92 protein-coding genes and 1 pseudogene (1 of these 93 only partly in view) are annotated in these 96,777 nt (G+C 56.2%); 37 read left to right on the top strand and 56 right to left on the bottom strand.

Annotated features, from left to right (window positions below; all coding sequences use genetic code 11):
- From ACYCZJ_RS01585 to ACYCZJ_RS01560, 6 genes are all read left to right on the top strand, one after another.
- Positions 1-320 (top strand): type IV pilus inner membrane component PilO (locus ACYCZJ_RS01585; protein WP_461552465.1); only part of this gene is annotated, 320 nt, incomplete at its 5' end.
- The gene (locus ACYCZJ_RS01580) at positions 317-820 is read left to right on the top strand and encodes a pilus assembly protein PilP (protein ID WP_461552464.1); all 504 of its coding nucleotides are present in this window, start codon (positions 317-319) and stop codon (positions 818-820) included. The genes ACYCZJ_RS01585 and ACYCZJ_RS01580, both read left to right, overlap by 4 nt.
- A gap of 14 nt (positions 821-834) precedes the next feature.
- The gene (gene pilQ / locus ACYCZJ_RS01575; protein ID WP_461552463.1) at positions 835-3,048 is read left to right on the top strand and encodes a type IV pilus secretin PilQ; all 2,214 of its coding nucleotides are present in this window, start codon (positions 835-837) and stop codon (positions 3,046-3,048) included.
- Between the two features lie 104 nt (positions 3,049-3,152).
- Complete coding sequence (locus tag ACYCZJ_RS01570; RefSeq protein WP_461552462.1) at positions 3,153-3,680, top strand: shikimate kinase; 528 nt, start codon at positions 3,153-3,155, stop codon at positions 3,678-3,680.
- Between the two features lie 4 nt (positions 3,681-3,684).
- Positions 3,685-5,004, top strand: coding sequence for a polysaccharide lyase domain-containing protein (locus ACYCZJ_RS01565; protein WP_461552461.1), 1,320 nt, complete (start codon positions 3,685-3,687; stop codon positions 5,002-5,004).
- A gap of 9 nt (positions 5,005-5,013) precedes the next feature.
- Complete coding sequence (locus ACYCZJ_RS01560; RefSeq protein ID WP_461552460.1) at positions 5,014-8,301, top strand: VanZ family protein; 3,288 nt, start codon at positions 5,014-5,016, stop codon at positions 8,299-8,301.
- Here ACYCZJ_RS01560 and ACYCZJ_RS01555 read toward each other — a convergent pair.
- Complete coding sequence (locus ACYCZJ_RS01555) at positions 8,257-9,342, bottom strand: VanZ family protein (RefSeq protein WP_461552459.1); 1,086 nt, start codon at positions 9,340-9,342, stop codon at positions 8,257-8,259. The two genes, ACYCZJ_RS01560 and ACYCZJ_RS01555, sit on opposite strands and share 45 nt — an antisense overlap.
- Before the next feature lie 75 nt (positions 9,343-9,417).
- On the opposite strand from ACYCZJ_RS01555, the gene ACYCZJ_RS01550 reads away from it, so the two are divergent.
- Both ACYCZJ_RS01550 and ACYCZJ_RS01545 read left to right on the top strand, forming a co-directional pair.
- Positions 9,418-10,383: an acetyltransferase gene (locus ACYCZJ_RS01550; RefSeq protein WP_461552458.1), complete on the top strand. Its 966-nt coding sequence runs from the start codon at positions 9,418-9,420 to the stop codon at positions 10,381-10,383.
- 10 nt (positions 10,384-10,393) lie between these two features.
- Entirely contained in the window at positions 10,394-12,070 is a 1,677-nt protein-coding gene (locus tag ACYCZJ_RS01545) for a bifunctional sulfate adenylyltransferase/adenylylsulfate kinase (RefSeq protein WP_461552457.1), read from the top strand.
- A 3-nt stretch (positions 12,071-12,073) separates the two neighbouring features.
- Here the strand turns inward: ACYCZJ_RS01545 and ACYCZJ_RS01540 are convergent, their stop codons facing one another.
- The 9 genes from ACYCZJ_RS01540 to ubiE form a co-directional block, all read right to left on the bottom strand.
- Positions 12,074-12,463 carry a type II toxin-antitoxin system VapC family toxin gene (locus ACYCZJ_RS01540; protein WP_461552456.1) on the bottom strand — a complete coding sequence of 130 codons (390 nt, stop codon included), beginning with the start codon at positions 12,461-12,463 and terminating at the stop codon, positions 12,074-12,076.
- Positions 12,460-12,705, bottom strand: a complete 246-nt coding sequence (locus ACYCZJ_RS01535; protein ID WP_461552455.1) for a type II toxin-antitoxin system Phd/YefM family antitoxin — start codon at positions 12,703-12,705, stop codon at positions 12,460-12,462. The genes ACYCZJ_RS01540 and ACYCZJ_RS01535 overlap by 4 nt, the downstream gene beginning before the upstream one ends.
- Before the next feature lie 176 nt (positions 12,706-12,881).
- Positions 12,882-13,649 (bottom strand): PEP-CTERM sorting domain-containing protein, encoded by a 768-nt coding sequence (locus tag ACYCZJ_RS01530; RefSeq protein WP_461552454.1) that lies wholly within the window; start codon positions 13,647-13,649, stop codon positions 12,882-12,884.
- A 356-nt stretch (positions 13,650-14,005) separates the two neighbouring features.
- Positions 14,006-14,725: a transposase gene (locus ACYCZJ_RS01525; RefSeq protein ID WP_461552453.1), complete on the bottom strand. Its 720-nt coding sequence runs from the start codon at positions 14,723-14,725 to the stop codon at positions 14,006-14,008.
- Between the two features lie 126 nt (positions 14,726-14,851).
- A complete protein-coding gene (locus ACYCZJ_RS01520; protein ID WP_461552452.1) occupies positions 14,852-15,445 on the bottom strand; it encodes a PEP-CTERM sorting domain-containing protein in 594 nt (197 codons plus the stop codon).
- 228 nt (positions 15,446-15,673) lie between these two features.
- Positions 15,674-17,080 carry a high affinity choline transporter 1 gene (locus ACYCZJ_RS01515; RefSeq protein WP_461552451.1) on the bottom strand — a complete coding sequence of 469 codons (1,407 nt, stop codon included), beginning with the start codon at positions 17,078-17,080 and terminating at the stop codon, positions 15,674-15,676.
- A gap of 11 nt (positions 17,081-17,091) precedes the next feature.
- On the bottom strand, positions 17,092-18,618 hold the full coding sequence (ubiB, locus tag ACYCZJ_RS01510; RefSeq protein WP_461552450.1) for a ubiquinone biosynthesis regulatory protein kinase UbiB: 1,527 nt from the start codon (positions 18,616-18,618) through the stop codon (positions 17,092-17,094).
- On the bottom strand, positions 18,618-19,214 hold the full coding sequence (locus tag ACYCZJ_RS01505; protein WP_461552449.1) for a ubiquinone biosynthesis accessory factor UbiJ: 597 nt from the start codon (positions 19,212-19,214) through the stop codon (positions 18,618-18,620). Before ACYCZJ_RS01505 ends, ubiB begins: the two co-directional genes overlap by 1 nt.
- Positions 19,214-19,948 carry a bifunctional demethylmenaquinone methyltransferase/2-methoxy-6-polyprenyl-1,4-benzoquinol methylase UbiE gene (gene ubiE, locus ACYCZJ_RS01500; RefSeq protein ID WP_461552475.1) on the bottom strand — a complete coding sequence of 245 codons (735 nt, stop codon included), beginning with the start codon at positions 19,946-19,948 and terminating at the stop codon, positions 19,214-19,216. The genes ACYCZJ_RS01505 and ubiE overlap by 1 nt, the downstream gene beginning before the upstream one ends.
- A 147-nt stretch (positions 19,949-20,095) precedes the next feature.
- On the opposite strand from ubiE, the gene phoB reads away from it, so the two are divergent.
- Together phoB and phoR are read left to right on the top strand one after the other, a co-directional pair.
- Positions 20,096-20,788 carry a phosphate regulon transcriptional regulator PhoB gene (gene phoB, locus ACYCZJ_RS01495; RefSeq protein WP_461552448.1) on the top strand — a complete coding sequence of 231 codons (693 nt, stop codon included), beginning with the start codon at positions 20,096-20,098 and terminating at the stop codon, positions 20,786-20,788.
- Between the two features lie 98 nt (positions 20,789-20,886).
- Positions 20,887-22,164, top strand: a complete 1,278-nt coding sequence (gene phoR / locus ACYCZJ_RS01490) for a phosphate regulon sensor histidine kinase PhoR (protein WP_461552447.1) — start codon at positions 20,887-20,889, stop codon at positions 22,162-22,164.
- Positions 22,165-22,205: 41 nt separating this feature from the next.
- Here the strand turns inward: phoR and ACYCZJ_RS01485 are convergent, their stop codons facing one another.
- The 3 genes from ACYCZJ_RS01485 to ACYCZJ_RS01475 all read right to left on the bottom strand — a co-directional run bounded on the left by ACYCZJ_RS01485 (position 22,206) and on the right by ACYCZJ_RS01475 (position 27,454).
- On the bottom strand, positions 22,206-22,616 hold the full coding sequence (locus ACYCZJ_RS01485) for an HIT family protein (RefSeq protein ID WP_461552474.1): 411 nt from the start codon (positions 22,614-22,616) through the stop codon (positions 22,206-22,208).
- Positions 22,617-22,656: 40 nt separating this feature from the next.
- Positions 22,657-26,487, bottom strand: a complete 3,831-nt coding sequence (locus ACYCZJ_RS01480) for a DUF3683 domain-containing protein (RefSeq protein ID WP_461552446.1) — start codon at positions 26,485-26,487, stop codon at positions 22,657-22,659.
- 229 nt (positions 26,488-26,716) lie between these two features.
- Positions 26,717-27,454 carry a type 1 glutamine amidotransferase domain-containing protein gene (locus ACYCZJ_RS01475; RefSeq protein ID WP_461552445.1) on the bottom strand — a complete coding sequence of 246 codons (738 nt, stop codon included), beginning with the start codon at positions 27,452-27,454 and terminating at the stop codon, positions 26,717-26,719.
- Between the two features lie 226 nt (positions 27,455-27,680).
- Between ACYCZJ_RS01475 and ACYCZJ_RS01470 the strand changes: the two genes are divergently transcribed.
- The 4 genes from ACYCZJ_RS01470 (at position 27,681) to ACYCZJ_RS01455 (ending at position 30,497) form a co-directional block, all read left to right on the top strand.
- Positions 27,681-28,193, top strand: a complete 513-nt coding sequence (locus ACYCZJ_RS01470) for a peroxiredoxin family protein (RefSeq protein ID WP_461552444.1) — start codon at positions 27,681-27,683, stop codon at positions 28,191-28,193.
- A 2-nt stretch (positions 28,194-28,195) separates the two neighbouring features.
- On the top strand, positions 28,196-28,783 hold the full coding sequence (locus ACYCZJ_RS01465; RefSeq protein WP_461552443.1) for a DinB family protein: 588 nt from the start codon (positions 28,196-28,198) through the stop codon (positions 28,781-28,783).
- 149 nt (positions 28,784-28,932) lie between these two features.
- On the top strand, positions 28,933-29,340 hold the full coding sequence (locus ACYCZJ_RS01460) for a CopD family protein (RefSeq protein ID WP_461552442.1): 408 nt from the start codon (positions 28,933-28,935) through the stop codon (positions 29,338-29,340).
- Positions 29,341-29,345: 5 nt separating this feature from the next.
- Positions 29,346-30,497 (top strand): THUMP domain-containing class I SAM-dependent RNA methyltransferase, encoded by a 1,152-nt coding sequence (locus ACYCZJ_RS01455; protein ID WP_461552441.1) that lies wholly within the window; start codon positions 29,346-29,348, stop codon positions 30,495-30,497.
- A gap of 6 nt (positions 30,498-30,503) precedes the next feature.
- On the opposite strand, the gene ACYCZJ_RS01450 is transcribed toward ACYCZJ_RS01455, so the two are convergent.
- The 3 genes from ACYCZJ_RS01450 to ACYCZJ_RS01440 form a co-directional block, all read right to left on the bottom strand.
- On the bottom strand, positions 30,504-33,254 hold the full coding sequence (locus tag ACYCZJ_RS01450) for a bifunctional diguanylate cyclase/phosphodiesterase (protein ID WP_461552440.1): 2,751 nt from the start codon (positions 33,252-33,254) through the stop codon (positions 30,504-30,506).
- 239 nt (positions 33,255-33,493) lie between these two features.
- A complete protein-coding gene (locus ACYCZJ_RS01445; RefSeq protein ID WP_461552439.1) occupies positions 33,494-34,621 on the bottom strand; it encodes a PilT/PilU family type 4a pilus ATPase in 1,128 nt (375 codons plus the stop codon).
- 20 nt (positions 34,622-34,641) lie between these two features.
- Positions 34,642-35,685 (bottom strand): type IV pilus twitching motility protein PilT, encoded by a 1,044-nt coding sequence (locus tag ACYCZJ_RS01440; protein WP_461552438.1) that lies wholly within the window; start codon positions 35,683-35,685, stop codon positions 34,642-34,644.
- A gap of 33 nt (positions 35,686-35,718) precedes the next feature.
- On the opposite strand from ACYCZJ_RS01440, the gene ACYCZJ_RS01435 reads away from it, so the two are divergent.
- Genes ACYCZJ_RS01435 through ACYCZJ_RS01410 form a run of 6 tightly spaced genes read left to right on the top strand, consistent with a single transcriptional unit; the run spans position 35,719 to position 41,878 of the window.
- The gene (locus ACYCZJ_RS01435; protein ID WP_461552437.1) at positions 35,719-36,402 is read left to right on the top strand and encodes a YggS family pyridoxal phosphate-dependent enzyme; all 684 of its coding nucleotides are present in this window, start codon (positions 35,719-35,721) and stop codon (positions 36,400-36,402) included.
- A gap of 18 nt (positions 36,403-36,420) precedes the next feature.
- Positions 36,421-37,227, top strand: a complete 807-nt coding sequence (gene proC, locus ACYCZJ_RS01430; protein WP_461552436.1) for a pyrroline-5-carboxylate reductase — start codon at positions 36,421-36,423, stop codon at positions 37,225-37,227.
- Between the two features lie 60 nt (positions 37,228-37,287).
- Positions 37,288-37,863, top strand: a complete 576-nt coding sequence (locus ACYCZJ_RS01425; RefSeq protein WP_461552435.1) for a YggT family protein — start codon at positions 37,288-37,290, stop codon at positions 37,861-37,863.
- A 7-nt stretch (positions 37,864-37,870) separates the two neighbouring features.
- Positions 37,871-38,167, top strand: coding sequence for a DUF167 domain-containing protein (locus ACYCZJ_RS01420; RefSeq protein WP_461552434.1), 297 nt, complete (start codon positions 37,871-37,873; stop codon positions 38,165-38,167).
- Between the two features lie 2 nt (positions 38,168-38,169).
- Positions 38,170-40,137, top strand: coding sequence for a dynamin family protein (locus ACYCZJ_RS01415; protein ID WP_461552433.1), 1,968 nt, complete (start codon positions 38,170-38,172; stop codon positions 40,135-40,137).
- Between the two features lie 19 nt (positions 40,138-40,156).
- On the top strand, positions 40,157-41,878 hold the full coding sequence (locus ACYCZJ_RS01410; RefSeq protein ID WP_461552432.1) for a type IV pilus assembly protein FimV: 1,722 nt from the start codon (positions 40,157-40,159) through the stop codon (positions 41,876-41,878).
- An 11-nt stretch (positions 41,879-41,889) separates the two neighbouring features.
- Here the strand turns inward: ACYCZJ_RS01410 and rng are convergent, their stop codons facing one another.
- From rng to leuS, 10 genes are all read right to left on the bottom strand, one after another.
- Complete coding sequence (gene rng, locus ACYCZJ_RS01405) at positions 41,890-43,344, bottom strand: ribonuclease G (protein ID WP_461552431.1); 1,455 nt, start codon at positions 43,342-43,344, stop codon at positions 41,890-41,892.
- Positions 43,345-43,366: 22 nt separating this feature from the next.
- The gene (locus ACYCZJ_RS01400) at positions 43,367-43,987 is read right to left on the bottom strand and encodes a Maf family protein (RefSeq protein WP_461552430.1); all 621 of its coding nucleotides are present in this window, start codon (positions 43,985-43,987) and stop codon (positions 43,367-43,369) included.
- A 5-nt stretch (positions 43,988-43,992) separates the two neighbouring features.
- Entirely contained in the window at positions 43,993-44,463 is a 471-nt protein-coding gene (rlmH, locus tag ACYCZJ_RS01395) for a 23S rRNA (pseudouridine(1915)-N(3))-methyltransferase RlmH (RefSeq protein WP_461552429.1), read from the bottom strand.
- Between the two features lie 9 nt (positions 44,464-44,472).
- Entirely contained in the window at positions 44,473-44,829 is a 357-nt protein-coding gene (gene rsfS, locus ACYCZJ_RS01390) for a ribosome silencing factor (RefSeq protein WP_461552428.1), read from the bottom strand.
- Positions 44,829-45,485: a nicotinate-nucleotide adenylyltransferase gene (nadD, locus tag ACYCZJ_RS01385; RefSeq protein WP_461552427.1), complete on the bottom strand. Its 657-nt coding sequence runs from the start codon at positions 45,483-45,485 to the stop codon at positions 44,829-44,831. Before nadD ends, rsfS begins: the two co-directional genes overlap by 1 nt.
- 120 nt (positions 45,486-45,605) lie before the next feature.
- On the bottom strand, positions 45,606-46,859 hold the full coding sequence (locus tag ACYCZJ_RS01380; protein ID WP_461552426.1) for a glutamate-5-semialdehyde dehydrogenase: 1,254 nt from the start codon (positions 46,857-46,859) through the stop codon (positions 45,606-45,608).
- A gap of 307 nt (positions 46,860-47,166) precedes the next feature.
- Complete coding sequence (locus ACYCZJ_RS01375) at positions 47,167-47,619, bottom strand: VOC family protein (RefSeq protein ID WP_461552425.1); 453 nt, start codon at positions 47,617-47,619, stop codon at positions 47,167-47,169.
- A gap of 11 nt (positions 47,620-47,630) precedes the next feature.
- Entirely contained in the window at positions 47,631-48,668 is a 1,038-nt protein-coding gene (holA, locus tag ACYCZJ_RS01370) for a DNA polymerase III subunit delta (protein ID WP_461552424.1), read from the bottom strand.
- A 2-nt stretch (positions 48,669-48,670) separates the two neighbouring features.
- Complete coding sequence (locus ACYCZJ_RS01365; protein WP_461552423.1) at positions 48,671-49,162, bottom strand: LPS-assembly lipoprotein LptE; 492 nt, start codon at positions 49,160-49,162, stop codon at positions 48,671-48,673.
- Positions 49,163-49,179: 17 nt separating this feature from the next.
- Positions 49,180-51,786, bottom strand: coding sequence for a leucine--tRNA ligase (leuS, locus tag ACYCZJ_RS01360; protein ID WP_461552422.1), 2,607 nt, complete (start codon positions 51,784-51,786; stop codon positions 49,180-49,182).
- Positions 51,787-51,922: 136 nt separating this feature from the next.
- Here leuS and ACYCZJ_RS01355 point away from each other — a divergent pair, with 136 nt between their 5' ends.
- From ACYCZJ_RS01355 to ACYCZJ_RS01335, 5 genes and pseudogenes are all read left to right on the top strand, one after another.
- The gene (locus ACYCZJ_RS01355) at positions 51,923-52,813 is read left to right on the top strand and encodes a phosphoribulokinase (protein ID WP_461552421.1); all 891 of its coding nucleotides are present in this window, start codon (positions 51,923-51,925) and stop codon (positions 52,811-52,813) included.
- Positions 52,814-53,033: 220 nt separating this feature from the next.
- Positions 53,034-53,219 carry a hypothetical protein gene (locus tag ACYCZJ_RS01350; RefSeq protein ID WP_461552420.1) on the top strand — a complete coding sequence of 62 codons (186 nt, stop codon included), beginning with the start codon at positions 53,034-53,036 and terminating at the stop codon, positions 53,217-53,219.
- A 242-nt stretch (positions 53,220-53,461) separates the two neighbouring features.
- Entirely contained in the window at positions 53,462-54,643 is a 1,182-nt protein-coding gene (locus tag ACYCZJ_RS01345; RefSeq protein ID WP_461552419.1) for an NAD(P)/FAD-dependent oxidoreductase, read from the top strand.
- A 673-nt stretch (positions 54,644-55,316) separates the two neighbouring features.
- Positions 55,317-55,508: pseudogene (locus ACYCZJ_RS01340) on the top strand (hypothetical protein); the annotation flags it as partial.
- 238 nt (positions 55,509-55,746) lie between these two features.
- Positions 55,747-56,880, top strand: a complete 1,134-nt coding sequence (locus ACYCZJ_RS01335; RefSeq protein WP_461552418.1) for an HNH endonuclease — start codon at positions 55,747-55,749, stop codon at positions 56,878-56,880.
- Here the strand turns inward: ACYCZJ_RS01335 and dcm are convergent.
- On the bottom strand, positions 56,784-58,028 hold the full coding sequence (dcm, locus tag ACYCZJ_RS01330) for a DNA (cytosine-5-)-methyltransferase (RefSeq protein ID WP_461552417.1): 1,245 nt from the start codon (positions 58,026-58,028) through the stop codon (positions 56,784-56,786). The two genes, ACYCZJ_RS01335 and dcm, sit on opposite strands and share 97 nt — an antisense overlap.
- Before the next feature lie 210 nt (positions 58,029-58,238).
- On the opposite strand from dcm, the gene ACYCZJ_RS01325 reads away from it, so the two are divergent.
- On the top strand, positions 58,239-58,634 hold the full coding sequence (locus ACYCZJ_RS01325) for a very short patch repair endonuclease (protein WP_461552416.1): 396 nt from the start codon (positions 58,239-58,241) through the stop codon (positions 58,632-58,634).
- A 556-nt stretch (positions 58,635-59,190) separates the two neighbouring features.
- On the opposite strand, the gene ACYCZJ_RS01320 is transcribed toward ACYCZJ_RS01325, so the two are convergent.
- The 3 genes from ACYCZJ_RS01320 to ACYCZJ_RS01310 are packed head-to-tail and all read right to left on the bottom strand — an operon-like array spanning position 59,191 to position 60,966.
- Positions 59,191-60,303, bottom strand: coding sequence for a COX15/CtaA family protein (locus ACYCZJ_RS01320; protein WP_461552415.1), 1,113 nt, complete (start codon positions 60,301-60,303; stop codon positions 59,191-59,193).
- A 20-nt stretch (positions 60,304-60,323) separates the two neighbouring features.
- The gene (locus ACYCZJ_RS01315; RefSeq protein ID WP_461552414.1) at positions 60,324-60,575 is read right to left on the bottom strand and encodes a MoaD/ThiS family protein; all 252 of its coding nucleotides are present in this window, start codon (positions 60,573-60,575) and stop codon (positions 60,324-60,326) included.
- 1 nt (position 60,576) lies between these two features.
- Positions 60,577-60,966 (bottom strand): rhodanese-like domain-containing protein, encoded by a 390-nt coding sequence (locus ACYCZJ_RS01310; protein ID WP_461552413.1) that lies wholly within the window; start codon positions 60,964-60,966, stop codon positions 60,577-60,579.
- Between the two features lie 104 nt (positions 60,967-61,070).
- Between ACYCZJ_RS01310 and ACYCZJ_RS01305 the strand changes: the two genes are divergently transcribed.
- Complete coding sequence (locus tag ACYCZJ_RS01305) at positions 61,071-63,239, top strand: UvrD-helicase domain-containing protein (RefSeq protein WP_461552412.1); 2,169 nt, start codon at positions 61,071-61,073, stop codon at positions 63,237-63,239.
- Positions 63,240-63,257: 18 nt separating this feature from the next.
- Here the strand turns inward: ACYCZJ_RS01305 and ACYCZJ_RS01300 are convergent, their stop codons facing one another.
- Positions 63,258-66,848, bottom strand: coding sequence for an EAL domain-containing protein (locus ACYCZJ_RS01300; protein WP_461552411.1), 3,591 nt, complete (start codon positions 66,846-66,848; stop codon positions 63,258-63,260).
- Positions 66,849-67,056: 208 nt separating this feature from the next.
- Here ACYCZJ_RS01300 and ACYCZJ_RS01295 point away from each other — a divergent pair, with 208 nt between their 5' ends.
- Complete coding sequence (locus ACYCZJ_RS01295) at positions 67,057-68,217, top strand: mechanosensitive ion channel family protein (RefSeq protein WP_461552410.1); 1,161 nt, start codon at positions 67,057-67,059, stop codon at positions 68,215-68,217.
- Between the two features lie 21 nt (positions 68,218-68,238).
- On the opposite strand, the gene ACYCZJ_RS01290 is transcribed toward ACYCZJ_RS01295, so the two are convergent.
- Positions 68,239-70,026 carry an ABC transporter ATP-binding protein/permease gene (locus tag ACYCZJ_RS01290; RefSeq protein ID WP_461552409.1) on the bottom strand — a complete coding sequence of 596 codons (1,788 nt, stop codon included), beginning with the start codon at positions 70,024-70,026 and terminating at the stop codon, positions 68,239-68,241.
- Between the two features lie 162 nt (positions 70,027-70,188).
- On the opposite strand from ACYCZJ_RS01290, the gene secB reads away from it, so the two are divergent.
- The 3 genes from secB to ACYCZJ_RS01275 are packed head-to-tail and all read left to right on the top strand — an operon-like array spanning position 70,189 to position 72,078.
- On the top strand, positions 70,189-70,644 hold the full coding sequence (secB, locus tag ACYCZJ_RS01285) for a protein-export chaperone SecB (protein WP_461552408.1): 456 nt from the start codon (positions 70,189-70,191) through the stop codon (positions 70,642-70,644).
- 1 nt (position 70,645) lies between these two features.
- The gene (locus ACYCZJ_RS01280; RefSeq protein WP_461552407.1) at positions 70,646-71,092 is read left to right on the top strand and encodes an SH3 domain-containing protein; all 447 of its coding nucleotides are present in this window, start codon (positions 70,646-70,648) and stop codon (positions 71,090-71,092) included.
- Entirely contained in the window at positions 71,089-72,078 is a 990-nt protein-coding gene (locus ACYCZJ_RS01275) for an NAD(P)H-dependent glycerol-3-phosphate dehydrogenase (RefSeq protein WP_461552406.1), read from the top strand. The genes ACYCZJ_RS01280 and ACYCZJ_RS01275 overlap by 4 nt, the downstream gene beginning before the upstream one ends.
- Before the next feature lie 67 nt (positions 72,079-72,145).
- On the opposite strand, the gene ACYCZJ_RS01270 is transcribed toward ACYCZJ_RS01275, so the two are convergent.
- The 14 genes from ACYCZJ_RS01270 to ACYCZJ_RS01205 form a co-directional block, all read right to left on the bottom strand.
- Positions 72,146-72,736, bottom strand: a complete 591-nt coding sequence (locus tag ACYCZJ_RS01270; protein ID WP_461552405.1) for an LON peptidase substrate-binding domain-containing protein — start codon at positions 72,734-72,736, stop codon at positions 72,146-72,148.
- 47 nt (positions 72,737-72,783) lie between these two features.
- Positions 72,784-73,410 carry a flavin prenyltransferase UbiX gene (locus ACYCZJ_RS01265; RefSeq protein ID WP_461552404.1) on the bottom strand — a complete coding sequence of 209 codons (627 nt, stop codon included), beginning with the start codon at positions 73,408-73,410 and terminating at the stop codon, positions 72,784-72,786.
- On the bottom strand, positions 73,407-73,949 hold the full coding sequence (locus ACYCZJ_RS01260) for a Gx transporter family protein (RefSeq protein WP_461552403.1): 543 nt from the start codon (positions 73,947-73,949) through the stop codon (positions 73,407-73,409). Before ACYCZJ_RS01260 ends, ACYCZJ_RS01265 begins: the two co-directional genes overlap by 4 nt.
- Positions 73,930-74,304 carry a NusG domain II-containing protein gene (locus ACYCZJ_RS01255; protein ID WP_461552402.1) on the bottom strand — a complete coding sequence of 125 codons (375 nt, stop codon included), beginning with the start codon at positions 74,302-74,304 and terminating at the stop codon, positions 73,930-73,932. Before ACYCZJ_RS01255 ends, ACYCZJ_RS01260 begins: the two co-directional genes overlap by 20 nt.
- The gene (gene rapZ, locus ACYCZJ_RS01250) at positions 74,301-75,134 is read right to left on the bottom strand and encodes an RNase adapter RapZ (RefSeq protein WP_461552473.1); all 834 of its coding nucleotides are present in this window, start codon (positions 75,132-75,134) and stop codon (positions 74,301-74,303) included. The genes ACYCZJ_RS01255 and rapZ overlap by 4 nt, the downstream gene beginning before the upstream one ends.
- Positions 75,134-76,075: an HPr(Ser) kinase/phosphatase gene (hprK, locus tag ACYCZJ_RS01245; RefSeq protein ID WP_461552472.1), complete on the bottom strand. Its 942-nt coding sequence runs from the start codon at positions 76,073-76,075 to the stop codon at positions 75,134-75,136. The genes rapZ and hprK overlap by 1 nt, the downstream gene beginning before the upstream one ends.
- A gap of 2 nt (positions 76,076-76,077) precedes the next feature.
- The gene (ptsN, locus tag ACYCZJ_RS01240) at positions 76,078-76,533 is read right to left on the bottom strand and encodes a PTS IIA-like nitrogen regulatory protein PtsN (protein WP_461552401.1); all 456 of its coding nucleotides are present in this window, start codon (positions 76,531-76,533) and stop codon (positions 76,078-76,080) included.
- 9 nt (positions 76,534-76,542) lie between these two features.
- Positions 76,543-76,878, bottom strand: coding sequence for a ribosome hibernation-promoting factor, HPF/YfiA family (hpf, locus tag ACYCZJ_RS01235; protein WP_461552400.1), 336 nt, complete (start codon positions 76,876-76,878; stop codon positions 76,543-76,545).
- Positions 76,879-76,896: 18 nt separating this feature from the next.
- Complete coding sequence (locus ACYCZJ_RS01230) at positions 76,897-78,345, bottom strand: RNA polymerase factor sigma-54 (RefSeq protein WP_461552399.1); 1,449 nt, start codon at positions 78,343-78,345, stop codon at positions 76,897-76,899.
- An 82-nt stretch (positions 78,346-78,427) separates the two neighbouring features.
- Complete coding sequence (lptB, locus tag ACYCZJ_RS01225; RefSeq protein ID WP_461552398.1) at positions 78,428-79,150, bottom strand: LPS export ABC transporter ATP-binding protein; 723 nt, start codon at positions 79,148-79,150, stop codon at positions 78,428-78,430.
- Entirely contained in the window at positions 79,147-79,770 is a 624-nt protein-coding gene (gene lptA, locus ACYCZJ_RS01220; RefSeq protein WP_461552397.1) for a lipopolysaccharide transport periplasmic protein LptA, read from the bottom strand. Before lptA ends, lptB begins: the two co-directional genes overlap by 4 nt.
- On the bottom strand, positions 79,739-80,311 hold the full coding sequence (gene lptC, locus ACYCZJ_RS01215) for an LPS export ABC transporter periplasmic protein LptC (protein WP_461552396.1): 573 nt from the start codon (positions 80,309-80,311) through the stop codon (positions 79,739-79,741). The genes lptA and lptC overlap by 32 nt, the downstream gene beginning before the upstream one ends.
- Complete coding sequence (locus ACYCZJ_RS01210) at positions 80,308-80,847, bottom strand: KdsC family phosphatase (RefSeq protein WP_461552395.1); 540 nt, start codon at positions 80,845-80,847, stop codon at positions 80,308-80,310. The genes lptC and ACYCZJ_RS01210 overlap by 4 nt, the downstream gene beginning before the upstream one ends.
- Positions 80,847-81,842: a KpsF/GutQ family sugar-phosphate isomerase gene (locus tag ACYCZJ_RS01205; RefSeq protein ID WP_461552394.1), complete on the bottom strand. Its 996-nt coding sequence runs from the start codon at positions 81,840-81,842 to the stop codon at positions 80,847-80,849. Before ACYCZJ_RS01205 ends, ACYCZJ_RS01210 begins: the two co-directional genes overlap by 1 nt.
- 101 nt (positions 81,843-81,943) lie before the next feature.
- Between ACYCZJ_RS01205 and ACYCZJ_RS01200 the strand changes: the two genes are divergently transcribed.
- Positions 81,944-83,917, top strand: a complete 1,974-nt coding sequence (locus ACYCZJ_RS01200) for a monovalent cation:proton antiporter-2 (CPA2) family protein (protein ID WP_461552393.1) — start codon at positions 81,944-81,946, stop codon at positions 83,915-83,917.
- 138 nt (positions 83,918-84,055) lie between these two features.
- Here ACYCZJ_RS01200 and ACYCZJ_RS01195 read toward each other — a convergent pair whose 3' ends face one another.
- Positions 84,056-84,715: a prepilin-type N-terminal cleavage/methylation domain-containing protein gene (locus tag ACYCZJ_RS01195; protein WP_461552471.1), complete on the bottom strand. Its 660-nt coding sequence runs from the start codon at positions 84,713-84,715 to the stop codon at positions 84,056-84,058.
- 284 nt (positions 84,716-84,999) lie between these two features.
- Between ACYCZJ_RS01195 and ACYCZJ_RS01190 the strand changes: the two genes are divergently transcribed.
- The 5 genes from ACYCZJ_RS01190 to ACYCZJ_RS01170 all read left to right on the top strand — a co-directional run bounded on the left by ACYCZJ_RS01190 (position 85,000) and on the right by ACYCZJ_RS01170 (position 88,682).
- A complete protein-coding gene (locus tag ACYCZJ_RS01190) occupies positions 85,000-85,530 on the top strand; it encodes an REP-associated tyrosine transposase (protein WP_461552392.1) in 531 nt (176 codons plus the stop codon).
- Positions 85,506-85,751, top strand: a complete 246-nt coding sequence (locus ACYCZJ_RS01185) for a type II toxin-antitoxin system HicA family toxin (RefSeq protein WP_461552391.1) — start codon at positions 85,506-85,508, stop codon at positions 85,749-85,751. Before ACYCZJ_RS01190 ends, ACYCZJ_RS01185 begins: the two co-directional genes overlap by 25 nt.
- 124 nt (positions 85,752-85,875) lie before the next feature.
- A complete protein-coding gene (locus ACYCZJ_RS01180) occupies positions 85,876-86,085 on the top strand; it encodes a type II toxin-antitoxin system HicB family antitoxin (RefSeq protein WP_461552390.1) in 210 nt (69 codons plus the stop codon).
- Positions 86,086-86,383: 298 nt separating this feature from the next.
- Complete coding sequence (locus tag ACYCZJ_RS01175) at positions 86,384-88,081, top strand: sensor histidine kinase (RefSeq protein WP_461552389.1); 1,698 nt, start codon at positions 86,384-86,386, stop codon at positions 88,079-88,081.
- A 70-nt stretch (positions 88,082-88,151) separates the two neighbouring features.
- On the top strand, positions 88,152-88,682 hold the full coding sequence (locus ACYCZJ_RS01170) for an REP-associated tyrosine transposase (RefSeq protein ID WP_461552388.1): 531 nt from the start codon (positions 88,152-88,154) through the stop codon (positions 88,680-88,682).
- 71 nt (positions 88,683-88,753) lie between these two features.
- On the opposite strand, the gene ACYCZJ_RS01165 is transcribed toward ACYCZJ_RS01170, so the two are convergent.
- The 9 genes from ACYCZJ_RS01165 to ACYCZJ_RS01125 all read right to left on the bottom strand — a co-directional run.
- The gene (locus tag ACYCZJ_RS01165) at positions 88,754-89,041 is read right to left on the bottom strand and encodes a helix-turn-helix domain-containing protein (RefSeq protein ID WP_461552387.1); all 288 of its coding nucleotides are present in this window, start codon (positions 89,039-89,041) and stop codon (positions 88,754-88,756) included.
- Complete coding sequence (locus ACYCZJ_RS01160) at positions 89,038-89,364, bottom strand: type II toxin-antitoxin system RelE/ParE family toxin (protein WP_461552386.1); 327 nt, start codon at positions 89,362-89,364, stop codon at positions 89,038-89,040. Before ACYCZJ_RS01160 ends, ACYCZJ_RS01165 begins: the two co-directional genes overlap by 4 nt.
- A 294-nt stretch (positions 89,365-89,658) precedes the next feature.
- The gene (locus ACYCZJ_RS01155) at positions 89,659-90,414 is read right to left on the bottom strand and encodes a type II secretion system protein (RefSeq protein WP_461552385.1); all 756 of its coding nucleotides are present in this window, start codon (positions 90,412-90,414) and stop codon (positions 89,659-89,661) included.
- A complete protein-coding gene (locus tag ACYCZJ_RS01150) occupies positions 90,408-91,427 on the bottom strand; it encodes a hypothetical protein (RefSeq protein WP_461552384.1) in 1,020 nt (339 codons plus the stop codon). The genes ACYCZJ_RS01155 and ACYCZJ_RS01150 overlap by 7 nt, the downstream gene beginning before the upstream one ends.
- A gap of 2 nt (positions 91,428-91,429) precedes the next feature.
- A complete protein-coding gene (locus ACYCZJ_RS01145; RefSeq protein ID WP_461552383.1) occupies positions 91,430-91,924 on the bottom strand; it encodes a hypothetical protein in 495 nt (164 codons plus the stop codon).
- Positions 91,921-92,538 (bottom strand): hypothetical protein, encoded by a 618-nt coding sequence (locus tag ACYCZJ_RS01140; RefSeq protein ID WP_461552382.1) that lies wholly within the window; start codon positions 92,536-92,538, stop codon positions 91,921-91,923. Before ACYCZJ_RS01140 ends, ACYCZJ_RS01145 begins: the two co-directional genes overlap by 4 nt.
- A complete protein-coding gene (locus tag ACYCZJ_RS01135) occupies positions 92,535-94,073 on the bottom strand; it encodes a hypothetical protein (protein WP_461552381.1) in 1,539 nt (512 codons plus the stop codon). Before ACYCZJ_RS01135 ends, ACYCZJ_RS01140 begins: the two co-directional genes overlap by 4 nt.
- Positions 94,070-95,275 (bottom strand): type II secretion system F family protein, encoded by a 1,206-nt coding sequence (locus ACYCZJ_RS01130; RefSeq protein ID WP_461552380.1) that lies wholly within the window; start codon positions 95,273-95,275, stop codon positions 94,070-94,072. The genes ACYCZJ_RS01135 and ACYCZJ_RS01130 overlap by 4 nt, the downstream gene beginning before the upstream one ends.
- 4 nt (positions 95,276-95,279) lie before the next feature.
- On the bottom strand, positions 95,280-96,777 hold the 3' portion of the coding sequence (locus tag ACYCZJ_RS01125; RefSeq protein WP_461552379.1) for a GspE/PulE family protein. Its footprint extends 218 nt past the window's final position; only the last 1,498 of its 1,716 coding nucleotides appear in the window; its start codon lies off the right edge, out of view — the gene reads right to left on this strand; its stop codon occupies positions 95,280-95,282.

Genomic DNA, 96,777 nt, shown 5'->3' with positions numbered 1-96,777 from the left:
CGTTACTGACCGATATCAATCAGGCGGGTCTGGGGCGAGGATTGCAATTCGAATTGTTCAAGCCAGGCACAGAGAAAATTGGTGATTTTTATGCCGAATTGCCTATCAACGTGCGGTTGACCGGCACCTACCATGACTTGGGCGCTTTCGCCAGTGACATTGCGCAGTTGCCGCGCATCGTTACCCTGCACGATATCGAAATCAGTCCAGACAAAAATGGTGTGCTTACCATGAATGCCGTCGTGAAAACCTATCGTTATCTGGACGCAGATGAAATTGCGGCCCAAAAGAAAAATGCGAAGGGAGCGGCTAAAAAATGAAATGGCTCGTTTCCATGATCCTGTTACTCAGCCTTGCCGGATGCGGTGGTAATGGCTATGAAGACCTGGAACAGTTTGTCAAAAATTCAGGTAATAATCTACACGGCAAGGTTGAACCACTGCCCGAGGTCAAGCCTTATCAGGCCTTCACCTATGCGGCGTTTGATCTGCCTGACCCGTTCAAACCGCGCAAACTCAAACTTTCTCAGGGTGGCGGCGGATTGCAGCCAGATATGAACCGGCCCAAAGAGCCGCTGGAAGCGTATTCGCTGGAAAGCCTGAAAATGGTTGGCGTGATCAAACAGAAAGGTCAGGAGTTCGCCATCATTAAAGCACCGGACAACGGAATTTACCGGGTTCGTAGCGGCAACCATATGGGTCAGAATTTTGGCTTGGTCACCGCAGTGAATGACACTACTGTGAAAATAAAAGAAATCGTGCAGGACAGCGCAGGCGACTGGGCGGAGCGCGAAAGCAACCTTACCCTGCAGGAACAGTAAACATGAGGTCTACCATGAAAAACAAACTGGCTCATTTATATAAACAATTACTTGCTGGCATCGCTGTGGGCTTATTGCTGACACTGGGGGTGCAGGCAGCACACGCCGCCAGCGGTGACACCAACAGTGTGGAGACACTGGATTATTCCACACTCGACGGTGGCAAACTTCTGATCAAGGTGGGTTTGAAGCGTCCTCTCGAAAGCAGTCCCGCCGGTTTCGCCATTAACAGTCCTCCGCGCGTAGTGCTTGACTTGGTCGGCGCTACCAATGGACTAGGTAAAAATACGGTCAAAGTTGATCAGGGAACATTGCAAAGTGTAAATGTAGTGCAGGCAGGAGATCGCACTCGTCTGGTATTGAACTTGTCCAAGGCTGCTCAATATACGACGCGTATTGATGGTAAGGATCTATTGATCACCCTGCAGGAATCCGTTAATCGGGCGGTTAGCAACGAAACGCCGCGTTTCGCCGAAGGTGCGCCGAATGCGGCCAAACACAGTTTGCGTGATATTGACTTTCACCGTGGGAGCAGCGGTGAAGGGCGTATTGTCACGACTTTGTCTGATACTACTACCGGCATTGATATTCGCAGGCAAGGCCAGCAATTGATCGTGGATTTTCTTAACACAGACGTGCCGCGCAACCTGCAGCGTCGTCTTGATGTCGCGGATTTTGCGACGCCAGTGAAATTTATCGAGACTCAGAGCAATGGCGGGAACGTACGCATGACCGTAGAGCCCAAGGGTGATTACGAGTACTCCGCTTATCAGGCAGATAACAAATTCACTATTGAAGTGCGCGCCAAGCAGGAGGAATCTGACAAAACGGGCTCAAGTAAACCCAAGTATACCGGTGATAAGCTCTCCCTCAATTTCCAGAATGTTGAAGTGCGCTCCGTACTGCAGGTAATTGCAGATTTTACCGGTCTCAATATTGTTACCAGCGACACCGTAACTGGTAATCTGACGCTACGCCTGAAAGACGTGCCGTGGGACCAGGCGCTGGACATCATCTTGCAGAGCAAAGGTTTGGACAAACGTGAAAATGGTAACGTTATCTGGATTGCGCCAAAAGATGAACTGGTAGCCAAGGAAAAGGCCGAGTTGGAGTCACGCCAAGCCACTCAGGCGCTCGAGCCATTGGTGGTGCGTAGCTATGTGCTTAACTATATGCGCGCAGAGCAGGCGGCCCGAGTATTGCAGGGTTTGGCAGCAGCTCCAGGTGAGAATGGTGAGGACGTGTCTTGCTCCGCACAGGCTCAAGGTGTCAAGGCAACCCCAGTTACAACCAATACATCAGTCGCGAATTCGACGACAGGGACAGCAAATTCGGTGACCCGTATACTTTCCAATCGTGGCAGCGCATCATCCGAACCACAGACTAATAGTCTGATTGTCAGTGACACGCCCAGCAAGCAGGACGAAGTGCGCGCATTGCTCAAATTGATCGATATCCCTGCCAAACAGGTGATGATCGAAGCGCGTGTGGTGGTGGCGGAAGACGGATTCAGCCGCCAGCTGGGCGTGCGTTTTGGTGTTCAGCATGGCCGTACAGGCGACAGCGTGGGTGTTTCCAATAGCGCAGCTAACGCGGCGAGCGGGATAACCTCCGGCGTGAATGGCGCGGCGCCATTTAATGTGGATCTGCCTATTAAGAGTGCGGCTGGCACGCTGGGGTTATCACTGATCAATCTGGGCAGCGGCAATTTGGTGAGCCTCGAGTTGTCCGCTTTGGAAGCGGACAATCGCGGCAAGATTATCTCCAATCCGCGCGTGGTGACTTCCAACCAAAGACCTGCGGTCATCCTGCAGGGCACGCAGATTCCTTACATTACGCCTGGCACCGCGAACTCCCCGCCCACAGTAACGTTTAAGGATGCTTTCCTGTGTCTTTTGGTTAACCCGCAAATCCTCAACAACGATTCGGTGATCCTGAATGTTGAAGTGCAGAAAGATGCGGTTGGTGCGAGTCTACCGGGTACAGTGACTCCGCCCATAAATACCAAACGGGTTAAAACACAGGTACGTTTGAAGGATGGAGAAACGGCCGTGCTGGGCGGTATTTTTGAACAGAACGTGCGTACGGATGTGAGCAAGGTGCCATTGTTGGGAGATATTCCGGTATTCGGAAATTTGTTCAAAACGACGAGCAAACAGAATGCTAAAACAGAATTGCTGATATTCCTCACCCCGCGCGTTATCAAGGACAACATGGAGCTGCATTAAAAGTCTCATCCAGCTATCACAAAGGCGGGCATTGCCCGCTTTTTTTTTCGTCCGTTCAAATAGCCAGACTAGGTAGCAGCGTCAGCTTTCGCTACAATCCAGCCATGACGGAGAAACATACCAATATTATTCTGGTCGGCCTGATGGGGGCCGGCAAGACGACGGTGGGCAAGTTGCTGGCGAGGCGCCTGGATAAATGCTTTTATGATTCCGACCATGAGCTCGTGCGCCGCAATGGCGTTACTATCCCGGTCATATTCGAGGTGGAAGGCGAGGCCGGTTTCCGCAAACGCGAAGAAGCGGTCATTGATGAATTGAGTAATCTCGAAAACGTAGTGCTGGCGACCGGGGGTGGTGCAGTATTGAGCGCACAAACCCGCGCCTTGCTCAAAGCGCGCGGCACGGTTGTCTACCTGCGCGGGACGGTGGAGGACTTATGGCAACGCACGCGCCATGATCGTAATCGCCCACTGTTACAAACCGCCGATCCTAAAGCGCGTTTGCGCGAGTTGTACAATCAACGCGACCCGTTGTACCGCGAAGTGGCTAGTGTGGTGATGGACACCAGTCGTCAGAACGTCAATGCGTTGGTGCGTCAGCTTGAACAGAAACTTGCCGGTATGCCGGATTAGTACCGTGATGGCCACCTGGCGCTACGCGTGGCAGGTTGCTTTCATTATCGGGACCGGCGTAGTCGTAGCCGGCACGACTGATGCGCGAACAATCAATGCCGGACCGGGCAATTATCATGCATTGTTAAACACCCTGCAGCCCGGCGACCGGCTGCAACTCGCCGCAGGTGATTACAGGAACGGATTGCCGATACATCACCTCAGCGGTATGCCTGATCACCCCATAATCATTAGCGGACCCCTCGCGGGTCGGGCCGTGTTCCACGCCCGCCCCAATGTCAACACGGTAAGCATTGTCGATTCGGCGTATATCGAAATCCGTGATCTGGTACTTGATGGAAATAACCTGCCGGTAGACGGCGTGAAGGCTGAAGGACATGCGCATTTTGCTCATCACATTACACTGACCAACCTGCTCATACTCGGATACGGCAATAACCAGCAAACCGTTGGGATATCAACCAAATGTCCGGCGTGGGGCTGGGTAATTCGTGACAACGTGATTGTCGGTGCGGGCACAGGCATGTATCTCGGCAATTCGGATGGTAGTGACGCATTTGTGGGCGGCGTGATTGAATACAACTATATAGCCGATACACTCGGCTACAATCTGCAAATCAAGCATCAGATCGGCCGTGCCAATGTCTCTGGCATGCCTGTCACCGCACAGCAGACCATCATCCGTCACAATGTGTTCAGCAAAGCAGAAAATGGCAGTAGTGGTCAATTGGCGCGCCCCAATGTACTGGTGGGGCATTGGCCACTGGCTGGTAATGGCGTGAATGACTGTTACCTGATTTACGCTAATTTTTTTTATAACAACCCGACCGAAGCCCTGTTTCAGGGTGAAGGCAATATTGCACTGTACAACAATATCTTCGTTAACCCGGCGGGTGACGCAGTGCATATCCAGCCGCACCACGATGTTCCGAAAACCATTGTGATTGTTTACAACACCATCGTCGCCAGCGGTGACGGTGTGCGACTGCTGCATCGTCCCGATACACTAACCGCCGCCATGACATTCACGCATAATCTGATCTTCGCTGGTCGGCCTGTGGCAGGCCTTACAGATGCTGGTAATCTGGCGCAGGACTACGCCAGCGCCGAGCTGTACCTGCGACGGCCTGATGCGATGCCGCCCGCGCTGGATGTCACGCCAATACGCCGGCTGCGTGTGGCCGCTGAGCCCACAAAAGGATTGTTTGAACTGGCGTACGATTATGCCGGACAACGCCGTAACCCGGATGATATGGGCGCATTATCCAGCGTACAGCCAACTGCAAGCGTACCGCTATTGCTGCAACGCCCACACCGTGAATAAGGGGGATTCATGAGCAAAACTCCAGAACGCAGTACGGTGATCAACTATACGGCGCTGGCATACCTGAGCTTTGTGATTTACGGCAGTCTGGTACCCCTGGATTTCCATCATGTGCCGTGGGGTCAGGCCTTGCAGCATTTTAGTGCAATTCCCTGGCTGGCCATGGATACGATTTCTCGTGCCGACTGGGTCGCAAACCTGGTGCTGTATATGCCGCTGGCGTTTCTGCTGATGTGGGCGCAGCGTCCGCGCAGCCGCACGGGTTATTGGATGGCGAGTATTGTCACCTTGGTCGTATGCGTAGCACTGGCGCTAGGTATTGAGTTTACTCAAATGTACTTTCCGCCGCGCACCGTTTCGCTAAATGACATCGTCGCGGAAATCATTGGCAGCGTGCTGGGAACGGGCATATGGTTGCTGGCAGGCGAGGCCATCGCACAGCGTTTCTCCCGCCTGAGTGAAGGGGGAGATGCTGCGCTGACCGCGGCATTCGTACTGTATCTGCTGAGCTATCTGGCGCTGAGTCTGTTTCCGTATGATTTCGTGATTGCGTCGAATGAACTTGCCACGCGCCTCGCCACCGGCCGCGACAGTTGGTTCGTGTCGCCTGTCGTTTGCAGTGATGCTCTGCGTTGTGTTGCCAGATTGGCGGAGGAGGGCCTCGTCGTGGCACCGCTCGGTGCATTGATGGCGCGCTGGCTGCGCGGGTCGAAAGCTGCCCAGATAGTGGCCGCGATGAGTGCGGGTGCGCTGCTGGGCGTGGTGATCGAGATTACCCAGTTGTTTCTGGAATCAGGCATTTCGCAAGGTGCGTCGGTATTGACGCGTGCGCTGGGCATGGGGCTGGGAGCTGTCGTGTACCAGCGGCTATTCGCGCATGCCTTCAGCGCACAGGTACGGCTGCAGATTCGATGGCTGGCAGTGCTGACGTTGCCGTTTTACCTTGTCGCAGTGGTGATGCTGCAAAATGATCATCTTTCCGGCTGGCTGGACTGGCAAGCCGGTCTGGCACGGCTGCCGGCGGTGCACTTTCTGCCGTTTTATTACCACTATTACACCTCGGAGGCGCTGGCGCTTTCCAGTTTGCTAATGGTGCTTGCCGCTTATTCGCCTTTAGGTGTGCTGGCCTATTTATGGCAATTAGGTAGGGTGCGTCGCATGGGCGCTGCGGTGCCGGCACTGCTGGCTGCGCTGATCGCAGCGGCGGTGGAATTCAGCAAGCTGTTCCAGCCTACGCAACACCCGGATCCAACCAATGTCATACTGGCCGCACTGGCTGCAGCAGCGGGGTATCGTGTACTGGTCTGGATGAATGCATTGAACGCCACTGCCCGTCACCGTACCGCACATCAAGAGACCAATGCTGTGTCAACAACAGATGAGAGGCTCCCAGAGTTGGGCACCCACGATACGGATGGCCGTGGCGGCATCAATCCCCTGGCGCTGGTGAGTGCAGGCATTCTGGTATGGGTGGTATTGCGTTATCCCTTGGGCAGTGTCTGGCTAGGTGGTGCCCTGCTGGCGTACGTGGCATTGTTGTGGCGTTGGCCGCAGGCCTGGCTGATCGCGTTGCCGGCGATGTTGCCGGTACTTGATCTGGCCCCCTTTACCGGCCGGTTTTTCTTCGATGAGTTTGATTGTCTGATTCTGGCCACTTTTGCTGTGGTGGGTTGGCGCCACAGTAGCGGCAGACTGGCATGGAATCTGAGTGCTGCGGGTTGGCTGCTGCTAGGACTGTTTACGCTGTCGGTAGCGATTGCGGCTTTGGTCGGTATGTATCCATTCCCCGCGCTGGATGCGAATTCGTTCAGTAATTACTATAGCCATTACAATGCGCTGCGCGTTGCCAAAGGTCTGCTGTGGCTGTTGCTGCTATTGCCGCTATTACGCAAAGGCTTGAACCAGGACGCGGTACGAAGTCAGCGCTTGCTTACACTGGGGATGACGCTCGGCGTGTTGGCTGGCGGACTGTCTGTGCTTTGGGAGCGGGCTGCATTTACCGGATTGCTCAATTTCAGTAGCGACTATCGTGTGGTGGGGATGTTCTCCGGCATGCACACCGGCGGCGCGTATATTGAAGGTTACTTTGCCACAGCACTGCCCTTTGTGGTGTGGTGGATTTTGCGTAGCCGCGGTGCACTGGCGCGTCTGTTTGGCGCGGGTGTTTTCGCGCTGGGGGTTTATGCGTTGTTGGTGACGTACGCTCGTGGCGGTTACATTGCCCTGGTATTGGGTATGACGGTGCTGGGGTTGGGGCTGCTGTTGAGGCGTAGCGGGTCGCTGCGCATGACCCAGATCATGAGCGGGTTAGCGCTATTGCTGTTACTTGGCGGGATTGCCTGGCCGATCGTCGAAGGTCGTTTTATGCAGAGCCGTTTTGCCACTGTGCAGCAGGATGCCCGCATTCGCACCGCGCACTGGCAAGAAGCCGTTGACATGATGGATAACGGGGTGGCCACGCAGTTATTCGGGATGGGACTCGGACGTTATCCGGAAACCTATTTCTGGCGCAATGCATCGGGTGTACGGCCCGCCAATTATCGATTCATTGCGCAAAATAACCAGACATGGCTGGAACTAAGTGCTGGTGATGTGCTGTATTTTGAGCAAATCGTTGCTGTACAACCGGGTCAGCATTACCGATTGAGTTTTGACGCACGCTCGCGCCAAAGTCAGTCAAATCTGACAGTGCCTGTGTGTGAGAAATGGATGCTGTATTCAACGGCCTGCGTATGGCAAACCGTGCATGTTGGCAATACCAGCGGGCAATGGCGGCATTTTGTACTGGACGTGGATACAGCCAGCTTCCCAAAGCATCCCTGGTATGCCCGGCCCAGTGTGAAGCTGAGTTTTTACAACCCGAGTATTGGCACGTTACTGGATATCGATGGTGTGTCCATGCGCGACGATGCAGGGCATGAATTGGTGAAAAATGGCAGCTTTAACGCGGGCATGGACCATTGGTTTTTTGCCACGAATAATCATTTGCCCTGGCATTTCAAGGATCTTTGGCTGCAATTATATTTCGAGCAAGGCGGCATCGGGCTCGCGCTGTTTGCAGCGCTGGTGATATATGCCTTCATTGCGCTGGCGCGGCGCTGGCGTGAACCCGAATTTCCGGCTCCCGTGCTGGCAGCCGCATTGGTGGCATTCCTGACTGTAGGAGTAGTCGATAGCCTGTTTGATATGCCGCGGATGGCGCTATTGTTTTATCTGCTGTGGGCCTGGGCAGCGCTGCGTAAGCGCCCTTCCTTACGGCATTCTGCGCGTAGGCAACACCGGACGCAGCCAGAGTAGGATCAATACCAATAATGGCCATGCCAGCGCTACCCAGGCGGCAAGCGCCGTAATGTTGAGCGGGACAGCGTGACTGCTGCCTGAAAAAGTGCGCATGACACTACTGTGCAATAAAAATTGCAGCAGTTCCGTCAGTAGCAGCAAGATAGCGATGGTCTGGGCACGCAGTCCGCCCGGTTTACGTTGCGCCCAGATAATCAATAGCGCAGCCAGTATCACGCCGCTGATCATTTCTGCAGAAAAAAGCCGTGGTACTACCCATCCTTTTAGCAACAGCGCGGCAGCAAGCAGTTTGCATATCAGGACAAATCCAAGAATTCCGCTCCAGCCGGATAGTTTTCTGGGCGCGCGGCGCATCAGGGTTGCAATCAACAAGCTTGCCAGCGCGCCCTCCAGGCCGAATATCAGTGCATACAATAAATGAAATCGATAGCCATCTTCCCCCCGTACTTCCCAAAATGGCACAAAATGGGCTTTCAGATTACCCGCCACCAGCGAGGGCACATCCAGGCTCAGTTGCGATAACCCCCATAATGCCAGCACCAGCAGACCGAAATTGCTCCACAGCCCCGATGCCAGCCAGCGTCCGCGCCACCCGGGCAGCAATCGTCCCGGCCACTTGCTCTCCTGTAGCAAGCGGTAAAGCAGAACGCCGAATGTAGTGCCGGCTACATTGGCTGCAATGTCTTGTGTGGCTGCGATGCGGCCGGGCAAAAACGTTTGCGACCATTCCATCAGCAGGCTGAATAAAGCGGCGCTCAGGATTGCCCACACGACGGCGCGCCAGCGCGATAGATACAGACGTAACCAGGCGGCAAGAAAATACCCCAATGGCAGATAGGCCAGAATGTTGGTGATCAGGTCGGTACGGGTGACATGGTGCGGCCACGGCGCCGACAAAAACGCCAGGCTGCCATTCAACGGCGCACGCCAGCCACTGAATGGATACAAACTGCCATAACCGATCAGCAACAGGTATAACAGCATCGCGCTGAAGCGCACCAGCCGTATTGTGGTTGAGGATGAAATGGTGTTGGGCATGCGGTGATGGTAGCAGAAGCAGGTATGATATAGCGTAGCTGTAGTGGTTCCTGAATAGTCTGGGAGAAGTCAGATTTGACACAGTATTTTGATGTATTCAATGGCGACGCGGACGGGATTTGCGCATTGCATCAGTTGCGCCTGGCGCAACCGCTGGATGCCACTTTAATTAGCGGAGTGAAGCGCGATATCGGCCTGCTCGCGCAGGTGCACGCTGCGGCGGGTGATGAAATTACCGTGCTCGACATTGTTATGAGCAAAAATCATGCGGCGCTGGTGACATTGCTGGAAGCGGGTGCGCATGTACGTTACTTCGACCACCATATACCTGGCGATATACCGCAGCATCCGCATCTGGATGCGTATATTGATACCGATGCCAATGTATGTACCAGCCTTCTGGTGAACCGTTATCTAAGCGGTAGCCAGTTGATCTGGGCGGTGGTCGCGGCGTTTGGCGATAATATGGCGGATGCCGCCCGTACAGCCGCCAGCCCGCTTGATCTGAACGCCGCACAGCTCGATGAGTTGCGCAGCCTGGGGGAATGCATCAATTACAATGGCTATGGCGACACGCTGGCGGACCTGTTTTTCGCGCCCATCGATCTTTATCGTGTCGTGCATGCTTACGCCGATCCATTCGAATTTATTCGCGCCGACCCTGCTTACCAGATATTGCGTGATGGATACGCTGAAGACCTGGTTCAAGCCCAAGCCGTGCCGCCCATTCAAGTACGTAGCAGCGGTGCCGTTTATCTATTACCCGATGCAACCTGGAGCCGACGCGTATCCGGTGTGTTCGGCAACCGGTTGGCGACCGATCATCCCGAGCGCGCTCATGCCGTGTTGACCCACAAACCCGGCGGCGGTTATGTGGTGAGTGTGCGAGCACCACAAACAACCAAGGCAGGCGCGGATGTCTTATGCAGTAGCTTTGCTACAGGTGGTGGCCGTCGTGGTGCAGCAGGTATTAATCATTTGCCAGAAGTAGAACTGGAAGAATTTGTAAATTGTTTTTACAAGATATTCGAAAAGAATTAAGGGAGATGCTGTGGAGCAGTTGATCACGCCTTACGGCGGCGAGTTGGTGAATTTGTTGGTGGACAGCACGCGTGCTGCCGAACTCAAGCGTGATGCGTTCAACTTGCCGTCGCTGGATTTGAACTGGCGTCAGCAATGCGATCTGGAATTGCTGTTGAATGGCGGTTACACACCACTTACCGGCTACCTCGGTCAAGCCGATTATCTGAGCGTGCTGCACTCCATGCGCCTTGCCGATGGGCGCGCCTGGGCGCTTCCGGTAGTACTGCAAATCCACGAGACGCTGGCGCGCAGCCTGAAACCCGGAGAGCCGCTGGCATTGCGCGACCCTGAAGGCTTCATGCTGGCAGTGGTCATGGTAAATGAGATATGGCAGGCGGATATCGAGCTTGAAGCCGAGCAGTTGGGACGCGCCGCCGATACCCCGCCAAAATGGTATGTGGGCGGCGCGGTTGAAGGCCTGTCGTTGCCGCTACGCCACGATTTTATGGCATTGCGTCTTACCCCGGCCGAATTGCGTGCCGGGTTCACGCGGCTTGGCTGGCGCAATGTGATTGCCTATCCCGCGCGTACCCAACTGCAGCGTGCCCAGTACGAATTTATTTTGCGTGCTGCAGTACAGAATGAAGCCAACCTGCTGATCCATCCCATGGCGGGCGGCGATCCGGTAGAGAGTGCGGATTATTTTGCCCTGGTGCGGAGTTATCAGGCCGTGATCGGGCGTTTTCCTTCGGCAACCAGCCAGCTAGCGTTATCACCCGTATATGTACGTGATGGGGGCGTACGCGACACGCTGTCGCGCGCCATCATTCAGCGCAATTACGGCTGCTCGCATCTGATTGTTGGAGGTGAGCACGACGCACACGGCCAGCTCAGGCGTGGCACCGACATTGTGCAGCACGAGGATTATCAACGCGTCACCGATCACATTACCGAAATTGGCGTGGGACTGATTCCGTTTCCGCGTATGGTGTACTCGGAAGAATATGCCCAATTCATGCCGCTGGAAGAGCTCCCCAAGGGGGCGCGTGGGTTGGCTCTGACCAGCACTGAAATTCATCGCCGTCTGCAGCTGGGTGTGAATATTCCGGATTGGTACACCTTCCCCGAAGTGCTGGCGGAGATGCGCCGCAGTTACCCGCCGCGTGACCGGCAGGGTTTCACCGTGTTTTTCACCGGCCTGTCCGGGGCGGGAAAATCCACCATCGCGCGTGCATTGGGTACGCGTTTGATGGAAATGGGCGGGCGCTCGGTCACGCTGCTGGATGGGGATATCGTGCGCCGCCATCTGTCAGCCGAGCTTGGCTTCTCGCGCGAGCATCGCAACATCAATGTGCTCCGCATCGGTTATGTGGCGTCGGAAATCACCAAAAACTGCGGTATCGCCATCTGCGCGCCAATTGCGCCTTATCGCGATACGCGCCGTGATGTGCGCGCCATGATCCAGCCTCTCGGCGGCTTCCTGGAAGTCTTTGTCGCCACGCCTATCGAAACCTGCGAATCGCGCGACCGCAAGGGGCTGTATGCCAAAGCGCGCGCGGGGCTGATCAAGGAATTCACCGGCGTGTCCGACCCCTACGAGGTTCCGGAACGGCCCGAGCTGTCGATTGATACCACGGACTTGAGTGTGGACGAAGCGGTGCAGCAGATTTTGCTCAAGCTGGAGCATGAAGGGTATTTGCGCTGAACCCTACCAGGCTGTCCGGACGGGGTATTGGCTGATTGCTTCGTCCGGGGTCAGGATAGTCAATCCCTCTGCAACCGCCTGGCACACCAGCATACGATCAAATGGGTCGTGATGAATGCCGGGCAGTTTGATCAGCGTCAGCACATGCGCCTCAAGCAATGGCAAACTTGCCAGCAAATGGTCTTCGCGTTGCTTGCGCACAAACATGTCAGGCTTTTGAGGCAATGGCAGCTTGTTGGCGCTGTATTTCACCGTGATTTCCCAAGCGCTCACCACGCTCAGAAAAATCTCGTTGTCCGGATTACGGATGAATTCCCTGGCTGTTTTGGGGAGCGCGTCGCTCCCTGCAACCAGCCAAAGAAACGTGCAGGTATCCAGCAAATAGCGATTCAACCCTCACGCCCTTCAAATGCGGCGATGATTTCCTCCGGCAGGGGCTCGAAAAAACTGTCCGGCACGGAAAACTGGCCCTTGAGCAGCCCGACAGGACGCGGTTTCTTTTGCGGTTGTGGAATCGCGCGGATTTCGGCCACAGGTTTGTTCCGTTTGCAGATGACCACCGTCTCCCCGGCTTCGGCCTGGGCGATGCACTTGGACAAATGGGTTTTGGCCTGGTGTAAATTTAAGGTAATCATGGTTGCATATTAAACCAACAAAACAACCATATCAAGCGAAAGGGGTCAGACATCACCCCCTTTCCTACTCAAGCTTGAGCATGAGGGGTATCTGCGCTAACCGGTTAACCGGTGATGTCAGGGCAATAAAAAACGGCGGCCAAGGCCGCCGTTTTGCTGTCAGGCAATCCGACAGGTCAAGCCATCTGCTTGCGACGGCGCGCGACAGCCAGACCGGCAAAGCCGATGCCGAGCAGTGCCAAGGAGGCAGGTTCGGGTACCTGTGCGCCACGGCCAACGATCACGTCAATCTGGCTGCGGGCCAGCAGACCGTTGGTGCTGAAGGCCTCGAGGAAGACAGTGTATGTGCCGTCGACGGTTGGATTGAATGGGAACGCGAGGCTATCGAAGAAATCGTAGTTCCACGAGTTCTGCGCGAGGTTGTTGTTCGCCAGCAAGGTCGCGTACTGGGAGGCGGTCGTCGCTTCGGCCCCCGCGCTTTGGGCAGTGGTATTGTTGCCAAAGGAGTGGTCTGCAAACCCTAGGTTGAGGGGATCGAAAGTCTGGAAATTGGTGCCCACCCCGGGATCGAAATCCATGCCGACCAGGTAAGTCAGCGTGTTCAGATTCTGCCCGCTGGTACCGCTCAGGTCAGAATTAACCGACCAGTCGAAATTCCAGCGCGCCCGATTGGGCCCCGGGGGGGCGGCACCAGCGTTCTGGTTGTATGTGCCGTCGCCGTTACTGCCGGTGACCTGGCTCGGCTGATTGTTGATGAGATCGTAACGTTCCCGAGCGCGAAGTCCGAGTTCAATATTGTTGGCACGGTCCACGGTGAACCCGCCGTTGTTGATCCCAGTACCCATGATGACATTGCCGGTGACATTCTGGTCGTACAATACGGCCGCGTGGGCGCTGAAGGAGGCGGCAGTTAGCACTGCCAAAGTTAGAGCTGAACGGATCATCAAAATCTCCTAAAATTAAAAAATTAAATGGAAAATAAGAATTTAAATAATTAATGGGGTCAGACAAAAAAAATTAATGGGGTCAGACACGATTTCAATGATCTTCCCAATCGCAAACTTCAGGGTCGGACACGATTTAAATACTTTTCTAATCACTATCATACTGCCCTCACCAATCATTAAGCATCACCCATGCCAATAGAGGAAAATAATTTAATTTTATTTAATTACATAATGTTAAGCGCTATCGCGTATGGTAATGGCAGCTAGTATGGGAAATTTACAAGCGAAATTGTAAAAATTCCTGACGACCGAATACGACGCTTTGGGCTTATCAAAGACCCTCGGCATTCCTGTCAAATACGATTATTGTCTGCCGCCACTTGCTTTCTTGGCCTGCCCACGCCTTTGGATGCAGCCTGTCGTTTGCCCAGTTTCTCAATATGAGCCCTGAATTGCTCACTACCCAGCGCCCATCCTTTATGCGTGCAATCGCGGATCGCGGCAACGTCATTTATTGTCAATGCAGAGTGAAACAACGCCCGATACGATGTCTGCCGCTCAACCGCATCTAGCCCAAGCCGCAGGTATTCATCATGTGCAACCAGCCAGTCTGCATTGAGTCCAGTCTCACCATAGGTATTGTGATGATGGCTTGACCAGGGATAATCCGCCGGGTTGAGCACTATCCCGGCACGCACCGGGTTCATCTCGATATAACGCATCAGCGTAAGCAGATACTGCTCGCTATCGACTACTGTCGCCCGATACCGTCCCTCCCAAAGCGTACCGCTGCGCCGATAGGTGTAATTAAAATACTGCACATAGCGCCGCCCCACCGACTGCAAGGTCTTGCCGATACTGTCCTCGCGGCTTGGCGTGGCGAGGAGATGGATGTGATTCGTCATCCACACATAGGCATGAATGGCGAGGCCAAACCGTCCAGCCGCTTCGACCAGGGCATCCCGAAAGAACTGGTAATCTGCTTCCGCGGCAAAAATCGCCTGCCGGTTATTGCCGCGCTGGATGACGTGCTGGGGTTGGCCGGGAATGACGTAGCGTGGAAGGCGAGCCATGGAGAGGCGTACCTGAATGAGGAAAAAGGCCAATCATACAGGTATTTATCGTGTCTGACCCCATTTTCCCCTGCCATTAAAAACGGCGGCCGAGGCCGCCGTTTTTCTGTCAAGTAATCCGACAGATCAAACCATCTGCTTGCGCCGGCGTGCAGCTGCCAAACCAGCTATACCGATGCCGAGCAACGCCAAGGAGGCGGGCTCCGGAACCCCAGGAACCTGCCCAGGCCCCGTGCCACCAGGAACGCTGGTAATCCCCGTGAGGACGAATTGCCCAGGTGCGCTCATCGTATCGATGCAACAGTTGGTGCCGGTAAATAGCCCCCAAGTACCATTCCCCAACACAAGGGGATCGGTGGTGAACCAGTCATTCTCAGATGCGTTATTACTAAAATTGGACGGTTCTGTGGCATAGCCAGTTAGTACGCCACTTGTTACCATGGCGTCCATCCCTGCGAGGGTTCCGCCCATGTTGTTAAAAAACCCTGTCCACTGGAACACCGGCCATAAGGTATTGTCTGTACCGAAGATACCGATCCTGACGCCGCCATTGGCAGTGGAGGGTGCACTCTGATCGCCATGCCAATGCTCACCAAACATGGTGATCGTGCCATTGCCATTGTCTTTCCAGCCGAAGGCCACCAGGTGGGCATTGGCCGTGCCAACCATAGCGAACACACCAAGACCCGCTCCAATAATCAATGTTTTGATGCTGCTCATTTTATTTCTCCTCTTGTAAGAATCTCAATAAATGAATGGGGTTAGCCACGATTTAACTGTGAACGTATTGCCCTTGCCAATCATTAAGCATTACCCATGCCAGAATAGAGGATAAAAACAAAATAATATTTAATTTCAGTATGTTAAGTGTTTATTGTGGGGGTTCCAGCAGTTCGTTTGGAAAGTTCCCAGGCGAGATTGTAAAAAATACTGACAAAGTACTGACGCTCAAACGCGGCGCTTGGGGCGTAACAAAGACCCCCCCAGCATCCCCGCCAGACTCATCAGCAAGCCAAACAGTTGCGGCGGCCACAGGCCATCCGGGTGGAAAATTTCCAGTAGCAGCCACGACGACACACCTAATGCGATAGCGAACAGTGCGCCCAGAGTATTGGCGCGTTTCCAGTACAGGCCGAACACAAGCGGCACGAAAGCAGCCACCAGCGTGACTTTATAGGCGTTTTCCACCATCTTGTAGATGCTGGCGTTGGAGCCGAGTGCGAACAGCGTGACGATACAGGCAAAGCCGACCACCACGGCGCGCATGGCCCACAGCAGGTGGCGGTCGCTGAGGTGGCCGATAAAGGGTTTGAGGATATTCTCTGTAAAAGTTACCGACGGCGCCAGCAAGGTACCGCTGGCGGTGCTCATGATTGCGGACAGCAGCGCACCGAAGAACATGACCTGGGCGAATACCGGCGTGTGGTTGAGGATCAGGTCAGGCAGGATGTGTTGAGGGTGCGTGCCTAATAGCGCATTGGCTGTGACCGGATCAATCAGTATGGCGGCATAAGCCAGGAAGATCGGGATGAATGCGAACAGGAAATACAGGCTGCCGCCCAGCACGGCGCCCGTTACCGCAATATTTTCGTTGCGCGCCGACATGACGCGCTGGAATACGTCCTGCTGAGGAATCGAGCCGAACATCATGGTTACCCATGCGGCGACAAATGCCAATATGTCGCGTGTTTGCAGTTTTGGCCAGAATTCGAATTTGCCTGCCTCTTGCGCATGGCTGACCACATTGCCGACGCCTCCGGCATAACCGCTTACCAGCCAGCCGATGTAAAGCATGCCGACAACGATGATGATCATCTGGAAAAAATCGGTGAGCGCTACCGACCACATGCCGCCAAACAAGGTATATACCAGCACGATACCTGCACCGATGATCATGCCGTCATGGGTGCTGATGCTGCCGTGGGTGAGCAGCGAGAACACCATCCCCAGCGCGGTGATCTGCGCCGCAACCCAGCCCAGGTAAGATGCTACAATCGCCAGGCTGGTCAGCAGTTCGACGGTCCGGCCATAGCGCTGCCGGTAATAATCGCCCAGGGTGAGCAGGTTCATGCGGTACAGCTTGCGTGCAAAAAACAGCCCGACCAGCACCAGGCACATGCTGGCCCCGAACGGGTCGGCGACGATGCCCTTGAGACCATCCTGCAAAAAGCTGGCTGATGTGCCGAGTATCGTTTCCGAGCCGAACCAGGTGGCGAATACCGTGGCGGTAACAATATAGATGGGAAGCGAGCGTCCGGCGACGACATAGTCCTTGGCGGTGTGTACGCGGGTTGCTGCATAGAGGCCGATACTGATGGAAATGAATAAATACAGCATCACAAACCAGATCAGCATATCTTCCCCTGTTAATGTCTGAATAAGCTATACCCGGCCAGAATGGCCAGAATGGCGAGCAGCAACGCGATCACCCCGAGCATTTTTTGCAGACGCGTCTGACCGGTGGCCAACTGTTTGGATAGGCCTGCCAGATCAGCGCTGCTATTGTGTCCAAGATAGGCGTGCGCAAGGCGTGGTAACTGCGGCAGCAATACAGCCCAGCGTGGTGCCTCCTGTTTGATGGATTTGATCGCACCGCGCCAGCCCATCTGTTCGTTCATCCAGCGTTCCAGAAACGGCTTGGCGGTTTTCCATAAATCCAGGTCGGGATCCAACTGGCGACCGAGGCCTTCGATATTGAGCAGGGTTTTTTGTAACAGAACCAGTTGCGGCTGGATTTCCATGTTGAAACGGCGTGAGGTCTGGAACAGCCGCAGTAGCACCTTGCCGAAGGAGATTTCTTTCAATGGCCGGTCGAATACCGGTTCGCACACCGCACGGATGGCCGCTTCGAATTCATCCACGCGTGTTTCTGGCGGGGTCCAACCAGCATCCACATGAGCTTGTGCGACGGCACGATAATCGCGCCGGAAAAATGCCAGAAAGTTCTGTGCAAGATAGTTTTTATCTACTTCGGTGAGGGTACCCATGATGCCGAAATCCAGCGCGATATATTGCCCGCGTGCGTTAACCTGGATATTGCCGGGATGCATGTCGGCATGAAAAAAGGTATCGCGAAAAACCTGGGTGAAGAAAATCTCCACGCCGGCCATGGCAAGTTTTGGAATATCCACACCCATTTCGCGCAACGTATCAATCTGGCTGATGGGTACGCCTTTCATGCGTTCCATCACCATTACCTCGGGCTCGCAATAATCCCAATACACTTCGGGTACGATGAGCAAGTCGGAATTTTCAAAGTTACGCCGTAACTGCGAGCAGTTGGAGGCCTCGCGCATCAGGTCGAGCTCGTCGGTGAGGGTTTTTCGGAACTCGCCCACTACCTCACGCGGGTGCAGGCGTGGGCCATCGGCAAATAGTTTTTCCACCAGAATTGCGCCGGCCTCGAGCAGTCCAAGGTCATGCTCGATGACCGCGCCAATACCGGGACGCAGTATTTTTACCGCCGCCTCGGTGCCATTCTGTAGCAGAGCAAAATGTACTTGCGCCATGGAGGCACTGGCAATGGGTTGCGCGTCGAACTGCGCAAATACTTGTTCTACCGGTTTGCCATAGACGCGTTGCAGGGTGGTACGCACCTCCTCGGCAGAGAAAGGTGGTACGCGGTCCTGCAGGCGCGCCAGTTCGTCGGCAATATCCGGCGGCATCAGGTCGCGGCGGGTGGATAGCATCTGGCCGAATTTGACGAAAATCGGACCGAGCGCTTCCAGCGCCTGGCGCAGCCGGACAGCGCGCGGCTCGGACAGGTTGCGCCAGAACAGTGTTGTTTTGACCAGCCAGCGCAGCGTGCGTACGCGTTTGTGACCCAGAAAAAATTCGTCCAGGCCAAAGCGCAGCGCCACCCAGACAATGGTAATCAGACGTAAAATTCGCATTAATTTTGGCTGCGTTGCGCGGCAAGAAGTTGCAGGCGTTTTTCCAGGCGCGCCGTATCGTCACGCACACTATCCACACCGGCAATGAAAGACGCGACGTGTCGTGGTTTGGCAAGCAGAGGGCGTTCCTCGCAAATATATTCGACCAGTGATTGCTGTGCGCTGTCGGCCGCATGGCGTTGCCAGGCATGCAAGCTGCGTGCGCTATTCATGATGCGATGTGCGGCCACATCTCCAGCCACGTGTGCCAGATCAGCCTCCACATCCCATTCCAGTTCGCGGAAAATACTGCCCAAAGTTGCAGCAAACTGAGCGTCGCCATTGATCACCACATTTTGAAACGCAGCCGGATCCTTTAATGCCAGACGCGCTGCCTGTAGCGGGCCAAGTTCGATATGGGCGTCAGGCACTGCGTCAGCTCCGGCTGCAGAAAACATCCCGGTTTCGGTCACGGTCAGCGTGAAGTTGAGCGGAAACAAATCGATGCTGACGGTTTTCCCGGCCCACGTCACCAGGCGTTCCCGTGCCCATGGCGCCCCATGGAGCAAGTGGTTGAGCGGCGGCAGGCCCGCACTGGCAGCCAGACGCGACAGCATTAAAACTTGTAGCCTTTGTGCAATGCGACCACGCCGCCACTCAGGTTGTGGTAGTCCACTTTGGCAAATCCGGCGTGTTCCATCATGGTTTGGAGTTCTTCCTGACCTGGGTGCATGCGGATGGATTCGGCCAGATATTGATAGCTATCGGCATCTTTGGCGACCAGTTTGCCCATGAATGGCAGCAGCTTGAATGAGTAGGCATCGTAGATCGGTGCCAGCGGTTTCCAGATTTTGGAGAATTCCAGCACCAGCAAGCGACCGCCGGGGCGCAGCACGCGGTACATGTCAGCCAGCGCGAGATCCTTGTGAGTCATGTTGCGCAGGCCGAATGCCACGCTCACGCAGTCGAAATAATTGTCCGGAAAGGGTAGTTTTTCGCCGTCGCACTGGGCCACTGGTACCGCTTGTCCTTCGTCCAGCATGCGATCGCGCCCCACGCTGAGCATCGAGCTGTTGATGTCGGTGAGCCAGACCTGTCCGGAACTCCCCACTTTTTTCAGGAATAGCCGGGTAAGATCGGCGGTGCCGCCCGCCACATCGAGCACGCGATTGCCGGGCCTGACACCAGAAGCCTCAATCGTGAAGCGCTTCCAGGCACGATGCAGCCCGACCGACATCAGATCGTTCATGACATCGTAGCGTTGCGCAACGGAATGAAAAACATCGGCAACTTTGGCCGCTTTTTCGGATTCGGCAACAGTTTTGAAGCCGAAGTGGGTAGCGTTATCCATGGCAGGAAAATAATCAGTGAAAACAGGCAGAATCATAACCGACACGGGGGGTAAACAAAAGGTGATACATTATTTCGATGTTGTCACGAGTTTGTCACAAGGCTGTCATAACATGCATTACTATTGAATGGCTAATTGGGGATATACATGGCTGCGACGATATTGCTGGTAGAAGACGAACCCGGAATCCAGGAACTGGTGAAGTTTAATCTGACCCAGGCTGGTCATAGCGTGCTGTGCGCGGATTCGGCCGAGATTGCAGCTGGAATGGTGAAGCACAACTTGCCTGACCTGGTATTGCTGGACTGGATGTTGCCGGGCATGAACGGGATTGATCTGGCCAGGAAATTTCGCGCAGACATCCGTATGAAGAATGTCCCGATCATCATGCTGACAGCCCGTGGAGAAGAACGTGACAAAGTGCTTGGTCTGGAAACCGGGGCTGACGACTACATCACCAAACCTTTTTCGCCACGTGAATTGTCGGCACGCATCAAGGCTGTATTACGCCGGCGTGCGCCTCAGATGACGGAGGACAAAGTGGAAATACGCGGCCTGAGTCTGGACCCGGTGAGCCATCGTGTGACCGGTAACGGCGCAGCCGTAGAATTGGGCCCGACTGAATTTCGTCTGCTGCACTTCCTGATGACCCACCCGGAACGGGTTTATTCGCGCTCACAGTTGCTTGATCAGGTATGGGGCGATCATGTATTTGTGGAAGAGCGTACCGTAGACGTACATATCCGCCGGTTGCGCCTGGCGCTTGAACCCACCCAGCATGAAAGCCTGATCGACACGGTGCGTGGAGCCGGCTATCGCTTGTCAGCGCAACCCGGGTGATGCCATTGCGCACCCTGCGGTATCCGATTTCAAGCATAATTAACCCCCTTTAAAGCGGCGGGGGAGCTTTGTTTGATTTCTGGTGGCGCCCGGCTTTGATGCTGGGAGGAATCCTGTTTGCAGCGTTGCTGGCTGCGGCTTTATTCAGTGTATCGACCGGCATAGCGCTGTTCGTATTGGGCCTGCTCGGCTATCTGGTTCATCACTTGCGCCAGATGGCCGCATTGATCCGCTGGCTGGAGCGCGGCGAGCGCGGTGGTATTCCCCGGGCATACGGGGCCTGGGATGATATCTTTTATGGCCTGGAGCGCTTGCTGCGCAAGCAAAAGCGCAGCACAACCAAGCTGTCAGCGTTGCTGGATCGTTTCGAGCATGCTGCCCAGGCGATTCCGGACGGCATCGTGATGCTCAACGAGACCGACCAGATCGATTGGTTCAATCCTGCCGCCAGTCGCCATTTCAGTCTGGATGACGCAGCCGACCGCGGGCAATTTATCGGTTATCTGATCCGCCAGGCGCCGTTTCATGAATATCTGGCGGGACATGATTACAGCGAACCGCTCATCATGAAGTCGCCAGCCAGCCGCGATGTGAGCTTGTCAGTCCAGCTGGTTCCGTTTGGCGACAAACGCAAGATGCTGATTTCCAGGGATATTACACAGATCGAGTTGATTGACTCAATGCGTCGCGATTTTGTCGCCAATGTTTCGCACGAATTGCGCACGCCCTTGACGGTCGTGGGCGGGTTTCTGGAAACTTTTGCGGACATGGAGCATATTAACCAGACGGACTTCCGCCGCTATAGCGATTTGATGCAGCAGCAGACGGAACGCATGAGGATGCTGGTGGAAGATCTGCTCACCCTGTCGCGCCTGGAAAGCCCGCAAAATCGTTTGCAGGAGTCGGCGGTCAATGTTCCGGAACTCGCGCAGTCCCTGTTTCAGGATGCACGGAGTCTGAGCGGTGAGAACCACCAGATTCAGCTGTTCATTGAGTGTGACCGCTGGGTTAAAGGCAATCCGGATGAGCTGCGCAGCGCTTTCGGTAATTTGGTCAGTAATGCGGTGCGCTATACACCCAAAGGTGGCAGCATCAGTTTGCGCTGGGCAGTGCGTGGCGGAGAGGCATGTTTTAGCGTGAGCGATACCGGCGACGGGATTGAGCCGCAGCATATTCCGCGCCTGACCGAGCGCTTCTATCGGGTAGATCGCGGCCGTTCGCGCGAGACGGGTGGGACCGGGCTTGGTCTTGCCATTGTGAAGCATGTATTGACCCGGCATCAGGCGCGGCTATTGGTAGATAGCCAGGTGGGTAAAGGCAGCTGCTTTGCCGCGTGCTTTCCTTCCAGTCGGGTGGAGGAGCCGCCGACAGATTGACGGTTTCCCCAAGCTGCGCGCCGAGGGGAAGTCTTGCATGGCTACAGTCGTTGCCCCAATGCGGATTTCAAGATTCCGGCAATCAGGTTGAGCTGGCCTTGCGGACGCGACTCACGTTGCGGTGCGCCCCAAATCGGGTTTGGGAAATGCCGATCACTCGTAAAACGCGGAATCACATGCCAATGCAGGTGCGGCGTCATGTTGCCCAGACTGGCAAGATTGATCTTGGCAGGCTTCAGCGTTTCACGCAGCGCGGATTCGGTGGCAAACACCACTCGTAACAGCCGGTGTTGCTGGGCTTCGGTGAGATCGGTCATTTCCTTGATGTGCGCATTCAGAATGACCCTGCAAAATCCAGGATAGTCTGCATCCTCCACCAGTACGACCCGGCAAAAATCATCACCCCACAATAGGTCGCCACCCGGTGTGTTGCACAGCTCACAATTTTCCATATTCATTGATCCTGAAGTTGGGGGAGTGTGGCCGCTGTGTTTACAGCAATACCCGCTCGATGCCACCGTTGCCGGCCTTCTCGATGTAGCTTTCCATCCAGTCCGGCCCCAATAGATGTTTGGCCATTTCCACCACGATGTAATCGGCCGAGGTAGCAGCATCATCGTCGTAGCGGGATAAACCTTGCAGACAGGATGGGCAGGAGGTGAGGATTTTTACCGCTGTGGCATCTCCCGAATCGGTGCGCAACTGATCGGCCACCTTGCGGATTTCTTCTTCCTTGCGGAAGCGGATTTGAGTGGAAATATCCGGGCGCGACACCGCCAAAGTGCCCGACTCGCCGCAGCAGCGCTCGCTCAGCTTTACTTCTTCACCCATCAGCTGGTTCACTACCTTCAGCGGCTGGTAGGTCTTCATCGGCGTGTGGCACGGGTCGTGGTACATGTAGCGCGTGCCCTCCACGCCTTCCAGTTTTACACCCTTCTCCAGCAGGTATTCGTGGATGTCGAGCAGGCGGCAACCGGGGAAGATTTTCTCGAACTGGTACTTCAGCAACTGATCCATGCAGGTGCCGCAGGACACGATCACGGTCTTGATGTCGAGGTAGTTGAGGGTGTTGGCCACGCGGTGGAACAGCACGCGGTTTTCGGTGGTGATGGCGTCGCCCTTGTCGGCCTGCCCGCTGGAGGTCTGCGGATAGCCGCAGCACAGATAGCCGGGCGGCAGCACGGTTTGCGTGCCGAGTTCGAACAGCATGGCTTGTGTCGCCAGCCCGACTTGCGAGAATAGTCGTTCCGAACCGCAGCCCGGGAAATAGAACACCGCGTCAGAATCATCGCTGAGTTTGGCCGGGTTGCGGATCACTGGCACGATGCTGGCGTCTTCCAGTCCCAGCAGCGCGCGCGAGGTCTTCTTGGGTAGACCGCCGGGCATGGGTTTGTTGATGAAATGAATGACTTGCGCGCGGATCGGCGCGGTGCCGAGTGTGGCGGGTGGATGAGTCGTCTGTGTTTTAACCAGACCGAGTTTTTTCGCACTTTGATAGGCCCAGCGCTGGGCGCTGTAACCCCATTCGATCATCACTTTGCGAGTGAGCTTGATGGTGGCCGGGTCGGTCGCGTTGAGGAAAAACATCGACGCAGTCGTGCCCGGATTGAATTTCTTTTTGCCCTGTTTGCGCAGGAAATTGCGCATGGCGATGGAAACGTCGCCGAAGTCGATGTTGACCGGGCAGGGGTTGAGGCACTTGTGGCAAACGGTACAGTGGTCGGCCACATCGCCGAATTCGTCGAAGTGCTGGATGGATACACCACGCCTGGTTTGCTCTTCGTACAGGAATGCTTCTATCAGCAGCGAGGTGGCGAGGATTTTATTGCGCGGGCTGTACAGCAGATTGGCGCGCGGAATATGTGTGTTGCATACGGGCTTGCACTTGCCGCAGCGCAGGCAGTCCTTGATCGAGTCGGCGATCTCGCCGATCTCGGATTGCTCCATGATCAGCGACTCGGTTTCCAGCAGCGAAAAGCTGGGGGTGTAGGCGTTGCGCAGATCCGCGCCGGGCATCAGCTTGCCCTTGTTGAAGCGGCCTTCCGGGTCAACTTTGTGCTTGTAACGCACGAAACTCTGGATCGCTTCGTCTTCCAGATATTCCAGCTTGGTGAGGCCGATGCCGTGCTCGCCCGAAATCACGCCGCCCAGGTCGCGTGCCAGTTGCATGATGCGCGCCACCGCCGCATTGGCTTCCTGCAGCATGGTGTAGTCGTCGGAATTGACCGGCAGGTTGGTGTGTACATTACCGTCGCCGGCGTGCATGTGCAATGCCACGAACACGCGGCTTTTCAGGGTTTGTTTGTGCAGGCGGTCGCAGGCATCCAGTACCGGCTGGTATTCGCGGCCGACAAAAATACGCTGCAGTTCCTTGCGCACTTCGCGCTTCCAGGAAACGCGCAAAGTGTGATCCTGCAAGGCCTGGAACACCGTGGCGTGGCCGTTGGATGCAACCAGTTCCGTGCTGGCGATGGCGAGCTCGGCGTTTGCAGGTGGGGCATCAAGATTGTCCAGTAGCCAGTGCCAGCGGGCACGCGTTCTTTCCAGCAAGCTCAAGGCGCGGCTACGACGCTCCTCGGTCATTTGCGCGTCGGCGACCGTATCTTCATCCTGAAACAATGGTAATTCACCACGGAAAAATGGCTCCAGCACATCCAGTAATTTCAGTTTGTTGGCGATGGATAGTTCAATGTTGATACGTTCTACCCCATCCGAATAATCCGCCAGCCGGTCCAGCGGAATCACCACGTCCTCGTTGATCTTGAAGGCGTTGGTATGAGCGGCGATGGCGGCGGTGCGGGCGCGATCCAGCCAGAATTTCTTGCGCGCTTCGGCAGTCACGGCGATGAAGCCCTCGCCGCCGCGCGCATTGGCGAGCTGGACGATGTGCGAAGCCGCTTCGCCGCAAGCGGCTTCGTCATCCGACACCACGTCGGCCAGCAGGATCATTTTCGGGCGTTCGTTGCGGTGGGCCTTGGTGGCGTAGCCGACCGCCTTGATGTAGCGCGCGTCCAGATGTTCCAGTCCGGCGAGGATGGCGTGAGGGTGGGCGTCCAGATAATTTTTGACTTCGACGATGGCAGGCACGGCATCGCGCACCTGGCCGAAAAACTCCAGGCACACCGTGCGCGTGAATGCGGGCAGCTTGTGCAGGATGAAGCGGGCGGAAGTGATGATGCCGTCGCAGCCTTCCTTCTGGATGCCGGGCAGACCGGCGAGGAACTTGTCGGTGACGTCCTTGCCCAGCCCCACCTTGCGGAAGTGCTGGCCGGGGATTTCCAGGATTTCCGGTCTGGCAATCTCGGCTGTGCCGTCAATGTCGTAGCGCCGGATCTCGAAACGCGCCGTCGCGGCATCGTGAATCTTGCCCAGATTATGGTCGAGGCGGGTGACTTCCAGCCATTCCGCATCCGGCGTCACCATGCGCCACGACACCAGATTGTCCAGCGCCGTGCCCCACAGCACGGCTTTTTTGCCGCCGGCGTTCATCGCCACGTTGCCGCCGATGCAGGAGGCGTCGGCCGAGGTCGGGTCGACCGCGAACACGAAGCCCGCCGCATCCGCCGCATCCATCACCCGCCGCGTCACCACCCCGGCGCCGCAGTGGATGGTGGCGTAGTCACGATCCACGCCGGGCAGGCGCGTCATTTCGACCGTGGACAAGGCCTCCAGTTTTTCCGTGTTGATGACAGCAGAATCAGGCGTGAGCGGAATCGCGCCGCCGGTGTAGCCGGTGCCGCCGCCGCGCGGAATGATGGTCAGCCCCAGTTCGATGCAGCCTTTGACCAGATGAGCGATCTCCGCTTCGCTGTCCGGGTTGAGCACGACGAAGGGATATTCCACGCGCCAGTCGGTGGCGTCGGTGACATGGGAAACGCGTGCCAGGCCGTCGAACTGGATGTTGTCCTTGCGTGTGTGGCGGCTCAGCTTTTTGAGCGTGTCGCGGCGCAACTGGCGCGTATGGGCAAAATCCGACTGGAAATTTGCCACGGCCCGGCGCGCGGCGTCCAGCAGCGGCGCGACCAGTGGATTGTCCTGCCGGCGTGCATCGATTTCATTCAAGCGATGATTCAGCGCATCGATCAATGCCGCCTGGCGTTTGGGATTGGCGAGCAGGTCATCCTGCAAATACGGGTTGCGCGACACCACCCAGATATCGCCCAGCACCTCGAACAGCATGCGCGCCGAGCGCCCGGTACGGCGTTCGCCGCGCAATTGGTTGAGGATCTCCCAAGCTTCTTTACCCAGCAGGCGAATGACGATTTCGCGGTCGGAAAACGAAGTGTAATTATAAGGAATTTCGCGAAGGCGGGGGGTGTCCATGAGCAGCACGGCGATTGCTAAAGCGCCATTTTATCAGTAACCGGACGGCTGAATAAGATTTTACTTTTTAGATTATATGGTGTAAGCGAGACAGCGGCGATTGTTGGTGGCATGCCGGTATTCAGCAATGCGGTGGATGTTGTTTATGACGCGCTCGATGAACCGGATTGATCAGCGGAGGTACCTCGGGATAGTGTTGCCCATGCTGGCGTGGCAAACGTAATTTGAATCAGGTGCACGGGGTGCCGCAAGCATCCTTGTCAAGGCTGCCCATTTTTTTGAGCTGGCGTGCCATGGCAAAAGCCAGTTTTTCGGCTGAGGTGGCGTTCTGGCCTGTATAAAGCTGACGGTCGATAACGATATGTTCGCTGTCGGGTGCGTCAAAATTCAATTCTCCGCCCAGCCTGGCGAGGTGTTCTGCCAGCAATTCGGGTAAGGTGTCGGCATGTTGTTCTTCCTGCGGGCTGCAGCAAGTTAGCTGATATCCGGCAAATAGCCAGTTTTCATCCTGTTGTGCCCTGACCAACCCGGCTGGACCATGGCATACTGCGCCGATCAGGCCGCCATTTGCGAGGGTGCGTTTGACCAGGTTGCCTGTCGCGTCGGAAGCAATCAAGTCGGTCATCGATCCGTATCCGCCGGGGAAGAATAACGCATCATATTTAGCGCCTGTCAGCGCCAGGCGTTCCAGCGACAGCGGTGTGCGCCAAGTCTCAATGCCGGATAGTTGTTCGCGCAGGTTGGCGATACGGCCGCTATCGTGGTGGTGAAATGCCGGTTCAAAACAGGTTTCATCCAGCACGGCAGGTTTTCCCTTGGGCGTGGCAATGTCGATCGTGTGCCCGTGCTCGAGAAAAATATGGTGGGGGGGAACAAACTCCTGTGCCCTGAAACCGGTCGGGATACGATCACCATTGTTGAGCGCAAGTTCGCCGGCAGCGGTGAGTACGAACAGGACTTTTGCCATTAGTATGCCGCCATCCGGTTAGGCCGGTGATTAATGGGGCCACCGCCTTTGCCTGACTGGGTTACGCAATTCACGGAACGTTGCATCAAGGTTTTTTTCAAATAGCAGCTGGCCTGACTGACAGTGCAATGAATCCACTTGTTTGCTTCAACGAGGGTGCTAATGACAAGGGCAGCGAAAAACATGACAATCCTGTGCATGACGATTTCTGGATGGAAAGAGACAGATGATCAATAAACAATATCACAAGTATGCGCTGATTACTGTGGTGCTAGCCGCGCTCGCAGCGGTGCTGTTTTTCGGTTTGACACAAAAAACGCCGGCGCCGCAAGTGACCTTTACCGACCTTACCGGCAAGAAAATATCCATGCAAAGCCTGCACGGGAAAATGGTGCTGGTGAATTTCTGGGCAACCACCTGCCCTGGCTGCGTGGAAGAAATGCCGCATATTGTGGAAACGTATAATCAATACCATGACAAGGGTTTTGAGGTGATTGCAGTTGCCATGAGTTATGATCCTCCCAGCTATGTGCTCCGTTTCAAGCAGCAGCGAGGCTTGCCGTTTCCGGTTGCGCTGGATGTGCAAGGGAATTTGGCGCATCAATTCAATAATGTACAACTTACGCCCACCTCGTTTCTGATCGACAAGGATGGTAACGTAGTGGAGCAAACAATTGGTAATCTGGATTTTGCCAAGCTGCGCAACCGTCTGGACAAGGCGCTCGTTAAAAAAGGTTGATCATGCATAGCCGTTATTCCTGGAAGAGTTATTTCGTGGTTCTGTCGGATTACCAGCAGTGGGCGAATGATCGGCTATTCGCGGCTCTGGGAGGGATTAACCGCGAATTTCTGCAAAGCCCGCAGGGTCTGTTTTTCGGTAGTATTCACCATACCGTGGATCACATCATGCTGGTTAACCGGTTGTGGCTGGCACGATTGCAGGGTGAAGCCCTGAAAGTCAATTTCCAGGAAATTGCCTATCCTGACTGGAATCAGTTGATCGAAGCGACGCAGTGCCAGGCAGAGGAGCTCAAGCTGTGGCTGGACGCAAGCGAACCCGACTGGTTTGATGGCCGTCTGGATTTCGTCTCTTCGGATGGTACTGCGCGCTCGATGTGGATGCGTGACGTACTGACCCATATGATGAATCATCAAGCCCATCATCGCGGCCAGATTTCTGCCGTCATCACCCGGCTGGGTGGTGAAGCACCCGAGATGGATTATTTTTACTACAAACGTGAGATGGATGGGTACATGGAAATTATCCGTGACGACCAATCCTTGAGCAAGGAAGCTCAAAACCCTGCCGATCCTGATCTGGCGGAGTGAATCTGTTCGCTATTGGTTATCGCTTGTCGATGATGAATGATTTTGACACGTTACCGGCTTCCCCAAAAACGCATGATCCGTTCAGGTTTTGATTCTTCCAACCGGATCCGCCAGCGGCCCGGCGGTTTCATTTTTATCCGGATATAGGCATGCTGTGGATTAAGGCATTACATATTATTTTTGTGATCAGCTGGTTTGCGGGCCTGTTTTACCTGCCGCGATTATTCGTCAATCATGCCATGATCAGCGATAGCGCGACTTCGGAGCGTTTCAAACTGATGGAACGCAAGCTGTATCGCTTCATGACACCGCTCGGCGTATTGGCATTGTTGTTCGGCATCTGGTTATGGCTGGGCTATGGCTTTACAGGCGCCTGGCTCGAAATCAAGCTTGTCCTGGTGGGTGTACTGGTAGCCTATCACCTCTATTGTGGCCATCTGGTCAACGTGTTTGCAGAAAATCGCAACCGGTTGAGCCATGTATTTTACCGTTGGTTCAATGAAGTACCGGTTCTAATCCTGTTTATTGTGGTGTTTTTAGTGGTACTGAAACCTTGAGTGTTATGGATAAGAAAGACCAACGATTTTTTGCACCTTGCCCGCGCGGGCTGGAGGCGCTGTTAGTCACAGAACTGGCTGGGCTAGGTGCGCAGGATGTTGCCGCAGGATTCGGCGGTGTCGCTTTTGCCGGCGATTTTACCTTGTGCTACCGCATCAACCTGCATTCGCGTATCGCCAGCCGGGTGCTGTGGCGGATAGGCGGCGGCGAGTACCGCGATGAAGAGGACGTCTACCAGGGCGCGCTGTCCTTCAACTGGCCGGATTTTTTCAGCGTGGACCGCACCATCGTGGTGAAAATGACAGCGCAGAAATCACCGCTGAAAAGCCTGGAATTCACTACCCTGCGTATCAAGGATGCGGTGTGCGATCGTTTCCGCGAGGCCACTGGCGAGCGCCCCAACGTCGATATTCGTGAACCCGATGTGCGTATCTACGCTTTTTTGACCAGCGATACCTGCACCCTCTATCTCGACACGTCGGGTGATTCCCTGTTCAAACGTGGCCTGCGCAAGCAGGCAGGTGCTGCACCACTGAACGAAAATCTCGCAGCGGGCATGCTGATGCTGTCCGGCTGGCAGCCCGGCACGCCATTGTTCGACCCGATGTGCGGCAGTGGCACCATCCTGATGGAAGCCGCGTTGATGGCGTTGAATATCGCGCCGGGTAGCCGGCGCAGCTTCGGCTTTATGAAGCTCAGCAATTTTGATGCGGTGGTTTGGAACAAGCTTCGCGATACCGCGATTGCTGCCCAGCAGCCGGTCGAGCCACAAGCGATTTATGGACGTGACCTGTTCGGCGATTCCCTGCGTGATGCACAGGTTAACCTGGAGGCAGCAGGACTTTCCGGTGTGGTGCAGCTTAAGCAGGGTAATGTGCTGGAAGTCCCGGCACCTGCTGAATCCGGTACCATTGTCACCAATCCGCCCTACGGCGTTCGCATCGGTGAACAGGCTGAACTGGCCGAGTTTTATCCCAAGCTGGGCGATTGGCTAAAACGTAAATGTGCTGGCTGGAATGCATACATTCTGTCTGCCGATATGCTGTTACCCAAACTCATTCGGCTCTCCGCTAGCAAACGTACACCCCTGTTCAACGGGGCACTGGAATGCCGTTTATTCGAATATAAGGTGGTGGCAGGATCGGCGCGTAAATAAGCGGCGCTAACTGTACAGCTGCCGCGCCTGGCGCAACAGCTGTTCCAGCTCCGTTGCGACAAGCGGCTTGCTGAAATAATAGCCCTGCATTTCATCACACTTCATTTCGCGTAATAGTGCCAGCTGCTCTGCCGTTTCCACCCCTTCGGCAATGACCCGCAATTTCAGGCTGTGTCCCAATGTGACGATGGTGGATGCAATGGCGGCATCGTCGGAATCGGTGGTGATGTCGCGTACAAAGGACTGGTCGATTTTGAGCGCATTGATCGGAAAGCGTTTCAAATAGCTCAGGCTGGAATAGCCCGTCCCAAAATCATCAATGGAAAGTCGCAAACCCATGTCATGCAGTTTCTTAAGCGTGTTAATGGTTCCCTCGGTATCTTTCATGATGACGCTTTCGGTGACCTCGAGTTCCAGACTGTCCGAGTACGGATCCAGGCCGGCATCCTCCATGGCTTTGGCTACCATCGCCAGTAAATGAGGCTGGCGGAATTGGCGTGCGGATAAATTCACGGCCATGCGGATGTGCGGCAAGCCCATTTCCTGCCAGGCTTTGTTTTGCCGGCAGGCGGTGCGCAGCACCCACTCTCCGATGGGCACGATCAGGCCGCTTTCTTCCGCGACCGGTATGAATTTATCAGGCGGAATCAGGCCTTTTTCAGGATGTGCCCAGCGTAGCAGCGCCTCCACGGCAATCATTTTGCCACTTTCGATATCTACCTGCGGCTGGTAATGCAATACCAGTTCGTTCCTGGCCAGTGCGTGGCGTAATCCGTTTTCAATTTCCATCCGCTCGCGGATGCGAAGATTCATGCCTGCCGTATAAAACTGAAAATTGTTTTTACCGCTTTCCTTGGCGCGGAACATGGCGGTGTCCGCATTACGTAGAAGATTCTGAATGTCCATGTCATCAAACGGAAATATGGTGATGCCGATACTCGCGGTCATGTGCATTTCATGGTCGTCCACGATGAAAGGGCGCGCAACCGCAGCCAGTATTTTTTCCGCAATCTGGATAATGTTATCCACGATCGAAATACCTTGCAGCAGAATGGTGAATTCATCGCCACCCTGGCGGGCCACCATGCCGTCGTCACGCGCGATCAAATCATCAACGCGCAGCGTCACGGTGAGTCGTTGCGCAATTTCTTTCAGCAGCAAATCACCATATTCATGGCCCAGCGTGTCGTTGATATTCTTGAATTCATCCAGGTCGAGAAACAGCACAGCCAGCAGTTTTTCGGTACGCAGAGCGCGCGCCATGGCATGCTCAAGAATGTCATGGAACAGGATGCGATTGGGCAGGCTGGTAAGTGGATCGTGAGTCGCCTGTTGAAGCAAGCGGGTCTCGAATTGCTTGCGCTCACTGATATCGCGGACTGCGCTAATTACAAAATACCCCTCCTCCGTCTTTAAAGGGCCCAGGCTGATTTCAGTAGCGAATTCCGTTCCATTTTTCCTCCGTGCAAACACTTCTTTTCCTTCACCCATTACCCTGACACTCTGGGTTCCTGTCCCCATATACGCTATGCGATGATCGTTGTGGGCAGCCCGATAGCGTTCCGGTACCAGGGCGTCGATAGGCAGCCCGATCATTTCACTGCGCGTGTAGCCGAATAATTTTTCGGTTTGGGCATTGGCCGTTACGATTTTTCCGTTGCTATCGGACACGATGACCGCCTCCGGCATGACCTCCATGACGTGCTGGCTTTGCTTGAATAAGCGCTCCAGGGACTGCGCCATGCTGTCAAACGTTGTAGATAGCTCGCTTAATTCACCTGATCCCCGTATTTGGGAGCGCGTGCTGAAATCCCCTTGCGCTATCCGTTTGGTGGCATGAATAAGTGCCCGCATTTTCCCGAGAACCAGAACATTGGTGCCAAACCATACCAGCACGAATATCAGCGCAGTTGATAGACCCAGTATGGTCATATCCCTGATAAACAAGCGATTGCTACGCGCAAATAAAATATCGACAGGAATGGTGACACCGACGTAAGCAGACGCTGCGGTAGGATTTTCAAACAAGCGATGGTAAGCAAACAGCCGGGTAATTCCATCAGCCCCGGTTGTGGTACCAATGCCTTCTTCCTTGTCTGCCTTGATTGCTTCAACCAGCGAGTTGAGTGGATTGCGTCTGCCTATGAAGCGCTGGCCAGCGGGTTGGCGAGCCAGGATGATGCCATTGAAGTCCATGACGCTGATTGCCGTACCGTCGGGTAACCTGACCTGCTGAAGGAGGTGCTCAAGCCATTCGATATCAATGGAAGTGAACATGACGCGTTGTATCGTCCCCTGCATATTTGCAATCGGGTGTGCGGTGACAATCACCGGTTTGCCTGTGGTTCTGCTGGTAACCAGGTTGCCGATGACGAATTGCCGTGATGCGAGTACTTCGCGAAACCAGCCGCGATCACTGTAATTGACCGACTTCCGTGTAGCCATGGCATCGCATAACAGATTGCCATGTGCATCGGTTACGCCAATATTGGCATAACTACGCGAGCTATCAAGTATGTTTTCAAGACGCCGATGGCAGGCGGTTTGAGTGCCGGCGCTGATTTCCGGCAAGGTGGACAAAACCCGCATCAGGTGATGCGAACGACTAATGGTTTCACGTTGATCAAAGGAAACCAGACGAGCCAGCCGCAATGCGTTTTCCTGTGCGGCCAGGATGGTTAGATTGCGCTCTTCAATGGCGTGATAAATCGTGATGGATATCCAGGGCGTAATCGCCAGTGCGACGAGGAGCAACACCCGCGCTCGGACACCAGAAAATATAAATTTCCCCACTGGGCAATCCCTTGTTGTCGTTCAAACGCCTATATCAATTGTGAAGTTGTTTCCGGATTTGGGTTTGCTCGCAGATTGGTTTGCCATAACCCGAGACCGTGACGAGTGCCAATTGCGCATGCGTCATGAGGCTTTTTTCAAAAAACAGCCCGGCGCGGGGACATTGCCACCAATTTGCAATAGAGAATCATCCTGTTGGCCGACTATACAATATCCAGATGGTCCAGTCCGGACATGATGTCGCGTTCCCTGGATTCCTGGCCTTGCAGCTTGATTTTCAGACGCAGGTCGTTGAGGGAGTCGGCGTTGCGCAGTGCGTCTTCGTAACTGATCAGCCCTGCTTCATAAAGATCGAACAGCGACTGGTCGAAGGTTTGCATGCCCAGTTCGCGTGACTTTGTCATGATTTCCTTGATTTCATGCACATCGCCCTTGAATATCAACTCTGAAATCAGCGGTGAGTTGAGCAAGATCTCGACTGCGGCAACACGTCCCGGCGCACCTTTTTTTGCAATCAGGCGCTGCGAGATAAACGACTTGAGATTGAGTGAGAGATCCATCAGCAATTGCTGACGGCGTTCTTCAGGGAAGAAGTTGATGATGCGATCCAGCGCCTGATTAGCGCTGTTGGCATGCAGGGTGGTCAGGCACAGATGGCCGGTTTCGGCGAAGGCAATGGCATATTCCATGGTTTCCCGGTCGCGTACCTCGCCGATCAAAATCACGTCAGGCGCCTGGCGCAAGGTGTTTTTCAATGCGGCAAACCAGTTGTCCGTATCCACGCCAACTTCGCGCTGGGTGATAATGGATTTCTTGTGTTCGTGTACATATTCCACCGGATCTTCGATGGTAATGATGTGATCCTGGGCATTCTCATTGCGGAAACCGACCATTGCAGCGAGCGATGTGGATTTGCCGGAGCCGGTACCGCCGACAAAAATGACCAGCCCGCGCTTGACCATGGCCACGTCGCGCAACACGGTTGGCAGATTCAATTCTTCAAAACGCGGGATCTTGGTGGTAATGGTGCGCAGCACCAGGCCGACACGGCCCTGCTGCACAAAAGCGTTGACACGAAAGCGGCCGATTTCCGGCGGTGAAATGGCGAAATTGCTCTCATGGCTGGCTTCAAAATCCGCCCACTGCCGGTCATTCATCAATGCACGCGCAAATTCACGCGTGTGGGCGGGAGCGAGCGTCTGGTTGGAAACAGGCGCGATTTTCCCGTCCACCTTGATGGCCGGCGGAAAGCCTGCGGTAATAAATAAATCCGAAGCTCTTTTGCTGAGCATCAGGCGTAGCAGATCGTGCAATGCTTTGAGGGCGTCCATAAATATTTATCCTGCGTTGTTTATCCGGCAAACATGTCTTTATTCACAGCACGAGACCGTGCTTCGCCCACTGATATCGTGTTACGTCGTACCAGGTCTTGCAGACACTGATCCAGCGTCTGCATACCGATGTTTTGTCCGGTCTGGATGGATGAGTACATCTGGGCGATTTTGTTTTCGCGGATCAGGTTGCGAATGGCCGGGGTGCCGATCATGATCTCGTGCGCTGCCACACGGCCATTGCCATCCTTGGTTTTGAGCAGGGTTTGGGCGATGACTGCCCGAATGGATTCGGACAGCATGGAGCGTACCATTTCCTTTTCCGCCGCCGGGAACACGTCCACAATACGGTCGATGGTTTTGGCTGCAGAACTGGTATGCAGCGTGCCGAACACCAGGTGACCGGTTTCAGCGGCGGTAAGGGCCAGACGGATGGTTTCCAGATCGCGCATCTCGCCAACCAGAATCACGTCCGGATCTTCACGCAGTGCCGAACGCAGTGCGTTCGAGAAGCTTTGTGTATGCGACCCTACCTCGCGCTGGTTGATCACGCATTTTTTGCTCTGGTGGACAAATTCAATCGGGTCTTCGACGGTCAGGATATGGCCGAACTGGGTTTCATTGACGTAATCAACCATTGCCGCCAGTGTGGTGGATTTGCCCGAACCGGTAGGCCCGGTGACCAAAACGATGCCGCGCGGCTGGTCGGATATCTCCTTGAAGATTTTTGGCGCATTGAGTTCTTCGAGCGTCAGTACTTTGCTGGGAATGGTACGGAACACCGCACCCGAGCCGCGATTCTGGTTGAATGCGTTGACGCGGAAGCGTGCCAAAGTAGGCACTTCGAAGGAGAAGTCGACTTCCAGCGATTCCTCGTAAACTTTGCGCTGACTGTCATTCATGATGTCGTACACCATGTCGTGCACCGTATTATGATCCATGGACGGCAGGTTGATGCGACGAATATCGCCATGTACCCGGATCATCGGTGGCAGCCCGGCGGACAGGTGCAAATCGGATGCTTTGTTCTTGACGGCAAAAGCGAGCAGTTCGGAAATTTCCATTTGTTATAATTCCGCGATGAATTTCAAGCCATTATGGACAGATTAAAAAGCGCTTTGCAAGCTGTGCGCGTACGTATTGCCATTGCGGCTCGCGCAGCCGGGCGAGCGCCAGACACAGTTGAGTTGCTGGCGGTCAGCAAAACTTTTGGTGTTGACGCAATACGCGCAGCAGCAGTTGCCGGGCAGCAAGCGTTCGGGGAGAGTTACGTCCAGGAAGCGCTAGTCAAAATAGCGGCGCTGACGGACTTATCTTTAACCTGGCATTTCATCGGACCATTGCAACGCAACAAAACCCGGGTGGTCGCCGAGCATTTCGATTGGGTACACAGCGTGGATCGTGCCATCATTGCGCAGCGTCTGAATGATGCCCGACCTGCTGCGCTGCACCCGCTGAATGTTTGCGTGCAGGTGAATGTGAGTGGCGAAGTCAGCAAGAGCGGCGTGTCCCCGGCAGATTTGCCCGCACTTGTGGATGCAGTGGCACGGCTGCCACGCCTGCAGTTGCGTGGCCTGATGGCCATTCCGGCACCCAGTGCAAATGTTGACCAGCAACATGCCCAGTTCCGTTTGTTGCGGCAACTTCGGGACAGGCTGGATGTTCCGCTTGATACGCTATCCATGGGCATGTCGGACGATCTGGAGGCGGCAATAGCCGAAGGAGCAACGCTGGTGCGCGTTGGATCGGCTATTTTTGGCGGGCGCCAGTTAAACACATAACTTTTTACGGGAGTAACAATGCGTATTACATTTATTGGCGGCGGTAATATGGCGACTGCCCTGATTGCGGGTCTGCTGCGGCAGGGGCACGCAGCCGAACAGATATCAGTCGTTGAGCACAATGCAGAAGCGCGCGCGCGGCTGGCGGCGGATTTTCATGTGAACACTTATGCGCAATTATGTGCTGAAGCCGTGATCGCGGATGCTGTGGTATTGGCCATCAAGCCGCAACAACTCAAGGAGGTGGCGCAGGCATTATCACCTTTGCTTGCCACGCAACTGGTGGTGTCGATTGCCGCCGGAGTACGTGCACGTACATTGTCGGCATGGTTGATGGGGTACGCCAATGTGGTGCGCAGTATGCCCAATACGCCGGCCATGATCGGGGCAGGCGTGACGGCCTTGTATGCTTTGGCGGCGGTTCAGCCAGCGCAGCGCCAGATGGCGCAAACCATTCTTGAATCGGCAGGCAGCGTGCTGTGGGTGGACGATGAGGCGCTGATGGATGCAGTCACGGCGGTTTCCGGCAGTGGCCCAGCCTATGTATTCTATTTTATTGAAGCCATGCAGCAGGCGGCGCTGGAGCTGGGGCTGAGCGCTGATGCCGCACGTCAGCTGGCGCTGGAAACCATGCTGGGCTCTGCACGGCTGGCTGCCGGAAGCAGTGAAGATGCGGCTACCTTGCGCGCGCGCGTCACTTCCAAGGGGGGGACCACCGAGCGCGCATTGCAACGCATGGATGAAGCGGGCGTCAAGGCGGCCATTGTCGGCGCTATTCATGCGGCTGCCGAGCGATCGGTCGAGCTGGGCGATGCGCTGCAATAATATCCTGCACGTGTACTGATAAAATGTAACAATAACAATGTAATAAAACGGTAAATCATCATGTTGAACCAAGCCTTGCAGTTCCTGCTGCAAAATCTCGTTAATCTGTTTTTAATTGCATTATTGCTGCGATTTTACATGCAGTTGGTGCGCGTTCCTTTCCACAATCCATTTGCACAGTTCGTGATCAAGCTCACTGATTTTGCAGTGCGCCCCCTGCGGCGGGTCATTCCCGGCCTGTTCGGTGTAGACATGGGCACCTTGTTGCTGGCGCTGGTGCTGGAATTCATATTGCTGCTGGCGCTATACGGACTGGACGGCTACCCGTTCCTGGCGGCAGGAAACAGGGTGCTGCCCGCTTTTATGCTGCTGGCTGTGGTGCGTTTGGCCAGCCTGGGCATTTATACCCTGATAGGTCTGGTGCTGGTGATGGCCGTGTTGTCCATGGTCAATCCATTGTCACCTCTGATGCCGGTGTTTTCGGCACTGGCGGCACCACTGCTGCGACCATTCCGCCGCTGGATTCCACCGATTGCCAATTTTGATTTATCTCCGCTGGTTTTTCTGCTGGTGTGTCAGCTTATCATCATGGTGCCGCTTGCCTGGATGGAAGGTGTGGCGCGCAGCATGATGTAGGTTCGTGATGAGGCACTGGTTGCAAGTGACGGAGGAATCGGCACAACTTTTGCTTTATGTTCAGCCAGGTGCAAAGACTACTGAAATTGCAGGGATTCATGGCGACGCGATTAAGGTTCGGGTGGCTGCAGCCGCTATTGATGGGAAGGCGAATACGGCGTTGTGCGCTTTTTTCGCCAAAACGTTCGATATACCCGTGCGAAACATCAAGGTACGGCGTGGCGAAAAAAGCCGCCGAAAAACATTGAGCATTACAGCGCCGGATAACGCGACACTTGAGAAACTAGAACAATTGGGACGGTAGCCATGGTAAATCGGCTTGAACAGGAAATCGGGAATTATCAGCAGCGTCGCGATGCAATGCTAGGCGGGCTGGAAGCGTATAGAGGCTGGCTGGATCGCTATGCCGATATGGATGCGGAGCAGACCTTGCGGCTCTACGATCTGGCTGACACCCTGAAGCAGGATCGGTTGGTGCTGGCCTTCGTGGCCGAGTTTTCACGGGGCAAGTCCGAACTCATCAATGCGCTGTTTTTCGCCGATCTCAAGCAACGGCTTCTACCCTCTGATGCCGGGCGTACGACCATGTGCCCGACAGAAATTTATCATGATGCTGCCAGCAAGCCCTATGTGCGGCTGCTGCCTATCGAAACGCGTTTGCGCGATGAGAGCATCGCTACGTTGAAGCGTTTGCCCATCGAATGGAGCACGATCAGCCTCGACCCTTCCAATGCCATGCAGATGGGCGCAGCCTTGCGTTCGCTGGCCGAAGTCAAGCGTGTGCCAGTGGCAGAGGCGCGCGCCATGGGATTGTGTGAGCAGAATGACGCAGAACTGGCTCGCACCAGCGCCGTCGACGGCAAGGTGGAAGTGCCTGCCTGGCGCTATGCACAGATCAATTTCCCGCATCCCCTGTTGAAAGGCGGGCTGACCATTCTCGACACTCCTGGACTGAATGCGCTAGGTAGTGAACCAGAACTGACACTGAATGCCATTCCCAACGCTCACGGCGTGTTGTTTCTACTGGCGACCGATGCCGGGGTGACGCGTTCCGATCTGGATATCTGGGAGAACACGGTATATCGTCGCGTACACCATCATATTGTGGTGTTGAACAAGATCGACATGCTGTGGGATGAGCTCAAGACGGAGGCCGAGATCAATGCCACCATTCAACGCCAGATGGCGCAAACTGCCGAACAGCTACGAATTCCACTGCATCAGGTATTCGCTGTTTCTGCGCAAAAAGCGTTAGTGGGTAAAATCCGTGAAGACCAGGCTTTGCTGGATCGTTCCGGGATTGCTGCGCTGGAAGGCTTGCTTGCCGATAAAATCATCCCCTCACGCCAGGAAATGTTGCATCAATCGGTAAATCGAGAAGTATTAAGCATGCTGGAGGCCTCACGTGACGGGGTGAAGAGCAGGCTTGAATCGATCAAGAGTGATGCAGAGCAGTTGAGCGGGTTTACCGGAAAAAATCGTGAAGTGGTCACTAAACTTCGCGACAAACTGGTGATCGAAAAACGCAGTTATGATGCCGTAGCGCTGAACTTCAAAATTACCCGTACCCTGGTACAGCAGCAAGGACGCGCTTTGCTGGCCGAGCTTTCGGCCGATGTGTTGAATGGCATGCTGGAAAAAAGCCGCGCACATCTTGATGAGAGCTGGACCACGGTTGGCCTGACACGCGGCATGAATCATCTGTTCGGGCGCATCAACGCTCAGTTTGCCAAGGTTGATGCCGCTGCCGCAAATATTCTGGCTTTGCTCGATTCTGCTTACCTGCGTTTTCAGGAGCAGCATGGCTTTCCCCAATTAAATCCGCCCAGGCTCGATATGGATCGCCATCGTCAGCGGCTGACGAATCTGGCGCAGAGTACCGAAATATTTTGTCGCGATCCGCTTAATCTGATGCTGGAAAAGCGTTTTATGGTCAGCAAGTTTTATCAAAGTCTGGTTGCCGAGGCGCGTACGGTATTCGAAATGGCCCGTATGGAGGCAGATGCCTGGCTGCGCAGGACGCTCGACCCACTGGTAACGCGCATCCGCGACCATAAGACCCAACTGGAACTGCGTGTTGATAACATCCGCAAGGTGCACGACAACCTGGATAATCTACAGACTAAAGTAGCGGAATTAAAGCAGCAATTCGGCGATCTCGGAAAGCAGTACCAGGAAATCAATATCATTCTCGAGTCGTTTGCGCGCCAGGGTGGCGGCGCAGCACCAGCTTCATCCGCACCCGCATTACGTATCGTGCAGGCGGTGGCATGAGCCTGATGGGAGTATTCTCATGAATGCTTTTTTCTTGCAACGGAGCGTGTTGGCAGCAGCCCTGCTGGGTATCGGCATTGGCTCATTCAGCCTGCCCGGCCATACAATGGGCCTGGGGGCAGCGCAAGTTCGTTCCGGGATCGGGCAGCCATTACAGGTGAAAGTGCCTGTCAGAGCGGATGCATCAGAGATTACCGATGGTACCGCCTGTTTCCGGCTGGTGCAAAGCCCGCACCATAATGGAGCTGATTTGCCCACCCTTGGCCGCGCTGATCTCAAGCTCATACAAAGTCCGCAGGGCAGCTATTTGATGTTGACCACTGCCTATCCGATCAACGATCCGGTACTTGATTTCAGCCTGGAGTCGGTATGTGATAACGCGTTCCGGCGCGATTACACGATTCTGATCGATACGGTCCAGAGCCTGGCTAAAGTAACGGATGCTGCTCCGGTGGCAGCCGCCATACCGGTACGGCCAAAACCGGGTGCGCGCAGCGATACAGCGGTGATCCCCGCCAAGCGCACGCGCAAGCGTGTTGCCCCATTACATCACGCTTCCCGTCGTGTACTGGAGATTGAGGTCGGCACACAGACAAAAAAACCTGCGCCGGCGTTGTCTCCAAGCGCGGCGCCTGTATCCACAGCTTCCGTACCGCAAACTACGGACGATCATGTTTCATTGCGTATCAGCACCAGCCTGGGTACATGGTCACAACAGCCGGGATCAATAACCGGTGCGGGTCAGCTGAATAACGATACCAAGCTTATTCAGGAAGATGCCTTGCAGGATGATATTGTCGCGCTGCAAAAGCAATTGGCAGAAACCAGGGCTGCGGTTGTCGTGCTGCGTAAACAGATTTCTGCCATGTCGGCGGCTACCGGCGCTGCCAAAAAACCAGTGCGCGATTCAGCATCCTGGCTTGGCTGGCTCCTGTATCTGGCGGGTGCGTTGACCACGGGCACGGCCGTTTTATATTTGTTGCGCAAGTATCGCCGCTCCAGTCAACCAGAGAAGGCGGAAGAACTCATTGGGCAGATTGGTAATATTGACTTAGATGATCCATGGACAGAGTCTTCCTGGATGAAACCTGAAATTCAGCAACCCGTAAGTCCACCAGACCAGAAAATCCAGCCGGTTGCCATTGTCCCCCAGCGGGCTCCTGCTTCGCGGAACGAGTCGCATCCGGGCCGCAAAGAGGATGATTTCCTGGTGTCGGCGGTGAATCAGATTACCGAAGAAGCAACCGTGTTTGCAGACCTTGGCTATCCGGAGCGCGCCATGACCCTGCTGACAGAGCATATCGCCAGCCATGAGCGTAGCCATCCAGCCGTATGGTACCTGCTGTTTGGGCTATACCGGGATAACGGTCAACAGGCGGAATTTGAGCAGGCGCAGATCAAGTTCAAACGGCGTTTCAACCTGGCTGCGCCACTATGGCAAGACAGCGTGGAGAACGGGGTGGACGCTGTTGGCATACTTTCGTTCCCGCACGTGCTGGCAAGCACTGCCAGTTTGTGGCCGACGAATGATTGCCGGACGTATCTGGAAGGCTTGTTGTACGATGACAGGGGTGGAGAGCGGGAAGGGTTCAGCCATCATACCTATCAGGACCTGCTGTTCCTGATAGGTTTGCTGGAATATGAACTGGAACTCGTTCAGGCACCCGAGGCAGGGGAATCCAAACAGAAATTAGCCTCCACCGAGAACCGGCTGCGTTTAATTCAGGGTGGCAGTCTCTGAAAACATGGACATTAAATCAGGATCACATCGTATTGTTCCTGGGTATACAGGCTCTCTACCTGTAGCGATACCGGTTTACCGATAAAATCACCAAGCTGCGCCAGACTTTGCGATTCCTCATCAAGGAACTGATCGATCACTTGCTGTGATGCCAGTATCCTGAATTCGCGCGCATTGAACTGGCGAGCCTCGCGCACAATTTCGCGCAGGATCTCATAGCACACGGTTTGCGCAGTTTTGACTTCGCCGCGCCCCTGGCAGGTTGGGCAGGGCTGGCACAACACATGAGCCAGGCTTTCGCGGGTACGCTTGCGCGTCATTTCCACCAGACCCAGCGATGAAAAATCATTCACCGTCATGCGCGTATGGTCGCGTGCCAGCGCCTTCTTGAATTCGGAAAAGACTTCGTCGCGGTGGCCATGATTATCCATGTCGATGAAGTCGACAATAATGATGCCGCCCAGATTACGCAGGCGCAGCTGGCGTGCAATGGACTGCGCAGCCTCCAGATTGGTTTTGAAAATCGTGTCGTCGAAATTGCGTACGCCGACAAAACCCCCGGTGTTCACATCGACCGTGGTCAAGGCTTCGGTCTGATCGATAATCAGATAACCGCCGGATTTCAAATCCACGCGGCGTGCCAGCGCTTTCTCGATTTCATCTTCAATGGCATACAGGTCAAACAGCGGGCGTTCGGCAGCATAATGATTCAGTTTGTCGACCACGCCGCCGCTATAGTTTTCTGCAAAATTCAGCATTTTCAGATAGGTTTCGCGCGAATCCACCAGTATCCGGTCGGTTTCATCGTTGGCAAAATCCCGCAATACACGTAGCGACAGGTTGAGTTCCTGATACAACAACGATTTCAGCGGCGCGGTTTTGGCCTGTTGCTGAATATCCGCCCACAGCTTGCGCAAATACTCGATATCCGCCTGTAATTCATGCTCAACCGCCTGCTCGGCCATGGTGCGGATAATAAAACCACCGTGCTCGCCTTCGGGCAATAACTGTTGAAGTTTCTGGCGCAGCATTTCGCGTTCGGTTTCATCTTCAATTTTCTGCGAAATGCCGATATGCGTTTCCTGCGGGAGGTACACCAGAAAGCGTCCGGCAAAACTGACCTGGGTAGACAATCGCGCGCCCTTGGTGCCGATCGGGTCCTTGATCACCTGTACCAGCACGCCCTGACCCTCAAACAGAATGCGCTCAATCGGGCGTTCTTCGCCGCCGGCATGGCGTTCCTCCCAGATATCGGCAACATGCAGAAACGCAGCACGCTCCAGACCGATGTCGATAAACGCCGACTGCATTCCCGGCAATACCCGGCACACCTTGCCGAAATAGATATTGCCAACCAGGCCAAGCTGACTGATGCGCTCGATGTGGAGTTCCTGTACCACGCCCAGGTGCATGACTGCCACGCGGGTTTCCTGCGGAGTAACATTGATGAGAATTTCTTCACTCATGATGTGCGCTTTACCCTAAGGCTTATTCGAATAATTTCAGGTTGAAGCGTTGCAGCAGTTGCGCGGTTTCAAACAATGGCAGACCCATTACCCCCGAATAACTGCCTTCCAGGTGTTCGATGAAAGTCGCTGCACGCCCCTGAATGGCGTAACCGCCCGCCTTGTCGAATGGCTCACCGCTACCGGCATAGGCATGGATTTCATGTTCACTGAGCGGCTTGAATTTGACCGTTGAAGTGCTCAGCAGCACCTCGCAACGTGCTTCAAAGGTCAGTGCAACTGCTGTCAGCACCTGATGGCTGCGGCCGCCCAGTTTGCCCAGCATGGCAATGGTCGCGCTGAGTCCCAAGGGTTTACCGAAGATTTCGCCATCCAGGGAGACGGTCGTGTCGGCACCGAGCACCGCATAACGCGGTATCTGGCGTTCGATTACGCGCTGCCAGCCGACATCGGCCTTGGCAGATGCAATTCGTATTGCATACGCTTGAGGCGATTCGCCGGGTTGCGGTGTTTCATTGAGGTCAAGACGGCCGCTGGATTCGCGTAACAGTAATACTTCGTGCTGAACGCCTATCTGGCGCAGCAACTCGCGGCGCCGGGGTGAACGTGAGGCCAGATAAATACGCGGATCGTGATGTGCCATTCTTGTTATTCCCGGTGGTAAGGGTGATTCTGTGTCACGCTCCAGGCGCGATAGAGTTGCTCCGCCAGCATTACTCGAACCAGACCGTGCGGCAGGGTAAAGCGCGACAGCGCAAGCAGTTTATCGGCACGCTGCTTGATATCTTGATGCAAACCATCGGCACCGCCGATGACCAATGCCGTATCACCTCCCGCACCCAGCCATTCGCGCATCGCATCGGCTAGTTCCAGCGTGGTGAGCTGACTGCCGTGCTCATCAAGCGCCCACATGGTCGCATCCCGCGGCAGTGCGGCAAGGATACGGTCGCGTTCGGCTTCCTTGATCTGCTCGCCGGTTTTTCCGCTGGCGCGTTTCTCGGGCTTGAGTTCGATCAGTTCGATGCTGTTCTCGCGCGGCATGCGTTTGGCATATTCGCTAAATCCGGTTTCGATCCACCCCGGCATTTTCTGGCCAATCGCGATGATGCGCAGTTTCATGTTGCAGACTCAGCCTGCCGCGTTGCGTTTATTGCGCTGATCCTGCGCTGCACTCCATAACTCTTCCAGGTTGTAATACTGGCGCACGGCAGGCTGCATCACGTGCACGACCACACTACCCAGATCGAGTAACACCCATTCGCCGGATGCCAACCCTTCGATGCCTTGGTCGGGGACGCCTTTTTCCTTGAGTTTCTCCTGCACGTTGTGAGCCAGCGCTTTGGTTTGACGCGTGGAGTCTGCACTGGCGATGACCATGCGATCAAACATGGAGGTGAGGGGGGTGGTGTCCAGAACCACGATATCCTGGCCCTTGATGTCTTCCAGTGCGTCGACGACTGCAGCAGTGATTTCGTTGATATCCATTAATTTTCCGGTAAATACAGTTGGTTGGCCTGAATATAGTCGAGAACCACGTTCGGCAGCAAATAACGTGGACTGCGCGCGGCACGCAAGGTGTCGCGGATATGGGTGGCGGAGATGTCCAGCGCGGTGATCGGGCGCGTGACCAGCAGTCCTGCAGCCGCGCTGTTCAGGTCTTGCGGGTGTGCCATGCGCGCCTCCAGTTCAGCGCGCAATACCTCGGGCATGGCATCCTTCCAGGTGCTTTGCGGAAAGCCGGGGCGATGCGCCACTGCGATGTGCGCCAGTGCGAACAAGTCTTGCCAGCGGTGCCAGGTGGTCAATCCCAAAAACGCGTCGGCGCCCAGCAGCAGGCATAAAGGCTGGGTCATGCCCAGTTCGTCACGCAATGAGGTGAGCGTTTCCACCGTGTAGGACAAACGCGGCAGGCCGACTTCGCGATCATCGAGTGCAAAGCGCGGATTGCCGGCAATTGCCAGACGCACCATCTGCAAACGATGGTGTGCATCAGTGCGTGGACGGGTGCGATGCGGCGGTGTACCCGCCGGGATGAAATGCACCGTGGCGAGTTCCAGCGCCTCGGCTATTTCCTCCGCCAGACGTAAATGGCCGAAGTGGATCGGGTCGAAAGTGCCGCCGAAAATGCCGATGGGTTTCAAAACGTCGCCAGATGTTCATTCCCGGCTCCAGGCAAACGAAGACAAGGCGGAGGCGCGCAGACAGTACGAGCAGTACGGCAAGCGCCGACAACGCGGTATTCGTTTGCCTGGAGCCGGGAATTATTCGCGCACATGTCCATCACCCAGCACAACCCATTTCTGCGAAGTCAGCCCTTCCAGCCCGACCGGACCGCGGGCGTGGATTTTGTCGGTGGAAATGCCGATTTCCGCACCCAGACCATATTCGAAGCCATCGGCAAAACGGGTGGAGGCGTTCACCATGACGCTGCTGGAATCCACTTCGCGCAGGAAGCGGCGCGCACGCGTGTAGTCCTCGGTGACAATCGCATCGGTATGTTGCGAGCCGTAAGTGTTGATGTGCTCGATTGCCGCCTCCATGCCGTCTACCACGCGGATGGAGATGATGGGGGCAAGGTACTCGGTGACCCAATCCTCATCTGTGGCTGCTTTCATCGCCACAATCCGGCGCGATGCTTCGCAACCGCGCATTTCCACGCCCTTGGCGGCGTAGATGGCAGTGATTTTTGGCAGCACTTTCGCTGCGATACCCTGTGCAACCAACAGCGTTTCCGTGGTGTTGCAGGTGCCGTAGCGGCTGGTTTTGGCATTGTCGGCGATGCGTACCGCCTTGTCCGCGTCGGCACGATCATCAATATATACATGGCACACGCCGTGCAGATGCTTGATGACCGGAATGCGTGCGTCGTTCATCAGGCGTTCGATCAGCCCCTTGCCGCCGCGCGGCACGATCACGTCTACATAATCCCTCATGGTAATGAGTTCGCCCACTGCTGCGCGGTCGGTGGTTTCGATGACTTGCACTGCAGTTTCCGGCAGTCCGGCTGCGGCCAGGCCTTCGCGCACGCAGACGGCGATGGCCTGATTGGAGCGGATTGCCTCGCTGCCACCGCGCAGAATGGCTGCGTTGCCGGATTTCAGGCACAGCCCGGCGGCGTCGGCCGTGACGTTGGGGCGTGCTTCATAAATGATGCCAACCACACCCAGCGGCACGCGCATTTTGCCTACCTGGATACCGGAAGGGCGGTATTTCAGGTCAGTGATTTCGCCCACCGGGTCGGGTAGTGCGGCAATTTCCAGCAGACCTTCCACCATGCCGGCCACTGATTTGGCATTCAGCGCCAGACGGTCCAGGAGTGCCGCATCCAGGCCATTGGCGCGTGCAGCAGCCATATCTTCGGCATTGGCGGCGAGCAGTTTCTCCGCATCACGCTGGATAGCCTGCGCCATGACGGCGAGCGCCTTGTTCTTGGTGTTGGTATCGGCACGTGCCACGGCGCGCGAAGCCGCCCGGGCAGCCCGTCCCATGTCCTGCATATAGGTTTTGATGTCCATATCAAATCCGGAAATAACGGTTGAATACGGATTTTAACCCGGAACCGCAACGGGGTGCTTGTGTGACTTGGACAGGGGCTGCGCAGTGGCCGCTGAATGATCCTGGAAAAGCAAGTTGGTCCACGAAAAACACGAAATGGGGTAAACGGGCATTTCGCCGTAAGATGAAAGCTCGCAAAATATTCAAAGAGATATCAAGCCGTAGATCGTTACCCTATGGGTGAATGACCAGGTCTGTACAAGCTGTTGGTTTATTTCGTGCTTTTCGTGTTTTTCGTGGACCAATAGCCGTTTTTAGGATGATGGGTCACTCAAGCAAAAATACGGGTTCCTGATCGGCAGGCATCTGCGCCAGCTCCCCGGGGGTGAGCCGTGCATAAATCTCGATCAGATAGCCATTGGGGTCGCGCAACCACAGTTCATGCAGCGGCGTGCCGCGCCAGGTGGTGCGCGGGGGCTTGACAATGTCGGCTCCAGCCTGACGGGCGCTGTGCGCCGCGCCAATCACCGCCGCCTTGTCGGCCACGCCCAGCCCCAGGTGATAAAGGCTGTAGGTATCCAGTGTCTCGCCCCGGTCATTGATCAATAACACAAGATTGAGATGCAGGTGAGGCACGATAAAAGTGCTGAAACGGGCAGTACGGTCTTTGGGTTCGACGCCGAAAAATGCAGTATAAAAATTCGTGCTGAGCGCCAGATCGTTAACGCGCAAGCTCATATGGAATTCGTGCGCCACGGGAAAGCGGTTCGTGTTGGACATGTTGTTGACCTTTACTGGCGGGTTGCAGGGCGGTGCACAGACTGAATTGGAGGCGCGATTTTCAGCGCCAGTTCACCGAGTGCATCCCACACGTCGCCGCTTTGCAAGCCCTTGATGGTGCGGTCGATTGCAGCCGCATCGTGCAGCGCCTGGGTGAGCGCGGCCAGGCTGACGCGGGTCAGCGCCCTGTCCACCAGTGCCTGGCGCGATTCCCATACACCGGCGTCGCGCATCAGTTTGGCGGCCGGTTGCCCGCTGGCCTGGCCAGCCTTGATGCGGGTCAGGATGCGCAACTCGCGCGTCAGCGTCCACAGGATCAATACCGGCGATTCACCTTCGTTGCGCAGGCCATCGAGCATGCGTATCAGGCGCGGCACATCGCCAGCCAGCAAGGCATCGGAAAGCTTGAAAACATCGTAGCGGGCAACGTCCAGCACTGCCTCGCGCACGTCTGCGAAAGTGATGTTGCCCGGTGGAAACAGCAACGCAAGCTTGCGGATTTCCTGCTCGGCGGCGAGCAGGTTGCCTTCCACGCGTTCGGTCAGAAAGCGCAGCGTCTGCTGATCGGCCTGCAAGTTTTGTGCGGCCAGCCGCGTGCCGATCCAGCGCGGCAACTGGTCGATGGTCACCGGGTTGACGGCAACGACCACACCCGCGGCTTCCAGCGCGCCAAACCATTTGGCATTGGTGGACTGGCGGTCGAGTTTGGGCAGGGTGATGAGGGTGATCGTGTCGGCGGGCAGCCTGGCGCAATAGGCTTGCAGCGTTTTGCCGCCTTCCAGACCGGGTTTGCCGGAAGGGATACGGATATCGGACAGGCGCAGGCTGCCGAACAGGGAAAGGTTGTCACCAGCAGAGAGCAGATCGTTCCAGCCGAAGCGCGCCTCGACGGTATGAATTTCACGTTCGGTGTAACCGGCGGAGCGAGCGCTGGCGCGTATCATATCTGCCGCTTCCAGTGCCAGCAGGGGCTCGTCACCGTAGACCGTATAAAGTGGCTGGAGGCCGCGTGCCAAGTGCTGTGCGAGCTGCTCCGCTTTGACGCGCATGGCTATTTGGCGCTGGCGATACGCTGCATGATCTGCTGCGCGGCATCCTTTTGCATGTCGCGGTAAAGCAACTGTTCTTCCGCGCCCTTGGCCAATATCTGGGCGTCGTTATAAGTCATGTCGCGCGCCAGCAATAAATTGGCAGGCGGCAGAATCACTTTGCCGTGCGGCGTGATGAGCTGGTACTGCACCCGGTATTGCAGCTGGTATTCACGCACCCGGCCGATACCGGACAGGGACAAAATGACCTTGCTGTTCTGTACCGATATGATATCGATCACGCTCTCCGCCTTGGCTGCGCTGGGTGCCAGACGGCCTTCATGACCCAGACGCAGAGCGGCTTGCAGCGCCGCCGCCAAGCCGTCCGATCCGCCCTGCACATAAACGGATCGATACGGCAGCTCGATCTGGCCGCGCAGGTGAAAACCGCAGCCGGCGGTCAGCGTGATACTGATGAGTGCCAGCCATAGCCAGTGTGTGAAGATATTTTTCATGGTGTCTCCAGTTGCATTCAGACTACGATATTGACCAGTCGGCCGGGCACCACCACAATTTTCTTGGGTGTCTGTCCGGCCATGAATTTTTGCGCTGCTTCGTGTGCCAGCGCCAGTTGTTCGATCATCTCTTTGCCGGTGGATTTGGCCACGGTGATTTCGCCGCGCAGCTTGCCGTTGACTTGCAGCATCAGCGTGATCTCATCCTGAACCAGCGCGGATTCGTCCACTTGCGGCCACGCCTGATCCAGCAGCTGCGTGCCCGGCTGAAGAGCGGCCCACAGCGCTTCGCAAGCATGCGGCACAATCGGGGAGAGCATCAATACTGCCCGTTCCAGCACCTCCTGTGCCACTTTACGCGCAACCGGGCTGGTATCGCCCATTTTACTCAATGCGTTGAGTAACTCCATGACCGTGGCGATGGCTGTATTGAATGTCTGGCGCCGGCCATAATCATCACCGATTTTTTTGATCGCGCCGTGCAACTGGAAACGCAGGGCTTTCAATTCGGCAGACAGTTCGCCATCCGTATAGGCGGGCACCAGGCCGATGCTGACATGGTCATGCACCAGTTTCCAGAGCCGCTTCAGAAAACGGAACGCGCCTTCCACGCCGGTATCCGACCATTCCAGGCTTTGCTCGGGCGGTGCCGCGAACATCATGAACAGACGCGCAGTATCCGCGCCGTGGCTGTCGATCAGCAGTTGCGGATCGACGCCGTTGTTTTTTGACTTGGCCATTTTTTCGGTGCCGCCGATGACCACCGGCAGGCCGTCGGCCTTGAGCACGGCATCCAGCGGACGGCCGCGCTCGTCCAGACGCACGTCGACCTCGGCCGGGTTGATCCAGTCTTTTTTGCCGTCGCCTGCGTCGCGGTAAAACGTCGGAGCGATGACCATGCCCTGGGTGAGCAGGCGCGTAAACGGTTCGCTCGATTGCACCAGCCCCTCATCGCGCATCAGCTTGTGGAAAAAACGCGCATACAACAGGTGCAGGATGGCGTGTTCAATGCCACCGATATATTGATCCACCGGCAGCCAGTTGTCGGCACGCGCATCCAGCATGGCGGTATTGCAATCGTGGCTGGCGTAGCGCGCGTAGTACCAGCTCGATTCGACAAAGGTGTCCATGGTGTCGGTTTCGCGCCGCGCGGGCTGGCCGCACTTGGGGCAGGCGCATTGGTAAAATCCGGGCATTTTTGCCAACGGCGAGCCAGCGCCGGTGACCACCACATCTTCCGGCAGCACCACCGGCAACTGGTCGTCGGGTACCGGCACATCGCCGCAGGTGGCACAGTGAACGATCGGGATCGGGCAACCCCAGTAGCGCTGACGCGAAATGCCCCAGTCGCGCAGGCGGAATTGGGTGCGTTTGCTGCCCAGGTCTTTGGCCTGCAAGTCAGCGGCGACAGCCTCCAATGCAGCGTCGAACTCCAGGCCGTCGTATTTTCCGGAATGGATGCATACGCCATGTTCAGCGTAGGCATCCTGCCAGGGTGCAGTCACGGATTCGTAAGCGCCGTTGCTGGATGCGATCACAGTCTTTATCGGCAGTCCGTATTGTTCGGCAAATTCAAAATCGCGCTCATCGTGCGCTGGCACCGCCATCACTGCGCCTTCGCCATAACCCATCAATACATAGTTGGCGACCCATACCGGGAGTTTTTCCCCGGTCAGCGGATGCGTGACGAACAGGCCGGTATCCATGCCTTTCTTGGCTTGCGTGGCAATGTCCGCCTCGGCCACGCCACCGCGTTTGCATTCGGCAATGAATTCGGCCAACGCCGGGTTACTGGCGGCAGCTTGGGTGGCAAGCGCGTGTTCGGCAGCTACGGCCACGTAGGTCGCGCCCATCAGCGTATCCGGGCGCGTGGTGTAAACCTTGAGCACGCCGGGCTCGCCGATGCTGGCAGCGTCGTAGGGGAAATGCACTTCGCAGCCGAAGCTCTTGCCGATCCAGTTGCGCTGCATGGTTTTGACCTGCTCCGGCCAGTTCGGCAGGGTGTCGAGACCGCTCAGCAGTTCATCGGCATAGGCGGTGATGCGCATGAAGTACATCGGGATGTCGCGTTTTTCCACCAGCGCGCCGGAACGCCAGCCGCGCCCGTCGATCACCTGCTCGTTGGCGAGCACGGTATTGTCCACCGGGTCCCAGTTGACCGATGCGGTTTTCTTGTAGATCACGCCTTTTTCGAACAGGCGTGTGAACAGCCACTGCTCCCAGCGGTAATACCCGGGCTGGCAGGTGGCGAGTTCGCGCTCCCAGTCGATCGCCAGGCCGAGGCTCTTCAACTGGCTGCGCATGTGATCGATGTTGGCGTAGGTCCATGCGGCGGGCGGCACGCCGTTTTTCAGCGCGGCGTTTTCCGCAGGCAGGCCGAACGCATCCCAGCCCATCGGCTGCATCACGTTATAGCCCTGCATGCGGTGGAAACGCGCCAGCACATCGCCGATGGTGTAGTTGCGCACGTGCCCCATGTGCAGCTTGCCGGATGGGTAGGGGAACATCGACAGGCAGTAGTACTTGGGCTTGCCGGAAGGCTCGGCGGCCTTGAAGGCAGCGGATTCAATCCAGCGGCGCTGGGCGTCCGCCTCGATTTTCTGGGGTTGGTATTGGGCTTCCATGAGATGCGATAAACGGCGCAGGAAAAAGTCCGATTATACCCTGCCGAACTGGCGGTGCGTGGACAGCAGGACAGCTTAAAAGCTATACTGCCGCGATTATATTCGGCTTTTTCATAGTTATTAACTGGAGCGCATCATGTCCAAGAAACACCCCGTTATCGCCGTGACCGGCTCTTCCGGCGCAGGCACCACCACCGTCAAGCGCGCGTTCGAGCACATTTTTCACCGCGAAAATATCAGCTCTGCGGTCATCGAGGGCGACAGTTTTCACGCCTTGAGCCGCACTGAATTCAAGGTGGCGATGAAAAAGGCCGAAACCGCCGGCAACAATCATTTCAGCCATTTCGGCCCGGAATCCAACCACTTCGACAAGCTGGAAGAGCTGTTCAAAAGCTACGGCAAAAACGGCAAGGGCAAGAAACGCTATTACCTGCACAGCGATGAAGAAGCTGCGCAACACAACAAACGTCTCGGCACCAAGCTGTGCGCCGGTGAATTCACCCCGTGGGAAGAGGTCCCCAGCGGCACCGATCTGTTGTTTTATGAAGGCCTGCACGGCCTGGTTTCGCATGGCAAGGTGGATGTATCGAAACATGTGGATCTGGGCGTGGGCGTGGTGCCGGTGGTCAACCTGGAATGGATCCAGAAAATCCACCGCGACGCGGCCGAACGCGGCTACTCCGCCGAAGTCATCGTCGATACCATCATGCGCCGCATGCCGGACTACGTGAACTACATCACCCCGCAGTTTTCCCGCACCCACGTCAATTTCCAGCGCGTGCCGACGGTGGATACCTCCAATCCATTCATCGCCCGCGATATCCCGACACCGGACGAGAGCCTGGTCATCATCCGTTTCAGCGAGCACAAGGGCGTCGATTTCCCCTACCTGATCAACATGATCCCCAACTCTTTCATGTCGCGCGCCAACACCCTGGTGGTGCCCGGCAGCAAGATGGGCTACTCGATGGAGCTGATCCTCGGGCCGATGATCGAAGACATGATCGCCGCCAAGAAAAAGCCCTGATTGGCTTGATCCATCCCGGTAAAAGCCGGGCTTGCCCGGCTTTTACCGGGATGAAGAAAGCTATACAGCATTCTTTGCTTGCCCACAGGCGTGCTTAAATTGCAGCATGGGAGTGTGACCGGTTTCGATCGAAGTTATGTGAAAGCACCGCGCCATTCTGTAAGCAAATCATGGCCATGATGTGTCAAATCCAATGTAGAAACATTGGATCGAGATGAACATGAAACGATCCATGCAGGGCGAAGCATACACGCAGCGCTGGCAGCTGACCGATAGCAACACCGAATCGGCCAAAAAGCTGCTGACCAACCGCGTACCACCTCGGGGCGTGGCTAAGACCTCGGCGTATCCGTGTCAGCGCTGCACCGCTGAATTCCGGCCTCTACGCGCGCTTGGCGAACTTTAAATTCCGTTTCCTGAAATGGCCTTCTATACTTAACCGTGACGGGTGTGGGCGTGCCGGTTTTCGCTTGCGACGTGATGGCCGGTGTCAACGCTGGAGTGGGTCGGTCGGACCATGAGAATTTACCGCCGCGCGGTGCTCAACAAGAATCGTCATGCCAGTCTGCCCGAGTATCGCGGTAGATTTATCCGGCCATACTGCGGTTTTAAACATTGGCTAAAAAGCACAGAGGAGTAATACCAACCATGATGAAAGATTACAGATATCTCATTGTCGGCGGTGGCATGACTGCGGATGCCGCCGTGCGCGGTATCCGCGAACGCGATAAGGACGGAACCATCGCCGTACTGTGCGACGAAAAACACCCACCGTATGATCGCCCTCCGTTATCGAAGAAATTGTGGACCGGAGATCCGCCTGACACCATCTGGCGCAAAACCGAGCAGGCCGGGGTCGATCTTTTTCTGGACACGCGCGCAGTTACCGGCGATGCCGCACAGCACACCGTCACGGACAATCGCGGCGTAGTCTACCACTATGAGAAGCTGTTGCTGGCGACCGGCGGCACCTCGCGGCGTCTGTCATCAGCACCTGACGATGTCATCTATTTTCGGACGTTCGACGATTACCAGCGTCTGCGCGTGCTTGCCGATCGAAAATCGGAATTCATCGTCATTGGCGGCGGATTCATCGGTTCGGAGATCGCCGCCGCGCTGGCTATTAGCGGCTGCAAAGTGACCATGATCTTTCCCGGCAGCGGCATTGGTGCGCGCATCTATCCGCCCAGGCTCTCAAAATTTCTCAACGATTATTTCCACGAGAAGGGTGTCGACGTACTGGCCGGTGAGAAAATCCGCTCTCTCGAGAAAACAGGCATGCGTTTCATTGCCAATACCGAGAGCGGAAAATCCTTGTCCGCGGACGCCGTCGTGGCCGGTATTGGTATTGAAACCGAGGTTGGCCTGGCGAAATCGCTTGGTCTCGGGATAGACAACGGAATCGTCGTCGACGAGCAATTGCGTGCAGCACCCCCCGATATTTTCGCTGCCGGCGATGCCGCGAATTTTTACAGCCCGGCGCTCGACGTGCGTCGACGCGTCGAACACGAGGATAACGCCAATACCATGGGCGCGATGGCTGGACGTAATATGGCCGGTAGTTCGGAAAAGTATGAGCACCTGCCTTACTTTTATTCCGATCTTTTCGACCTGGGGTACGAAGCCGTCGGCGAATTCGGCGCCGACATGGATATCGTCGAGGACTGGAAGGAACCGAACCGTCAAGGCGTTGTGTATTACCTCAAGGCCGGACGCGTGCGCGGCGTGCTGTTGTGGAATACCTGGGGTCAAATCGAGGCCGCGCGTGAGCTGATCATGACTAAAGACATATTCAGCGCGGCCACCCTCGTCGGGCGGATTCACGATTAAACACAACGGGTGGCGTTCGTGATTGCAAGAGCAGCGTCAACCCGTGGCAAAGTCCTGAGGCTCATCAATTGAGTTGAACAAATGGCACGGCACATAAGCTTCTGATGCGGATTGCAGGACTGAATAAAACCGATGTGGACGCGGCTTTTTTCCCATGCCAGCGTGATGGCGCTGATGTATTCCGGCCGTTGCCGCAGCGGATCGCCTTCAGCGCGTAGCGCCACTCGCTGACTTGGCCTAGCGAGTGGATGACACGCGCTGACGGCAGCAAGATGATTACTCGATGGAGCTGATCATCGGGCCGATGATCGAAGGCATGATTGCTGTCAGGAAGAAAGCCTGTTTGACTTGATTCATCGCGGCAATGAAAAACCGGGTTCACCTGGCTTTTTTGGTGGAATTTGCTGTAAAACGTTCGCTGGATTGTCTGGAGATGTGTCTGAGTTGAAGAGAGTGGGGACGACTGATTCCGAATCGATGTGGTCAGTCAGAGGACTACATCGGATGTCTGCCTCTCGGCCATAGCTGCCGTCCAAACTCTGACAGCTGAGTGGCAGCAGTACAGCGAGGATCAGTCGATGACCCATCGCCTCGGACTAGCCTATTCATAATACAGGGCTCCTCGAAAAACCTCCGATCACACGCCCTCGGTAAAATTACAATGTTCTGAAACCTGCTCTCGCCCGCCCCGGCGAAACCGCGTAGCGCAATCAAGACCGACCTGTTGGCCGACAAACACCACCGCAAGAAGATCGACGCGCTGGGCGACCCGCTTGCAAAGATCTTGTCGCACATCGACTTTGCAGCGCTTGCGGCCGAGGTCGATCGCGTCGCGCTAAGTCCGTTGAGTGCGCAGGGCGGACGTGTGTGGTAGGATTCAAGGTTATTCTAGGTGCCAGTCAGTGAGGCGAAGGTGGTTTGCTTCATGGCGACACCGCGATCTATGGCTTCAGCATTCTACCGGCTCTGAATAGAAGAGCTTCCCCAAAATGGCAACTGCGACAGCAGTTGTCGTACTATTACAAGCGAACATCAATTTTACTGATACGTGGTGACGGATGCGAATCGCACTGAGAACAAGTGGAGGCAGAGGTGAGTACGAAGTGGCAGGGAGCCATGAGGCTATACGTGTTCATGACGTATTCGACCGTGAGATTGTTTTAGAACTGCTTCCAGGGTTCAGATTCCCAACCAATAACTTTGTTCGCCATACCCAAGGCAAGCCTCGTATCAGACTTCTTGATCCGCACTCCGATTCACATGTCTATCTGATCTTGGCTGCAATTCTTTTGCTGCCCAAGCCTAAGAGAGAAATCGGTGCAACACCGGGAGGCAAGCTTCAAATATACAAAGACAATTTCTCCGTGATGTCCATTCCATTTGATGTGGTGGAACTATCAAATACCGAGATAGTTGTTTCGCCAACCCAGGCGGTTCTTTCTAACTCATCGTTCGATTCTGTTCGGCTTGATGTAATTGAACGCTTGCGCATTGTCATGGCTTGTTGGGATGCTGCTTCTAAGCAGAGTTCTGCTCTTGCCAGTGCGGTCGTTCAACACAGGAATGCTTTTAACAGTCACGATGTTAAAGCAGTGATTGGTGTCGCCGAATCAATACGGCTGGCAAATATTGAACCTGATGATCCTCTTCGTCACATTACCAAAGACCTCAAGCTACCCAATCTTGATGAGCTAATGTGGCTTGGCGTTCACGCCACTGAAACCGAAGAGGCGATGGCCCTTGGGGAAGAGAATCTTGAAGAGTTGAAGGAAGCCGCAAGAAACAGAATTAAGGTTTGGCAGCAGGTCGCGCTGCGTGGTGCAGCGGGAACTAAGTTTAGTACCGAGGTTCGTCAGGCATACAGCCACACCTGCCTGTTCACTGGAATGCGGCTACCCAAAACCCCAGTGACTGGAAGTTCTGGTGTAGATGCTGCCCATATTCTTCCGTGGGCAGAGTACAACTTGAACGCCGTCAGCAACGGACTTTGCTTAAGTAAGCTCTGTCACTGGGCATTTGACGCTGGCATCTTGCAGTTGAGCTATGACACCCCGACATCAAGCTATGGGATTGCTCTATCGGCAGCAGCGCTGGCTGCTGAGTCCGCCGGTCTTCTCAAACTGGACGGACTCAAAGATATTCAAGGCGTAGTTTCAACCTCCTTATTGCCGAAGGACAGCGCCAACTGGCCCAACCCCTCGTTCCTCAAGGTGTACAACGAAGCATTGAACTTCTGATCTGCTTCAGGGAAATCACGAGATTCCAGATATTGCCTGATCCGCAGAGCAAGCCACTCCGCAACGGGCGGAGTGACAGCATTTCCAAGGGCGTGGTACCTAGCTGAGTCCAGGTCATCAGCACTCAACGTTGTTTGCGCGGGAATCGTCCAGCCCTTCGGGAAGGCCATAACTCCTTCGCATTCAGCAGGAATCAGACGACGAACCTTGCCAATCTTGGGATAGCAAACATAGTTGCGGCTCCAGTCTGTCCCCGTATGCCGCGCAGAGGTCGCGTAGAGGCAATAGGCAAGAGCCTGAATTACGGGGCCTTCGCCGCTAGTATCTCCAACGATATCCTGAAATGAGGCCGCAGATTCCTTCCCATGCGATCCGCCCTTCGGATGATGCCCTTTGCTGCATTCGGACTCAAAAAGTATTTCTCCTGGACCTCGCCCGTCTCCACGACATCCGACAACGTAGACCCTTTGCCGTGATTGGGGAACTCCGAAGTGTTTGCTGTTAAAAGTACGCCATCCGACAGAATACCCGAGCTCGGCCAGCGTTGAGAGCACGATCCCAAAATCTTTTCCTCCGTGGGCGCTGAGTAGGCCCGCAACGTTTTCGAGAAGAACAACTCTGGGCTTGCCTGCTCCAACCAATCTAGCAAACTCATAAAACAGTCCGGACTTGCTCCCTCTAAGTCCATCTCTTTTACCCATTCGAGCAAGAGAGAGGTCTTGACACGGGAAGCCTCCGACCCAAACGTCGGATTTTGGGATGTCGTCATTTTTTAATTTCGTAATGTCAGGGTGGAGGGGAACGCTAGGCCAGTGCTTTCTGAGAAGGGTCTGACAGAAGGGCTCAACCTCACACTGCATTGAGATTGAGAAACCTGCTGACTCAAAGCCGATGTCAAACCCACCGATCCCGGTGAAGAATGATGCTGCGGAGTAGATCGAACGATCTAGCGGTACTGAACTTGTGCTGGGTGCCGAGTTGTCGGAATCCTTAGAGGCATACTGCTTGATTCGTTCAATATCGGCAGCGGTAAAGACTCGCCAGTTGTTCCTGTCGCGGTCAACGTCTTTCACTTTTCCGCTGATGAGCCATCGCTTGAGCGTCACTGCAGACACTCCGATGGCCTGCGCGGCTTGGTTCAAGTTCATATGTATTGATCTTCTGTTGGCGTGCGTCGTGGGTGCGAACCGTATCAAGCCGTATCATGCCACAAAAATGGTCGATGCCAGAAATTTTTTGCTGTACGAATGTCCAGCCTCTGAGGGCATGGCGAAGATCCGCCTTGTACTAGTGTCTTAGTTTCGCAACAACGGAGCCGAGGCGTGTAGCATGTCCTCCATATGTCCGAGGTTAAGCTTATGGCCATCAGCCGCAGTGAAAATATGCGTCGCATTCGTGGGAAAGACACGAAACCCGAAATCATTGTGCGCAATATCCTTCGATCATTAGGATACCCAGGCTATCGCTTACATAGAAGGGACTTGCCTGGAACGCCAGACATTGCCTATATTGGTCGTCATAAAGCGATCATTATAAATGGTTGCTTTTGGCATGGACATGACTGCAAGAAAGGCGCCCGAAAGCCAAAGTCAAATCAAGATTATTGGCTTTCAAAAATCAGTCGAAATAAGGAGAGAGACGGCACCAACCAAACAGCCCTATCCAACCTTGGTTGGAAAACTCTCGTGGTTTGGGAGTGTGAGCTTAAAGAGCAAGAACAGCTATCAACGAGACTCAGAGAATTCTTGGCATAAAAATAAGGCTAGTCGCAAAACCAGCCTTATTCTTTTTGTTAGATTTGGCTCAGAAACTCAGTGAAGAAGTTGTGTTGACCGAACGCGGCAGAAATCTTGTCTAGTGGTTTATAGGCAGCGGCTACGAAGCCGATGCATTCAAATGCAATTTGGATGGATGGGGAGTCAGATTGGTTTATGCGTTCCGGTCTCGAGTATCTCCAAGAAGGTGCCGAGGTCTATGATTGATACCCAACAACTCGTTGCAGATGAGTTTGACCCGTTCCAAAATTTTTCTATCGCAAAGGCATGCATTGCCTCAAACGCACCTGAAGGTGGGCTTTGAACTGGAGCTATTTTTCAGCGGGGAGTAGCCACAAGGAGTCGGCAATACGTGTTCAAGGGTTTGGAGAGTTGCCGCTCGTCGCAATCTGCGGTTGAGCGGCTGTTAACCGATGCATTGCTGACCGGCACGGGCCACCGGTCGAATGGCCGGTCAGGCCGAGCAGCAGACCTTCATGGTCATCACGCTGACTGACCGTTTCCGGCACGAATGTAGTCCTTCACGATGCCTCTTTCATAGGTGCATCCGATCCTTGATGTTCTCCGATGTCCGTCGGCTTGCATCAGGGCCGCTCCACGCCAGCATGAACACCAGCGTCACCAGCAGCGCCGCTGCGCCGCCGTTGTGGGCGACGGCGATAGGAAGCGGCCATTGCAGCAGGATGTTGGATAATCCGGTGGCGAATTGCAGAGTGATCAGCGCCAGCAATATGAGGGCGGGCCGGTTGAGTGTCAGGCTGCGGCGGGCGCGCAGGCCGAGCCAGCCGAGGTAAGCGATGACGACGACGGCAAATACCCGATGTGTCCAGTGGATGGCGACCAGCGCGTCATGGCTGAGCAGCGCGCCGCTGGCGGTTTTGCCGAGTGCGCGCCACAGGGTGAAACCGTGCTGGAAGTCCATAGTCGGGATCAGCTGGCCGTTGCATAACGGGAAATCGGTGCAGGCGAGCACTGCGTAGTTAGTGCTCACCCAGCCGCCGAGGGCGATCTGCACTGCAAGCAACGCGATACCGAGCGCGATCCACGGGGTGAATCGGCTGACTGCAGCGTCGTGCGAAGCTGCCGGCTGGGTGCGTGCGGCCAGCCAGGCCAGCGACGCCAGCAGCGTCAGCCCGAGCAGCAGGTGCAGGGTGACAATGACCGGCTGCAGTTTGAGCGTGACCGTCCACGCGCCGAATGCGCCTTGCACGCACACCAGTACAAACAGCGCGGTGGCCGGCCACGGCGATTGGTGCAGTTCGCGCCGCTTGAACCAGCCCAGCGCCGTCAGTGCAATTATCAATACGCCGACCATCATCGCCAGGTAGCGATGGATCATCTCGATCCAGGCTTTGGTCCAGGTGACCGGGCCGCTGGGCATCAGCGCCTGGGCAGCGCTGATGTGGGCATGGGCAAGGAAGGGATTGGCGGTGCCATAGCAGCCGGGCCAGTCCGGGCAACCGAGCCCCGAGTCGGTGAGGCGAGTAAAGCCGCCGAACAGGATCAGGTCGAAGGTGAGGAACAGCGTCAGCCACACCACCTGGCGGTAGCGGTTGCGGCGGCCCTTGACCCAGGCGTAACTCAGCGGCAGTGCGGCAACCATGAGTCCGGTGAGGGCCAGTTGCAGCCATTGCAGATCCGATGCCATGCCCATGCCTGAGCCCATGTTCAGCCCACCATGAAAGCGACAAAGGCGACTTCGTCACCGTCCTTGAGCAGGCTGTCGGCATCGACAAACTGTTTATTGACGGTGATTTTGAGCGACTTGTTGCCGACCAGTGCCTCATGCCAGACAGCCCCGCGCTCGGCCAGGATGGCGCACAGGTCAGCCACGCTGGTTTGGGTTTGCGGCAGCTCGAAATCTTCAGCGACGCTGTCGAGCGCATCGACCAGATGACCGAAATACAGAATACGCAGCATGTTATGGCTCCAGTTCCAGTTCCAGGCCTTCGGCTTCCCAGCATTCCAGTCCGCCGGCCATATTGTAGACGTGCTCAAAACCCATTTGCTTCAACACCCACGTCGCCATCGCCGAGCGTCCGCCGGCCTGGCAGTAGAGCAGGATGGTTTTGTCGCGGGCGTTGCACAGGCGCGGGTCGCGGTGCTTGTAGCCCGGGTCGGCGGCGCCTTCGAGCAGGCCGCGCGGGATGTTGATCGCGCCCTGTACGTGCCCTTGCCGGAATTCGTCGGCTTCGCGCACATCGACCACCAGCACATCGCCGGCTTGCAGATTTTCATGGGCGGATTCGGCATCCCACTCTTCGATATGGCTGCGTGCTTCTTTAATAAAACAGCCGAGTTGCCTGGGCATATATAATCCTTGCTTACTGAATGAATATGAAAAGTGTGCGCGGCACTCAATTGAATCGTGCGCCGCACGGATTTTTTGAAATAATCGCCATCCGAAAGTCTAACATGACCTCCCTACTCGACGGGCTCAACCCAGAGCAACTTGCCGCCGTGACTCTGCCGGGCCAGTCCGCGCTGATTCTGGCCGGCGCCGGCAGCGGCAAGACGCGCGTACTGACCACACGCATCGCCTGGCTGATTCAAACCGGACAGGTTTCGCCACTGGGCATTCTGGCGGTGACCTTTACCAACAAGGCCGCCAAGGAAATGCTGACGCGCCTGACGGCCATGTTGCCGATCAATACGCGCGGCATGTGGGCTGGCACTTTCCATGGTTTGTCCAACCGTTTGCTGCGTACCCACCATCGCGAGGCGGGGTTGCCGCAGCTGTTCCAGATTCTGGATACCTCGGATCAGCTTTCCGCAGTCAAACGCCTGCTCAAGGCGCTGAACGTGGATACCGAAAAATTCGAGCCGAAGAAGGTGCAATATTTTATCAGCGGCAACAAGGAAGCCGGCCTGCGTCCCCAGCAAATCGAGGTGTTCGACCCTTACACGCGGCGTCTGGTGGAGTTTTACGCGGCCTACGACGAGCAGTGCAACCGCGAAGGCGTGGTCGATTTCCCGGAACTGCTGCTGCGCTCCTACGAACTGCTGGCGCGCAACGATGTGCTGCGTGCGCATTATCAGGAGCGTTTCCGCCATATTCTGGTGGATGAGTTTCAGGACACCAACCGCCTGCAATACCGCTGGTTGAAACAGTTTGCTGGCGCACAATCTGTGCTGATGGCGGTGGGTGACGACGACCAGTCGATCTATGCTTTCCGTGGCGCGCATACCGGCAACATGAATGAATTCCAGCGCGATTACGCTGGCGATAACGTGATCAAGCTGGAACAGAACTACCGCAGCCACGGCAATATTCTCGACGCCGCCAACGCCCTTATCACGCAGAATCAGTCGCGTCTCGGCAAGAATTTGTGGACCGCGGAGGGCAGCGGTGAACCGATCCGCGTATTCGAGGCATACAACGATCAGGAAGAAGCCGGCTTCATCGTCGAGGAAGTCAAGGCGCTGCAGCGCGAAGGCACGGCGCTGGTGGATATGGCGCTGCTGTATCGGTCCAACGCCCAGTCGCGCGTGCTGGAACATGCGCTGTTCAGCGCCGGGGTGGCGTATCGCGTGTACGGCGGTCTACGTTTTTTCGAGCGCCAGGAAGTCAAGCATGCGCTGGCTTATCTGCGCCTGCTGGCCAACCCGGATGACGACGGTGCGTTCAGCCGCGTGGTGAATTTTCCTACTCGCGGTATCGGCGCACGCACGCTGGAACAATTGGCCGACGCTGCCCAGGTAGGCGGGATGAGCCTGTGGCAGGCCGCGCGCGCCAAGGCCGACGCCAGCAAGGACAGCGCCAAAGGCTTGCCCGGCTTCGTCGCCTTGATGCAGGCCATGCAGGACGCGACGCAGGGACTGCCGCTGCCGGAAGTGATCGAACACATGCTGCATGCCAGCGGCCTGGCGGCGCATTATCTGGCCGAAAAAGAAGGCGCCGACCGGCTGGAAAACCTCAACGAACTGATTAACGCGGCTACTGTATACACCAACGACCCTGAGGCGATGGCCGAACTAGACGAAGTCGGCGGTCCGCTGGCGAGCTTTCTTGCTCACGCCGCGCTGGAAGCGGGCGACCACCAGGCTGGCGCGGGCACCGATGCGCTGCAACTGATGACCGTGCACGCCGCCAAGGGGCTGGAATTCCATGCGGTGTTCCTGGGCGGGCTGGAAGAGGGCTTGTTCCCGCACGAGCAGTCCATGAACGAGCAGGACGGCATCGAGGAAGAGCGCCGCCTGATGTATGTGGCGATCACCCGCGCGCGCCGCAGACTGTATTTAAGCCATGCGCAAAGCCGCATGCTGCATGGGCAAACGCGCTATGGCATCGTGTCGCGCTTTATCGGCGAATTACCGCCGGCATTGTTGAAGCTGGTTAATGCCAAGCGCGCATCCAGCGCCGCCAGTACTTACCCTGGCTACGCGGTGCCTGCTTCGGCAATGCGATCGGCCAATACTTCACCCTGGCGTATCGGCATGAATGTGCGCCATGCCAAATTCGGCGTGGGTGTGGTGGTCAACGTGGAAGGGCAGGGCGACGACACGCGCGTGCAAATCAATTTCGGCGGCGCGAACGGGATGAAGTGGCTGGCACTCGAATATGCCAAGCTGGAACCGGCTTGAGAGCCGGCGTGACGGAGATCAGTTGCGCGCCTGGGCGCGCACAAAGGCTTCGAACTCATCGGCTGGCAGTGGTTTGCTGTAGTAATAACCTTGTATTTCATGACACCCCTTATCACGCAGAAAGTCCAGTTGCTGCCTGGTTTCCACGCCTTCGGCGATGGTTTTCAAACCGAGGCTTCTGGCCAGGCTGATAATTGCGTCGACAATGGCTTTGTCTTCCTTGTCTATCGTAATGTCGCGCACGAAGGACTGGTCGATCTTGATTTTGTAGACCTGCAAGCGCTTGAGGTAGCTGAGCGAAGAATAGCCGGTACCAAAATCGTCGATGGACATGCGGATGCCGCGTTCATGCAGCTTGTCCATTACCGCAATGGCCGCGAGCGGATCATCCATGGCAACCCCTTCGGTTAACTCAAGCTCCAGATACTGCGCGGGCAGATCGGCTTCCTCAAGAATTTGCGTAATCAACTGCGGCAAATCGGTATTGTGAAACTGGACCGCGGAAAGATTGACGGCAACCACCATGGGTTCCATGCCATTGTCGATCCAGCGTTTCAGTTGAGCGGTTGCACTGCGCAGGACCCATTCGCCAATCGGCAGAATAAGGCCACTGTCTTCTGCAATCGGGATAAATTCTGCAGTGGAAATAACCCCCAATTCTGGATGTTTCCAGCGTAACAACGCTTCCGCGCCGACAATGCGCCCGTCCGGCAAGCCCATCTGCGGCTGATAATGCAAATACAGCTGATCGCGTTCCAGCGCCCTGCGCAAGGCATTTTCAAGCTGCATGTTGCGTGCCGAACTTGCCTGCATTTCCGAAGTGAAAAAGCGGAAATTATTGCGCCCGTCGCGCTTGGCGCGATACATGGCAATGTCGGCACGCCTGCACAGGATTTCAAAATCTTCTCCGTCGCCCGGATACAGGGCAACACCGATGGATGGGGTCACAGTCAATTCGTGTTGTTCTATTTGATAGCTTTGAGCGACCGCCTGCAGAAGTTTTCCGGCCACATGGGCAGCCCCTTTGGCATCTGTACCCGGCAGCAGCAGCACAAATTCGTCGCCCCCCAGGCGCGAAACCGTGTCTTCATCACGAACCACTTGTTGCAGGCGGTTTGCCACCTCGATCAGCAATTGGTCGCCTGCATGGTGACCGAGCGTGTCATTGACGTTCTTGAAGTGATCAAGGTCGAGGAACAGCACTGCCAGCTGGGTATGGTTGCGCTGTGCCATGCTGATGGCGGACTTGATGCGATCATTGAGCAGCGGCCGGTTGGGTAGCCCGGTGAGCAAATCGAAATGCGCCAGCCACTGGATGTGTTCTTCGGTTTGCTTGCGTTCGGTAATGTCGGAGATGAATCCGTGCCACAGCACTGACTCGTCTGCTTCCCGTTGCGGCACGGCATTGCTGTAGAGCCAACGTATCGTGCCATCATCAAATTGCACCCTGAATTCCTGGTGCCATGGCGTCAGGTCACGCGCGGATTCATGGATAGAGCCTGCCACAACGCCAAGATCATCCGGGTGGAGGAGCGTCCATACTTGCGAGGCATCCTCACGCACCGCTTCCGGGTGGATACGGAATATTTGATGGAAGGCTTCGCTGGCAAACGGAAAGCAGGAGCGGCCATCGCAGAATTGTTTGTATTGATAGACTACACCGGGTACCCGGCTGGCAATTTTCTGTAAACGATCCAGTGCCTCATCTCGCCCTTTCTCGACACGTTTGTGTTCCGCTGCGCGGTCAAGATTGTCCAGCGCGAAATCGATATCAATGGCCAGTTCCAGCAGCAGATTGCGAACCTCTTCGTCAAACGCATTGAGCGTGTCGACATAAAAACTAATGGCGCCGATGGGGGTGCCATTGCGATGCAAGGGCAAGGAGGCCACACTTCTCCAGCCCGAGCGTGCCGCATGTTCATGCCAGGGAGCTGTATATGGATCATTCAGAAAATCCTGACACCAGAACGGCCGGTCTTCGCGGATGGCGGTCCCGGTGGGGCCACGCCCGAAAGGGCTGTCGGCATCCACGGAAATCCGGATTGTTTCGAGATACTTATTCTCGTCGCCGTAAAAGGCAACCGGGACTACTTGCAGGCTTTGCCTGTCCACAATGCCGATCCAGGCCATTTTCATGCCGCCGAATTGCACTGCAGCCCGGCAAATCTGCGGATAGAGTTCTTCGGCCGTAGTGCTGTGCACGATGGCCTGATTGCATTGGCTCAATGCAGCATAAAGCCAGGTCAATCGCCGGATTTTTATTTCGGCTGCTTTGCGTTCGGTGATGTCGCGGGCAATCCCCAGCACGCCAATCGGTTTGCCTTTGACATCGCGGATAGAGGTTTTAATGGTTTCAAACAGGCCTTCAGAATTGTCGGCAGCAAAATGCAGCCACTCCTCGTTGATCCTGGGTCTGTTTGCCGCGAGGGCTTCACGGTCGTGTTCGCGAAATGAATCTGCCAATGTCTTGTCGGCGAAATCATAATCGGTCTTGCCGATGATCTCCGCTTCTGAGGCACCAAAGAGGCGTTCAACCATCGGGTTGCAAGAGAGATATACGCCATCCGGATTTTTCAGCCAGATCAGGTCGGGGATACTTTTGATCAATACCTGCAGGTGAGTGCGTTCTATTTCCAGTTGCGCCGTGTGTTGCTTGACGACGCGTCGCAGGGTGAAAATCCATAACACCAGCACGCCGCCAATGAGGGCCATCCCCAGCAGGGCATAGCCCACATAGCGGCCATAGCCCGAAGCGCCCAGCCTGCTACCCATCCACTTGTCGTGCAGCGCCAGTCGTTCTGCGGGCGTGAAGGCGGCGAAACCGCGTTCAACCAGGGCTAATGTTGCGGTATCGCCTTTATGGACTGCGCGATGGAACTGGCCGGTATACAAGCGGAATGCCTTGTTGAACTCATGTTCGGCCTGCGCGTGATATAGCAGATAATTTGCCGGAGGTTCGTCCATGCAGAATACCCTGACTTTTTTTGCGACCGCTGCATCAATCAACGCGGCATAGCTGGCATAGGGTTGCAGATCCCTGATTCCGGCGGCTTCCAGTTTATCAACGCAGGCATCGCCGACTTTTACGCCGACCATAAAACCGCGCAGCGTATTCAGGTCGGTGATGCCACCGATGTGCGAATAAGCATAAATGGCCACCGGAATCTGCTCATAAGGCGGTGTGAAATCCAGGGTGCGTTCCCGTTCCGGTGTGCGGAAGACAGTATCGATCACATCGGCGTGACGCGTCATCATGCGTTGCTGGGCGGTTTTCCAATCGGTGGCGAGCAGATTGACATGAACGCCGGTTTTTTTCTCCCACAGCGCCCAGCTGTCGATCAGATATCCGGTAAGCGTGCCATCGGCATCCCGAAACACATAAGGTGGGTAGTTATCGTCCATGACCACGGTGATGGCGGTACGGGTAGGTACTTTCGCCTGCCCGAAAGGCGCATTACCGGTAGCCAGGGCTGGCGTCACCAGCAACGCCAATAGTAGGGTAGTAGTGAATGACCATAGTGTGGATGTGGTCGCGCCGGCAAGCAGTATGGCGATACCGTGGGGAATAAAGTTGCCGGATGCGGGCTGTATGCCAGGCGGTAGGATCACTAGGGTCGTATTTTGGCGAGTTTGTGGATTTATTATGCCTACTAACGATCGGTAGGACAAACGCGTCCGGGCAGGTATGTTTGGGACAGGAGCAGCCAGGATTGAGCCTGTATGGGGCACCGTATTCAACCTCCAATCCCTTTGGCGGTGAACTGCTGACCCATCCGGTACACTAAATTGCTGTGCCTACAGAAATTCCGGGGGGAAAATGCAGCTGACCTATTTATTAAGGGGCATCCAGGCTTATCCTTGGCTGACCTTCGTGCTGGTAACGATAGGTGCCGTGGTTGCGATGCTGATCGTATATACGGTCATTTACGCGACGCTGCGCCGGGTTACGCGCGCCAGCGCGGTGGCGGGTGTGGTGGTGGATTACACGGCGCACCCTGCCAGGCTGGTGCTGCCCTTGCTGGCGCTGAAACTGGCCCTGCCCGCTGCGCTGGAAGGATTGCGGCATCAAGCCATGTTCAGCGATCTGGTAGCGATTTTATTGACGCTGTCGATTACCTGGCTGGTGATGAGTGCCATTGCCGGTGTGGGAGAAGCCGTACTGCGGCTTAACCCGACCGATGTCAGCGACAATATCCAGGCCCGGAAAATACAGACCCAAGCCCGGGTTCTGGCACGCACGGTGATGTTTTTTGTTTTGCTGATCGGTCTGGCTTCGGCATTGATGGTATTGCCAGGCATGCGTCAGATTGGCGCCAGTCTATTGGCGTCGGCCGGTGTGGCTGGTATCGCCGCCGGCATTGCCGCCCGTCCGGTGCTGGGTAATCTCATTGCCGGTTTGCAGATTGCGCTGACCCAGCCGATCCGGCTCGACGATGTGGTCATCATGGAAAACGAATGGGGCCGCATCGAGGAGATCACGTCGAGTTATGTGGTGGTGAAAATATGGGATGAACGGCGCCTGATCGTGCCATTGCAATGGGTAATCGAACACCCGTTCGAAAACTGGACGCGCGCCACCTCAGAGCTGCTCGGTACGATATTTTTCTGGTTTGATTATCGCTTGCCGTTGGCGCCTTTGCGCGCTGAATTGCTGCGGGTATGTCAGTCAGCACCGGAATGGGACCAGCGTGTGTCCCTGATTCAGGTTGTCGATAGCAACGAACATGCCATGCAGGTGCGGGCGCTGATCAGTGCGGCAGATGCGTCGCGCAGATGGGATTTGTCTTGTCGTGTGCGCGAGGCGTTGATCGATTTTGTGCAGCGAGAATATCCGGAATGCTTGCCGCGTGTCCGCGCCGGGATTGATCGTACCGAACAGCATCCGGCATCGCCCCAGCCCGCCCCACCGCCCCCTCAGGCAGGTCTGGGTGAATCAAATGCGATCAAGCAGCCCCCCAGTTTGGAAGTTCCTGATTAGGGCCCCTTGCGGGGGAATTTTTCACAAAGGCAATGAGTTGAGTTGCCACTTGCCCTCACCCAGCAGCGTTAATTCCTGAGTATGGAATTCCAGCAAGCTGCTGCGGTGGCCTACGCTGACCAGAATCGATCCGGGCAATGCCTCGCGCAACAGCCGGTACATGGTGTGTTCGAGGCCTTCGTCCATGGCCGAGCTGGCTTCGTCCAGAAATACCACCTGCGGTTGCCCCAGCAGGGTGCGTCCGATAGCCAGGCGCTGCTGCTCGCCCAGCGACAGGATGCTGCCCCAGTCCGCAGTTTCGTCGAGCCGTGCGGCAAGATGACCCAGATGACATTGTTGCAGCACATGCGCGGCCTGCTCACCCATCACCGGGCTGGCCGGGTAATACAACGCACCGCGCAAGCTACCGAGCGGCAGGTAGGGTTTTTGCGGCAGAAATAGCGCCTGCTGTTCAACCGGGCGCGTCACATTGCCGTCCACATAAGGCCACAGACCGGCGACTGCGCGTAACAGGGTGGTTTTGCCGATGCCCGAGCGGCCGCGTATCAGCAGTGCGGTGTTGGCGGTCAGGCTGAGGTTGAGGTTTTCCACCAGCGCAACTTGTGTCGGGGTGCGCACCGTGAGCGCTTCAATGGTGACGTTGTGCTGGCTGGGTACGATATGCGCGGAGGGGAGCAGAGCGGCGGCATCCATGCTGTCGAGAAAGCCGGTCAGGCGAATCAGTACGGCGCGATAACTGGCGAATGAGTCGTATGAACTGCGCAGAAAGGACAGCGCGTCCTGCACCTGGCCGAAGGCCTGTGCGGTCTGCATCATGTCCCCCAGCGTAATCTGCTTGCTGAGCAGGCGCGGCGCCTGAACGATAAACGGAAACACGACGGCAGTCTGGCTGATGGCGAGGTTGAAACCCTGGAATTTAAGCGAGCGATAAACGATCGCCCACATATTGTGGATGACACCGGCAAAACGGGTCAGCAGATTGCCGCGCTCGACGGTTTCGCCGCGAAAGAAAGCGATGCTCTCTCCGTATTCGCGCATGCGGATCAGTGCGTAGCGGAAGTTGGCGTTGAGTTGTTCACTCAGGAAGCTGAGGCGGATCAGCGGGCGCCCGATCCATACTGCAAACACGGTGGCCACAATGACGTAGATATAGACCAGAAAAACCATGGCGCGAGGAATCTCGTAACCAAACAGCGCCAGCGCACCCGACAGTCCCCATAGAATGATGGTGAATGCAAACAGCGAGACTACGGAATCCAGCAGGCCCATCGACAGGTCGAGCGAACTGCTGACAAAGCTCTCTACGTCCTGCTGGATACGCTGGTCCGGGTTATCAGGCGCATTGGGGACATACTGGCTGCGATGATAGCCCTGGTGCGCCAGCCAGCGTTCGATCAGATTGTCGGTCAGCCATGCGCGCCAGTGAATCAGGAATGCCTGGCGCAGATAAAAGTTGAACAGCGTGCGCGTCACGTGTACCGTTGCCAGGATCGCGAACACCAGCAGCATGAACCAGAATGCCTTGGCGTCGAGTTTCTGCATGGCGGTATAAAAACCGTTATACCAGAATGAAAACAGCACGTTCATGCGTACTGAAAACAGGGTCATCAGCACGATCAGCGCCAGACCGGCGAGTGGCCAAAGCTTGCGCTTAGGATTAAAAAATTCCCAGGTAAGACGACGGAATTGCCGTCCCCAGGCCGTAAAGCTGCCGAGCAGCGCAACGCCTGCCGTCATGCCCAGCATGCTGATGGCAAACGCCTTGCCAAGCCAGACGATACTGTCCAGGAGTTCATGGTTCCAATCCATATTCTTATACCTTTGCGGAGAGATGTTTGATGGCTGCCGAAGCAACAGACAGCGGCGATGCGATAAAGATTCAACCGCTATCGAACGCATTACCGGTAAACCGGTCACACAAATGCAGCCCGGCCGGGTTAAAATTAACGCTTTGACCATCAGGGAATGACCATGAGTGAGCAGGATCCGCAGCAAGCCGTGTTCGGCATCGAGAAACTTTACGTCAAGGATATGTCGGTCGAGGTGCCCAATGCGCCGCAAATTTTTCTCGAGCGTGAAGCGCCACAGATCGACGTGCAGCTTGCCACGCAGAATACCAATGTGGGAGACGGAGTGTTTGAAATCGTGCTCACGGCGACCATTACCGCCAAGCTTGGCGAAAAGATCATGTTTCTGGTGGAAACTGCCCAGGCGGGAATTTTTCGTATCGAAAATGTGCCTGCCGACCAGATGGATGCGGTGCTGGGCATTGGCTGCCCGAACATCGTTTTCCCTTATTTGCGCGAGACCATCTCGGATGTGGTGAGCCGTGCCGGGTTCCCGCCGGTTATCCTCAATCCGGTTAATTTTGAAGCCATGTACATGCAACAGCAGCAAGCCCCGGCGCCGGGCACGCCGCTCAACTGATATGAAACAGCTACGTCCGGTACTGCTGCTATCTGCATTGTTCGCACTGCCTGCGCAAGCGATCGATTACCGCTCGGTTGACGCGCCGGTGGCGATTTTATATGACGCTCCTTCCCTCATGGCCAAGAAGCTGTTTGTGGTCGGCAATGGTTATCCGGTAGATGTGGTGGTAAGCGTGGATAACTGGTTGAAAGTACGCGATAGCAGTGGTGCGCTGGCATGGATCGAGGCCGATAAAGTGGCCGCTGCCAGCAAGCGCATGCTGGTAGTGACCGCCGCGCAGGCCGATATACGCAGCGCCGCGCAGGATAACGCGCCCCTTGCCGCCCGCGCTGCAAAAGGTGTCATGCTGGAATGGCAGGCAACCCTGCCCGGTGGCTGGGCACGCGTACTGTTGCCCAACAATAGTACCGGCTACGTCAAGCTCGACCAGATGTGGGGCGTATGAATATCGCTATCCTCGGCGCGGGTGCCTGGGGTACCGCGCTGGCGGTGGCGCTTGCTTCCCGTCACGAAGTCACGCTGTGGGCGCGCGATGCCGATCTGGTTGCCGGCATGAAAGCGGCGCGCATCAATTCGCGTTATCTGCCCGATATCACCTTGCCTGAGCGGATTGTCCTCAGCGCCGATCTGCCTGCTGCAGTGGCGCAGGCAGGACTGATTCTGGTGGCAACGCCCAGTGGCGCATTTCGCAGTGTATTGAAACAATTGCCGGGATTGAATCAGCGCGTGCCGGTGATTTGGGTTTGCAAGGGTTTTGAAACCGGCACCATGAAGCTGCCGCATCAGGTAGCGCAGGAAGAACTGCCAGATAATGTGCCGCGCGGCGTGTTATCCGGCCCCAGCTTCGCTCAGGAAGTCGCCACCGGGCTACCGACAGCGCTTACCCTGGCGGCAAGCGATACGTCGGCATTGCGAGAGGCGGCCGCTGCACTGCATGGCGGCCGTTTGCGCGTCTATACCAGCAACGATGTGATCGGCGTTGAACTGGGTGGCGCATTGAAGAATGTCATTGCCATCGCTGCCGGTATTTCCGATGGGTTGCATTTCGGCCATAACGCCCGTGCCGCGCTGATTACCCGTGGTGTGGCCGAAATCAGCCGTCTCGGTTTGGCCTTGGGCGGCCAGATGGAAACCTTTATGGGGCTTACCGGCATGGGCGATCTCATCCTGACCTGTACCGGCGACCTGTCGCGCAACCGCCAGCTTGGCTTGCGACTGGCTGGTGGAGAGAGCCTGGAGGTTATTCTGCGCGCGCTCGGTCACATCGCGGAAGGCGTTACCACCACCCGCGAAGTGGATCGATTGGCGACCTCGCTGGACGTCGACATGCCGATTGCCCGCGCAGTGTGCCAGATACTCTACGAAGGCGTGTCACCGCGTGCCGTGGTGGATGATTTATTGAGTCGTGACCGCAAGGAGGAAAGCCTGTAGAGCGAACCCCGGCCATAGCGGGCCGAGCTTTTGCAGTGCTTGCGGAGCACCGGTTATTGGGCGTGATTCAGCCTTCTGCCAAACCCTGGTGTTTGAGAAAACCGAGCAATATTTTCAGGCGCATCAGGCTGTCGTTCATTTCCAGCAAATCCTGTTTGGCGGAGGGCTTGATCGGCAGAGTCTCGGCCAGCCGGAAGCCGACCCAGGCGGCATCGTCCATTTGCAACGGCGTAAAGTGGGATTCACCCAGTTCTTCGATAATGTGGCGCAGCACATTCTGGCACGCCGAAAATTCGGGCGGCACTGGCTGGGTGGCTTCCTGGGAGATCAGATTCACCTGGGCGCTGACCAGGCCATTGGTGCCGGCTTGGCTGCTTTCGATCAAGAAGCGCTGCTCGCCCTGCGCCGTAATGTGCAATATTCCCAACTGCGGCATATCCCAACTGATGATACGCGCCAGCGTGCCGACATCATGAGGCGTCGCCGGCGCACCGGTTTCTTCGCCGCTCTGAATCAGGCATACACCAAACGGCAATTGATCTTTCATGGAGGCTTTGGCCATGTCCATGTAGCGTTGCTCGAAAATTTTCAGCGGCAGTAGGCTGTCCGGATAGAGCACCGTATTCAGGGTAAAAATTGGGATTTCCAGGGTTTGCACGTGATGTTTCCGATCAAATATCAGGGGTATGTTTTTCTTGAACCAATTCAAGTCATGTCACCTTTCCCGTCCCCCCAGCGCGCCATCAATTGATGCTGGATATGGAGATGGTCGAGAATGCGCGCGACCACAAAATCCACCAGATCCTCAATGCTTTGCGGATGATGGTAGAAGCCGGGGTTGGGCGGCAGGATGATTGCGCCGAGCCGCGCCAGCTTCAACATGTTTTCCAGATGTAATGCGGAATAGGGTGTTTCACGCGGCACCAGGATCAGCTTGCGCTGTTCCTTGATGGCGACGTCTGCAGCGCGCTCGATGAGGTTGTCGGCCAGGCCTTGGGCAATCGCCGCCAGCGTGCCCATGGTGCAAGGACATACCACCATGGCATCCGCCGGATTCGAGCCGGAAGCGACCGGCGCAAACCATTCCTCGCGGCCAAATGCGCGCAGCTGGCCCGGTTGGGCGTGATAGCGCTGACTGAGAAAGGATTCCAGTTCAGCCGTGCGCGCGGGCAGGGCAAGATCCAGTTCCTGTTTGGCAACGATATGCGCGGCGCTGGAAGCCAGCAGATAAACCTGTATGTCCGCCTGCAGCAGACATTCCAGCAGGCGCAGGCCATAAGGCATGCCGGACGCGCCGGTCAGGGCAAGCGTGACGGTACGGGGTGGATTCATGCAGTCTCCCGGGAGATAGTGACCGGCACGGGCGTAGCCAGCAGGTGTGCAGCTACCAGCCCGTTGACCAGTCCAAACACCAATGCGGCCGCTGCAAATACGGGCGTCAGATAGAGCACGCCAGCGGTGGGAATCAGCCAGAAATAAACAATCGCCATTTGCCCGGCAATGTGTGCAAAGGCAGCCAGGACACTCAGGCTGACCGCGCCGAACAAATGCTCAGGCAGGTGCTGCGCCAGCCACAATACTGCCAGACTGGTAATTGCACCGGCTGCACTGAGAAAAAATCCGGGGGTGAGGAAGCTGCCCAACAGCAGGCTGCCGGCGATTACCCGCAAAGCCGAGACCCATGCTGCGGTGCGCATGCCATGCTGTTTCAGTACCAGCAGAGTAACGATATTAGCCAGCCCGGGTTTGACGCCGGGCAGCGGCGAGGGCAGCGCAGCTTCCATCAAGGTCAGGCCGATCGCCAGCGCCGCCATGCGTGCGATGCGGTGATCTTCCGGGCTGGCATTGAGTTTAATAGTTAAGGCTGTCATAGCTTTTTACGCGTCCAGCGATTTCCACGCTGACCTGATTGGGCAGGCAGATGGCCGTTTGGCCGGCGCGGCTCAACCAGCCCTGATGCACACAGAGCTGACGCGGGCCGGGGTCGGACACCACGCGTGCGCGATGGTCGGCGATTTCGACGCGGGTGGTCCCCAGCGGGCCGGGCACATCAATCGTGCGCGGGTGGTTGAGCGAGGTTTCCAGAAATAGCTGACCACCGTGCCTGATGACCAGACGTTGCCCCGGTGCGCCAAACCAGAATGTGAATACCAAGCCCGCAACGAGGACACTACCTGTCGCCAGCACCACCCAGTCGCCGGAGCGCAGCAGGTGATGATATTTCAAGCCAGCTCCCGGTGGCGTACCAAGGTTTGCTGAGTGGTCGAAAAGTGCGCTGCAAGATGTTCCGCAAAATACACTGAACGATGCTGACCTCCGGTACAACCAATGGCAACGGTCAGATAAGCGCGATTGTCGGCAATGTAGCAGGGCAGCCATTTGGCGACATAAGTACGAATGTCGGCAAGCATGTCGGCGACTTCGGCCAGGCCATCAAGAAAGGCGATGACATCGGCATCGCGCCCGGTTTGCGGGCGCAGCTTGGGGTCATAGTGCGGATTGGGCAGGCAGCGCACGTCGAATACCAGGTCGGCATCAAGCGGGATGCCATGCTTGAATCCGAATGAAGTGAACAGCAGCGTGAAGCTGGCGTTTTCCAGCGCGATAATATCCTTGATCCAGGCACGCAGGCTGTTGGTGGACAGGTCGCTGGTGTCGATGCGCTGGCCGAGTTCGGCAATGTCGCCAAGCAGGTCACGCTCATGCACGATGGCTTCCCGCAATGATCGCGTGTCGCTGCTAAGCGGATGACGGCGCCGTGTTTCGGAAAAACGCCGCACCAGTGTTTCAATCTTGGATTCAAGAAAAATCACACGCAAGTCTACCTGCTTGCGCAATTCGGTGACCAGACCAGGTAGTTCCAGGAAGGATTCGCCGCTACGCGCATCGACGCTGATGCCCGCCTTGTCGTATCCATGTTCGGACAGGAAGCGAATGGTTTCCGGCAGCAGATTGGCCGGCAGATTGTCGATGCAATAATAACCCGCGTCTTCCAGTACATTGAGTGCAATGCTCTTGCCGGAACCGGACAGGCCGCTGATCAGTACCAAATGCATCATGGGTTGTTGTCCATGAAATGTTGCTGGCGGGTGAGAAACTGTTCGGCACTGTTAATGCCGCGCATGCGCAGAATATGATTGCGTGCAGCAACTTCCACCAGGACTGCAAGGTTGCGTCCGGCGGCCACCGGGATTCGCACCTTGGGGACAGTGACACCAAGAATGACTTCGCTCGACGCGTGCATGTCGAGTCTCGAAACGCTTTCACTCCCCTCTTCTTCAGGGGCTTTCAGATGCACAATGAGTTTGAGGTTTTTTTGCAGCTTGACAGCGGTGTCGCCGAACAGGGTGCGAATGTTGAGGATACCCAGGCCGCGCACTTCCAGAAAATCCTGTAACAAGGGTGGGCAATGGGTTTCCAGTGTTTCCGGTGCCACTTTATACATGTCCACCATGTCATCAGCGATCAGGCGGTGGCCGCGTGTGATCAGTTCCAGCGCCAACTCGCTTTTACCGACGGCCGCATCACCGGTAATCATGACGCCGATGCCGATGACTTCGAGCATGACGCCATGCACGCTGGTGGATTCGGCCAATACCTGGGTGAGGTAGTGGGACAGTACCGGCATAAGATGGGGACTGGGCTGCGGCGACGTAAACAAAGGTGTTTGAGTGGCTTTGGACGTGGCCAGCAAATCCGGGGGCACCGGTTCGCCGTTGGATACAATGATGGCAGCCAGTTCGGTGGAAAACAGGCTGCGAATGGCCTGGGCCAGCCCTTCCGTATTGAGTCCTCGCAGATAGTCCATTTCCGCGCACCCCAATACCTGCACGCGATTTGGATGAACAAAATTGAGATGGCCGACCAGCGCCAGTGAGGGTTTCTGCACGGTGTCGCCAGCCAGTTGGCGGTCACCACCCTGTTTGCCGGACAGCCAGTGGAGTTCCAGGGTCTGGCGCATTGCCTCATACATCCGGCTGACCGGAATCGAGGCGATCATCAGGCGCTCCAGGCTGCGATCAGGGCATGCACGGATGCCGCATCGGGAGCCGTCATAAGGGCTTCACGCAACAGCTTGTCACTGAACATTTGCGCCAGTTCGCCGAGGATTTGCAGATGTTGGTCGGTGGCTTGCGCAGGCACCAGCAGGGTAAACAGGATGGTGACCGGCAAGTCGTCCGGCGCATCAAATTCAACTGGCGTACGCATGCGCAATAGCGCGCCGCTGGCCTGTTTGAGGCCCTTGATACGGCCATGCGGAATGGCGATGCCATGACCGAGCGCGGTTGATCCCAGTTTTTCGCGCGCCAGCAAGCTGTCGAAAACCGTGCCATGCGAGAGCGCAATACTGTCTTCGAACAGCTCTGCCACCTGCTCGAACAGCCGCTTTTTGCTGCTGACCTCCACATCCAGCAGGATATGCGTGGGTGGCAGCAGCGCGAGAATCAGATTCATGTTGTCCGGTTATTCGGGTATGTCGGAAGCTTGATGTTTGACGGCACCTTGCGCCTGATGGACATCGCCGTATTTTTCCTTGTGCTTGACTACCTGGCGGTCGAGTTTGTCGGTGAGGCCGTCAATTGCCGCGTACATATCGGCATCTTCTGCCTGCACGAAAATATCCTTGCCGCGCAGGTGGACGTTGGCCTCCACAATGTGTTTGAGCTTTTCCACCGTCATGATGACATTGATGTCGATGACATGGTCGAAGTGACGTTTGACTTTTTCCATTTTGGAGATGACATAGCTGCGAATGGCAGGGGTGATTTCCAGATGATGGCCGGTAATGGTGAGGTTCATGTTGCTCCTTTCGGGCGGTTAAAGCGACTTGCGCTGACTGGCGGGCGATATTTGCAGGGATTCCCGGTATTTGGCGATGGTGCGGCGTGCCACCACGATGCCTTGCTGGCCGAGCATCTCGGCTATCTGCCCGTCGGATAGGGGTTTCTTGCTGTTTTCTGCGGCGACGAGTTGCTTGATCAGTGCGCGGATGGCGGTGGCAGAGCAGGCACCCCCGGTCTCGGTACTGACATGACTGCCGAAAAAGTATTTAAGTTCATAAATGCCACGTGGCGTCATCATGAATTTTTGCGTGGTAACGCGCGAAATGGTGGATTCATGCAGTTCCACGACCTCGGCGATCTCGCGCAGCACCAGCGGGCGCATGGCCACTTCGCCGTGTTCGAAGAAATGGCGCTGGCGGTCAATAATGCTTTGCGATACTCTAAGTATCGTATCGAAACGTTGCATGACGTTCTTGATCAGCCATTTGGCTTCCTGCATCTGGCTGGCCAGATGCTGGTGGCTGCTATCGCGGTTACGCGACAGAATGTCTGCGTACATGCGGTTGATGCGCAGCTTCGGCATGGCATCGGGATTGAGGCTTGCCACCCATAGGCCTTTGACTTTTTTGACGATGACATCCGGCACGATGTAACGTGTATCGGATTCCCCAAAGCTGGCGCCGGGTTTGGGATTAAGGCCGGTAATCAGATCGCGGGCGGAGCGCAGTTCATCGTCATCGCAGTGCAGCTTGCGTTTCAAGCCGCTGTAATCGCGCGAAGCCAGTTCGTTCAAATGAATGCTGGTGATGGTTAATGCGCAATCGCGATGCGGTGTATTTTCCGGCAGCGCCAGTAACTGCAGCGTCAGGCATTCCGACAGGTTGCGTGCGCCAACGCCGGTGGGTTCCAGGTTTTGTAAATGTTTTAGTGCAATTTGCAGATCGTCGAGCTCGACTTCCAGTTCCGTCGGTAACATCTCGAGAACATCCTGCAGGCTTTGAGTCAGATAGCCGCCCTCGTCCAATGCGTCGATCAGCAGCAGTACCAGCCGTTTGTCACGTTCCAGCAGCGGCGTGAGATTAAGCTGCCAGGCCAGATGCTCGCGCAGCGAAATAGTTTCGCTGGAGGGTTGCTGATAGTCGCGGTCTTCGTCGTCATCATCGGGCGCGCCATAATTGCCTTCGCTTTCCCAATCCATATCGGACAGTTCGCGCGTTTCCGGTTCCGGAGAGCTGTCGGCAACGCTGCTGGTTTCGGTGGGGGATTCGCTGCGTGATTCTTGATCATTGCCGTTGATACGAGGGGGTTCTGCATCTGCATCATCCAGATGGTCCACACGCTCCAGTAACGGGTTGTCCTGGAGCATTTGCTCCAGTTCCTGGTTCAGTTCAAGCGTGGACAATTGCAATAGCCGGATAGACTGCTGCAGTTGAGGCGTCAACGTGAGGTGCTGTGATAGCTTGAGTTGTAAACTGTGTTTCATGTTTGGGTATCAGGTCCCAAGCCCGCTGCGTACGATAAGACTATCTACGGAATAGTTGCTGTTTACTTGAGGAAAGAGGAAATCACAGGCGGAAATGCTCGCCCAGATAAACCTTTCTTACATTTTCATTGTAAATGATTTCATCGGGCTTGCCAGCAGCCATCACGGTCCCTTCGTTGATAATGTAGGCACGGTCGCAGATACCCAGCGTTTCGCGCACGTTGTGATCGGTGATCAGCACGCCGATATCGCGTTCGGTCAGGAAACGGATCAGTTTCTGGATATCCAGCACGGCAATCGGATCAATCCCCGCGAAAGGCTCATCGAGCAGGATGAAGCGCGGATTCATCGCCAGGGCACGGGCGATTTCCACGCGCCGCCGTTCTCCGCCGGACAAGCTGATGGCGGGTGCATCACGCAGATGGCCAACGTGCAGGTCTTCGAGCAGATTGTCGAGGTGAATGTCGATTTCGGTGCCGGAATAATCCTTGAGTTCAAGAATGGCACGGATGTTTTCTGCCACGGTGAGCTTGCGGAAAATGGAGGCTTCCTGCGGCAGATAGCTTAATCCCAGTGCTGCGCGACGGTGGATAGGCATGATTCCCAGATTGTTGCCATCCAGGCTGATATGCCCGGCATCCAGCCGCACCAGGCCGACGATCATGTAAAAACAGGTGGTCTTGCCGGCGCCATTGGGGCCGAGCAGGCCGACAACTTCACCGCTGCGCACTTCCAGTGATACATCCTTGACGACCATGCGCGATTGATAGCTCTTTCTGAGGTGTTCTGCCTTGAGTTCGCTCATGGGTTTTTCTGTATGCCCTTAGTCGGTTGGGATGGCAGCGGGGCTGTGGTAGCAGGTTCGGCCTGGCCCGGTTTGGCAGGTTTCGGCTGGATGATGGCGCTTACCCTGCCTTTGCGTCCGGACGGTGCGCCCGCGCTGTCCGTGCCGCTCTTGACCTCGAAAAATTCGGTATTGGCATTGTAGGAAATGTAGCTGCCGCGCAACTCGTCTGCACCGCGCTTGAGATGAGCGTTGTCATACAGCTGCAGCGTCCCGGGTTTGCCGTCGTATTGCATGCGATCGGCAAAGCCCTGGATATATTCATCCGTACCATCGCGTTTCTGGCGAAAGGTGACCGGGTTGCCATAGGCGGTCGCGCTGTTGAAGCCTTCCGCATCCTGATGCACGACGATTTTGTCGGCGTGCAGAACCATGGTGCCTTGCACCAATACGACATTACCCAGATATACGCTGACTTTGCGCAGATCGTCCACGGTGACGCTATCCGCTTCGATATTGACGGGTTTGCTGCGGTCGGCTTTTTCAGCCAGGACGGGCGCGCTTGTCAGTAACAGGGTAAAGAGCAGCGACGCAGCTGCGAACAAGAATTTAATGAATGGGTTCATAGTGAGCTTTGACATGATGAGTAAGTAGCAATTCACGGGTCTGGCTATTCAATTGCAGGGCGCCAGCGTGAATGTCGATTTTTTTCCCCTGCACCCGGACAGGACGATCGGTAAGCATCAGGTGCTGCTTCGGAATGGCCTTGAGGTACTGCGTCGTCAAGGTCAGCGGGCCTTGCGCATCATGCAGATCGCGCACCAGCACCACATTGCCGGTAAAGATGATGATGTCGCCTTTGCTGGACACGGACCCATGCGCTGATTTGATATTCACGGCGCCGTTTTGCTTGTCGAAGGCGGTAAAGTCGGGTAATTCAAGTTGTGTCGTGTCATTGTCGAGAAAATGTTCGGCCTTGCGTGCAATGAGCGTATTTTCCGGCTGGCCGGAGACGTCCGTGCGTGTGGCATGGAAATTCTCCACGATATAGTCGGCAATATGTTTGCGATTGTACGTGCCTCCGTTATGAGGTGCTTGCACAGCATATTGCAGCCACAGTGAGAGACCTGCAAGCGTGACAAGCAGGCCAATAGGGAACCAGAACGCGGCACGGTAATTCATTCCAGATAATGCGCAATGACTTGTGCGTAAGTGTCTTGCGCCTGCATGATAAATTCGCAGGCTTCGCGCACCGCGCCGCAACCGCCACCCAGCGTTGTCGTGAAGTGCGCGTGCTGTTTGACCACGGCAGGCGCTGCCGGCACCGAGATGGCCAGGCCGCAGCGGATCAGCACCGGCAGATCGATGACATCATCACCCATATAGGCGGTTTGTGCTGCCGACAGGCCCAATTTCTCCAGCAGATGCAGGTAGGCCTCCAGTTTGTTGTCCACGCCCTGGTAAACATGAGCGATGCCCAGGTTGTGCGCACGGTGGGTCACCACTTGCGAACTGCGCCCGGTGATGATGGCAGTATCCACCCCGGTGCTTTTGAGCATTTTCAGGCCGTGGCCGTCCAGCGCATTGAAAGCCTTGTATTCATGCCCCTCATCGTCAAGAAAAAGGCTGCCATCGGTCATTACGCCGTCTACGTCGAAGATGACCAGCTTGATTGCCTGAGCGCGCTGGTGTGCGATATCCATTGTGTGTTTTTGCATCAGACGACCCCTGCGCGCAACAGGTCCAGCATGTTGAGCGCGCCGACCAGCCGGTTATCCTCGTCCACCACCAGCATGCCGTTGATGTTGTGGCTCTGCATTTTTTCCACAGCGGCGATCGCCAGCGCATCGGCACCGATACTGCGCGGATTGGCAGACATTACCTGATGGATGGGGGTGATGCGGATGTCGATGGATTTTTCCAGCACGCGGCGCAGATCGCCGTCGGTCAGGATACCGATCAACCGGCCGTGGTCATCTTCCACAGCGGTCATGCCCAGTCCCTTGTGGGTCATTTCCAGCAGTGCCTCGGGCAGCAAGGCGTTGGCCCTCACGTGAGGCAGCGCGTCACCCGCGTGCATCACATCGCGCACATGCACCAGTAATTTGCGTCCCAGCGAACCGCCTGGATGGGTACGTGCAAAGTCGTCGGCGCTGAATCCGCGCGCTTCCAGCAAAGCGACTGCCAGTGCGTCGCCCAGCGCCAAAGCGGCGGTAGTGCTGGCCGTCGGGGCGAGGTTGAGCGGGCAGGCCTCCTGTGCCACGCTGGCGTCGAGGTGCACATCGGCTTCGCGCGCCAGGGTGGAATTGGGATTGCCGGTCATGGAAATCAGACGCGCGCCGCGCCGCTTGATCAGCGGGACGATGGCCGTGAGTTCGGCGCTTTCGCCGGAATTGGACAAGGCAATGCACACATCCTCAGCGGTAATCATGCCCAGATCACCATGGCTGGCTTCGCCCGGATGTACAAAAAACGCCGGGGTGCCCGTACTGGCCAGCGTAGCGGCAATTTTATTGCCGACGTGGCCGGACTTGCCCATGCCGCTGACCACCACACGTCCCTTGCACGCCAGGATCAGCGTCATGGCAGCGGTAAAGCTGCCGTCCAGGCGGTTGCTCAGGGCCTCAACGGCGTCGGCCTCAATGTTGAGAACGCGGCGCGCCAGCATCAAGGCAGCGTCATGGTCAAATGCGGGTGGAGAGGTATCGGGCATGGTGGTTATCATATTTCGGGCTGTGTTTCGGATACTGGTGGAGTATACAAGACGCCCCGGCTATTGCGGTAGTTGCGCGTAGCCCCTAATCTTGAGGCTATATGCATACTACCCTGGGTTTTGTCCTCATTCTTCTGGCGGCCGCCGTGATTGTTTCGGCGTTGTTTCGCGCATTGCGTTTACCTTCCATGCTCGGCTATCTGCTGGTCGGCATCCTGGTGAGTCCGCATGCTTTTGGCTGGATCCCCGATAGCGAGAACACGCGCCATCTGGCCGAATTCGGCGTGGTATTCATGATGTTCAGCATTGGTCTGGAGTTCAGTTTACCCAAACTGAAAGCCATCCAGACGACGGTATTCGGATTTGGCGGTGCCCAGGTCATTGTCTCAATCCTGCTGGTGATGGGTGTGGCGTGGAGCGTCGGGTTGCCCTGGGCGGCAGGCTTGGCGCTGGGCGGGGCATTGGCGATGTCGTCCACGGCCATCGTCAGCAAGATGCTGGCGGAGCGGCTGGAGCTGCAATCCCAGCATGGCCGTCAGATGATTGCCGTGCTGCTGTTCCAGGATTTGGCCGTGGTGCCATTGCTGATTTTGACTCCCACTTTGGCGGCAGGCAGCGAAAATCTGTGGGTGGATTTGGGCTGGGCGAGTGCCAAGGCGGCGGCGGTATTGTTCGTGCTGCTGTTCGTCGGGCAAAAATTGATGCGCCCGTGGTTCAGCATGGTGGCCGGTCACAAATCTTCCGAGCTGTTCATGCTCAACGTGCTGCTCATCACCCTCGGGCTGGCCTATCTCACCGACCAGGCCGGATTGTCGCTGGCGCTGGGCGCTTTTCTGGCCGGCATGCTGATTTCCGAGACCGAGTTCCGCTACCAGGTGGAAGACGACATCAAGCCGTTCCGCGATGTGCTGCTCGGGCTGTTTTTCGTCACCATCGGCATGTTGCTCGATCTGCATGTGGTATGGACATATATGGGATGGGTGGTGCTGGTGCTGGCCGCGTTGGTACTGTTCAAGGCGGCGCTGGTTTGGGTGCTGGGACGCCTGTTTGGCAACGACTCGCCAGTGGCCATGCGCACCGCGCTGGGTCTCGCGCAAGGGGGCGAATTCGGATTTGTGTTGCTGGCGCAAGCGGGGAGTCTGCATCTGATTCAGGGCGCCGCACTGCAAATCGTGCTGGCCGCTGTGGTGCTGTCGATGATGATCGCGCCGATAGTCATTCAGTATACGGATGCGATTACCCGGCGGCTGTGTGGCGGCGAGTGGGCAGGGCGTGCCCGGGAACTGCACGCAATCGCGGTGAAAAGCTTTGCAGCCAACGCGCACCTGATTATTTGCGGTTATGGCCGCAGCGGGCAAAATCTGGCACGTTTGCTGGAGTCCGAAGCCATTCCTTTCATTGCGCTGGATGTCGATACCACGCTGGTCAAAGCGGCAGCAGCAGCGGGGGAGAATGTGGTATTCGGTGATGCATCACGGCGCGAAGTGCTCAAGGCCGTCGGGTTGAATCGAGCGCGGGCGATGGTGATCACCTTCGCCAGCCTGCCCGCCGCCATGAAAATACTGGCGGTGGTGCAGGAACTCCGCCCCGACTTGCCGGTGATCGTGCGTACTGTGGATGACACCGATCTGAGCACGCTGAAACAGGCGGGAGCGGCAGAAGTGGTGCCGGAGGTGCTGGAAGGTTCGCTGATGCTGGCTTCCCATGCCCTGCTGTTGCTTGGCGTGCCGCTTACCCGCGTACTGAAAAAATTGCGCGGTGTACGTGAGCAGCGCTATGGCTTGCTGCGCGGCTTTTTCCGTGGTGCGACCGACGAAGAGATCGAGTTGTCGGACACGGCCCAGCCGCGCCTTTTATCGGTCCTGATCACCGGACAGGCGGCGGCAGCAGCGGGCAAAACACTGGCTGAAACTGGCGTGTTGGAACTGGGCATAGAAGTCATTGCCATACGCCGCCGCAATATTCGGGGACTCGATCCTGAGCCGGAAACGCAGGTACTGGCCGGGGATGTGCTGGTGTTGCGCGGGATACCTGAGAATCTGGCGGCGGCGGAGATACGGTTGTTGCAGGGATGACCAAGTAAATCTGGAAAAGCATTTAGCCACGGGGAACATGGAGGAATGTGTCGGAGGGCTACAATTTATGCGCACTTCTACGAGGGGCTGCAATAAAAAAAGCCCGCTAAAGCGGGCTTGAGTCACGCCGGAGTTTTGTTAGATACCCATGCAGACGGTATATGAAGTGGCGTCATCCAGCGCACCGGACACCAAAGTTGGCGCGCTAAGCGTGGATGGCCTTCCGGCAGTATTGTATGCCCTCATTGATCCAGAGACAGGATCACCGTTGTCCATCTGGATATCCAGTTGCTTGGCATATTTTCCCAAGATGCCAGCAGAGCAAATGATGTAAGTACCAGATATTCTAGTGGCTGCGGCCGCCGGATCAGGGTTATCGACACCACCGTTAGTAATGCCGATCACTCCTCCCACAGAATTGGTTGGCAAATAATCAGTGGCATTCGTTACTCCCGCAGCTAAGCCAGCAAGACGAACATGTTGCCAAAACAACTGGGTTTCATCGGTTGCGGCTGTGGAATCCCATTTACCATCAATTACACCATTGCCTGTTTTACCGGATGATGAAACAGTTCCACCCACATGACTGGCCGCATTCGCATCATCCCCTGGCAGCGCCCTGAATTTGTCCTGATAGCCATAGATGTACACCGGGATGTTCCTGAAGTCGGTGGCGAGGTTCTTCACCCTGGCGCTGTTGATCAACTCTTGCCCTTTCAACACCCCCCCCAGAAGAAGGCCGATAATCACCAGCACAATGGCGATTTCGATCAGGGTGAAGCCATTTTGTTTTTGCATGTTTTTCATTGGTATATATCCCGGCTATATGAATGGGTGGTAATTTTCCCGCAAGAATCACGCCATATTTCGGTTGTTATTATGTTTTTAACTGGCTGTTTTTAAGGAGAATTTATTTGTATTTTTAAGAGTGGCACCGTATGGATGGGTGCGATTGCCGAGTTCTCGACAGGGATGGCGAAAAATTGTCAAAAATCTAACGTATCCTGCCCATTCCCCAGTCCGGTAGGGCGCAATAACCGAAGGGCATTACGCCGCATGTCTCACCCCGCGATACTGCCGGCATGCCTGATTATCGTCGCGCCTGGCATCCGGGCGGCACCTATTTTTTCACCGTCAATCTGCTGCAACGGCACGCTAATGACTTGCTAACCCAGCATGTCGATGTGCTGCGCGAAGTGGTGCGTTCGGTACGAAAACGTCATCCGTTCCGGATTCACGGCTGGGTGGTGTTGCCCGATCACTTGCATTGCGTGATTGAACTGCCGCCGCAGGATGCGGATTTCGCGATGCGGTGGCGCTTGATCAAGATGGGGTTTTCCAAAGCGCTTCCCCGCACCGAGAGACTATCGAAAGTGCGCGCCGCACGCGGTGAGCGGGGTATCTGGCAGCGGCGTTATTGGGAACACCTGATCCGGGACGAGGCGGACTTTCGGGCACACATGGATTATGTGCATATCAATCCGCTGAAACACGGCCTGGTCAAACGCGTGGCGGATTGGCCTTACTCGACGTTTCACCGGTTGGTGGCGGAAGATGTTTATCCGCGAGACTGGGCGGGTGGGAATGAATGGGGCGTGGGTTATGTGGATTGACTCATGCGGCGCAATGCCCTTCGGTTATTGCGCCCTACGCGCTCATCAAACTCGGTTTCACCGAAGTCCGCCAATGCGGATCATACAAACAATTCCGCGATTCCGCAGGCTACTGCACAACGGTTCCGTTTCATCAAGGTCGAGACATTTCCCCAATCCTGCTCCGTCAAATCGCCAAAGACATCGGGCTCGCGCTTGATGAGTTTCTCAAGCACAGATAGCTCACCCTACGGCCATGCAAGATTCGCTTGCAGCTTCCTTCCGGCGGCCGGTTACCGCTACGTTGGGGGTTTAATCACCCGGGCGTAGAATATCGCCTTGAGCAAAAACGCCGGAAGCAAGATCATGAATTTCACTATCGTGCACGAACAGGAAGATGACGGACGCTGGCTGGCTGAGGTGCCCGAGCTGCCAGGCGTCCTGGCTTATGGTGCTAACGCTCAGGAAGCCATGTCCAGGGCCGAGGCGCTCGCACTTCGCGTTATCGCCGAGCGTCTTGAGCATGGCGAAAGCCGGGTGATCGCAATTAATATTTCCATCCCTGTTGCCGCATGAGCCAATGGTCATCGGTCAAAGCAAGGCGAGTTCTCTCTGCCCCGGCTCGGCTGGGAAATCAAACGCCAGTCCGGTTCTCACAGAACGCTCAGCAGTCCCGGATTCCCCGACTATGTGTTTGCCTTTCACGATGGTGAAGAGAGAGATTGGCCCCGGGATGTTGGCTCGCATCGCAAAGCATACCGGGCTATCTCCCCGCGACTTATAGCCTCAACCCGGTTAATTTGAACAATGGAACAACGGAATTCATGCAATCGTGTATGGTGTCCCTAAATTGAGCGAACAATCCGCAAAGCCCATGTCGACACGTTTCCGCCTCGCCACTCAGCTGCCCGACATCCATCCCAACCTCTGGCTTGGGTTGATGTTGCTGATGCTGCATTTTTCTGTGGTGTTCGGTAACGACGCCTACTGGACCCGCCCTTTTTTGCTTGCGCATTACGGTTTGTTCCTGCTTTGGCAACCCCTGGTCGGCGGGGATAAGAAGCTGGATCCGCGTATTGCCGCGCTGATTTTTGCTGCGGCGATGCTGCTGGTGTTCTGGAGCTGGTGGGTACTGGCGTTGTGGGTGGCGGTATTGATCGGCCTGGTGGGTTCCAATGCCACCAGCGTTGAGTCGCGCCCCCAGCGCCTGGTTTATCTGCTGGCGCTGGCCTACCTGCTCGCCCTGTTGCTGGCCTGGGTCATGCCGCACGTATTCAGCACCAATCAGTTGCACTCGGCAGTGGCGGTTGTCGTGCGTTACGGGCTGATTCCGTTGCCGCTGGCGATCATGCTGATTCGCCCCGGTGCGCGACAGGTGCAACAGATCAGCGTGGTGGATTTATTCTACGGCTTGATGCTGTTCCTGATGGTGCTGGTGTTGGTGCTGGGCAGCTTTGCGGTGGTTGCGGTGACGCAAACCGATTATCTGATCGCGCTGGCCGAGATGCTGATTGCAATGGCCATGCTGCTGGTGGTGCTGAGCTGGCTGTGGAATCCGCGCGCCGGGTTTGGCGGGCTGAGCCAGTTGCTATCACGATACCTGTTATCGGTCGGGCTGCCGTTCGAACAATGGATACAGCACCTCGCGCGGCAGGCAGAATATCAGCACGACCCCGAGGCATTTATCCGCGCTGCGGTGGCCAGTCTCGACGATCTGCCCTGGCTGGCAGGGGGAAGCTGGGCCACTGCCAGGAGCAGCAGCAATTTTGGTACGCAGACAGCGCATGTGCTCAACTTCACTTACCACGGACTGGAACTCCGCTGGTACACCCAGCGGCCGATTTCGCCCGCGTTGCAAATTCATGCCAGTCTGCTGTCGCAGTTGCTCGGTTATTTCTATCAGGCCAAATTGCGCGAGCAGAAATTGCAGCACAACGCCTACACACAGGCGATTTATGAGACCGGCGCGCGCCTCACGCATGATGTCAAGAATCTGCTGCAATCCATGAAGACGCTGGTGGCTGCCGCCCAGAACAGCGATCCGGAGCAAGCGGAAGCATTGCAGGCATTGATGCAACGCCAGCTACCGCAAATGACCCAGCGCCTGCAAGGCACCCTGGACAAACTCAAAGCCCCGCAACAGAGCGCCGACAGCATGATCGAAGCATCTCTGTGGTGGGAGCGCGTGCTACAGCACTACGCGCGCGACAGCATTGAATTTTCCATGCAGCCTGCTGCGCAAGGGAGCTCTCTGCCACAGGATTTATTCGACAGCGTACTCGACAATTTGCTGGGAAATGCCTTGCGCAAGCGTCAGGAAGATAAGTCGGTCGGTATCAGTGTGCGGCTGGAGTGCACGGAGCGGGTCACCCTGAGCGTATGCGATACCGGGGCGGCGGCGTCCGAAACAGTGGCGGCTCATCTGTTCGATGCCCCGGTAGGTTCGGCGCATGGTTTGGGGATCGGCCTGTATCAGGCAGGTAAGCAGGCAGCGCAACTTGGTTACAAGCTGCGGCTGGCGAGTAATCGTGACGGTGCAGTCTGCTTTGCGTTGAGCAATCAGCCGCAGTGAAACCTAGCCCGGTAGGGCGCAATAACCGAAGGGCATTGCGCCGAATGCCTCACCCCGCGATACTGCCGACATGCCTGATTATCGTCGCGCCTGGTATCCGGGCGGCACTTATTTCTTCACCGTCAATCTGCTGCAACGGCACGGCAATGACTTGCTGACCCAGCATGTCGATGTGCTGCGCGAAGTGGTGCGTTCGGTACGAAAACGTCACCCGTTCCTGATTCACGGCTGGGTGGTGTTGCCCGATCACTTGCATTGCGTGATTGAACTGCCGCCGCAGGATGCGGATTTCGCGACGCGGTGGCGCTTGATCAAGATGGGGTTTTCCAAGGCGCTTCCCCGTACCGAGAGATTATCGAAGGTGCGCGCCGTACGCGGTGAGCGGGGCATCTGGCAGCGGCGCTATTGGGAACACCTGATCCGGGACGAGGCGGACTTTCGAGCGCACATGGACTATGTGCATATCAATCCGCTGAAACATGGTTTGGTCAAACGCGTGACGAATTGGCCTTATTCGACGTTTCACCGGTTGGTGGTGGAAGGCGTTTACCCGCAGGATTGGGCGGGTGGAGATGAGGATGGCGTGGGATATGTTGATTGACTCATGCGGGACGCCGATTGACATACGGCGCAATGCCCCTCGGTTATTGCGCCCTACGCGTTACGAGAAGCTCAAGCAGCCTCAAGCTCGACATGCACATGGCAGCCGAGTGCGGTAGCGATGTTCACCAGCGCATCGAGCGAGAAACGCGAAATACGGCCGCGCAGCAAATCGCTGATGCGCGGCTGAGTCACACCGCAGCGTTTCGCCGCCTCAACCTGCGTCCAGCCGTTTTCTTCAATGAGCGCGGTGATCTTGTCCATCAGTTCGGAGCGAACCCGCAAGTTCGCCGCTTCCTCGGGCGTATCGGCAATCGCATCCCACACGCTGGCGTAGCTTTCGGTCTTGGGCTTGCTCATTTGTCACCTCTCATCAGTTGGGCGAAGCGCACCTTCGCGGTGTCGATATCTCGTTTCGATGTGGCTTGCGTCTTCTTTTGAAAAGCATGAAGAACGTATACCGCATCGGTCAGACGCGCCGTATAAATTACCCGGAACGTGCCTGCGTCATCCCATATTCGTATTTCTTCGACCCCTTTGCCAATTGACGGCATAGCCTTGAAGTCGTCGGGTTGCTTGCCGCGCTGTACCTTGTCCAATTGACGCCCTGCATCCTGCCTGGCGTCGCCCGGGAAATCGCGCAGACTTTTAAGTGAGTCACCGAGGAATTGCACGGGTTTCATGAGGTAATTATATCTGTTTGGATATGTTGCGCAATGGCTGCGTGGTGAAGCCTACATTCAGCCCGGTAGGGCGCAATAACCAACGGGCATTGCGCCACATGTTTTTCAGGTGCGCATGGATTATGTGCATATCAATCCGCTGAAACACGGTCTGGTCAAACGTGTGGGGGATTGGCCTTGCTCGACGTTTCACCGGCTGGTGGCGGAAGGCGTTTATCCGCAGATATGCGGCGCAATGCCCGTTGGTTATTGCGCCCTACGCGCTACGCGCTGGGCAATCCGCCGCAGTAAAACCTATGGCAACTTGCCGGCAGCGACCATGCGGTTGTATAGGATATTGGGAGAAATCCAGACGACCATGTCATCGAACTCGCCGCCGACTGTTGTGGCTGTGCCAGCTGGCGCTGGGGTGTGGCTGAAGTAGCTGAGAGAGCCGGAGGTTATATTCTGTTTTTCATCCAGATTGCTGGCCGGCACGCTGCTTTGGGCAATGTAATCCGCACTCATTGCGCCGTAGCCATTTTTGCCCAGTGACAACACCACTGCCGGAATATTTGAACTGATCGCGGGTGTTGACCCGTCGGCGTTGTGAGTTTTAATGGTGATAGAGCCTGTTGTTTGCAGTGTAAATGTAGTGGTAAATTTAGTATCGACGGCATATCGGATCAGATTTCCCCAGGCATCATGATTATTGACACCTAACGTGTCCCAAGGGATATAACCCGTTGCGATGACGTTGGTCGTGCAGTTGTTGATTGCTTTGCCGTTTGGATTTCCGGTGATTGCGTCTTTATCAGAAGGGCAGGGCAACACACCGTTAGCCAACGTATAGCCGATTAATGCTTCCTTGATTTCATCCAGCGTGCGCTGGGTTTCTGCACGTTGACGCTGTTCGATCTGGGCACCGAGTGGCGCCAGCGCGCTACCAACTACCAGCGTGATAATAATCAGCACGATGGCCATTTCGATCAGAGTAAAGCCCTTGTTATGATTTTTTAACAAGGATTGAACAGAGTCATCAAAATTGTTTAAGCCGTATAGGGCTAACATTGTTTTGGGCTCCTTGTCATGTCGGTGGAGCCTGTTGTCGTATTCCAGGTAAAAGTAAACAGGCTTAAACAGTTGTCAAAACTGATCGTGGCAGAGTCTACGGGTGGCGGTGTGTAAGTGTAGTGCGTAATACCACTCCAATTCTTTGTATACCAGTTTGGGTAGGATGATGTGTCAAATGCCGATGTTGCTGGAAATGGATGAGGTAAGCGTCGGCGTATCTCGCCTGCAACACGATCAGCCAGCCTGTTGGCAAGTTCGGATGACGTGACATAAAGCAGCCGGTCATTAAATTGATTCACGTTGTTATTGGTCGCTGGCGCTGAAATAAAATCCAAATCGCTGTCCCAGTTTTTATATGTAATGCCATTTACCGTGTAGCTATCCAGGAAGTTTTGAGCTGTGGGTGTGGCGCCAGAACGATTTTGAGTTGCCAGTGCAGCGCCCGGAGCCATGATGATGAACGCCACCTGATTTGATAAGATGTTTCCATTCTGGTCATGCACAGTGAGCCATGTGTTCGGGGTGGGTGGCGGCGTTGCCAAGGTTGAGGTGTTAATCGTTAGGAAGTTGCCACCTGCCCGTTTCACTAGATTCTGTGACACTGCATACCAGACACGTTCACCTGTAGCATCACGTGGATCTGTTTCGAATGCCGGGATGGATGCCCCGCAGCCATCTTCAACCAAAATTGGAAATTTCCCCAAAAGTTGGCTGCTGTTGAAATTGTTTGTAACACAGTCGCCATTGCCATCGTAATGTCCAGGGTCATCCTTTCGATCAGGATAGGGAAGCCCTCCGGGCGTATCCTGATTTGCCAGTGCGAACCCTAGTATCGCCGTCTTCGCTTCTGCCAACGCTGCCGCTGTTGTCTTATTCTGCTGGTTCTGAATTCCCGAACTCGACAGCATGCTGACGAACACGGTCGCAGCGAGGATGCCCAGCGCAATCACCAGCAGGATCAGCAACGCGCCGCGTTGATGACTGGGTAGGGATGGCGGGGCGCGACGCATGGTTAGTGCTCGCCGGCGGACGGCGCGGATGAATCGCTGCGTGGTGCGTCAAAGGGTGTGTCAGCATCATCCGGTTGGGGCAGGGTGCGTTGCAGCTTGCGCGCGGGCATTGAGGGCGTGGCAGCAGGGGCTGCGGGCGCCGGGCGCTCATAGGATTCGAGTACGCGGCCATATTGCGTATTGAATTCCTGGCCCGGTTTGAGCGCCGGTGTGGCGGGGAGTTTAAGCTTGCCCGGTGTGGCGGGTGTCTGTTGCAGGCGCCGTGGCTGGCCGTTGATCCATAGCGTGGTGCGGCCGTCGCTGCGTCTTATGTAACCGTTGTAAACGGTATCCTGCGGGCCTGGGACGGTATCTGCAGCGGGGAGCGTGGCATGATTGCGCGCGGCTTCCATTTCTGCGCGTTGAGCTGGCGTGTAAAACAGGCGTCCAGACAGGCTGGCAGCGTATGCCGGACAGATCATGCTAAATAGCAGCAGGCTGAGCAGTGCGTATTTCATGGCACGCTCCCGCTATCCCCGGCCGGGTTCAATGTGTACCAGACAAAGCGGCATTGTGTTTGCAATTGCGCTTCGGGCGGGCTGGGGAATTGAATGCTGTCGCGCTTCAGTTCACAGTCACGTACACCGAAAATGCCATTGGGTTGGTCAGCCAGCATGCCGATCAGTTGCGCGAGATCATTCGCGTCGAATAACCGCCCGCTGAAACTGACGCTTGCCTCATGTAATGCCATCCTGCCTACATCAACCGGCTCAACCCCGCTATAGGGCTGCTGCGGGTCGATGCTGAATTTCATCTCGCGGATGGCAAGACGACGCCCGCCATCGACCAGTGCATCACGCCACGCCAGCCGCTGATCCGGGCCGATAAAACCGCGCTGCTGCAGGGTGTGATAGGCCGCCAGATATTGTTGCACCAGATCTTTCTCGTTGCCGGTCTGGGATAATTTATGCCGGGCTTCATTGAGTGCTATTTGCAAATGCCCCAGACGTTGGTGGGCACCCTCCTGTGCCTGTAGTGCGAAGCGTACCAGCAGCAAACCCAGCACGATGGCTGTCAACAAAGTGAATAATGCCAGGCGGGCAGCCTTGAGATTTTCCAGCCGGTTTTTCATCGCGCGGCCTTCATCAGTATTTTGAGCTTGAAGCGGGCGCCAGGTGCTTTGGCGCTATTGAGCCGGGTTTCATTCAGCGTGGCGGCCGGATCGGTATTGATCGGCAATGCCAGCGTCTGCACGTCCGTGACAGCCGGCTCGCTGCGCAAGGCCGCAATAAAATGATCAATGCGCCCCAATGCCGATTTATAGTCGCCCTGGAAGGAGGAAACCTCGCCTTCAAAATAGATGGCGCGTGACACAGGCCCTGTATTTTTCCCCGGGATGGAAAGGGTGGCTGTGGCAGTGTCGGCACTGTCATGATCGATCCAGTGCAAACGCAGTACCGCGATGTCAGGGGAGGCTTCCAGGGCTTGGCTGATACGGTTGAAATCGTTCATGGGCTGTGGTGCGCCATACAATGCACGGGCAGTCTCGACAACGCGTTGCAGGTTATGCGGTGAGGTGGGTGTGCGCGGCAGCGCCTGCTGCACCGCGCGATACAGCCCGGCTTGCTGCAGAATGCGGTCCTGAGTGGCGAGACGCTGCTGTTCAAGGTCATGCTGGCGCATGAAAAGATAGCCGCTGACAACGAGTGCCGTAAGCAGCACGACAAATGCCCCGGTGTAGAGGTTGTGCCGTAACAGCAGCTGCGCGTAGCCGCGCGTGTAAGCCGGCGGGGCCAGATTGACTGCGGCACGGCCGCGCCCCAGCATTGCCAGATAACTTGTATCGGCGTTATGTTGCAACAGCGCTTCATCCACGCCGGCCAACTTTGCCAATGCGGCTGAACCAACTGCCTGGCAGACGAGATTCTTGTTGTCGGTATTGATTTCACGGCATAACGCCGCGTAATGATTATCCGGGTCGAGTACATAGACCGCCAGCTGCGCATCGCGCGGCATCAACCGCTGGCTGTTGAGATAAAGATCGGTTTTGTTGATTTCGCTGGCGATGTCGGGTGCATGACCATCCGCCATGCTTTCCGGCGCGGTGAGCCGTGAAAAGCGCAGGTTGCCACGCTCGAAGTAAGACAGGCGCAAGCCGCCGCTATGCCCGGATACGATCATGACAAGCGGTTCGGCAGGATTCAGGCGTTGCAATAAAACATGGGTGACAGCGGGCACCACAGTGAGTTCCGCCAGGTGCGCGCCATGCTGGTGCAGCAGATCCAGCCATGAGCGTGCGGCATCGTGATTGTTCAGGCTGATGAACAGGTAGCGATCATCGCGGCGGTCACTGTTCTCCCGGCCCTGTGGCCAGGCTGCGCTAAACAGCGCATTGCGGGAGACCTGGCGCAGGCGGCGTTCCAGCATTTCACGACGCGCGCTGCCGATGACATGGGGCAGGGTTTCCAGACGATAGTCTTCGTCCACGCTATCCACCATGACCGACACAGGGCTGCCTTTATACATTTGCAGCGTGGCTGCAAAGGCGCGCCGACCGCTGTCGTCGGCATTGAATTGCCCTAGCAGGCGCAGTTTTCCGGCACGACGACTCGCTACCGTAATGCTCCATGCGCACACATAAACCAGCAGTTGCGAGGTGAATATCATAGCTTGAAGTTACCGATCACATCGTACATGGGCAGCAGCACCGACCCTACAATGATCGCCATGACCAGACCGAGGATCACGGTTAATGCCGGTTCCAGTATTTTCAGGGATTTTTCTATGGAGTCGGAAACCTCGCGGGTATAAAAATAACTGACGTTTTCCAGTGCCGTATCCAGCGCACCCGTTGTTTCGCCGACGCGCAGCATGCGGATTACCAGCGGCGGGAATACGCTGAGGCTCTGAAAACTTTCCGTCAACCCCTCACCATTTCCGATACGCGCCGAGGCGCGGCGGATCGCATCGGCGATGACGCGATTTGCGGCGATATCCTCGCCGGCACGCAAGGCATCGAGAATGGTAATGCCGGAACGGTACATCAGCGCGAAGAAATTACTGAAGCGTGCCAGCGCGATTTTTTGCAGGATGGGGCCAATGACGGGCAGGCGCAGTTTGACATCGTCAGCGATGAACCGGGCACGCTCGCTGGCACGCAGGGTGACGACCAGCACAGTGCCGATCGCCGCGGGCAGGATCAGGAATAGCGGCCACCAGGCACGCATGGCTTCGGAAATCCAGAGCAGGACGCGGGTCTGGATGGGCAGAGGGACACCCATGTTCTTGATCAGTCCCGCAATCTGCGGCACCAGAAACAACAACAGCAGAATGATGATAATGCCCACCATGCTCAGTACGATGGCGGGATAAATCAGCAGGCGCTTGGTTTGCGCCGCGAGTTCATCCTGGCGCTTGAGGCTGCTGCCGAGGTTTTCAAATACTTCGCGCATCAGGCCGGTTTGCTCGCCAGCCTTGACCAGGTTGACGATAACCGTATCGAATACCGCCGGGTGTGCAGCCAGCGCCTGCGACATCATCTTGCCGCCTTCCATATCTTCCAGCAGCGCGGTGAGAATGTCGCGGAATCGCGGGTTATCCATACTGTCGCGCAAGTCGCGCACGCCATCCAGGATGGGAATGCCGGCGCGGCTGATCTGTTCGAGATGGAAGCAGAAGGTGATCAGATCGCGCCGGCTGGCAGCGCCTCTGGCAAAGCTGCTGGCCCGGCTATCCATCTGGCGCAAGGTGACCAGATCCAGGCCCATGCGGCGCAAGCGCAATTCCAGATCGACTTCGTTGGCCGCAGACAGGCTGCCGCGGCTGCTGCGGCCTGTCTGGTCAATAGCGCGGTAACTGAAATAGGGCATGGGGTTACGGCTTTTGAGTCGGTATGCGTTGGGTCAAATCAACCACGCGCGCTACTTCGGCCAGACTGGTTTTTCCTTCCAGCACGCGATTGATACCGTCTACAGCCAGGCTGCGATAGCCGCGTTCCACGGCTGCGTTGTGGATTTCGCGGTGACTGGCACGGCGCCCCACCAGGTCGTCCAGTTCGCTATCCATGCGCAGCAATTCCATTAATGCCATGCGCCCGCGATAGCCTTTGCCATTGCATGCCGGACATCCAGCAGCACGATAAATCTGCGGGTGATCAGCCGCACGCCAGCCCAGCAGTTTTTGTTCGTCTGAATCTGGCGTGTACGCGGCACGGCAGTGCGGACACAGCATGCGCACCAGACGCTGTGCCACTACGCCGATGATATTGCCGGCCATGATGTCGGGCACGATACCGATGTCCAGCAGGCGTGGAAATGCTCCAAGGGCGGAGTTGGTATGCAGGGTGGTGAATACCTGATGGCCGGTCATGGCGGCACGGAATGCCATCTCGGCAGTGTCGCGATCGCGGATCTCGCCGACCAGGATAATGTCCGGGTCCTGCCGCATGATGGAGCGAATGCCGTTGGCAAAATCCAGTTTGAGCGTTTCATTGACTGAAGTCTGGCGCATCATCGTGACCGGGTATTCCACCGGGTCTTCCAGGGTCATGATGTTGACCGTCTCGTCATTGCGGTGAGTGAGCAGCGAATACAGGGTCGTGGTCTTGCCCGAGCCGGTCGGGCCGGTGATGATGAGAATGCCTTCCGGCCGCGCCATCATGGCCTGTAACGCAGTGTAGGTGTCGGCTGGCAGATCCATGTTGGCCAGCGGGATAATGGATTTTTCCCGGTCCAGTACCCGCAGCACAATGTTCTCGCCGTGGATGGTGGGCTGGCTGGAAACCCGGAAATCAATCGGCCGGCCATGCAGGGTGAGCGACAGGCGGCCATCCTGGGGGGCGCGATTTTCGGCGATATTCATGCCCGAGATGACCTTGAGGCGTACCGCGATGCCGGGCCAGTAACTCTTGTGCAGTGAACGCACCTGTTCCAGCACGCCGTCGATACGATAGCGAATGCGCAGGAATGCCTGTTCCGGCTCGAAATGGATATCCGATGCGCCGCGTTTGACCGCATCGACCAAGAGCGAGCCGACCAGCCGCACCACCGGCTGGGTATATTCCTCGGTATCCATGGCGAGACTCTGGTAGTCAACCTCGCCGGTTTCGATTTCACGCAGGATGCCGTCCACCGACAGCTCGAAGCCGTAGAAATTATCGATCGCTTCCAGTAATTGCGCTTCGCCAGACAGGACTGTATCTATCTCGACACCGGCGCCCAATAGTGCGCGCAGGTGATCCAGGGCCACCACGTTGAACATGTCGGTAATGGCTACCACCAGCACCTGCCGCTGGCCATCAAAAGCGATCGGCAGCAGGTGATGGCGACGCGCAAAATCTTCCGAGATCAGTTTGAGCGCTTCCGGGTCGGCC

It is taken from the genome of Sulfuriferula sp., assembly GCF_054605375.1.
Note: the sequence above shows the minus strand (reverse complement) of the source record. Positions and strands in the feature narration are given on the sequence as shown.

What these genes read in the sequence shown, in the direction of transcription:
- ACYCZJ_RS01580 (WP_461552464.1), top strand. Translation starts at nt 317, where the DNA reads ATGAAATGGCTCGTTTCCATGATCCTGTTACTCAGCCTTGCCGGATGC.
- pilQ (WP_461552463.1), top strand. Translation starts at nt 835, where the DNA reads ATGAAAAACAAACTGGCTCATTTATATAAACAATTACTTGCTGGCATC.
- ACYCZJ_RS01570 (WP_461552462.1), top strand. Translation starts at nt 3,153, where the DNA reads ATGACGGAGAAACATACCAATATTATTCTGGTCGGCCTGATGGGGGCC.
- ACYCZJ_RS01560 (WP_461552460.1), top strand. Translation starts at nt 5,014, where the DNA reads ATGAGCAAAACTCCAGAACGCAGTACGGTGATCAACTATACGGCGCTG.
- ACYCZJ_RS01555 (WP_461552459.1), bottom strand. Translation starts at nt 9,342, where the DNA reads ATGCCCAACACCATTTCATCCTCAACCACAATACGGCTGGTGCGCTTC.
- ACYCZJ_RS01535 (WP_461552455.1), bottom strand. Translation starts at nt 12,705, where the DNA reads ATGATTACCTTAAATTTACACCAGGCCAAAACCCATTTGTCCAAGTGC.
- ACYCZJ_RS01530 (WP_461552454.1), bottom strand. Translation starts at nt 13,649, where the DNA reads ATGATCCGTTCAGCTCTAACTTTGGCAGTGCTAACTGCCGCCTCCTTC.
- ACYCZJ_RS01525 (WP_461552453.1), bottom strand. Translation starts at nt 14,725, where the DNA reads ATGGCTCGCCTTCCACGCTACGTCATTCCCGGCCAACCCCAGCACGTC.
- ACYCZJ_RS01520 (WP_461552452.1), bottom strand. Translation starts at nt 15,445, where the DNA reads ATGAGCAGCATCAAAACATTGATTATTGGAGCGGGTCTTGGTGTGTTC.
- ACYCZJ_RS01515 (WP_461552451.1), bottom strand. Translation starts at nt 17,080, where the DNA reads ATGCTGATCTGGTTTGTGATGCTGTATTTATTCATTTCCATCAGTATC.
- ubiB (WP_461552450.1), bottom strand. Translation starts at nt 18,618, where the DNA reads ATGCGAATTTTACGTCTGATTACCATTGTCTGGGTGGCGCTGCGCTTT.
- ACYCZJ_RS01505 (WP_461552449.1), bottom strand. Translation starts at nt 19,214, where the DNA reads ATGCTGTCGCGTCTGGCTGCCAGTGCGGGCCTGCCGCCGCTCAACCAC.
- ubiE (WP_461552475.1), bottom strand. Translation starts at nt 19,948, where the DNA reads ATGGATAACGCTACCCACTTCGGCTTCAAAACTGTTGCCGAATCCGAA.
- phoB (WP_461552448.1), top strand. Translation starts at nt 20,096, where the DNA reads ATGGCTGCGACGATATTGCTGGTAGAAGACGAACCCGGAATCCAGGAA.
- phoR (WP_461552447.1), top strand. Translation starts at nt 20,887, where the DNA reads ATGCTGGGAGGAATCCTGTTTGCAGCGTTGCTGGCTGCGGCTTTATTC.
- ACYCZJ_RS01485 (WP_461552474.1), bottom strand. Translation starts at nt 22,616, where the DNA reads ATGGAAAATTGTGAGCTGTGCAACACACCGGGTGGCGACCTATTGTGG.
- ACYCZJ_RS01480 (WP_461552446.1), bottom strand. Translation starts at nt 26,487, where the DNA reads ATGGACACCCCCCGCCTTCGCGAAATTCCTTATAATTACACTTCGTTT.
- ACYCZJ_RS01475 (WP_461552445.1), bottom strand. Translation starts at nt 27,454, where the DNA reads ATGGCAAAAGTCCTGTTCGTACTCACCGCTGCCGGCGAACTTGCGCTC.
- ACYCZJ_RS01470 (WP_461552444.1), top strand. Translation starts at nt 27,681, where the DNA reads ATGATCAATAAACAATATCACAAGTATGCGCTGATTACTGTGGTGCTA.
- ACYCZJ_RS01465 (WP_461552443.1), top strand. Translation starts at nt 28,196, where the DNA reads ATGCATAGCCGTTATTCCTGGAAGAGTTATTTCGTGGTTCTGTCGGAT.
- ACYCZJ_RS01460 (WP_461552442.1), top strand. Translation starts at nt 28,933, where the DNA reads ATGCTGTGGATTAAGGCATTACATATTATTTTTGTGATCAGCTGGTTT.
- ACYCZJ_RS01455 (WP_461552441.1), top strand. Translation starts at nt 29,346, where the DNA reads ATGGATAAGAAAGACCAACGATTTTTTGCACCTTGCCCGCGCGGGCTG.
- ACYCZJ_RS01445 (WP_461552439.1), bottom strand. Translation starts at nt 34,621, where the DNA reads ATGGACGCCCTCAAAGCATTGCACGATCTGCTACGCCTGATGCTCAGC.
- ACYCZJ_RS01440 (WP_461552438.1), bottom strand. Translation starts at nt 35,685, where the DNA reads ATGGAAATTTCCGAACTGCTCGCTTTTGCCGTCAAGAACAAAGCATCC.
- ACYCZJ_RS01435 (WP_461552437.1), top strand. Translation starts at nt 35,719, where the DNA reads ATGGACAGATTAAAAAGCGCTTTGCAAGCTGTGCGCGTACGTATTGCC.
- proC (WP_461552436.1), top strand. Translation starts at nt 36,421, where the DNA reads ATGCGTATTACATTTATTGGCGGCGGTAATATGGCGACTGCCCTGATT.
- ACYCZJ_RS01425 (WP_461552435.1), top strand. Translation starts at nt 37,288, where the DNA reads ATGTTGAACCAAGCCTTGCAGTTCCTGCTGCAAAATCTCGTTAATCTG.
- ACYCZJ_RS01420 (WP_461552434.1), top strand. Translation starts at nt 37,871, where the DNA reads ATGAGGCACTGGTTGCAAGTGACGGAGGAATCGGCACAACTTTTGCTT.
- ACYCZJ_RS01415 (WP_461552433.1), top strand. Translation starts at nt 38,170, where the DNA reads ATGGTAAATCGGCTTGAACAGGAAATCGGGAATTATCAGCAGCGTCGC.
- ACYCZJ_RS01410 (WP_461552432.1), top strand. Translation starts at nt 40,157, where the DNA reads ATGAATGCTTTTTTCTTGCAACGGAGCGTGTTGGCAGCAGCCCTGCTG.
- rng (WP_461552431.1), bottom strand. Translation starts at nt 43,344, where the DNA reads ATGAGTGAAGAAATTCTCATCAATGTTACTCCGCAGGAAACCCGCGTG.
- ACYCZJ_RS01400 (WP_461552430.1), bottom strand. Translation starts at nt 43,987, where the DNA reads ATGGCACATCACGATCCGCGTATTTATCTGGCCTCACGTTCACCCCGG.
- rlmH (WP_461552429.1), bottom strand. Translation starts at nt 44,463, where the DNA reads ATGAAACTGCGCATCATCGCGATTGGCCAGAAAATGCCGGGGTGGATC.
- rsfS (WP_461552428.1), bottom strand. Translation starts at nt 44,829, where the DNA reads ATGGATATCAACGAAATCACTGCTGCAGTCGTCGACGCACTGGAAGAC.
- ACYCZJ_RS01380 (WP_461552426.1), bottom strand. Translation starts at nt 46,859, where the DNA reads ATGGACATCAAAACCTATATGCAGGACATGGGACGGGCTGCCCGGGCG.
- ACYCZJ_RS01375 (WP_461552425.1), bottom strand. Translation starts at nt 47,619, where the DNA reads ATGTCCAACACGAACCGCTTTCCCGTGGCGCACGAATTCCATATGAGC.
- holA (WP_461552424.1), bottom strand. Translation starts at nt 48,668, where the DNA reads ATGCGCGTCAAAGCGGAGCAGCTCGCACAGCACTTGGCACGCGGCCTC.
- ACYCZJ_RS01365 (WP_461552423.1), bottom strand. Translation starts at nt 49,162, where the DNA reads ATGAAAAATATCTTCACACACTGGCTATGGCTGGCACTCATCAGTATC.
- leuS (WP_461552422.1), bottom strand. Translation starts at nt 51,786, where the DNA reads ATGGAAGCCCAATACCAACCCCAGAAAATCGAGGCGGACGCCCAGCGC.
- ACYCZJ_RS01355 (WP_461552421.1), top strand. Translation starts at nt 51,923, where the DNA reads ATGTCCAAGAAACACCCCGTTATCGCCGTGACCGGCTCTTCCGGCGCA.
- ACYCZJ_RS01350 (WP_461552420.1), top strand. Translation starts at nt 53,034, where the DNA reads ATGAAACGATCCATGCAGGGCGAAGCATACACGCAGCGCTGGCAGCTG.
- ACYCZJ_RS01345 (WP_461552419.1), top strand. Translation starts at nt 53,462, where the DNA reads ATGATGAAAGATTACAGATATCTCATTGTCGGCGGTGGCATGACTGCG.
- dcm (WP_461552417.1), bottom strand. Translation starts at nt 58,028, where the DNA reads ATGAACTTGAACCAAGCCGCGCAGGCCATCGGAGTGTCTGCAGTGACG.
- ACYCZJ_RS01325 (WP_461552416.1), top strand. Translation starts at nt 58,239, where the DNA reads ATGGCCATCAGCCGCAGTGAAAATATGCGTCGCATTCGTGGGAAAGAC.
- ACYCZJ_RS01320 (WP_461552415.1), bottom strand. Translation starts at nt 60,303, where the DNA reads ATGGCATCGGATCTGCAATGGCTGCAACTGGCCCTCACCGGACTCATG.
- ACYCZJ_RS01315 (WP_461552414.1), bottom strand. Translation starts at nt 60,575, where the DNA reads ATGCTGCGTATTCTGTATTTCGGTCATCTGGTCGATGCGCTCGACAGC.
- ACYCZJ_RS01310 (WP_461552413.1), bottom strand. Translation starts at nt 60,966, where the DNA reads ATGCCCAGGCAACTCGGCTGTTTTATTAAAGAAGCACGCAGCCATATC.
- ACYCZJ_RS01305 (WP_461552412.1), top strand. Translation starts at nt 61,071, where the DNA reads ATGACCTCCCTACTCGACGGGCTCAACCCAGAGCAACTTGCCGCCGTG.
- ACYCZJ_RS01295 (WP_461552410.1), top strand. Translation starts at nt 67,057, where the DNA reads ATGCAGCTGACCTATTTATTAAGGGGCATCCAGGCTTATCCTTGGCTG.
- ACYCZJ_RS01290 (WP_461552409.1), bottom strand. Translation starts at nt 70,026, where the DNA reads ATGGATTGGAACCATGAACTCCTGGACAGTATCGTCTGGCTTGGCAAG.
- secB (WP_461552408.1), top strand. Translation starts at nt 70,189, where the DNA reads ATGAGTGAGCAGGATCCGCAGCAAGCCGTGTTCGGCATCGAGAAACTT.
- ACYCZJ_RS01280 (WP_461552407.1), top strand. Translation starts at nt 70,646, where the DNA reads ATGAAACAGCTACGTCCGGTACTGCTGCTATCTGCATTGTTCGCACTG.
- ACYCZJ_RS01275 (WP_461552406.1), top strand. Translation starts at nt 71,089, where the DNA reads ATGAATATCGCTATCCTCGGCGCGGGTGCCTGGGGTACCGCGCTGGCG.
- ACYCZJ_RS01265 (WP_461552404.1), bottom strand. Translation starts at nt 73,410, where the DNA reads ATGAATCCACCCCGTACCGTCACGCTTGCCCTGACCGGCGCGTCCGGC.
- ACYCZJ_RS01260 (WP_461552403.1), bottom strand. Translation starts at nt 73,949, where the DNA reads ATGACAGCCTTAACTATTAAACTCAATGCCAGCCCGGAAGATCACCGC.
- rapZ (WP_461552473.1), bottom strand. Translation starts at nt 75,134, where the DNA reads ATGCATTTGGTACTGATCAGCGGCCTGTCCGGTTCCGGCAAGAGCATT.
- ptsN (WP_461552401.1), bottom strand. Translation starts at nt 76,533, where the DNA reads ATGAATCTGATTCTCGCGCTGCTGCCACCCACGCATATCCTGCTGGAT.
- hpf (WP_461552400.1), bottom strand. Translation starts at nt 76,878, where the DNA reads ATGAACCTCACCATTACCGGCCATCATCTGGAAATCACCCCTGCCATT.
- ACYCZJ_RS01230 (WP_461552399.1), bottom strand. Translation starts at nt 78,345, where the DNA reads ATGAAACACAGTTTACAACTCAAGCTATCACAGCACCTCACGTTGACG.
- lptB (WP_461552398.1), bottom strand. Translation starts at nt 79,150, where the DNA reads ATGAGCGAACTCAAGGCAGAACACCTCAGAAAGAGCTATCAATCGCGC.
- lptA (WP_461552397.1), bottom strand. Translation starts at nt 79,770, where the DNA reads ATGTCAAAGCTCACTATGAACCCATTCATTAAATTCTTGTTCGCAGCT.
- lptC (WP_461552396.1), bottom strand. Translation starts at nt 80,311, where the DNA reads ATGAATTACCGTGCCGCGTTCTGGTTCCCTATTGGCCTGCTTGTCACG.
- ACYCZJ_RS01210 (WP_461552395.1), bottom strand. Translation starts at nt 80,847, where the DNA reads ATGCAAAAACACACAATGGATATCGCACACCAGCGCGCTCAGGCAATC.
- ACYCZJ_RS01205 (WP_461552394.1), bottom strand. Translation starts at nt 81,842, where the DNA reads ATGCCCGATACCTCTCCACCCGCATTTGACCATGACGCTGCCTTGATG.
- ACYCZJ_RS01200 (WP_461552393.1), top strand. Translation starts at nt 81,944, where the DNA reads ATGCATACTACCCTGGGTTTTGTCCTCATTCTTCTGGCGGCCGCCGTG.
- ACYCZJ_RS01195 (WP_461552471.1), bottom strand. Translation starts at nt 84,715, where the DNA reads ATGCAAAAACAAAATGGCTTCACCCTGATCGAAATCGCCATTGTGCTG.
- ACYCZJ_RS01190 (WP_461552392.1), top strand. Translation starts at nt 85,000, where the DNA reads ATGCCTGATTATCGTCGCGCCTGGCATCCGGGCGGCACCTATTTTTTC.
- ACYCZJ_RS01185 (WP_461552391.1), top strand. Translation starts at nt 85,506, where the DNA reads ATGGGGCGTGGGTTATGTGGATTGACTCATGCGGCGCAATGCCCTTCG.
- ACYCZJ_RS01180 (WP_461552390.1), top strand. Translation starts at nt 85,876, where the DNA reads ATGAATTTCACTATCGTGCACGAACAGGAAGATGACGGACGCTGGCTG.
- ACYCZJ_RS01175 (WP_461552389.1), top strand. Translation starts at nt 86,384, where the DNA reads ATGTCGACACGTTTCCGCCTCGCCACTCAGCTGCCCGACATCCATCCC.
- ACYCZJ_RS01170 (WP_461552388.1), top strand. Translation starts at nt 88,152, where the DNA reads ATGCCTGATTATCGTCGCGCCTGGTATCCGGGCGGCACTTATTTCTTC.
- ACYCZJ_RS01165 (WP_461552387.1), bottom strand. Translation starts at nt 89,041, where the DNA reads ATGAGCAAGCCCAAGACCGAAAGCTACGCCAGCGTGTGGGATGCGATT.
- ACYCZJ_RS01160 (WP_461552386.1), bottom strand. Translation starts at nt 89,364, where the DNA reads ATGAAACCCGTGCAATTCCTCGGTGACTCACTTAAAAGTCTGCGCGAT.
- ACYCZJ_RS01155 (WP_461552385.1), bottom strand. Translation starts at nt 90,414, where the DNA reads ATGTTAGCCCTATACGGCTTAAACAATTTTGATGACTCTGTTCAATCC.
- ACYCZJ_RS01150 (WP_461552384.1), bottom strand. Translation starts at nt 91,427, where the DNA reads ATGCGTCGCGCCCCGCCATCCCTACCCAGTCATCAACGCGGCGCGTTG.
- ACYCZJ_RS01145 (WP_461552383.1), bottom strand. Translation starts at nt 91,924, where the DNA reads ATGAAATACGCACTGCTCAGCCTGCTGCTATTTAGCATGATCTGTCCG.
- ACYCZJ_RS01140 (WP_461552382.1), bottom strand. Translation starts at nt 92,538, where the DNA reads ATGAAAAACCGGCTGGAAAATCTCAAGGCTGCCCGCCTGGCATTATTC.
- ACYCZJ_RS01135 (WP_461552381.1), bottom strand. Translation starts at nt 94,073, where the DNA reads ATGATATTCACCTCGCAACTGCTGGTTTATGTGTGCGCATGGAGCATT.
- ACYCZJ_RS01130 (WP_461552380.1), bottom strand. Translation starts at nt 95,275, where the DNA reads ATGCCCTATTTCAGTTACCGCGCTATTGACCAGACAGGCCGCAGCAGC.